111 protein-coding genes (2 of these 111 running past the window's edge) are annotated in these 114320 nt (G+C 55.4%); 65 read left to right on the top strand and 46 right to left on the bottom strand.

Annotation, left to right across the window (positions count from 1 at the left end; translation table 11 throughout):
• Positions 1-380, top strand: the 3' portion of a protein-coding gene (locus tag ACT3R7_RS01355; RefSeq protein WP_192537061.1) for an SIMPL domain-containing protein. The gene continues 358 nt to the left of window position 1, outside the view; only the last 380 of its 738 coding nucleotides appear in the window; the start codon falls outside the window, past its left edge; its stop codon occupies positions 378-380.
• 454 nt (positions 381-834) lie between these two features.
• On the opposite strand, the gene ACT3R7_RS01350 is transcribed toward ACT3R7_RS01355, so the two are convergent.
• Positions 835-1704, bottom strand: coding sequence for an AraC family transcriptional regulator (locus ACT3R7_RS01350; RefSeq protein ID WP_496198723.1), 870 nt, complete (start codon positions 1702-1704; stop codon positions 835-837).
• 127 nt (positions 1705-1831) lie between these two features.
• Here ACT3R7_RS01350 and ACT3R7_RS01345 point away from each other — a divergent pair, with 127 nt between their 5' ends.
• Positions 1832-2977, top strand: coding sequence for an aminotransferase-like domain-containing protein (locus ACT3R7_RS01345; protein WP_018915641.1), 1146 nt, complete (start codon positions 1832-1834; stop codon positions 2975-2977).
• A 316-nt stretch (positions 2978-3293) separates the two neighbouring features.
• On the opposite strand, the gene greB is transcribed toward ACT3R7_RS01345, so the two are convergent.
• Positions 3294-3827 carry a transcription elongation factor GreB gene (gene greB / locus ACT3R7_RS01340; RefSeq protein WP_441676217.1) on the bottom strand — a complete coding sequence of 178 codons (534 nt, stop codon included), beginning with the start codon at positions 3825-3827 and terminating at the stop codon, positions 3294-3296.
• A gap of 189 nt (positions 3828-4016) precedes the next feature.
• On the opposite strand from greB, the gene ACT3R7_RS01335 reads away from it, so the two are divergent.
• The 9 genes from ACT3R7_RS01335 (at position 4017) to ACT3R7_RS01295 (ending at position 11781) form a co-directional block, all read left to right on the top strand.
• Positions 4017-4661, top strand: coding sequence for a tetratricopeptide repeat protein (locus tag ACT3R7_RS01335; protein WP_192537063.1), 645 nt, complete (start codon positions 4017-4019; stop codon positions 4659-4661).
• 74 nt (positions 4662-4735) lie between these two features.
• Complete coding sequence (locus ACT3R7_RS01330; RefSeq protein WP_441676216.1) at positions 4736-5410, top strand: NUDIX domain-containing protein; 675 nt, start codon at positions 4736-4738, stop codon at positions 5408-5410.
• Between the two features lie 2 nt (positions 5411-5412).
• Positions 5413-5859 carry a DUF1249 domain-containing protein gene (locus ACT3R7_RS01325; protein ID WP_441676215.1) on the top strand — a complete coding sequence of 149 codons (447 nt, stop codon included), beginning with the start codon at positions 5413-5415 and terminating at the stop codon, positions 5857-5859.
• Positions 5859-6596, top strand: a complete 738-nt coding sequence (locus tag ACT3R7_RS01320; RefSeq protein ID WP_441676214.1) for a metallophosphoesterase — start codon at positions 5859-5861, stop codon at positions 6594-6596. The genes ACT3R7_RS01325 and ACT3R7_RS01320 overlap by 1 nt, the downstream gene beginning before the upstream one ends.
• A gap of 175 nt (positions 6597-6771) precedes the next feature.
• Positions 6772-7734 carry a sulfate adenylyltransferase subunit CysD gene (cysD, locus tag ACT3R7_RS01315; protein ID WP_192537067.1) on the top strand — a complete coding sequence of 321 codons (963 nt, stop codon included), beginning with the start codon at positions 6772-6774 and terminating at the stop codon, positions 7732-7734.
• Complete coding sequence (gene cysN, locus ACT3R7_RS01310) at positions 7734-9161, top strand: sulfate adenylyltransferase subunit CysN (RefSeq protein WP_496198722.1); 1428 nt, start codon at positions 7734-7736, stop codon at positions 9159-9161. Before cysD ends, cysN begins: the two co-directional genes overlap by 1 nt.
• 167 nt (positions 9162-9328) lie before the next feature.
• Complete coding sequence (locus ACT3R7_RS01305; protein ID WP_192537069.1) at positions 9329-9892, top strand: type 1 glutamine amidotransferase domain-containing protein; 564 nt, start codon at positions 9329-9331, stop codon at positions 9890-9892.
• A 62-nt stretch (positions 9893-9954) separates the two neighbouring features.
• Entirely contained in the window at positions 9955-11025 is a 1071-nt protein-coding gene (locus tag ACT3R7_RS01300) for an App1 family protein phosphatidate phosphatase (RefSeq protein WP_225736054.1), read from the top strand.
• Between the two features lie 81 nt (positions 11026-11106).
• Positions 11107-11781, top strand: coding sequence for a zinc metallopeptidase (locus ACT3R7_RS01295; protein WP_496198721.1), 675 nt, complete (start codon positions 11107-11109; stop codon positions 11779-11781).
• A gap of 27 nt (positions 11782-11808) precedes the next feature.
• Here the strand turns inward: ACT3R7_RS01295 and cmoB are convergent, their stop codons facing one another.
• Positions 11809-12801 (bottom strand): tRNA 5-methoxyuridine(34)/uridine 5-oxyacetic acid(34) synthase CmoB, encoded by a 993-nt coding sequence (cmoB, locus tag ACT3R7_RS01290; RefSeq protein ID WP_496198720.1) that lies wholly within the window; start codon positions 12799-12801, stop codon positions 11809-11811.
• Positions 12802-13545, bottom strand: a complete 744-nt coding sequence (gene cmoA / locus ACT3R7_RS01285) for a carboxy-S-adenosyl-L-methionine synthase CmoA (RefSeq protein ID WP_192537073.1) — start codon at positions 13543-13545, stop codon at positions 12802-12804. It abuts the gene before it with no gap.
• A 100-nt stretch (positions 13546-13645) separates the two neighbouring features.
• On the opposite strand from cmoA, the gene pgi reads away from it, so the two are divergent.
• From pgi to serB, 4 genes are all read left to right on the top strand, one after another.
• Complete coding sequence (gene pgi / locus ACT3R7_RS01280) at positions 13646-15343, top strand: glucose-6-phosphate isomerase (RefSeq protein WP_018915654.1); 1698 nt, start codon at positions 13646-13648, stop codon at positions 15341-15343.
• Between the two features lie 154 nt (positions 15344-15497).
• On the top strand, positions 15498-17393 hold the full coding sequence (gene parE, locus ACT3R7_RS01275) for a DNA topoisomerase IV subunit B (RefSeq protein WP_496198719.1): 1896 nt from the start codon (positions 15498-15500) through the stop codon (positions 17391-17393).
• Positions 17394-17399: 6 nt separating this feature from the next.
• A complete protein-coding gene (parC, locus tag ACT3R7_RS01270; RefSeq protein ID WP_018915656.1) occupies positions 17400-19652 on the top strand; it encodes a DNA topoisomerase IV subunit A in 2253 nt (750 codons plus the stop codon).
• Positions 19653-19655: 3 nt separating this feature from the next.
• The gene (gene serB / locus ACT3R7_RS01265; protein WP_444490498.1) at positions 19656-20861 is read left to right on the top strand and encodes a phosphoserine phosphatase SerB; all 1206 of its coding nucleotides are present in this window, start codon (positions 19656-19658) and stop codon (positions 20859-20861) included.
• Between the two features lie 73 nt (positions 20862-20934).
• Here the strand turns inward: serB and ACT3R7_RS01260 are convergent, their stop codons facing one another.
• The 7 genes from ACT3R7_RS01260 to ACT3R7_RS01230 form a co-directional block, all read right to left on the bottom strand.
• Complete coding sequence (locus ACT3R7_RS01260) at positions 20935-21768, bottom strand: DUF6694 family lipoprotein (RefSeq protein WP_496198718.1); 834 nt, start codon at positions 21766-21768, stop codon at positions 20935-20937.
• A gap of 173 nt (positions 21769-21941) precedes the next feature.
• Positions 21942-22328 carry a Na+/H+ antiporter subunit G gene (locus ACT3R7_RS01255; RefSeq protein WP_018915659.1) on the bottom strand — a complete coding sequence of 129 codons (387 nt, stop codon included), beginning with the start codon at positions 22326-22328 and terminating at the stop codon, positions 21942-21944.
• A 40-nt stretch (positions 22329-22368) separates the two neighbouring features.
• Positions 22369-22638 (bottom strand): K+/H+ antiporter subunit F, encoded by a 270-nt coding sequence (locus tag ACT3R7_RS01250; protein WP_018915660.1) that lies wholly within the window; start codon positions 22636-22638, stop codon positions 22369-22371.
• Positions 22632-23129 (bottom strand): Na+/H+ antiporter subunit E, encoded by a 498-nt coding sequence (locus ACT3R7_RS01245; protein WP_018915661.1) that lies wholly within the window; start codon positions 23127-23129, stop codon positions 22632-22634. Before ACT3R7_RS01245 ends, ACT3R7_RS01250 begins: the two co-directional genes overlap by 7 nt.
• Complete coding sequence (locus tag ACT3R7_RS01240; protein WP_192537079.1) at positions 23126-24637, bottom strand: monovalent cation/H+ antiporter subunit D; 1512 nt, start codon at positions 24635-24637, stop codon at positions 23126-23128. Before ACT3R7_RS01240 ends, ACT3R7_RS01245 begins: the two co-directional genes overlap by 4 nt.
• Complete coding sequence (locus ACT3R7_RS01235; RefSeq protein ID WP_018915663.1) at positions 24634-24966, bottom strand: Na+/H+ antiporter subunit C; 333 nt, start codon at positions 24964-24966, stop codon at positions 24634-24636. Before ACT3R7_RS01235 ends, ACT3R7_RS01240 begins: the two co-directional genes overlap by 4 nt.
• Entirely contained in the window at positions 24966-27800 is a 2835-nt protein-coding gene (locus ACT3R7_RS01230; RefSeq protein WP_192537080.1) for a monovalent cation/H+ antiporter subunit A, read from the bottom strand. The genes ACT3R7_RS01235 and ACT3R7_RS01230 overlap by 1 nt, the downstream gene beginning before the upstream one ends.
• A gap of 171 nt (positions 27801-27971) precedes the next feature.
• Between ACT3R7_RS01230 and ACT3R7_RS01225 the strand changes: the two genes are divergently transcribed.
• Entirely contained in the window at positions 27972-28856 is an 885-nt protein-coding gene (locus tag ACT3R7_RS01225; protein ID WP_192537081.1) for an ion transporter, read from the top strand.
• 29 nt (positions 28857-28885) lie between these two features.
• On the opposite strand, the gene ACT3R7_RS01220 is transcribed toward ACT3R7_RS01225, so the two are convergent.
• The 3 genes from ACT3R7_RS01220 to ACT3R7_RS01210 all read right to left on the bottom strand — a co-directional run bounded on the left by ACT3R7_RS01220 (position 28886) and on the right by ACT3R7_RS01210 (position 32403).
• Positions 28886-29773 (bottom strand): ParB/Srx family N-terminal domain-containing protein, encoded by an 888-nt coding sequence (locus ACT3R7_RS01220; RefSeq protein ID WP_193090957.1) that lies wholly within the window; start codon positions 29771-29773, stop codon positions 28886-28888.
• A gap of 202 nt (positions 29774-29975) precedes the next feature.
• Complete coding sequence (locus ACT3R7_RS01215) at positions 29976-32027, bottom strand: pyrroloquinoline quinone-dependent dehydrogenase (RefSeq protein ID WP_318782735.1); 2052 nt, start codon at positions 32025-32027, stop codon at positions 29976-29978.
• 10 nt (positions 32028-32037) lie between these two features.
• The gene (locus tag ACT3R7_RS01210; protein WP_192537083.1) at positions 32038-32403 is read right to left on the bottom strand and encodes a hypothetical protein; all 366 of its coding nucleotides are present in this window, start codon (positions 32401-32403) and stop codon (positions 32038-32040) included.
• A gap of 411 nt (positions 32404-32814) precedes the next feature.
• On the opposite strand from ACT3R7_RS01210, the gene ACT3R7_RS01205 reads away from it, so the two are divergent.
• Positions 32815-33837: a hypothetical protein gene (locus ACT3R7_RS01205; RefSeq protein WP_496198717.1), complete on the top strand. Its 1023-nt coding sequence runs from the start codon at positions 32815-32817 to the stop codon at positions 33835-33837.
• Here ACT3R7_RS01205 and ACT3R7_RS01200 read toward each other — a convergent pair.
• The 6 genes from ACT3R7_RS01200 to ACT3R7_RS01175 are packed head-to-tail and all read right to left on the bottom strand — an operon-like array spanning position 33788 to position 39574.
• A complete protein-coding gene (locus ACT3R7_RS01200) occupies positions 33788-34999 on the bottom strand; it encodes a four-carbon acid sugar kinase family protein (RefSeq protein WP_192537085.1) in 1212 nt (403 codons plus the stop codon). The two genes, ACT3R7_RS01205 and ACT3R7_RS01200, sit on opposite strands and share 50 nt — an antisense overlap.
• Before the next feature lie 2 nt (positions 35000-35001).
• Positions 35002-36249 (bottom strand): RuBisCO large subunit C-terminal-like domain-containing protein, encoded by a 1248-nt coding sequence (locus ACT3R7_RS01195; RefSeq protein WP_192537086.1) that lies wholly within the window; start codon positions 36247-36249, stop codon positions 35002-35004.
• Complete coding sequence (locus tag ACT3R7_RS01190) at positions 36246-36791, bottom strand: VOC family protein (RefSeq protein WP_192537087.1); 546 nt, start codon at positions 36789-36791, stop codon at positions 36246-36248. The genes ACT3R7_RS01195 and ACT3R7_RS01190 overlap by 4 nt, the downstream gene beginning before the upstream one ends.
• An 8-nt stretch (positions 36792-36799) precedes the next feature.
• On the bottom strand, positions 36800-38074 hold the full coding sequence (locus ACT3R7_RS01185) for a TRAP transporter large permease (protein WP_192537088.1): 1275 nt from the start codon (positions 38072-38074) through the stop codon (positions 36800-36802).
• On the bottom strand, positions 38065-38565 hold the full coding sequence (locus ACT3R7_RS01180; RefSeq protein ID WP_192537089.1) for a TRAP transporter small permease: 501 nt from the start codon (positions 38563-38565) through the stop codon (positions 38065-38067). Before ACT3R7_RS01180 ends, ACT3R7_RS01185 begins: the two co-directional genes overlap by 10 nt.
• A 46-nt stretch (positions 38566-38611) precedes the next feature.
• Positions 38612-39574: a TRAP transporter substrate-binding protein gene (locus tag ACT3R7_RS01175; protein WP_417421046.1), complete on the bottom strand. Its 963-nt coding sequence runs from the start codon at positions 39572-39574 to the stop codon at positions 38612-38614.
• Positions 39575-39684: 110 nt separating this feature from the next.
• On the opposite strand from ACT3R7_RS01175, the gene ACT3R7_RS01170 reads away from it, so the two are divergent.
• Complete coding sequence (locus ACT3R7_RS01170) at positions 39685-40713, top strand: LacI family DNA-binding transcriptional regulator (RefSeq protein WP_496198716.1); 1029 nt, start codon at positions 39685-39687, stop codon at positions 40711-40713.
• A gap of 48 nt (positions 40714-40761) precedes the next feature.
• Here ACT3R7_RS01170 and epmB read toward each other — a convergent pair whose 3' ends face one another.
• Entirely contained in the window at positions 40762-41781 is a 1020-nt protein-coding gene (epmB, locus tag ACT3R7_RS01165; protein WP_192537091.1) for an EF-P beta-lysylation protein EpmB, read from the bottom strand.
• A gap of 139 nt (positions 41782-41920) precedes the next feature.
• On the opposite strand from epmB, the gene efp reads away from it, so the two are divergent.
• Positions 41921-42487: an elongation factor P gene (gene efp, locus ACT3R7_RS01160; RefSeq protein WP_192537092.1), complete on the top strand. Its 567-nt coding sequence runs from the start codon at positions 41921-41923 to the stop codon at positions 42485-42487.
• Between the two features lie 108 nt (positions 42488-42595).
• Positions 42596-43576 carry an EF-P lysine aminoacylase EpmA gene (gene epmA, locus ACT3R7_RS01155; protein ID WP_192537093.1) on the top strand — a complete coding sequence of 327 codons (981 nt, stop codon included), beginning with the start codon at positions 42596-42598 and terminating at the stop codon, positions 43574-43576.
• Between the two features lie 20 nt (positions 43577-43596).
• Here epmA and ACT3R7_RS01150 read toward each other — a convergent pair whose 3' ends face one another.
• Together ACT3R7_RS01150 and ACT3R7_RS01145 are read right to left on the bottom strand one after the other, a co-directional pair.
• Positions 43597-45147, bottom strand: coding sequence for a DHA2 family efflux MFS transporter permease subunit (locus tag ACT3R7_RS01150; RefSeq protein ID WP_192537094.1), 1551 nt, complete (start codon positions 45145-45147; stop codon positions 43597-43599).
• Positions 45144-46355, bottom strand: a complete 1212-nt coding sequence (locus tag ACT3R7_RS01145; RefSeq protein WP_417421043.1) for an HlyD family secretion protein — start codon at positions 46353-46355, stop codon at positions 45144-45146. The genes ACT3R7_RS01150 and ACT3R7_RS01145 overlap by 4 nt, the downstream gene beginning before the upstream one ends.
• A gap of 172 nt (positions 46356-46527) precedes the next feature.
• Between ACT3R7_RS01145 and ACT3R7_RS01140 the strand changes: the two genes are divergently transcribed.
• On the top strand, positions 46528-47196 hold the full coding sequence (locus tag ACT3R7_RS01140) for a TetR/AcrR family transcriptional regulator C-terminal domain-containing protein (RefSeq protein ID WP_417421041.1): 669 nt from the start codon (positions 46528-46530) through the stop codon (positions 47194-47196).
• On the opposite strand, the gene asd is transcribed toward ACT3R7_RS01140, so the two are convergent.
• From asd to rsgA, 3 genes are read right to left on the bottom strand one after another with little or no spacing between them, the layout of a single operon-like run.
• Entirely contained in the window at positions 47188-48054 is an 867-nt protein-coding gene (asd, locus tag ACT3R7_RS01135) for an archaetidylserine decarboxylase (protein ID WP_496198715.1), read from the bottom strand. The two genes, ACT3R7_RS01140 and asd, sit on opposite strands and share 9 nt — an antisense overlap.
• Before the next feature lie 51 nt (positions 48055-48105).
• A complete protein-coding gene (locus tag ACT3R7_RS01130) occupies positions 48106-48948 on the bottom strand; it encodes a sulfurtransferase (protein ID WP_496198714.1) in 843 nt (280 codons plus the stop codon).
• Positions 48949-48966: 18 nt separating this feature from the next.
• Positions 48967-49986, bottom strand: a complete 1020-nt coding sequence (gene rsgA / locus ACT3R7_RS01125; RefSeq protein WP_192537099.1) for a small ribosomal subunit biogenesis GTPase RsgA — start codon at positions 49984-49986, stop codon at positions 48967-48969.
• 87 nt (positions 49987-50073) lie between these two features.
• On the opposite strand from rsgA, the gene orn reads away from it, so the two are divergent.
• Positions 50074-50655, top strand: a complete 582-nt coding sequence (gene orn, locus ACT3R7_RS01120) for an oligoribonuclease (RefSeq protein WP_192537101.1) — start codon at positions 50074-50076, stop codon at positions 50653-50655.
• A gap of 12 nt (positions 50656-50667) precedes the next feature.
• On the opposite strand, the gene queG is transcribed toward orn, so the two are convergent.
• On the bottom strand, positions 50668-51801 hold the full coding sequence (queG, locus tag ACT3R7_RS01115) for a tRNA epoxyqueuosine(34) reductase QueG (RefSeq protein ID WP_417421035.1): 1134 nt from the start codon (positions 51799-51801) through the stop codon (positions 50668-50670).
• Between the two features lie 55 nt (positions 51802-51856).
• On the opposite strand from queG, the gene ACT3R7_RS01110 reads away from it, so the two are divergent.
• The 11 genes from ACT3R7_RS01110 (at position 51857) to ACT3R7_RS01060 (ending at position 65012) form a co-directional block, all read left to right on the top strand.
• Entirely contained in the window at positions 51857-53350 is a 1494-nt protein-coding gene (locus tag ACT3R7_RS01110; protein ID WP_417421033.1) for an NAD(P)H-hydrate dehydratase, read from the top strand.
• 11 nt (positions 53351-53361) lie between these two features.
• On the top strand, positions 53362-53859 hold the full coding sequence (gene tsaE / locus ACT3R7_RS01105; RefSeq protein ID WP_192537103.1) for a tRNA (adenosine(37)-N6)-threonylcarbamoyltransferase complex ATPase subunit type 1 TsaE: 498 nt from the start codon (positions 53362-53364) through the stop codon (positions 53857-53859).
• A 20-nt stretch (positions 53860-53879) separates the two neighbouring features.
• Positions 53880-55328, top strand: a complete 1449-nt coding sequence (locus ACT3R7_RS01100) for an N-acetylmuramoyl-L-alanine amidase (RefSeq protein WP_225736064.1) — start codon at positions 53880-53882, stop codon at positions 55326-55328.
• An 8-nt stretch (positions 55329-55336) separates the two neighbouring features.
• Positions 55337-57283: a DNA mismatch repair endonuclease MutL gene (gene mutL, locus ACT3R7_RS01095; protein ID WP_441676243.1), complete on the top strand. Its 1947-nt coding sequence runs from the start codon at positions 55337-55339 to the stop codon at positions 57281-57283.
• Positions 57284-57350: 67 nt separating this feature from the next.
• The gene (gene miaA, locus ACT3R7_RS01090; RefSeq protein WP_018915702.1) at positions 57351-58289 is read left to right on the top strand and encodes a tRNA (adenosine(37)-N6)-dimethylallyltransferase MiaA; all 939 of its coding nucleotides are present in this window, start codon (positions 57351-57353) and stop codon (positions 58287-58289) included.
• A 151-nt stretch (positions 58290-58440) separates the two neighbouring features.
• Positions 58441-58689 carry an RNA chaperone Hfq gene (gene hfq, locus ACT3R7_RS01085; RefSeq protein WP_009099947.1) on the top strand — a complete coding sequence of 83 codons (249 nt, stop codon included), beginning with the start codon at positions 58441-58443 and terminating at the stop codon, positions 58687-58689.
• 37 nt (positions 58690-58726) lie between these two features.
• Positions 58727-60037: a ribosome rescue GTPase HflX gene (gene hflX, locus ACT3R7_RS01080; protein ID WP_192537112.1), complete on the top strand. Its 1311-nt coding sequence runs from the start codon at positions 58727-58729 to the stop codon at positions 60035-60037.
• Between the two features lie 124 nt (positions 60038-60161).
• Positions 60162-61439 carry an FtsH protease activity modulator HflK gene (hflK, locus tag ACT3R7_RS01075; protein WP_417421026.1) on the top strand — a complete coding sequence of 426 codons (1278 nt, stop codon included), beginning with the start codon at positions 60162-60164 and terminating at the stop codon, positions 61437-61439.
• Entirely contained in the window at positions 61440-62336 is an 897-nt protein-coding gene (gene hflC, locus ACT3R7_RS01070) for a protease modulator HflC (protein WP_192537114.1), read from the top strand. It begins immediately after the preceding gene.
• Positions 62337-62520: 184 nt separating this feature from the next.
• Positions 62521-63714 (top strand): ATP phosphoribosyltransferase regulatory subunit, encoded by a 1194-nt coding sequence (locus tag ACT3R7_RS01065; protein ID WP_417421024.1) that lies wholly within the window; start codon positions 62521-62523, stop codon positions 63712-63714.
• Positions 63714-65012 carry an adenylosuccinate synthase gene (locus tag ACT3R7_RS01060; protein WP_192537116.1) on the top strand — a complete coding sequence of 433 codons (1299 nt, stop codon included), beginning with the start codon at positions 63714-63716 and terminating at the stop codon, positions 65010-65012. The genes ACT3R7_RS01065 and ACT3R7_RS01060 overlap by 1 nt, the downstream gene beginning before the upstream one ends.
• A gap of 91 nt (positions 65013-65103) precedes the next feature.
• Here ACT3R7_RS01060 and cobO read toward each other — a convergent pair whose 3' ends face one another.
• The gene (gene cobO, locus ACT3R7_RS01055) at positions 65104-65703 is read right to left on the bottom strand and encodes a cob(I)yrinic acid a,c-diamide adenosyltransferase (protein ID WP_192537117.1); all 600 of its coding nucleotides are present in this window, start codon (positions 65701-65703) and stop codon (positions 65104-65106) included.
• Between the two features lie 210 nt (positions 65704-65913).
• Here cobO and ACT3R7_RS01050 point away from each other — a divergent pair, with 210 nt between their 5' ends.
• From ACT3R7_RS01050 to ACT3R7_RS01035, 4 genes are all read left to right on the top strand, one after another.
• Positions 65914-66399: a YajQ family cyclic di-GMP-binding protein gene (locus tag ACT3R7_RS01050; protein WP_192537119.1), complete on the top strand. Its 486-nt coding sequence runs from the start codon at positions 65914-65916 to the stop codon at positions 66397-66399.
• A 79-nt stretch (positions 66400-66478) separates the two neighbouring features.
• A complete protein-coding gene (gene pepN / locus ACT3R7_RS01045; protein WP_496198713.1) occupies positions 66479-69109 on the top strand; it encodes an aminopeptidase N in 2631 nt (876 codons plus the stop codon).
• A gap of 38 nt (positions 69110-69147) precedes the next feature.
• Complete coding sequence (gene yegS / locus ACT3R7_RS01040) at positions 69148-70107, top strand: lipid kinase YegS (protein WP_192537126.1); 960 nt, start codon at positions 69148-69150, stop codon at positions 70105-70107.
• Between the two features lie 50 nt (positions 70108-70157).
• Positions 70158-70931, top strand: a complete 774-nt coding sequence (locus ACT3R7_RS01035; RefSeq protein WP_496198712.1) for a hypothetical protein — start codon at positions 70158-70160, stop codon at positions 70929-70931.
• A 61-nt stretch (positions 70932-70992) separates the two neighbouring features.
• Here the strand turns inward: ACT3R7_RS01035 and ACT3R7_RS01030 are convergent, their stop codons facing one another.
• Positions 70993-71196, bottom strand: a complete 204-nt coding sequence (locus tag ACT3R7_RS01030; RefSeq protein WP_018915713.1) for a cold-shock protein — start codon at positions 71194-71196, stop codon at positions 70993-70995.
• Positions 71197-71329: 133 nt separating this feature from the next.
• On the opposite strand from ACT3R7_RS01030, the gene ACT3R7_RS01025 reads away from it, so the two are divergent.
• Positions 71330-71986, top strand: coding sequence for a LysE family translocator (locus ACT3R7_RS01025; RefSeq protein ID WP_496198711.1), 657 nt, complete (start codon positions 71330-71332; stop codon positions 71984-71986).
• An 81-nt stretch (positions 71987-72067) separates the two neighbouring features.
• On the opposite strand, the gene ACT3R7_RS01020 is transcribed toward ACT3R7_RS01025, so the two are convergent.
• Positions 72068-74017 (bottom strand): transglycosylase SLT domain-containing protein, encoded by a 1950-nt coding sequence (locus ACT3R7_RS01020; protein ID WP_496198710.1) that lies wholly within the window; start codon positions 74015-74017, stop codon positions 72068-72070.
• 100 nt (positions 74018-74117) lie between these two features.
• Here ACT3R7_RS01020 and ACT3R7_RS01015 point away from each other — a divergent pair, with 100 nt between their 5' ends.
• From ACT3R7_RS01015 to sixA, 4 genes are all read left to right on the top strand, one after another.
• Positions 74118-74465 carry a YkvA family protein gene (locus ACT3R7_RS01015; RefSeq protein WP_026285557.1) on the top strand — a complete coding sequence of 116 codons (348 nt, stop codon included), beginning with the start codon at positions 74118-74120 and terminating at the stop codon, positions 74463-74465.
• Between the two features lie 100 nt (positions 74466-74565).
• Positions 74566-76470 carry a molecular chaperone HtpG gene (htpG, locus tag ACT3R7_RS01010; protein WP_192537142.1) on the top strand — a complete coding sequence of 635 codons (1905 nt, stop codon included), beginning with the start codon at positions 74566-74568 and terminating at the stop codon, positions 76468-76470.
• A gap of 123 nt (positions 76471-76593) precedes the next feature.
• The gene (locus ACT3R7_RS01005) at positions 76594-77661 is read left to right on the top strand and encodes an NAD(P)H-dependent glycerol-3-phosphate dehydrogenase (RefSeq protein WP_192537144.1); all 1068 of its coding nucleotides are present in this window, start codon (positions 76594-76596) and stop codon (positions 77659-77661) included.
• Positions 77654-78136: a phosphohistidine phosphatase SixA gene (sixA, locus tag ACT3R7_RS01000; protein ID WP_192537146.1), complete on the top strand. Its 483-nt coding sequence runs from the start codon at positions 77654-77656 to the stop codon at positions 78134-78136. Before ACT3R7_RS01005 ends, sixA begins: the two co-directional genes overlap by 8 nt.
• Before the next feature lie 92 nt (positions 78137-78228).
• Here sixA and gatB read toward each other — a convergent pair whose 3' ends face one another.
• The 3 genes from gatB to gatC all read right to left on the bottom strand — a co-directional run bounded on the left by gatB (position 78229) and on the right by gatC (position 81499).
• The gene (gene gatB, locus ACT3R7_RS00995; protein ID WP_192537148.1) at positions 78229-79683 is read right to left on the bottom strand and encodes an Asp-tRNA(Asn)/Glu-tRNA(Gln) amidotransferase subunit GatB; all 1455 of its coding nucleotides are present in this window, start codon (positions 79681-79683) and stop codon (positions 78229-78231) included.
• The gene (gene gatA / locus ACT3R7_RS00990) at positions 79683-81143 is read right to left on the bottom strand and encodes an Asp-tRNA(Asn)/Glu-tRNA(Gln) amidotransferase subunit GatA (protein ID WP_192537150.1); all 1461 of its coding nucleotides are present in this window, start codon (positions 81141-81143) and stop codon (positions 79683-79685) included. The genes gatB and gatA overlap by 1 nt, the downstream gene beginning before the upstream one ends.
• Positions 81144-81211: 68 nt before the next feature.
• The gene (gene gatC / locus ACT3R7_RS00985; protein WP_192537152.1) at positions 81212-81499 is read right to left on the bottom strand and encodes an Asp-tRNA(Asn)/Glu-tRNA(Gln) amidotransferase subunit GatC; all 288 of its coding nucleotides are present in this window, start codon (positions 81497-81499) and stop codon (positions 81212-81214) included.
• Between the two features lie 231 nt (positions 81500-81730).
• On the opposite strand from gatC, the gene ACT3R7_RS00980 reads away from it, so the two are divergent.
• Genes ACT3R7_RS00980 through tldD form a run of 7 tightly spaced genes read left to right on the top strand, consistent with a single transcriptional unit; the run spans position 81731 to position 91668 of the window.
• Positions 81731-82768 carry a rod shape-determining protein gene (locus ACT3R7_RS00980; protein ID WP_018915723.1) on the top strand — a complete coding sequence of 346 codons (1038 nt, stop codon included), beginning with the start codon at positions 81731-81733 and terminating at the stop codon, positions 82766-82768.
• A 24-nt stretch (positions 82769-82792) separates the two neighbouring features.
• Positions 82793-83734, top strand: a complete 942-nt coding sequence (gene mreC, locus ACT3R7_RS00975; protein ID WP_192537154.1) for a rod shape-determining protein MreC — start codon at positions 82793-82795, stop codon at positions 83732-83734.
• Entirely contained in the window at positions 83734-84222 is a 489-nt protein-coding gene (gene mreD / locus ACT3R7_RS00970) for a rod shape-determining protein MreD (protein ID WP_192537155.1), read from the top strand. Before mreC ends, mreD begins: the two co-directional genes overlap by 1 nt.
• 2 nt (positions 84223-84224) lie before the next feature.
• A complete protein-coding gene (locus ACT3R7_RS00965; RefSeq protein ID WP_225736066.1) occupies positions 84225-84839 on the top strand; it encodes a Maf family protein in 615 nt (204 codons plus the stop codon).
• Positions 84840-84897: 58 nt separating this feature from the next.
• Entirely contained in the window at positions 84898-86361 is a 1464-nt protein-coding gene (gene rng, locus ACT3R7_RS00960; RefSeq protein ID WP_192537157.1) for a ribonuclease G, read from the top strand.
• A gap of 4 nt (positions 86362-86365) precedes the next feature.
• Complete coding sequence (locus ACT3R7_RS00955; protein WP_192537158.1) at positions 86366-90217, top strand: YhdP family phospholipid transporter; 3852 nt, start codon at positions 86366-86368, stop codon at positions 90215-90217.
• Positions 90214-91668, top strand: coding sequence for a metalloprotease TldD (gene tldD, locus ACT3R7_RS00950; RefSeq protein WP_192537160.1), 1455 nt, complete (start codon positions 90214-90216; stop codon positions 91666-91668). Before ACT3R7_RS00955 ends, tldD begins: the two co-directional genes overlap by 4 nt.
• Positions 91669-91688: 20 nt before the next feature.
• Here tldD and yjgA read toward each other — a convergent pair whose 3' ends face one another.
• Positions 91689-92210: a ribosome biogenesis factor YjgA gene (gene yjgA / locus ACT3R7_RS00945; RefSeq protein ID WP_018915730.1), complete on the bottom strand. Its 522-nt coding sequence runs from the start codon at positions 92208-92210 to the stop codon at positions 91689-91691.
• A 96-nt stretch (positions 92211-92306) separates the two neighbouring features.
• Here yjgA and pmbA point away from each other — a divergent pair, with 96 nt between their 5' ends.
• Entirely contained in the window at positions 92307-93647 is a 1341-nt protein-coding gene (gene pmbA / locus ACT3R7_RS00940; RefSeq protein WP_192537162.1) for a metalloprotease PmbA, read from the top strand.
• Between the two features lie 3 nt (positions 93648-93650).
• Here the strand turns inward: pmbA and ACT3R7_RS00935 are convergent, their stop codons facing one another.
• The 10 genes from ACT3R7_RS00935 to ACT3R7_RS00890 all read right to left on the bottom strand — a co-directional run bounded on the left by ACT3R7_RS00935 (position 93651) and on the right by ACT3R7_RS00890 (position 100807).
• A complete protein-coding gene (locus ACT3R7_RS00935) occupies positions 93651-93920 on the bottom strand; it encodes an HPr family phosphocarrier protein (RefSeq protein ID WP_192537163.1) in 270 nt (89 codons plus the stop codon).
• A gap of 51 nt (positions 93921-93971) precedes the next feature.
• Complete coding sequence (gene rapZ / locus ACT3R7_RS00930; protein ID WP_192537164.1) at positions 93972-94904, bottom strand: RNase adapter RapZ; 933 nt, start codon at positions 94902-94904, stop codon at positions 93972-93974.
• Between the two features lie 72 nt (positions 94905-94976).
• Positions 94977-95447, bottom strand: coding sequence for a PTS IIA-like nitrogen regulatory protein PtsN (ptsN, locus tag ACT3R7_RS00925; RefSeq protein ID WP_192537166.1), 471 nt, complete (start codon positions 95445-95447; stop codon positions 94977-94979).
• Positions 95448-95451: 4 nt separating this feature from the next.
• On the bottom strand, positions 95452-95760 hold the full coding sequence (hpf, locus tag ACT3R7_RS00920) for a ribosome hibernation-promoting factor, HPF/YfiA family (RefSeq protein ID WP_018915735.1): 309 nt from the start codon (positions 95758-95760) through the stop codon (positions 95452-95454).
• A gap of 122 nt (positions 95761-95882) precedes the next feature.
• Positions 95883-97298, bottom strand: coding sequence for an RNA polymerase factor sigma-54 (locus tag ACT3R7_RS00915; protein ID WP_192537168.1), 1416 nt, complete (start codon positions 97296-97298; stop codon positions 95883-95885).
• 123 nt (positions 97299-97421) lie between these two features.
• Positions 97422-98171 (bottom strand): LPS export ABC transporter ATP-binding protein, encoded by a 750-nt coding sequence (lptB, locus tag ACT3R7_RS00910; protein WP_018915737.1) that lies wholly within the window; start codon positions 98169-98171, stop codon positions 97422-97424.
• Positions 98172-98180: 9 nt separating this feature from the next.
• A complete protein-coding gene (lptA, locus tag ACT3R7_RS00905) occupies positions 98181-98672 on the bottom strand; it encodes a lipopolysaccharide transport periplasmic protein LptA (RefSeq protein ID WP_192537170.1) in 492 nt (163 codons plus the stop codon).
• 8 nt (positions 98673-98680) lie between these two features.
• Entirely contained in the window at positions 98681-99253 is a 573-nt protein-coding gene (gene lptC, locus ACT3R7_RS00900; RefSeq protein ID WP_192537171.1) for an LPS export ABC transporter periplasmic protein LptC, read from the bottom strand.
• On the bottom strand, positions 99253-99795 hold the full coding sequence (locus ACT3R7_RS00895) for a KdsC family phosphatase (RefSeq protein WP_192537173.1): 543 nt from the start codon (positions 99793-99795) through the stop codon (positions 99253-99255). Before ACT3R7_RS00895 ends, lptC begins: the two co-directional genes overlap by 1 nt.
• A 25-nt stretch (positions 99796-99820) precedes the next feature.
• Positions 99821-100807 carry a KpsF/GutQ family sugar-phosphate isomerase gene (locus ACT3R7_RS00890; protein WP_192537175.1) on the bottom strand — a complete coding sequence of 329 codons (987 nt, stop codon included), beginning with the start codon at positions 100805-100807 and terminating at the stop codon, positions 99821-99823.
• 260 nt (positions 100808-101067) lie between these two features.
• On the opposite strand from ACT3R7_RS00890, the gene ACT3R7_RS00885 reads away from it, so the two are divergent.
• The 9 genes from ACT3R7_RS00885 (at position 101068) to hisD (ending at position 107822) form a co-directional block, all read left to right on the top strand.
• Positions 101068-101889 (top strand): ABC transporter ATP-binding protein, encoded by an 822-nt coding sequence (locus ACT3R7_RS00885; RefSeq protein ID WP_192537177.1) that lies wholly within the window; start codon positions 101068-101070, stop codon positions 101887-101889.
• Entirely contained in the window at positions 101889-102689 is an 801-nt protein-coding gene (gene mlaE, locus ACT3R7_RS00880; protein ID WP_192537179.1) for a lipid asymmetry maintenance ABC transporter permease subunit MlaE, read from the top strand. The genes ACT3R7_RS00885 and mlaE overlap by 1 nt, the downstream gene beginning before the upstream one ends.
• Positions 102690-102705: 16 nt before the next feature.
• The gene (mlaD, locus tag ACT3R7_RS00875; RefSeq protein WP_192537180.1) at positions 102706-103170 is read left to right on the top strand and encodes an outer membrane lipid asymmetry maintenance protein MlaD; all 465 of its coding nucleotides are present in this window, start codon (positions 102706-102708) and stop codon (positions 103168-103170) included.
• Positions 103171-103195: 25 nt separating this feature from the next.
• Positions 103196-103852 (top strand): MlaC/ttg2D family ABC transporter substrate-binding protein, encoded by a 657-nt coding sequence (locus ACT3R7_RS00870; RefSeq protein WP_192537182.1) that lies wholly within the window; start codon positions 103196-103198, stop codon positions 103850-103852.
• Positions 103849-104181: an STAS domain-containing protein gene (locus ACT3R7_RS00865; RefSeq protein WP_192537184.1), complete on the top strand. Its 333-nt coding sequence runs from the start codon at positions 103849-103851 to the stop codon at positions 104179-104181. The genes ACT3R7_RS00870 and ACT3R7_RS00865 overlap by 4 nt, the downstream gene beginning before the upstream one ends.
• A gap of 95 nt (positions 104182-104276) precedes the next feature.
• Complete coding sequence (locus ACT3R7_RS00860) at positions 104277-104528, top strand: BolA family protein (RefSeq protein WP_192537186.1); 252 nt, start codon at positions 104277-104279, stop codon at positions 104526-104528.
• A 10-nt stretch (positions 104529-104538) separates the two neighbouring features.
• Positions 104539-105801, top strand: coding sequence for a UDP-N-acetylglucosamine 1-carboxyvinyltransferase (gene murA / locus ACT3R7_RS00855; protein ID WP_018915748.1), 1263 nt, complete (start codon positions 104539-104541; stop codon positions 105799-105801).
• 28 nt (positions 105802-105829) lie between these two features.
• Positions 105830-106483 carry an ATP phosphoribosyltransferase gene (gene hisG / locus ACT3R7_RS00850; RefSeq protein WP_193090951.1) on the top strand — a complete coding sequence of 218 codons (654 nt, stop codon included), beginning with the start codon at positions 105830-105832 and terminating at the stop codon, positions 106481-106483.
• Between the two features lie 22 nt (positions 106484-106505).
• Positions 106506-107822: a histidinol dehydrogenase gene (hisD, locus tag ACT3R7_RS00845; protein WP_192537323.1), complete on the top strand. Its 1317-nt coding sequence runs from the start codon at positions 106506-106508 to the stop codon at positions 107820-107822.
• A 36-nt stretch (positions 107823-107858) separates the two neighbouring features.
• Here hisD and ACT3R7_RS00840 read toward each other — a convergent pair whose 3' ends face one another.
• Positions 107859-109100, bottom strand: a complete 1242-nt coding sequence (locus ACT3R7_RS00840; protein WP_192537190.1) for a Do family serine endopeptidase — start codon at positions 109098-109100, stop codon at positions 107859-107861.
• Between the two features lie 138 nt (positions 109101-109238).
• Between ACT3R7_RS00840 and ACT3R7_RS00835 the strand changes: the two genes are divergently transcribed.
• Positions 109239-110000: a Nif3-like dinuclear metal center hexameric protein gene (locus tag ACT3R7_RS00835; RefSeq protein ID WP_192537195.1), complete on the top strand. Its 762-nt coding sequence runs from the start codon at positions 109239-109241 to the stop codon at positions 109998-110000.
• A 64-nt stretch (positions 110001-110064) separates the two neighbouring features.
• Here ACT3R7_RS00835 and ACT3R7_RS00830 read toward each other — a convergent pair whose 3' ends face one another.
• The gene (locus tag ACT3R7_RS00830; RefSeq protein ID WP_192537197.1) at positions 110065-110523 is read right to left on the bottom strand and encodes a ZapG family protein; all 459 of its coding nucleotides are present in this window, start codon (positions 110521-110523) and stop codon (positions 110065-110067) included.
• 202 nt (positions 110524-110725) lie between these two features.
• On the opposite strand from ACT3R7_RS00830, the gene zapE reads away from it, so the two are divergent.
• The 5 genes from zapE to ACT3R7_RS00805 form a co-directional block, all read left to right on the top strand.
• Positions 110726-111907 carry a cell division protein ZapE gene (gene zapE, locus ACT3R7_RS00825; RefSeq protein ID WP_192537199.1) on the top strand — a complete coding sequence of 394 codons (1182 nt, stop codon included), beginning with the start codon at positions 110726-110728 and terminating at the stop codon, positions 111905-111907.
• 217 nt (positions 111908-112124) lie between these two features.
• Entirely contained in the window at positions 112125-112553 is a 429-nt protein-coding gene (rplM, locus tag ACT3R7_RS00820) for a 50S ribosomal protein L13 (RefSeq protein ID WP_018915755.1), read from the top strand.
• 13 nt (positions 112554-112566) lie between these two features.
• The gene (gene rpsI / locus ACT3R7_RS00815; protein ID WP_018915756.1) at positions 112567-112956 is read left to right on the top strand and encodes a 30S ribosomal protein S9; all 390 of its coding nucleotides are present in this window, start codon (positions 112567-112569) and stop codon (positions 112954-112956) included.
• A 226-nt stretch (positions 112957-113182) separates the two neighbouring features.
• On the top strand, positions 113183-113779 hold the full coding sequence (petA, locus tag ACT3R7_RS00810; RefSeq protein WP_192537201.1) for a ubiquinol-cytochrome c reductase iron-sulfur subunit: 597 nt from the start codon (positions 113183-113185) through the stop codon (positions 113777-113779).
• Positions 113779-114320, top strand: partial view of a cytochrome b gene (locus ACT3R7_RS00805; protein ID WP_192537202.1) — the start only. Its footprint extends 712 nt past the window's final position; only the first 542 of its 1254 coding nucleotides appear in the window; its start codon is at positions 113779-113781; its stop codon lies off the right edge, out of view. Before petA ends, ACT3R7_RS00805 begins: the two co-directional genes overlap by 1 nt.

Below are 114320 nucleotides of genomic sequence, written 5' to 3'. Positions count from 1 at the left end.
ATGGCGGGCAGCGCCCTGATGAGCGCTACCGCGCAGAAGCCACGCTACTGCTGCGTTCGCCGGATGTAGAAGGGGTGATGCAGGCGATCCCCAGCACCTCGTCGCTGGTGCGCCAGGGCGTTTTACTCTCGCCCAGCTACGAGTATCAAACCGAATTCCTGTTTACCGGGCTGGAGGCGATCAAGCCCGAAATGATTGCCGAGGCCACTGCCGATGCGCGCAATGCCGCCCAGCAGTTTGCTGAAGACTCGGGAAGTCAGGTGGGCCAGATACGCCAGGCGACGCAGGGCTATTTCTCTATCGAGGATCTAGACAGCTATACGCCCAATATCAAGCGAGTTCGTGTGGTGACCACTATCGACTATGCATTAAAGGATTAGGATTTAAAGGCTCAGTTTTGAAGGGCTAGAGTCTAACCCTTTCCACGATCGCTGAAGCGTATGGAAACGTGAATGGTCATGCTGTTATTTCTCCTGCCGCTATTTCGGTGGATACTATTGGTTGGTTTGGGCCAGTGTCTTTATTACCTGAGTTTCAAGAGTAGGGCGTTAGGCTCAGGCTCATAAGGAGTGCTCTTACCGACCTTGAGGCGAGAGACGTTGCAGGTTGTGTCGTCCTCGGAGCCCTGAGTATTATGGACGCTTTGGACTCCAAGTTGTTGAAGCGCTAACTTTCCCAGGTGATCCGCTGGAATATTTTCAAGCTATATCTTTTAACGATCGCTTTTCAAAAGTTGGGTTGACATATCATGAGGCTTTGTTGGCGCAAGATTAATTGCTTAAGATAATGTCCTCGTCGTTTTGAACCTCGTGAGGTTTATATCTGAGATGCTAGCTAGAAAAAGCTGATTGGCAAATAAAACTCTAAATCAAAGGTCTCATCTTCGCTCAAAAACTGATTTTTATGATAGCGAACATAGCCTGGGGTGGAGCGCAGCTTAAATTTGGATGTGGGTAGCCAGGTTTTAAATACTTGACTGATTTGTGGCAGTAACTCTCCGTATTTGCCTGTTAAATGAAACACTGCATGAAGGCCTTCGGGTATCACAAGCTGACTGACGATTGAGTGTCGCGACACTGGTGTGTCGATCTCCAGACACGCGACATAGTGGCACTGCGCAAGTTCAACCCACGCAGGATTGGAGTGATGAAGTCCGTATTGCCGGTTGGTATCTCGCTGTTCCGCTTTGGCCCAGGCAATTAACGTCATCCAAGCCTCTTGAATTGAGCGGTTATAGCCATGATGGCGTTTATAAGCCACGAATCGAGTCGGCGTTTCTATAATTCGTGGAGAAGGTAATGCCTGGCCCGCGATAGATTGAAATCCGAGTGCGACATCAGGATCTTTCAGATAGTTTTTTTCCAACGAGGGTTGCTCTTGTTGCCGCCAGGTCGTGGGGGAGCAATGAAAAATACTATTGAAGGCTTTATTGAAAGATGAGGCTGAGCTAAATCCACATCGGTTGGCGATATCCAAAACCGAAGAGTGGCTATCAAACATGAGCTGATTGGCAGCGTACTCCATGCGAACGCGCCGAATGTATTGATGAATCGATTCTCCAACCACGCGTTTAAACAGTCGATGAAAATGCTGCTCAGAATACGCTGCAACATCTGCCAACGCTTTGGCGCTTAGCGGTCGACTAATATCCCTATGTATGTGAAATAGAACTTCGTTGATGCGGTTCTGATGCTGAATAGACACGGGGTACACCTGAATAAAGATTTCAATGCAGCATATATGGACAACATCTATAGCATAAACGGACAACTAAAGTCCCGTATGACTTTGTAGGATAAAGGTTCTTCAATACTGGCTCAGGACATTATCCATGCAGCTCGCCACGCCGTTCACACGAATGAAATCCTCCTTTATCCGGGAAATTCTGGCAGCTGCCCAGGATCCTGACGTCATTTCGCTTGCTGGCGGGTTGCCTGACGAAAAAACGTTTCCAGTTGAGCTTCTTAAGCCGACAATTGATCAGCTCACCAGCGACCTAAATCTATTTCAGTATGGCCCGACCCAAGGTTACGGGCAATTGGTAGGGCATCTAAATAAGCGATATCAATTGCCTGAACATCATAAGTTGCTAGTGACTACGGGATCTCAACAGGGGTTAGACCTTATTGCCCGGGCGTTTATCAATCCTGGTGATAAGGTTGTTTTAGAGGCACCCAGCTATTTGGGAGCCATGCAGGTGCTTAATTTTGTACAGGCCGACATTGTCCCTATTGCACAGAATGTAGAAGGACCTGACCTGAACGTACTGGAGCAGTGTTTTGTGCGTCATCAGCCGAAGCTGTTTTATGCTGTTCCTGACTTTCATAACCCGACAGGATTAAGCTGGCCGTTGGCGACACGCCAGGCAGTGGCGAAATTATGCCTTCGCTATCAGGTGACATTCGTTGAGGATGCCCCTTATCGCCCATTGCGTTTCACTGGAGACACGCTACCAATGGTATCGAGTTTTTGCCCGGATCAGGCATTGGTGCTGCGCTCATTTTCCAAGATTGCGTCACCGGGTATGCGTGTTGGGGCTGTATCTGGACCGGGACACTGGATAGACCCGTTGATTAAGGTAAAGCAGGGCGCTGATCTGCATTCTAGCCTACCTATTCAAGCCATGTTACTTGGATTGTTGGAGCATCCTGGTTTTGAGCAACATGTGGCAAACGTGTGCCAATTGTACCGAGGCCGCTATGCAGTGCTTCATAACGCATTAAAGCACCTAGAGACATTTGGGTGTTTTACCCAACCAATTGAAGGGGGAATGTTTGTTTGGCTAACTCTGCCCGAGTGTGACACTTTTACGCTGGCAAAAACACTCCTCGATCAAGGGGTGGCAACCGTACCCAGTGATGTGTTTTATTCCGGACAAAAAGGGGTATCTGCTTTGCGCCTCAACTTTACTAATAGCTCTCCAGAGAGCCTGAAAGAGGCAGTTGATAGAATGGCTGACGTCATCAAATTACTTTAGAGGTATGTTCGCGCCATGCGTAGGAATAATTACACAATCTGGCGTACCTCTGACTACAGAGTGGTCTATACGGTTTAAATACTTAAGCAATGAATTTTCCAGAGAAATGCCAAGGCCTATTGATCTTTCACATGGGAGCCCATAAAAAGCCGTAGATCAAAGCCTCCATGCTGTCATCGTTTCGCTTTAGCTTGTTGTAACGCGTCACGATGGTGCGATATGGCTTCTGTTGGTGTGAGAATCCTTTATTCTGAGAGCTTGCCCCTATCCTGCCAAATTCCAAACGTCAGAGCTCTAGGCGGTGTAGCGTCATGCACTAAAGCGAAGCATAGCGGATCGCGGTAACGGTGTAGAACACCTTCCCGTTTGGAGTAAGCACTTCTGCATCGTCATCGACCTGCTTGCCGAGAAGCGCTTTAGCCATTGGCGCGTCGATGCTGATCCAGCGCTTTTGGGTGTCGATCTCGTCGTGACCCACAATGCGAAGTTGCAGCGCTTCTCCCTCTTCATCTTCCAGATCGACAAAGGCTCCGAAGAAGGTTTTATCCAGATTCGCCGGTAGCCGGTCGACCACCTGCAGTTCATCCAAGCGTATTGTCAGGTAGCGAATCCGGGCAATCACGCGGTTCAGCTCTTTCTTGTTATACGTGTAATCAGCGTTTTCGGAACGATCGCCCAGTGCGGCGGCTTCGCCTACTTTTGTTGAGAGTTCGGGGCGTTTGACTCTGGACAAGTGATCCAAAATGCCGCGTAAACGCGCGGCGCCCTCAGCGGTAATCAAATTGCTTTTGGGTGCCTGGCGTGGATCTTTTGCCGGATCGCGCCAGCGGGTCATATTACGGCCTTTCATTCGCGTGCTCTCATTTCGGTAGGGGCGGCACTTTTAAGACACTTACTCTACGTGAAAAAAAGCCTCTTAGGTAAAAGCATGTTGAATGACCGGAGTCGCTAGCGAATCATTCAAACGTTCGTTACATTGTCGAGGTGGGCGATTTAACTCTTAAACGCTACGCTGATAAAAATAATCCAGGAGACTGTCATGCGCGCTATACCCGTTTCACGTTTACTGATTGCCACCGCCCTCAGCGGTACGCTGGCGCTTGCCTCGGCAACGGCCTTTGGCTACGAGAGCGAGCTTTTCTCGCTGAAGAATCGCTGGGAACATACGATGAGCGATCTGCCTGCCAACCAGCGCGAAAGCACCCTTAAAACCCTGGCGGATGAAGCAGCTACCCTGGTAAATGCGAACCCTGATCAGGCTGATCTGCTGGTCTGGCAAGGAATTATTCTGGCCTCTTATGCGCGTGAACGTGGTGGGTTTGGCGCATTGGGTGTAGCTGGTGATGCACGCGATGTGCTTGAGCGGGCCATTTCCCTCGACCCTCAGGGTGGCAACGGTTCTGCGTACGTCACGCTGGGCGCGCTTTACGACAACGTGCCGGGGCGCCCGATCAGTTTTGGCAGCAGCGATAAAGCCCGGCAAATGTTTCAGCGCGCCGTCGAGGTTCGCCCTGACGGCATCGATGTCAACTACTACTACGCCGAGTTCTTGCTTGATGAAGGCGATACTAATGCGGCCCGCGAGCACGCCGAGCGCGCAGTGAACGGCACCCCGCGTGCGCAGCGCGAGCTTTCTGACGAAGCGCTGCGCCGCGATGCCCAGGCCATGTTGAACCGTCTATAATCCCTCCTGGCCAGATTGGCATTCCCGGTAGCAAGCACTGATAATAGAACGATTGTTATCACCGGGAGTGCCTCATGGCATCCAGCGTTGAAAAAGTATCATTAAACACACCGCTTCTGAGCCTTGACGATGTTGAGCTGCTCAAGCGCGAGACGCTCTATGAGGGTTTTTTCCGCTTAGAAAAGATGGAGCTTCGCCATCGCCTTTTTGAAGGTGGCTGGAGCAAACCCATGCACCGCGAAGTGCATAGCCGACACGATGCGGTGGGAGTATTGCTTTATGACCCCGCACGCGATGCGCTGGTACTGGTTGAGCAGTTTCGCGCGGGTGCAGTAAATGATCCCGTTTCCCCCTGGAAACTTGAATTCGTAGCGGGCCTGATTGATAAAGATGAGTCGCTTGAAGATGTTGCCCGGCGTGAGTCGCTGGAAGAAGCAGGCTGCAAAGTAGGGCCGTTAACCCTGATACATACCTATTACCCAAGCCCCGGGGCCTGCAATGAGCGTGTAACGCTGTTTTGTGGGCTGGTTGATACGCAGGGCGTAAGCGGTATTCATGGTCTTGATGAAGAACATGAAGATATTCGCGTTCACGTGGTGTCTTTTCCCACTGCTTGGGAACTCTTGGCGCTGGGGAGACTCGACAACGCCATGTGTTTGATAGGACTGCACTGGCTCAATGGCCAACGCGCCTCCTTGCGCGCGTCGTCCCAGCGAGCCCTCACCTCAAGCGAAAACCACGAGGAGTGAGCATGGCAAGAACAGCCTATGTCACCGATTTAAAGTCGCTCCAAGGGGAGTGCAGCGCCAACTATCTGCGTTTATTGCGCCTAGTTGATGATATGGAGAGCGGGCAACGCCGCGAGATCGCTCTAAGTAGTGATGAACAGCACTTTGGCGATTTGCAGCTTAAGGTACTGGAGCATGCACCTTACACCACTATGGTAGAGGTCACTCAGAGTGGTCCGCTGGATGCGGTTATGGAAGGTCCGCGCATGCGCGTTCACCTATATCATGATGTGCGTATGGCGGAAGTCACGGATTTTCAGCGCCAGCGCCACTTCAGTGGCCGCTATCGCTATCCTAATGCGCACATGCATCAGCCTGACGAAAAACTACAGCTCAATCGCTTTTTGGGCGAATGGTTAGCCCACGGGCTGGCCCATGGTCACACCTACGATTTACCGGAGATGCGCTAATGCGCCTGGTGCAGATAACCGATGCCCACTTGTATGCTGATATCAATGCACGCTCGCGCGCCGGTGTGCCGTGGCTGCATTTTCAACGCGTTCTCGCGGCAGCGGTTGCCGAACGCCCGGATATCATCGTATTGACGGGGGATGTCAGCCAGGACGAAACCGCCGCGTCGTATACGCTTGCCAGCGACGCACTGGCGAGTTTGCCCTGCCCGTGGTTTTGGCTGCCGGGCAATCACGACCAGATCGATCTGATGCGCGCCGAGCATCCGCTACTAGAAGCGGTTGATATGCAGCAATGGCGCCTGCTGCTGCTTAATACACAGGTGGCAGGCCAACCCCATGGAGAGTTGGGCAGCGAGCGGCTGAAGGCGTTGTCTGCACTACTTAAAGAGGACGACCGGCCCGTGCTGATCGCCATGCATCATCCGCCGGTAGACGTTGGCGCTAGCTGGATGGATGCTATGGGTTTGCAGGACCGGGAGGCGTTTTGGCAGGTGCTGAGCGCTTACCAGCAGGTCAAGATCGTACTGTTCGGCCACGCGCATCAGGCGTATGCCCAGCACATCGGGTTAGCGGATGGCGGACGTGTAGACGTCTATGGTTGCCCGGCGATGTCGGATCAGTTTATGCCGGGTGCCGAAACGTTCACCATCGATGAAGCCTCAAGGCCTGGTTATCGAGTAGTGGATCTTAACGGTGAAGAGTGGCAAACCTGGGTTGAACGCGTTGATGTCTAGACGATATCACGCTTTCTATGTTGCTTATTTCATAAAAGAATAAAAAGATAGTTATTAATTCTTTTGGGTTATTATTAACTCGGCGTTACTCTACTCACAATCGAGCGTATAACGTTTTAATTCAGCGTGTACTGCAAGCTTATAAGAATCGGCTTGTTTTGTGAGGTAGTAGACCATGACTCAGTTCTCCACACTCTCTTCGACGCCGCGGCGTGAGGTGCCTGGCGCACTTGATGCCGCGCGTCAAACGCACCTAAAACAGCTAGAAGCCGAGTCCATTCACATCATTCGTGAAGTGGCGGCTGAATTCAGTAACCCGGTCATGCTGTATTCGATCGGTAAAGACTCCTCGGTGATGCTGCATCTGGCGCGTAAGGCATTTTATCCCGGTACGCCGCCGTTTCCCCTGATGCACGTGGATACCACCTGGAAGTTTCGCGAAATGATCGAGTTTCGTAACCGCATGGCCTCCGAAGCGGGCATGGAGCTGATCGTGCACACCAACGAAGAGGGGCGGGCAGCCAATATCAACCCGTTCGACCATGGCAGCGCGAAATATACCGATATTATGAAAACCCAGGCGCTTAAGCAGGCGCTGGACAAGTACGGTTTTGATGCCGCTTTCGGCGGTGCCCGGCGCGATGAGGAAGCCTCGCGCGCCAAGGAGCGCGTCTACTCCTTCCGCGACAAGTACCACCGCTGGGACCCCAAAAATCAGCGCCCGGAGCTTTGGAACGTTTACAACGCCAAGGTCAACAAGGGGGAATCAATTCGCGTGTTCCCGCTTTCCAACTGGACAGAGCTTGATATCTGGCAGTACATCTATCTGGAGTCGATTCCGATTGTACCGCTGTACTTCTCCGCCAAGCGCCCGATAGTCGAGCGTGACGGCATGCAGGTCATGGTGGATGACGACCGTCTGCCGCTGGCGCCAGGTGAAGTGCCCGAAGAGAAATCAGTGCGCTTTAGAACGCTTGGCTGCTATCCGCTGACCGGTGCGGTGGAATCAGAAGCCGCAACGCTTCCGGAAATCATTCAGGAAATGCTCCTGACCCGGACTAGCGAGCGCAGTGGCCGCGCCATCGATCGCGATCAGGTAGGTTCCATGGAGAAGAAAAAGCGCGAGGGGTACTTCTGATGTCTCACCAGTCCAATTTGATCGCCGACAATATCGAGCAGTACCTGCACGAGCACGAGAACAAGGACCTCTTGCGGTTCATTACCTGCGGCAGTGTGGACGACGGCAAGTCAACGCTGATCGGCCGCTTGCTGCACGACTCCAAGATGATTTTTGAAGATCAGCTCGCCGCGATTACCCTGGCCTCCAAGACCAGCGGTACCACTGGCGATACGGTGGATCTGGCGCTGTTGGTCGATGGTTTGCAGTCCGAGCGCGAGCAGGGCATTACCATTGATGTGGCCTACCGGTTCTTCTCCACAGATAAGCGCAAATTTATCATTGCCGATACGCCAGGGCATGAGCAGTACACGCGTAACATGGCCACCGGCGCCTCTACGGCAAGCCTGGCGATTATCCTGATTGACGCGCGTTACGGTGTGCAGACCCAAACGCGCCGGCACAGCTTTATTGCTGATCTGTTGGGTATTCAGCACTTGGTAATTGCCGTCAATAAGATGGATTTAGTCGGCTTTTCCGAGCAGCGCTTTGCAGAAATCAAAGCGGAATACCACGCGTTTGCCACCAATTTGCAGGCACGTGACATTCAGTTTGTACCCATGTCGGCGCTAAACGGCGATAACGTGGTTAACCGTAGTGAACATACCCCGTGGTATAGCGGTGAAACGCTGATTGAATTACTCGAAAATACCCAAATCAGCCAGGATGACAATCTGACGGATCTGCGTTTGCCCGTGCAGTACGTCAATCGGCCGAACCTGGATTTTCGTGGCTACTGCGGCACGCTGGCTGCTGGCGTTCTGCGCCCAGGTCAGGCGGTAAAAGCCCTGCCTTCAGGCAAGGTGTCAAAAGTGGCGCGGATAGTTACTTTTGATGGTGATTTGAGTGAAGCCTACCCGGGGCAGGCCATCACCGTGACGCTTGAAGACGAAATCGATATTTCCCGGGGTGATTGGCTGGTGAGCGCAAAGGCCGACGTACCGCTTTCCAATGCGTTTACCGCCGACGTGGTCTGGATGCACGAAGAAGCGCTGAAGCCGGGTAAGCTCTACGACTTTAAACTCGCGACCCGCGATCTTTCCGGGCAGGTCAGTGCGATCGAGTATCAGGTCGACGTCAACACGCTTGAAAAACACGCCACTGACGTATTAGAGCTTAATGCGATTGCGCGCTGCGAAATTGAACTTACCGCTACGGTGCCGATCGATAATTATCGCAACAGCCCTAAAACGGGTAGCTTTATCATCGTCGACCGACTAACCAACGTTACAGTAGGCGCGGGGATGATACGTGCGGTAGCCGCGCATAGCGCTACTGATGCATCCACTACCGATTGGACTGCCTTTGAGCGTGACCTGAACGCGCTGGTGCGCAAGCACTTCCCGCATTGGGAAGCTAAAGACATTAACGCCTTATTCAAGCGCTAAATTACGTTTGATCAATACCTTAGCCCGCTTCGTTAGAAGTGGGCTTTTTCGTATCTGTTAAATTAAGAAAGGCTAAGCAATAGGGCCATTCGCTTGACGCTCACTCAGGATGCGCCACACTAATAGGGCGTTTTTAACGCACACCTCATCACGAAAAGGAGAGCATGATGAACCAAGCACTGAATGGTAAACGTGTCGCTATTGTTGCCGCCGATGGTTTTGAAGAGGCTGAATTAAGCTCACCGCGCGATGCGCTCAAAAATGCCGGTGTCGAAGTACATATTGTGACGCCTGATGGTAAAGGTATTCGTGCCTGGGCTGAAACAGATTGGGGCGATACCTACGAGGCTGATAAAGCGCTTGCCGATGTTAACGAATCCGATTACCACGCTTTGGTACTGCCGGGTGGCTTGTTTAACCCAGACGAGCTGCGAGTTAATGAAGACGCGTTAAGCTTCGTAAAAGCATTTTTCCAGGCCGGTAAGCCCGTAGCTGCTATTTGCCACGCCCCGTGGATTTTAATCAATGCCGGTGTGGTTGATGGACGTCGGCTGACGTCGGTGCCTAGCATCGCGCAGGATTTACGTAATGCTGGCGCTGAGTGGGTCGATGAAAAAGTCGTGGTGGATAGTGGTTTTGTCACCAGCCGAACGCCTAAAGACCTAGACGCCTTCAATGCCAAACTCTTGGAAGAGCTTCAAGAAGGTCGTCATTCTGGTCAGCACGCTTAATGTCGTGGTTTAGCCCGTGGGCAAGCTTTGTAAAAAGGCTTGTCCATACTGCTGCAAAACCCATGAAGCGAGACCGTGGCCGCGGGGGGATGGTTGTTCATCCTTACCGCGGCTACGGCTCGTCTGAAGAAGTGTTCGTAATGGGGCGGGTATTTCGCCAAGCCGCCCTTGGCCGCGCTATTCCGCGACGCGGCATGTTGCGTGATACGGCCGACGTTACCCGACGAATTTTTCGCCGCGGCCTCGCTAATGCACAGGTGGACATTAGCATCGGTCAAAACCAGCTAACGTTGATGACTGATCGGGACGGATATTTCGATGCACACCTTCCGATTACCCATTCGCTGCCTATCGATGTTTCCTGGCATCGAGCGGATATCATGGTGCATGCAGAAAACCAGTCGCCTGTACGTACTAACGTTGAGGTATACGTACCGCCACCGGAAACAGATCTGCTGATCATTAGCGATATTGATGACACCGTCATGTTTACCGGCGTTGCCGAAAAGCTGAAGATGCTTTATCGCCTCTTTGTACGCAAACCGCATCGGCGCACGGCATTTCCAGGTGTCGCCTCGCTATATCAGGCCCTGCACCGCGGCGAAAGTGAGAAGGCCGAACGACCCATTTTGTATGTATCCCGCGGGCCCTGGGCTATTTACGAAATGCTCGAAACGTTCTTTCAGCTCAACCGGATTCCGGTTGGCCCGATCCTGTTTCTACGCGAGTGGGGGATTTCATTACGTCACCCCTGGCCGCGTCGTGCCGAGGATCACAAGCGCATGTTAATTGATCGAATGTTGACGCTGTTCGATGAGCTACCGTGCATTTTGATTGGCGATAGTGGGCAACACGACCCAGAAGTGTATGCCGAGATCGTCAAGGCTTACCCTGGGCGTATCAAAGCTATCTATATCCGTCGCGTGGATAAAGACCCTGAACGCGAACAGGCTATTCAACGGCTTCGTGATGAACTGGTAGATTCCCAGTGCGACTTGGTACTCGCCCCCGACAGCGTATTGATTGCTGAGCACGCCCACGCCAATGGCGATATTTCGGCGCGTGGCCTACAGGCAGTCGAGCGCGATGTAAAAGAGCATCTCGAAGAAGAGCGCCGTGAAGCGCAAGGGTAAGCCTTGCCTTAACGTCGTTGTTGTCTGACCATGATAAAACGAAGCTTTCCACTATCCTCCCATTTCGGATGCTAAGTCATCATGGTCGTTCTACTCATCGTGCTGTTACTCGCGGTTTTTATACTGCCCAACGTATGGGCAAAGTGGGTGCTTAAGCGTCACCAGCGCGGCCGCGACGATTACCCGGGTACCGGGGCCGAGCTTGCCGAGCATTTGCTGCGGCGCCTGGGTGTCGATGAAGTAAGCGTTGAACGGACCGAGTTTGGCGATCATTACGATCCTGAAACGCGCTGTGTGCGCCTTTCGCCCGATCATTACGATGGGCGGTCACTCACGGCGGTAACCGTTGCCGCCCATGAAGTGGGTCATGCCATACAGCATCATCAAGGCTATGCGCCGCTGCTGGCGCGCGGCCGCTTGGTGGGCGTTGCCCAAAAGGCAGAAAAGATGGGGGCCATTCTAATGATGGCCGCGCCGTTTTTATTCTTGTTGACGCGCGTGCCGGGCGGTTTGGCGTTAGTGATTGGCATGGCGGTGATTAGCTTCGGTACCGCCGCGTTGGTTCACCTGGTGACGCTACCAGTTGAATTCGATGCCAGCTTCAACCGCGCACTGCCGCTTTTAAAAGATTATGTCCCACCTTACGACATGGCGGGGGCGCGTCACATGTTACCCGCCTGTGCGTTTACCTATGTCGCGGCTTCACTTGCCAGCATGTTGAACCTGGGCCGCTGGCTGGTGATCTTGCGCCGTTAAGCGCTATTCTCAAACGCTGTTTACAGCTTATTCCGGCTTGTTAGCCATGATCACCACCCGCCGTGGCGCGGGGTAGCCTTCGATGGTGCGGGTGCGGTCGTTGGGGTCTAAAAAGTCCGCCAGCGACTGATAGGTCATCCACTCGGTGGAGCGCTGCTCGTCAAGCATGGTGACTGCCTCATCGACCACGCGGATATTGGTAAAGCCGCAGCGGCTAAGCCAGTGGCAAAGCGCCTTGGAAGAGGGCAGGAAGTAGACGTTGGGCATCGCGGCGTAGCGCTCGCCGGGCACGAAGACCGTTTGCTCGTCGCCTTCGACCACCAGCGTTTCCAATACCAGCTCGCCACCCGGCGCGAGCGCGGCTTTCAACTGCTGAAGATGTTCAAGCGGCGAAGGGCGGTGGTACAGCACGCCCATGGAGAACACGGTATCGAAAAAGCCGAGGTTTTCCGGTACGTCCTCGATACCCACGGGAAGGAACTGAGTGCGCCCGCCATCGGCATCGCCTACAAAATGGCGCACCGCCTGAAACTGCCAGTAAAACCGCGGCGAAGGATCAATCACCAACACGAATGCAGCCCCAGCACCGGTCATTCGCCAGGCGTGATAGCCGCTGCCGCCGCCGACATCCAGCACCTTGCGGTACTTGAGCGGCGCTAGATGAGGCGCGACGCGCTGCCACTTCCAGTCGGAGCGCCACTCGGTCTTGATATCAATGCCGCCCAGCTGAAAAGGGCCTTTGCGCCACGGAGCCAGCTTACGCAGCAGGTTAAAACACTGGCGCTGTTGGCTATCGCTGAGCGCAAGCTCCACCGTTACCGTATCGCTATCGAGCTGAACGTCGCGCTGTGCAGGTAGAGGTGGCAGTTTGGCCACGGCTTTTTCCCAGGCCGGCAGATCGCCATGGCGCTGGCGGTCAAGCCCCCGGGCCAGCTGCTCGGGTAATTTAGCCAGCCAAGTCGTTAAGCCCTGGTCTAAAAATGCCTGATAAAGCGCACGGTGATCATCAGGGAGTTCCACTTAGCTCTCCTTAAACGCAATGACAGAGGCAAAGTTCAGGTACTGGAACCACGTTACCGTACGTGGGAAGCCTGCCTGCTGTAAGCGCTGATGCAGCGCATCCAACGTATCGGGCACTAACACGTTTTCAAGCGCGGTACGCTTTTGGCTGATCTCCATGTCGCTATAACCGTTGGCGCGCTTGAAGTCGTGGTAGCGCTCGACCCGCCATGCATTATCCCGCTCATCTACATCAACGGTTTTTTCGGATAACACCAGCACGCCGCCGGGCTCAAGGGCGTCAAACAGCTGCTTTAATAGCGCATCCCGGTCGGCGGGGGGCAAAAACTGCAACGTAAAGTTAAGAATGATCATGCCTGATGGCGCATACTCGAGCGTGCGAATATCGGCTTCTTCCACGCTCATGGCATGTTCAGGGCACTCTTCACTGAACGTTTGCCGGGCACGCTCCACCATGGCGGGCGAAAGATCGACACCCGTATAGCGAAACGCATCAGGTTTCAGCGCGCCTGCCAGAGCGAGGCCCGAGGCGCCGAGCGAGCAGCCCAGGTCATAGACGTGACCGCCATGGCGAAGGTGGCGCTGGGCAATCAGGCTCAGCATACCCAGGATCTGGCCGTAGCCCGGTACCGAGCGGCGGATCATGTCAGGGAAGCAGGCAACCACCTGCTCATCGAAAGAGAAGCGCGCCACTCGATCAAGGGGTGTCGAAAAGATAGCGTCACGGTAAGATGCATTACTCATTGGCAAGCCGGGGGTCATCAAAAGGGGGTAATAGTTTACGCGCCCTACTTTGACCAGAACAGACCCGAGCTGCATGGTTCGACGCCACAGGAGACGGCAAATGGCCTCAGCATCACGCGCTACCCCCGATAAACTGCCCGCTTGGCAGACACTAAAACAGCATGCCGAGGAACTTAAAAGCGTTCATTTAAAGACGCTGTTTGGCTCGGATCGCAGTCGTTGGTCACACTTTACCCGTCATGTGTCAGGTTTGACGCTGGATCTTTCCAAGCAGCGCTGGGATGACGATACGTTAGAGCACCTGTTGGCCTTGGCCCAGGATGCCGGCGTGCCGGGTGCCATCGATGCTCTGCTGAGCGGTAAGCGGGTTAACGTCAGCGAGAACCGCCCGGCGCTGCATACCGCGCTGCGGTTACCGGCCGATGCGACGCTGAACGTTGAAGGCGAAGACGTAGTGGCGGGGGTTCAGGAAAGTCTGGCGCAAATGGAGCGCTTGGTGTGCCGTTTGCACGCCGGGCAGTGGCGCGGGGCAACGGGCAAGCCCATCCGCCATGTGGTGAATTTAGGCGTCGGCGGTTCGGACCTAGGGCCGTTAATGGTGACGCACGCACTGGCTGACTACCGGCCTGAGAATATTCATCCCGTTGAGGTGCATTTTGCCTCGACAATGGATGGTTCGCAGCTGGCCGATTATTTAGGGCGTCTAAATCCCGAAACGACCATCTTTGTGCTCTCCTCAAAGTCGTTTACCACCATTGATACGCTTTCCAACGCCAATACGGCCAGAGACTGGCTGTTGGGCCGTTTAACTCAGCATAGTGATTTTGTCAGCGCTCCACCGGTGAGCGCTGAGCTTATTGTGCGCCAACACTTTATCGGCGTGTCGGCCAGCCCCGAAAAAATGAGCGAGTGGGGGATTGCGCCAGACCACCAGCTTAAATTCTGGGAGTGGGTAGGCGGGCGCTACTCGCTGTGGGGCACGATTGGTTTGCCGATTGCCCTGGTCGTGGGTATGGCGCATTTTCGCGAACTGCTGGCCGGTGCCCATGCCATGGACCGCCACTTCAGTGAAGCGCCCATGGAAGACAATCTGCCAGTACTGCTGGCCCTGGCCGGTATCTGGAACGTTAACTTTCTGGATATCCGGGCCCACTCGATCCTGCCTTACGATGGCCGCCTGGAATATTTTGCCGCCTATCTTGAGCAGTTGGAGATGGAGTCCAACGGCAAGTCGGTCACCCGCCAGGGCCAGGCGGTCAGCTATTCGACCTGCCCGGTACTTTGGGGGCAGCTGGGCCCCAACGCCCAGCACGCGTTTTATCAATTGCTTCACCAGGGCACCCAGTCGGTTGTGTGTGACTTTATCGCCCCGCTCAAGCGTTATGATGAGGTCGAAGACCCGGACACCCGCCGCCACCTTAAAGCACAGCACCGGCTGGCGCTTGCCAACTGCTTCGCCCAATCCCGCGTTCTAATGCTGGGCGATGACGCGTTAGAAGATGATGGACCACGCCCTGAGCACAAACGCTACCGCGGCAACCAGCCATCGACCACAGTGCTGCTGGATAAGCTTACCCCTCACAGCCTGGGCGCTTTGATTGCGCTTTATGAGCACAAGGTGTTCGTGCAAGCGGTCATCTGGGATATCAATCCGTTTGACCAGTGGGGTGTGGAGCTTGGCAAGCAGATTGCAACCGATACCCAGGCGATTATCGACGGCGAAGGCGATGTCTCGCGTATGGATGCCTCCAGCCGCGGCTTGATCGAAGCGTTCTGGGCCGCCGAACAGGATAAGTAGCTGCTGCGGCCGATATAAATGCATGCAGCACTTTTCTTAATCAAGTAAAAGGCATGGCTGGATATACAGCTTTTTGCTATTCTAGCGATCTTTGTCGGCTGCCTGTACGAATCACAGGCAGCTGCAAGCTTTACCCTTCAGGAACCGACGTTACATGACCCAGTTTGATGCCTCTCAGTACGGCGCGAGTTCTATCGAAGTCCTGTCAGGGCTCGAGCCGGTACGTAAGCGTCCCGGTATGTACACCGATACCTCACGGCCCAATCACCTTGCTCAGGAGGTGATCGACAACAGCGTGGACGAAGCGCTGGCCGGCCACGCCTCTTTTATGCGTGTCATGTTGCACAGCGATGGGGGCATAGAGGTTCAGGATGACGGCCGAGGGATGCCGATTGACCTTCACCCCGAGCACGGCGTTTCTGGGGTGGAGCTGATTCTTACCAAGCTGCACTCAGGCGGTAAGTTCTCCTCTTCGAGCTATCGGTTTTCCGGTGGCCTTCATGGCGTGGGCGTCTCGGTCGTCAACGCGCTTTCACGGCGCCTGGAAGTAGAAGTAACTCGTGACGGCGCGCGTCATGCGATTGCCTTTGAGCACGGTGAAAAAGTCGAAAACCTGCATGAAATAGGCAAGGCTGCCAAACGCGCCACCGGGACGCTGGTGCGGTTCTGGCCCGATGAAAGCTATTTCGACAGCCCCAAGCTTGCGGTTTCAAGGCTCAAGCACCTGCTGCGTGCCAAGGCAGTACTCTGCCCAGGGCTTGCCGTTACGCTGGTTGAGCCAGATGGCACTAAAACCGAGTGGGCTTACGCTGACGGCTTGCGCGACTATTTGGCGGAAGCCACCGATGGCTATGAAGTATTGCCCAACGCGCCGTTTGTCGGTCACTTCAGTGATGACGAGCACGGTGTGGACTGGGCCATTCAATGGCTGCCGGAAGGCGGGGAATCGCTGCTGGAAAGCTACGTCAACCTGATTCCTACGCCGCAAGGCGGCACCCACGTTAATGGCTTTCGATCAGGGCTGCTGGATGCACTGCGCGAGTTTTGTGAATATCGCAGCCTGTTGCCGCGCGGTATAAAGCTCACCGCGGATGATCTTTGGGAGCGCGCCTCTTTCGTACTCTCAGTAAAGATGCTTGACCCCCAGTTTGCCGGGCAAACCAAAGAGCGCCTCTCCTCACGCACCATCGCAGGCTTTGTATCGGGCGTCGTAAAAGATGCGTTCTCGCTATGGCTAAACCACCATATTGATCAAGCCGAGCAACTGGCGGAACTGGTGATCAGCGCCGCCCAGCATCGCCAGAAAAAGGCTAAGAAAGTCGCCCGTAAAAAGGTTACGTCAGGCCCGGCGCTTCCGGGCAAGCTGGCTGACTGCTCGGGGCAGGACCCGTCTCTTAGCGAGCTGTTTCTGGTGGAGGGTGACTCGGCCGGGGGCAGCGCCAAGCAGGCCCGTAACCGTGAAACTCAGGCTATTCTTCCGCTGCGCGGTAAAATTCTGAATACATGGGAAGTCGAGACCCACGATATTTACGGCTCTCAAGAAGTTCATGACATTGCGGTTGCCATTGGCGCGGACCCCAGTAGCGCGAATCTTGAAAAGCTGCGCTACCACAAGATTTGTATTCTTGCCGATGCGGACTCCGACGGGCTGCACATTGCCACGCTGCTGTGCGCGCTGTTTGTACGCCATTTCCCCGCGCTAGTGGATGCCGGCCACGTGTTTGTCGCCATGCCACCCCTTTACCGCATCGATTTAGGTAAAGAGGTCCACTACGCCCTCGATGAGAGCGAAAAAAATGCCATTCTCAAACAGCTGGCAAAAAAACGCGGCACACCAAATGTGCAGCGCTTCAAGGGCCTGGGTGAAATGAACCCGCTACAGCTGCGAGAAACCACCATGGCGGTCGAAACCCGACGCCTGGTACAGCTAACGCTGGAAGAGGGCGACGGCACCATGGAAATGATGGATATGCTGCTCGCCAAGAAGCGCGCCAGCGACCGCAAGAAATGGCTGGAAGATTACGGCAACCTCGCAGACATTGAGGTATAACCCCCGATGACCATGGATATTCAGGTAGCGGAAGGCGACGTCGAGCGTCTCTCCTTGCGCGACTATACCGAAAAAGCGTACCTCGACTACTCGATGTACGTCATTTTAGACCGTGCCTTGCCCAATATTGGCGACGGCATGAAGCCCGTGCAGCGGCGGATCATTTACGCCATGCGTGAGTTGGCGCTTCACGCCAACGCCAAGTACAAAAAGTCAGCGCGTACCGTGGGCGACGTTCTGGGTAAGTTTCACCCGCATGGCGACAGCGCCTGTTACGAAGCCATGGTGCTGATGGCGCAGTCGTTTAGCTACCGCTACCCCTTGGTCGATGGCCAGGGTAACTGGGGAAGCCCGGACGATCCCAAGTCGTTCGCGGCCATGCGCTATACCGAAGCCAAACTCTCCAAGTTTTCCGAAGTGCTGTTGGGCGAACTGGGCCAGGGCACGGTCGATTGGGTGCCCAACTTTGACGGCACCATGCAGGAACCCCTCGTGCTGCCCGCCAAGCTACCCCATGTACTGCTCAATGGCGGTACCGGGATTGCGGTAGGGATGGCTACGGATATTCCGCCGCATAACGTTGGTGAAGTGGTCGAAGCTACCTGCCATTTGCTGCGCAACCCTCAAGCGACCACGACCGACTTGATGGCGTTTGTGCCCGCGCCTGATTTTCCAACAGACGCAGAAATCATCACTCCCCCAGCCGACCTGCGTAAGCTTTATGAGTCAGGCCGTGGCTCGGTAAAACTGCGTGCTCGCTATGTTCGCGAAGACGCCAATATTGTGATTACCGCGGTGCCTTACCAGGTCAGCGGTGCCAAAGTGCTTGAACAGATCGCCGCGCAGATGCAGGCCAAGAAGTTGCCCATGGTGGCAGATCTTCGCGATGAGTCGACCCATGAAGAGCCCACGCGCCTGGTGATTGAGCCGCGCTCCAGCCGGGTGGACGTTGAGTCGCTCATGGCCCACCTGTTTGCCACCACGGATCTGGAAAAGAACGTGCGGGTAAATATGAACGTGATCGGCCTGGATGGCCGTCCGCGGGTCATGTCCCTGCCGGACATGCTGGGTGAGTGGCTACGCTTTCGCCGCACTACGGTGCGCCGTCGGTTGGAGCACCGCTTAGGTAAGGTCGAAGATCGCCTGCATATTTTGGAAGGCTTGCTGACAGCCTATCTCAACCTTGACGAAGTGATCCGGATTATTCGCGAGGAAGATGACCCGAAAGCTTCGCTAATCAGCGCCTTTAGTCTCTCAGAGCGTCAGGCGGAAGCGATTCTCGAGCTACGCCTGCGTCATCTTGCCAAGCTTGAAGAGATGAAGATTCGCGGCGAGCAGGATGAGCTGGAAAAAGAGCGTAAACAGCTCCAGGGGCTGCTGGGAAGCGAAGCAAAACTGACCACGCTGATCGAAAAAGAGATCCGCGCGGCGGGTAAAGAACACGGCGACGAGCGCCGCTCACCGCTGGTTGAGCGCAGTGAAGCCAAGGCGCTTTCGGAAGTCGAACTGCTGGGTGCCGACCCGATCACCGTGGTGCTGTCTGATAAAGGCTGGATCCGCGCCGCCAAAGGCCATGATATTGATCCAGAGGGGCTTTCCTATAAAGCCGGGGATAGCTTCCATCTGGCGGCCCGGGGTAAAACCAATCAGCCTCTAGTACTGCTGGATGATACGGGGCGCGCTTATACCTTGGCTGCTCACAACCTGCCCAGCGCGCGGGGCCAGGGTGAACCGGTGACCGGGCGAGCGAATGTATCGGCAGGGGCGCAAATGGCCGGACTAATGCTTGCCCCGCCTGAGCGGCGCTTTGTATTAGCAAGCGACGGTGGTTACGGCTTTATGGCTCGCCTGGATGCGCTTACCGGAAAAAATAAAGCCGGTAAAGCGGTGCTCAGCGTACCCAAAGGCTGCAGCGTAATGGCACCGATCGAGGTGCCTGATGGTGAAGAGCTTTGGGTGGCGTCGGTGTCTAACGAAGGCCGGTTACTGCTGTTTCCGCTTGAGCAGCTGCCTGAAATGACCAAGGGCAAAGGCAATAAGATGCTCGATATCCCTGGCCCCAGGGCTACACGCCGGGAAGAGTTCGTACGTGATATTACCGTTCTCAGCGCAACCGATGCGTTGCTGATTCACGCCGGTAAGCGAAAACTCACGCTCAAGGCGGATGATTTGGCATATTATCGCGGCGAAAGAGGTCGGCGAGGCAGTAAGTTGCCGCGCGGCTTCCAAAAAGTTGACCGGCTAGAGGCGGGAGAGTAACTCATGACAAAACGTTGTTTGATTCGCGCAACGGGTGTGGCACGCCCCGGCCAGCTAGAGGGCCTGGGCAAAGCGTTTGCCAGCACGGGGGCGCAGCTTTTGGATATCAACCAAAGCGTGACGTTTGGCATGCTTTCCCTGGAAGCGCTGGTGGGGCTTGAGCACGATAATGCCTTGGAGGTGATGCTGAGTGAAGCGGGTGACGCGCTAGGGCTGGATGTGCAGGCGATTAAGGTTAACCCCGACGATTATCAGCGCTGGAGCAACGAAGCAAGCCAGCCTCGGTTGATTTTGACGCTGCTGGCGCCGCATTTACCGGCAGGCATCCTGGCCGAAGTCGGCATTCTAACGGCCGAGTTTGGTTTAACGGTCGAGCTGATTCATCGGCTTTCAGGGCGTGAGTCGCTGGATGGTAGCGCGCCTGCCGACGGCGCCTGCGTCGAGTGCTGGCTTCGTGGCGATGATGCCAATATCGAAGCGCTGCGTGAAAAGGCGTTGGCGCTAGGCGCTGAGCATGGCGTGGATATTGCCATTCAGGAAGACTCGATCTGGCGTCGTCATCGTCGCCTGGTGTGCTTCGATATGGATTCTACGCTGATCAAAGCCGAAGTGATCGATGAGCTGGCCCGGCATCATGGGGTGGGTGATGAGGTTGCCGAGGTGACCGAGCGCGCCATGCGTGGCGAGCTGGACTTCCAGGAAAGCTTTCGCGAACGTATGAGCAAGCTTAAAGGCCTCGATGAGTCGGTGTTGATCAAGATCGCCGAAGAGCTGCCGTTGATGGACGGCGTTGAGCGCTTAATGGCTAACTTGAAGCGCTTTGGCTACCGCACCGTGATTCTGTCCGGCGGCTTTACCTACTTTGCCCGTCATTTACAGGAGAAGCTTGGCTTTGATGAGATTCATGCCAATGAGCTGGTAATTGAAAACGGTAAGGTCACCGGTGAAGTGAAGGCACCTATCGTTGATGCCGAGCGTAAAGCAGAGCTTTTGGAGCAGATCGCACTGCGTGAAGGCTTTACGCTGGAGCAAACCATTGCCGTGGGCGATGGGGCCAACGATCTCAAAATGTTGGCTAAGGCGGGGTTGGGCATCGCGTTTCGGGCCAAACCACTGGTGCGCGCCCAGGCGCGTCAGGCTATCTCTACGCTGGGCATTGACGCTGTGCTGTATCTGATTGGCTATCGTCAAACGGATTTGATCGATTAAGCGTTTTGCTCTTAATCAATGAGTCGGTGCGTAACGTACCGACTCATGGTTAATGGTCTGATGAATCTATCAGTTACATGATCGAGGAGAGCGCCACGCCTTGATACTCGTGACTCAGGTGTTCAAGCCTTGCAGCTTCGCTTTCGCTAAGTGCTGGCGAGTCCCATAGCGGGTTACCTTGTGCATCTTTAAGGCCTTCCACCGTTACTGTAAGCGTTACATTGCTGGGTATCTGCGTATTACCCCATGCGCTGAAGCGGTTAGGCGCCAGGCGCCATGTAGCCGTTTCACCTGCTTCAAGGCCGCCTGCGATCACGTAGTAGAACGTTTCATCAATCCAGGGAACGGATCGCTCAGTGCTGGTCACCACACCTCTTAAAAATACCTGCGAGACGGCCTGCTCAGTGTTATTGGTAACCTCAATATCCACTGCTGGCTCCGGCGTGCCGTAAGGGCTTTGGCTCATATAGTAGCGCGCGCTATCAATCCTAAAGCGCTCCCGATGCTCGCGGTCTTTTTCAGCCTGCGTTTGCTTTTCAGTCAATCGGGCAAGCGTTGTAATAGCCTGTTCGCGCTCTCTAGCGCGCCTTTCACGTAAAATATCGTCGGCGCGGTCAATTACCTGATCGCCCGTTAAACCATGCATGCGCACGTTGGCAGACTCAGCGATTTCCGCTGCATTCATACGCTGGGGGCTAAGTAGCGCCACGCTGCTAAAGCTGGGCATTGCCATGATCGCGAGCGCTTTATCAAACTCATCGCGCTTATAAGCAGGCATTGCCTCACGTACATTCTCAATCGAGACAACCGCGGCCGGCATCGAGCTAGTATCTATTTTGGGGTCTGAGCAACCGGCGACCATAACCAACGAGAGCGTTATGGCAGACAGGCGTAGGAGGCTCCACATACATTCACCTCAAGATGGTCAAAATCGCAGTGGAGCTTACTGGAAAGTGCCGCCGCTCACTACTGTTCATAACTAATGTTTTTAATCTTCATCATGCTTCCCCTGGCTTGAAGCATGGCTTAAAAAAAGCGCTGGCAGTTTGCCAGCGCTTTGTCGGTTAGATACGTGCTTTTTTAGCCGTGGCCTTTATCGGGATGGGGGACGGGCTTATCACCGACTTCCTCGTCGCGTAACTCAAAAGGCTTGCCGCCGGTGGTGTCCGTATGGCGAAGTTGCATATGCAAACCCGTTTTGGCCAGCAAATGCGCGCTAACCGGCGCGGTAATAAACAGAAACAGCGTAATCAACATTTCCTGAATATCCGGCTTGCCGTCAACACTCCAGAAATACAGCATTGAGGCAATCAGCATACAGCCAATGCCCAGCGTGGTGGCCTTGGTAGGTCCGTGTAAGCGCATATAAAAATCGCGCAAGTGCGCCATACCCAACGAGCCTATAAAGACAAACACACCGCCTGCAATCAGTAATAGCGAAGTAATGGCTTCTACGAGTAGCGACATTGAAATGCCTCCTTATAGCGGGCCGTCATTAATCGCGTCATCATTCGATAATGTCTCCGCGCAGAATGTATTTGCACACGGCCACGGTGCTGATAAAGCCAAGCATGGCAATCAGCAGTGCCGATTCAAAATAGGTTTTGCTGTTCAGCCAAAGCCCAAGCAGTACGATCAAGGCGATGGAGTTGACGTACATGGTATCCAGCGCCAGAACTCTATCCGGCATATCCGGGCCCACGGTCAAGCGGAACAGGTTCATCAGCAACGCCAGCACTACCAGCGTTAAGGTGATATACAACGCAGCATCTAACATTCGTAAATCTCCTTAAGCGGCCGCTCGTAACGCTCGCGAATTTGTTCGATCAAAGCTTCTTCATCATCCACATTTAACGCATGAATCAACAGCGATTTGCCGTCCAGCCGCAGGTTTGCCGATACCGTACCCGGCGTGAGGCTAATGGTGCTGGCCAGCAGGGTAATGGTAAAGCGCTCCTCGAGCATCAGGGGGTATTCGATGAAATGCGGTTTCAGCGTGCGCCACGGGTTGGCAATTAAATAGGCCACTTCGAAGTTGGCGGTGACAATATCACCTAACACGCGAAGCACGTAGCGCAGCAGTTTGAAGGGCTTCTTTATACGCGGCTTTGAATCCCAGAAGCGGTAGGTGAGCAGGGGAATCAGAATCGCCAGCGCACCGCCTAGTACGAACTGTCCAAATGCATAGCTGCGCGCTAGCAGCAGCCATACGATGAGTAGCAGAATCGATAGAACCGGTGTTGGTAACCAAGAACGCGGCGCAATCATGGTGCCTCCCCAGCGTTAGAAATTAACGTATCAATCAGGCGTTGTGGGTGGCTTAGCTGTTCGGCCGTGGCTTGAGTGTAGTCGCTTATCGGGCCTGCCAGAGCGACCAGAATAGGCGCCGCGCTGAGTAGCCAGACGACCCCAAACCATTGACGACGCGCCAAACGGCTGCCGCTGAAACTACCGCGGTGGCTTCTCCAGAACAGGGTAGAACCTGCCCGGGAAAGAGCGACGAGCGATGCCAAGCTTGCGAGTAACAGCAGTGGCCATAACCACAGGCGCTGGGTACCTTCTGCTGCGTTAAGCATCAATGCCTTACCCACGGCCCCTGATAGTGGCGGCATGCCAATAACCGCGATAGCCCCGATAAAGAACAGCAGCGCCAAGGCATTGCCTTGCACCATAGGGCGGCCTTTGACGATACGCGTACCCGCTTTACCCCGCTGCAGGCCGATCATTTCCGCCAGCAGGAAAAGCCCACCGGTGATTAGCGTGGTATGCATCAGGTAATAAAGCAGGGCCGAAATAGCTTGAGGCGAGCGCATGCCGACGCCAGCAAGCAGCGTACCCACAGAAATAAGCACCAGATAGGCAACCAGCAGACGCAAATCACGTGCGGCAATAACGCCTATGCCAGCCACCGCAAGGGTTGCCAATGCCAGCCACCAAATCCAGGACTGTTCTAGCGCGTCAAGCGTGCCTGCGCTTTCGCTAAAGATAAGCGAGTACACGCGCAGGATCGCGTAAATGCCGACTTTGGTCATGATGGCAAACAGAGCCGCTACCGGCGCGGGCGCCGCTGCGTAAGCACGTGGCAGCCAGAAATACAGCGGTACGATAGCGGCCTTTAAGCCAAACACCACTAGCAGCATGAGTGCACCCGCCGTCACCAAACCCTGGCGCTCGGCAGGCAGGTCCACTAAACGCTGCCCCATATCGGCCATGTTGAGCGTGCCGGTGGCGCCATAAAGAATGCCCACGGCAATTAGGAAAAGCGATGAACCCGCCAGGTTCAAAACCACATAGTGAACGCTTGCCTGAATGCGCGCCTTGCCTCCGCCATGCAGCAGCAGGGCATAAGAGGCGAGCAGTAGTACTTCGAAAAACACAAACAGGTTGAACAGGTCACCGGTTAAAAAGGCGCCGTTAATACCCAACAGCTGCCACTGAAACAGACCATGGAAGTTACTGCCTTTTTCATCGTCCCCGGCGCAGGCAAACACCACCGCACCGACCGCCAATAGAGCGGTAATCAACAGCATTAGAGCCGAAAGACGATCAAGCACCAAGACGATACCAAACGGTGGCTGCCAGTCGCCCAGGGCGTAGTAAACAATCTCTCCCTGTGCTGCGGTTTTTACCAGACTGATCGCCGCCAGCAGTATCAAAACCGTCGCAACGACGCTGACAATGCGCTTATAACGAACCAAACCTTGGCGTTGATAGAGCAGCAAAATACCTGCCACCAACGGGACTACTACGGGTAAAACGATTAAATGTTGAATCATTCACGGTCTTCCTTTCTGCCGTCTACGTGGTCGTTACCCGCTTCACTGCGGGCACGCATGGCAAGAATTACGACAAACGCGGTCATGGCAAAACCGATGACGATGGCCGTGAGCACTAGCGCTTGAGGTAGCGGGTCGGCATAAGCGCCGTCCCCGTTGACGATGGTGGCACCATCAGTGGTAAGGCCGCCCATGGAGAAAAGAAACAGGTTCACCGCGTAAGACGTAAGCGTTAGCCCAACCACGACGGGAAACGTGCGCCCGCGCAGGGTTAAATACAGGCCACATGCGGTTAATACGCCGGTGGTGATCGCGTAAAGGGTTTCCATCAATTAGGCTCCTTGGCGGGTAACTGAGCGGCGGGAGTCTCCGGCTCTTTAGGGTCGGTGACCGGGCGGTGCGCAGTGGTTACCTTGCCCAGGTTGGCAAGGATCATCAGCGTGGCGCCTACCACAGCTAGGTAAACTCCAAGATCAAATAACAGCGCAGTGGCCAGCTCAAACTTGCCGATTCCCGGCAGGCTGAAGTAGCCAAACGCCGAGGTAAGGAAGGGATAACCAAACAGCCAACTTCCCAGGCCGGTTAACGTGGCGATCGCCACACCGACCACGGCGACAGGCTGGAAGGGGAAGTCCAGGCGCGCCTGGGCCCATGCAACACCGCGTGCCATATACAGCAGAATAAGCGCAACGGCGGTAATCAGGCCGGCAATAAAACCGCCGCCAGGCTGGTTGTGGCCGCGTAGGAAAATAAATGCTGATACCAATAACGCTAGGGGTAATAACGTCATTGAGATCGAGGTCAAAATGGCCGGGTAGCGATCGGGCGACCACACACGGCCTTCGCCATCACTATGGGGCATAAACAGGCGCAAGCGGTTAAGCAGCTTAAAGATAGCCAGGCCTGCCAATGCCAGTACGGTAATTTCACCGAGGGTATCGAAACCGCGGAAATCGACCAGGATTACGTTGACGACGTTATGTCCACCGCCACCGGGCACGCTGTTTTCCATAAAGAAATTGGAGATCGACAGGGTGTCGCGGGTCATGACTGCGTAGTTAAGGCTTGCCACGACCAGACCCAGCGAGCCTGCCAGCAGCATATCGCGCACGTTGCGCATAGGGCTCGACTCGCGCGGCGTTTTTTGCGGCAGGAAGAACAGCGCAAGCATTAGCAGGATCATGGTCACTACCTCAACGGAAAGCTGAGTAAGCGCCAAGTCAGGGGCTGAAAAGCGGGCAAAGGTAAGGGCGACAAAAAGGCCTACCACTGACAGCATTAACAGCGAAATTAGCCGGTAGCGGTGGGTGGCCGCCGTCGCAATACCGCCAAAAATCAGCATGCCGGCCCCAAGCACGACAATGCCATCCGTCGGCTGATTGCCTTTAGCGCCCGTGAGTATGTCGATTTGCACGAGCCCCAGTACGCCCATGCAAAGCGCCGCCAACAATAGCCAGCTCATAAACCGCTGTAGCGAATTGCCATCCAGAGCCGCAATAATCTGCTCGGCACGATAGCCGATTGCAACTAACGAGCGCTCAAACACTCGCCGAGCATCGACGCTTGCGAAGGGCTGAAGGAAGCGGCGTAAGTCAGCATGACGCCAATACAGGAGGGCACCTACCGCAAAGGCGATCATGCTCATCACGAGCGGTAGGTTAACGCCGTGCCAAATAGCCAGATGGAAATCCAGCGGCTCGCCAAGCACCGCTTGAGTAGCCAAGCCCAGCAGGTTGGTTGCAAAAAACGCCGGTAAAACGCCGACCGCAACACAAAGCACTACCAGTATTTCAACGGGCAGACGCATTAAATGCGGCGGCTCGTGGGGCGTTTTGGGTGAGGCTTCCTTGGGTGCTTTATAGAAAACCGCATGCACTAGCCGGATTGAGTAAGCGACCGAAAGAATGCCGCCGACGGTCGCAAGCGCGGGGATAAGCCAGCTAAGCCCGCCGAGCACAGGCGTGGCAAGCGTTTCGGTGAAGAACATTTCTTTGGATAAAAAGCCGTTGAACAGCGGTACGCCTGCCATGGCGGCTGAAGCAAAAATCGTCAGCAGCGCGGTGACCGGCATGGTTTTACGTAGGCCGCCCAGCTGCTTCAATTCGCGAGTACCTGCCTCGTGGTCAATAATGCCCGCACTCATAAACAGAGCCGCTTTAAAGGTCGCGTGGTTAATAATGTGGAAGAGTGCCGCGAGCACCGCCATAGGGCTGCCAATACCTAAGAGTACGGTGATCAGGCCCAAATGGCTGATAGTCGAAAACGCCAAAATGGCTTTGAGGTCGGTTTTAAACAACGCAAACCAGGCACCGTATAGCAGCGTAATAGAGCCCACCAAGGGCACGATAACGCTCCAAAGTTCGCTGCCAGCAATGGCGGGATGCAGGCGCGCCATTAGAAAAATGCCGGCTTTAACCATCGTTGCCGAATGCAGATAAGCCGATACCGGCGTAGGCGCGGCCATGGCATGGGGAAGCCAGAACTGAAATGGGAACTGGGCCGATTTGGTAAATGCCCCGAGCAGGACCAGAGCCAGCATGATGGGATAACGAGAGTCGGCCAGAATACGTTCGCTGCTGGCGAGAACGTCATCCATACGGTAACTGCCGGCCATATCACCTAGCAGCAATAAGCCTGCAAGTAGCGCTAAACCGCCTGCACCGGTCACGGTCAATGCCATGCGTGCACCTTTACGTGCATCGCTGCGATACGACCAAAAGCCAATCAACAAGAAAGAGGAAATACTGGTAAGTTCCCAGAACAGCCACAGCAGTATGAGGTTGTCAGACATCGAAATGCCGACCATGGACGCCATAAACAGCATCATAAAGGCATAAAAACGTCCATGTGGCTCATCTTTGGCAAGATAGAAATGGGCATACAACAAGATCAATAAGCCAATACCTAAAATCAGCATATTGAAAAGTAACGAAAGCCCATCAAGGCGAAAGGCCAGCTCAAGCCCGAGTTCAGGCATCCACGTGAAGCTAACGCGTAACGCCTCACCATCGAGCATTGCAGGTAACTGCATCAACGTTAGCAGTAAGGCAATTGCCGGCATTATGCCTGTTGCGAGTGAGCACAATGTGCGTCCGCGGTGGGCAGTGAGTGCCGGCACCAATACGCCCAGCAAAGGCAGTAAGGCTATCCACAGCAGTATCATGGGGTCATCCAGCGCTATTAATTCTAAAAAATGCCACCAAGTCGCTTCAGGGCGTACCGGTGGCGCAGGCTACGTTATAGGTTATATGGAACAAGAGGATATCACTTGTATGGTCGGTATGTGATTTTAGTATAAAGTGTGGCTGAAAACCGTTTAGAGACTCCTTGCTCCATGAGTGAACCGTTCAATACCTGGCAGTCGCGCTTTGAACAGCTGCGCAGCAACAAAATTTTTGAAAGCATTGTTATCTCCATTATCGTTCTCTCCGCGCTGATGATTGGTGCTAAAACCTATGAAGAAACAACGCGCATAGAGCAGTGGCTGCTCTATCTTGATATAGCGGTAACCGTATTCTTCCTGGTCGAGATTTTGATCAGAATGGCCGCTGAACGCACCTTGCTGAGCTTTTTCAAGAAAGGCTGGAACATCTTCGATTTCATCATTGTGACGGCCAGCCTGATCCCTATGGATGACTCGGAAATGGTGCTGCTGGCGCGGCTCTTACGGATTTTCCGGGTACTGCGCCTGGTGTCCATGATTCCTGAGCTGCAAATGCTGTTAGGCGCATTGCTGAAATCCATCCCACGGATGGGCTATGTCGTTCTACTGATGTTTATCATTTTTTACATCTACGCGGCGATTGGCAGCTTTCTTTTCCATAACGTCGATGAAGGGCTTTGGGGCAACATTGCGCTGGCGATGCTGACACTTTTCCAGGTGGCTACCTTTGAAAGCTGGGCAACCGCCGTGCTGTATCCCACGATGGAGGTTTACCCTTACGCCTGGATCTATTTCCTTACGTTTATCTTTTTGAATGCTTTCATCTTCCTGAACATGATGATTGGTATCGTGCTTGATGTAATGCAAAAAGAGAGCGCGCAAATGGCGCTGGATAACGGTGAGGGTGAAGAGGCCGAGTTAAAGGCATTACGCAATGACGTACGTGGGCTGCAAGCGCAGCTTGATCGTATGGAATCGGCGCTGAATCAGAGTAATACGCCCTCATCACAACAGGCGGCGGTCAGCCAGCCTGTTGATACGTCCAAAACCGTTTGAAATAAGCTTGTGCTTGCTTTGAGTGAGGGTTATTCGAGGGAGAATGCGTAGGTTAGTTTGCCGCGGGGCGACAGCAGTTTATCAAGCTCTGCTGCGTTAAATGCTGGCAGCTGGCCCATTTCCTGAGCAGTCAGGCTGCCCGTGGCGGTATCGGCGATCAGTGTGTCGGGTGATATCTCAACCATTAACGTGGCCGCCTGAGTAACCGCGTCGGTATAGCCTTCAAGAGTGGTTAAATCTAGCGTGTCGAGGGGGAGTTGTTCGGCGAGCCATTGTCCCCAATAAAACTCCAGAAATGGCGGCGGTGTGTCAGGCTTTTTATAACCTACCCCGCGTGTGAAATAGACCAGCGAGCGGTAAGGGTCGTCGACCTGATGGTCACGGCCCAGCTGTTCAGGCAGTTCTTCGGATGTGATCGGGCCGTCGGGCGCATCAAGCCAAACCAGCCGCTGTTCTTCCATGGTGGCCCAAAAACGTTCCATATCCGGCAGTTCGCTGAAATCATGCGTGATGAGCAGCGGCATGCGAAGCTCAGGGCCTTCCAACGCCAGGTAGTTACCCAGCGTATGATGGCCATCGGTAAGATAAAAACCGCCGTTGGGCGCAATCACCGCGGTTTTCATATCTTCTGGATGCGTGCCGACAGGGTCGGTGCATGCAAAGCTATCGGTAGCGTGCAGAGAGGAAGCCTCATCAAACTGAGCAATGCCGCCTTGACCGCCTGTTTCACAAAATTCATCGAAAAACTTCTCACGATCGACGGCGAAACGGCCCTGCTTATAATCCATCTGCCGGTAGCCAAGCGCTGGCTGTGTAGGGTGTAGCTCGCCCAGTGTTATCTCAATAATATCGCCAGAAGGCGCGGCCAGCGCGGGCGTCATGGTAAGAAGTGCCAGCAGCATTAAAGCTTTTTTCATTAATGTCTCCAAAGAGTTATCGTTGTCGCAGTGCCAGCAGGCAACCATACGGGGCAACGATGACAATTGTTTGACGCTAAGCGGCATGCCGCTTAATCAGAACGTGGTGCTGCGTATTTATGGGGGGTACTCCTCATGCAAACGGGGCGGCCTTTAGCATTAAGCTAAAGGCCGCCCCGCAGATTGCCGCTTTTAAACGCAGTTATTCCGGTAGCGCGTAGACCGCTATTTGATCGCCGACCTGATCCTTGAGAATCGTATTGCCACCTGCGATAAACGCAACGTACTGGCGGCCTTGATACTCGTAAACGGCAGGATTGGAGACGGAGGGCGCCTGGGCCTGGTCCGACCAGAGCTGTTCGCCAGTTTCCAGCGAGTAGGCGCGCACCTTGGCGTCCATAGAGGCTCCGATGAAGATCAGGCCTCCTGCAGTCACCGCTGGGCCCCCGATAGTGGGCGAGCCCCAGCTTTCGGGCATAAAGAAGCCGAACTGCTGCGACGCGCCCACCGGACGACGCCATTTGACATCGCCTGTGGTCATGTCGAGCGCCACCAGCTCACCGAAAGGCGGCTCCCAGCAGGGCATGCCCAGCCAGTTCAGCGCCACTTCCAGGCGCATACCGTAGGGCGCGCCGAGTTGGGGCGAATAGCCACTTTCGTTGCCTGAGCCGCTGTCGGCTTCATCAAAATCTTCACGGTTGAAGAGCTTGATGTACTGCACAATGTGTGAGGTATTCACCACCGCCGTCTGGCTGATTGGGTCGAAGGCAACGCCGCCCCACTGAACGCCGCCTGCGCTATCTGGGTAGGCGAGCGTACCTTCGCCACGGGTGGTGGGTGGGGTGTACATGCCCTCGTACCAAAGATCGTCCCAAAGCGCGGAACACTGACCAAAGCTTGCCGCATCCGCCAGCGCCCACACGTCGGGCTTTTCAGATTGATCTAGAAGCGGCGCAGGTACGGTGGGGAAAGGTTGGGTGGGTGAGTAAACCTCGCCTTCCACGGAGCCGTCGCCGCCGGGCACTTCGCGTTCTTCAATCGGCCAGACATCTTCGCCGGTTTCACGGTTGACCACGAACAGAAAGCCCATTTTGGTCGCCTGCATCAGCGCCGGGATTTCCTCGCCGTCGACGGTAATGTCCATTAGTGTCGGTGCGGCGTTGATATCGTAGTCCCAAATATCGTGATGTACCCACTGGCGCGACCAAACCACCTCGCCGGTTTCGATATCCAGCGCCGTGGTTGAGGTCGCCAGCGGCGCTTCCTCTGTGCGGTTCCCGCCCCAGAAGTTGGGCGAGGGCGAGGCAACGGGTAAATAAACGAGACCCAGCTCTTCGTCGGCGGCCATATGCGTCCAAACGTTGGCGGTGCCGCTTCGCTGGCGCATCTCTTCGGAGAGCGCCTCGAACGTCCACTCGCGCTCGCCAGTGCGTGCGTTGATGGAGAACACCGTACCTGCCGGGGCCTCGCTCTCTTCCCAATCCTTGCCCGCCCAGCCTAGAATCAGCCGGTCGCCCACGACGGTGGGCGGCTGAAGCAGCGACAGCGGCCAGTTTTCGGGCATGTTGTTCCACTCGTTGACGTTCAGTACGCCGCCGTCAGCGAAGTCTTCGCACAGCTCACCGCTATCGGCGTCCAGCGCAAAGAGCTGAGCATCCATTGTGCCGAAGTAAACGATTTTTTCGCAGACGTTGCCAGCAACGGGCTCGTCGGCTTCCCAGTAGGCGACGCCGCGGCTTTTGAGCGCTGGCTGCGTCAGCGCTTCCTGAGTGGATTGAGTGTCAAAGCGCCAACGCTCTTCGCCGGTGGCCGGGTCGAGAGCGAACACCCGGTACATGGGCGTGCCGATATACACAGTGTCATTGGCGAACACCGGGGTGGCCGACCAAACTGTCGGAGCGGTGTCGCCTGAACCATCCGACACGTCGCCGGTATGAAACTCCCAAGCTTTTTCGAGCTCGCCTACGTTGTCGACGTTAATTTGATCGAGCGGACTGTATTTCTGCGCGTTGAGCTGGCCGTGAAAACTATCCCAGACCGCACCTTCGGGCACTAAAGGAATGGGTGCGCGGGCGGGCGCTTGTTCTGCTTCGCCTGTTTGCTCAGCGCTGGAAGGCTCTGCTGGCTGATCCTGAGCGAGTAGCGTCAAGGGGGCCATAAACAGTGCCAGCGCTAAGCCGTGTCTGGCGGGTTTGAACAAAACCGGTGCGGATAAAGTGGCAAGGCGCTGCTCGGTAAAACGGGGTATTGGCACGGACGGCTCCTTATAAATGAGTGGGACGGGTATTGTGAGCCGGGCGGCAAAGATCGATGATCAATCCGATCAAGCCAAGTACCATGGCAACGCAAAGCCACCACTGATGCAGCAGCAATCCGGCAAAGCATGTACCGGCAAGGCCTATCAGGATTAACACGCGCAGAGCAATACGGGCGCCACGGCCTTGAAGCGTCGCCAGCATAAGCGCCAAAATAATCAGCACGATACAGGCCGCGATAACCACGAGCGCGCCGAGCGATCCGGTAACACCTGTCAGTGGAGTGAAGTAGGCATAAAGTGCGGTAATAAGCCCGATAACAGAGGCGGCCAATAGCACAAAAGCGCCTAGCTTAGCCCTGAGTGATTGCGACATGGCGTTCTTGTCTCCAGGTGGAAAATATTAAAACGAAACAAATACTAAGAAAAATAGTTAGCCTATTAACATTAGCAGAAAAATATGTTTTTTCGAGCTGGATAAAGCAATAGAGAGTAATTTGCTGGCTAGAGCATTATTTATAGCTAATAGCCTGGCTTTATAGCCAATCGCTCAGCACCCATACTTGACGTTTTGTTTAAGATATCTCGGTTAAAAAGAAGTTAGTGGTGTGATTGCTAAGGTTGTGTTTTAGGTGAGTTAACGCAGCAGCGTTTTTAATAATGACGCGGGAGCGCGCACAGGGAGAAAGTAAGGCATGCGACTCTGGTTAACGATGCTTCGATAGCGACCGTTTTGGCGGGTGGGCTGGCGGCGCTGGCCTCCAGCGAAGCTTTTGAGCCACGCCTCGTGCGACTTGAAGCGCAGCGAACATTGCCCGCCATTGAAGCTTCGCTGGCTCAGGAGTCGGCTGAACTCAACGCCATTTTTCTCCATTACGCTGAAGATCAGGCGCTCTGGATGAGCGCCCATTTGGCCATCCTGCGCTACGGCGATATCGCCCGTGTAGCGTTACGCGAGTATGCCGCATTGCCTGAGTTTCAGCAGGTGCTGGTGCGTTTTGGTCCCGATGCCGTGTTGCCGATCATTTACTATCGAGATAACGATATTGCCACGCTGCGTGCTCAGCACTGGGTGGGTGAGCATTATCAGCAGCTGAGCCGTTGGTGGAGTGAGGAAACTGAAGATGTGCAGGAGCAAGGCGGCCCAACAGACATAGCCGAGTGGAGCCCGTACCGGCGAGGCCAAATGGGTATTGCCCTGCTGGATACTGAAGGTCATGGCTTGCTCAACCAGTTTGTGGTGGATCGCGAGGGCGATGTGCACTGGCTGCAAAGTGAGCGTGTTGTGGCAGGCCTCAGCGATTTCTTTACCAGCGGTATTCGCAATCTGGAAAACCAGTGGCGTCGCGATGCAGCGATTGGTGCCGCGGACGTGGGCTGGGCCGGTGTCGATCTTTTACTGATGGCGAGTACCGTTAAGGTGCTGCGGGCAGGGCGCATCGCACGAGGTGCACGGGTAGGCAGTATTGAAGCCCAGGGAGCACGCACTGGATTACGTTCGGGCATCGTGGCAGGCAGTGGGCGTTTTGCCAGCCTGTCGCGTATGGCCAAGGTGGTGGCGGTTGCCACCACGGCTTATGTAGTGGTTCGCCACCCGTCGCTGGTAAGCGCACTGGGCGCCAATGTAGCGAAATGGCTTGGCTTGCCGGTGTGGCTGGGGCAATTCGTTATCTGGCTGCTGGTGTTGCTGCCGTTTCTACTGATCGCACGTTTTGTCTGGCGCTGGCTGCTGGTACCTGTTTTATGGCTATTGATGCCGCTTATTTATCGTTGTGGCAGGTTAGCGCGCAAACGCTATCAAAAAGCGTAACTGAACCCATTTGGCCGCCCTTCATAATCACCGGTAGCTGATGACCATCGGCAAAATTTGCCCCACAAACCGACACACCTGCCTCGAGCGGGCCGAGATAGTCAATGCTTTGAGGCCGCAGTTGGTGGATGGCCAGGCTTGAGGTGTCACCCCCGGCAACAAGCAGCGTACCGATACTATTGGAGTGAATGAGTGAAGCGATCAGCTTGGCGCAATGCTGGGCGATTTCCAGTGCCGTAAGACCATGTGTTGTATCTTCATCTAATACAGCAAGGGTTGCTTTGCCTTCGCGCAGGTGGCGCAAAATCTGCTCATACTCGGCGTGTGAGTGGGTGGCCAGCTGGCGGGCCGAAATCGTCACTTTGACCATGCGGCTAGTGGCTGCCACTTGAGCGGCCGTGACAGAAGAGCGACTGCCCGCAAAGACGAGAAGCGGGCCGGGCAGGCTGCTGGGTGGTTCGATAGTGTGAGCGTTGGGATAAAGCGCTTCCACCACGCTGCTGGCGCCAACCCACAGCTGTGGCTTCAAAGCGTGGCGAAAGCGTTCGCCAATACGCTTGAGATCGTGGTTATCAAGCGCATCACACAGCACTGGGGCGCTGGGGGCGGCGGCGTCAGTATGCAGTGTGATCCTATCCAGAAGATTAATGTTGGCAAGGCCCATAGCGCTAAAGTGTCGGCGCAGGTCAGCTTCCAGCATGGGTGTTACCGGGTGTTGCTGCATGACCGGATGACGGTCGATGCGATATATCTGCCCATCAGCACTTTTAGCAAACAGATTGCCAAACACGCAGTAACGCCCAAGGCTGGGTTGGCCGCCCACAATCAAGGTGGTGGCCGGTTTTAGCTGTGCAGAAAGCGCGGTAACGGCGGTCGCAATATTGCCCGTGTCTGGGCTGCTATCAAAGGTGGAGCAAACCTTTAGATGCAGAATATCCGGTTGATGCGGCAATAGCTGATGGCCGATACGCTGCATTTCTGTGGCTAGGGCTTGTTGATCCATACTGCGTGCCGCCGTTGCGATACCAAACGCATCAAGGTCGGCGACTTCTTCGCAGGAGGGAGCCGTCAGATAGAGCCGCGCCTTTAATCCGGCGCGCCGCAGCGTCGCCAGGGTGTCGGACGCGCCGGTAAAGTCATCCGCGACAAATATATAGCGCATGCCTAGCGCTCACCGAAGAAGTCGAGCGCCCTGGCAAGCGCCGGGCGATTGGCGCACTCAAGCGGCGTACCTGCTTCAATGCTTTGCCAGGCCTCCTGAAGACTTGCCACACCCGCAGCCACGCCGTCAGGATGCGCCAGGATGCCGCCGCCGGCTAAAAACATAAAGTCAGCGCTTTGGATTTTAGTGCAGGTGAGTGGCAGGGTGCCTGCCCACTGACCAGAGGAAAACACCGGCATCACGCGATCATCCGTATCGCCTAGCGCGGTGAGCGAAAGCTTGGCGGCGTGGGCTACTTCATCGGTTTGATCGGCAAATTTTCCGCCCATGCCATGGACGTGCATGTGGTCAATGCCCGCCAGGCGGTAAAGCGTTTGATAGGCGGAAAAATCAATGCCTAAAGCAGGATGGCGTGCGAAGGCGCCAAACCCGTTACGGTGGCCGTGAATGGCGAGCGGCGTTGAGGCGCGCAGGCTTTGCAGCGCGGAAAGCCCACACCAGTTAAGGCTCGCCATTACGCAGCTGCCGCCTTCGGCCTGAACATGGTCGGCGTGGCGGCGCATGGCATCCAGCTCGTCGGTGATATTGAACGCGACCATGACGTTGCGGCCGGTACGCTCTCTAAATTGCCTGATACGCTGCATCACCGCGCTGACACGCTCTTCTACCGGCGCATACGGGTGATTGCCTGCGATTTCGTCATCTTTGATGAAGTCAACACCAGCCTCGCAAAGCTGCTCGACAAGGTCGGCGGTTTCAGTGGGGCTCATACCGATATTAGGCTTTAAAATAGTCCCAAACAGGGGGCGATTTGCCACGCCTGTTGTACTGCGCGTACCGGCAATACCGTGAGTCGGCAGCGAGTAACGGTCGCGATATTCCGGGCGCAGCTGCAGCGCCATCAAACGTAAGCCGGTAAGCTCGCCTAAGTCGAAAAGGTTCCCGGCAACGGTTGCGGCAAGATTCGGAAGATTAACCCCGACGTTGTCTTCAGGATATTCAATCTCCACCGCCACCTTTTTCCACGGGCCTTTAACACCCTTGCGCTCCAGATAGGCGCTGTAAAGACTGGGTGAATCCAGCTCTTCGAGTATTTCTAAATGGGTGACTCTGGCACCAAAGCGCTCTCTGATGGCTTGGGTCTCGCCCTTTACTTTGACGAAGGTGCCTGAGCTTTGCTCACCGGCCATCATCTCTGCTACGAGCGATGGATCAAGCGGCGTCTCGATCTGATAGGCAGCGCGAATCATGCTTCTGCCTCTTTCAGGTTCGGGAAAGGACGCACGGGATCTTTTCCGTCCCAGTTTTCGGACGCTTCGCGGATCATGCGGAACATTTTGCCTTTAGGACCCAGTACCTCGGAAAGCTCAATAACGGTGCCCGGATGGTACTCACGGTCGAAATACGCAAAACGCCCATTGGTACCCACTTCACCGCTCATTTTGACGTGATAGCCCCTGGCCTGCATGGCGGCAAGGTCGGTGTCATAGTCTTCTGTCCAAAAGGCGACATGCTGTAACCCTGTATTGCCCGCTTGTAGAAAATCACGGTACATGGAGGGGGCATCGTTACGCGTTTGGATCAGCTCAACCTGAATGAAGCCTGAGTTAGCCAGGGCCACCGAGTTATGCACGTCATATTGCTTGCCGTCATACGTATAGTTCTCGATAGGTACGCGCGGGTTGTAGAAAAAAGGCCCCACGCCCATCACTTTGTTCCAGTACTCCATGGCCGCTTCGATATCGTTGACCACATAACCTAATTGACGAATAGCTCCAAGATATTGGCTCATGACACTTCCTACATAACAAGGTTAGGCAACCAGGTGGACAAAGAGGGCACCAAAGTGACCAACGCCAAGGCTGCAAAAAGGGAAAGATAGAAGGGGGCTACACCGCGAATAATCGAGGAAAGCGGCATCTTGGTAACGATTGATACCATGTAAAGACTCATGCCCACCGGCGGGGTCAGCAGTCCAAGCATCAGGTTGAGTACGAACACCACGCCTAGCTGTTCCGGGGGTACACCTGCTTGCAGCAAGGCGGGTGTCACAATCGGGGCGATGATAAGGATCGCGACGATAGCTTCCAGGAACATGCCCACAACCAGTAAAAGCAGATTCAGGAGAAGCAGAAGAACGAGCGGATTATCCGACACGTTCAGTAACCACTCACCTGCATGGGCTGGAACACGATCCATGGTGAGTACCCAGGCAAACAAGGCCGCGGAGGCGACAACAAAAAGCACGTTGGCGGTCGATAACACGGTTTCCCGGGTGCAGGTCAGAAAAGAACGAACGGTTAAAGTGCGATAAATAACCACCCCAATCAGAATGGCATAGGCAGTGGTCATGCCCGCCGCTTCCGTTGGCCCGAAGTAACCGCTGACCATCCCGCCGACTAACAGCACCGGGGCGAGTAAGGCAGGCAGAGAAATCAGCGTTTTTCTACGAAAGGCGGCAAAGCTTGGCTGTACACCATCACGCGGCAGTTGAGAGCGTCTTGCCATGACCGCGACTTGTATCATTAACGCCGCTGCCACTACGAGCGCAGGGACGACGCCCGCCAACAGCGCACGAATGGTGGAAACTTCAGCCGCCGTGGCAAAGATGATCAGGGGAATCGACGGAGGAAAGATCGGCCCAATCGTCGCCGCGGCAATCGTAAGACCGGCTGCAAAGCGCTTGGTGTAGCCCTGTTGCTCCATCTGACGAATTTGAATCCCGCCCAATGCCCCGATATCGGCTAATGCTGCGCCGGACATGCCGGAAAAGATCAAGCTAGTAAGCACATTAACGTGCGCCATACCGCCGCGAATGCGCCCAACCACCATGCGCATCAGTTCAAACAGATGCGTGGTGACCCCGGTGGCGCCCAGCAATGACGCTGCGAGTATGAAAAGCGGCACCGCCAACAGTGGCGTACTGTCCAGCGTATTAATGGCGCGCTGCGCCATGACCGTGAACGGCAGGTCGTAGAAAAAAATCACCAGCCCCGCTGATAGACCCAGGCTAACCGCGACCGGTGCACCAATCAGCAAGCTTCCCGCAAAGATGAGCAGTAGCGTTAAGGACATACTAAAGCCCTCCGCTGCATCATCCGCCCCAGGCGATAGAGTGAGATCAACGCAAGCAACCCGATGCTGATAAGCGCTGGCATGTATAGCCACAAATTGGGAATCCCCATGGCGGGCGAGGAAAAGCGCCCCGCACGCACCAGGAAGCGATAAAATCCGTAAAGTGTCAGGGCGCAAAAGCCTAACGTTGCGAGTTCCGCTATCGCTAAACACAGGGTGCGCTTAACGCCGGATAGCGCATCCGCCAGCATGGTAACTGCGACATGCTGGCCGTGGAACAGCAGATAAGGGGTCGCAAGGTACACCATGGAAATACCCGCAAACCGTGAGGCTTCATCCGCCCATGGCAGCCCAATACTGAATAGATTTCTGGCGAGTACCTGAGCGACGACCAATACGGTGATGATCACCAGCAATAGCATCGCAATACCCACACAAATCTCGGACAGCCGGCTAAGGCTTCGCCCTAATAGGGGTTCTTGACCGTTCATGGCTTAACGCGTTTCGTTGATGAGTTGATAGAGATCGCCGTATTGGCTATCGAACTCTTCGGTAATTCGCGCTTGCACACGGGTACGAAAGGCATCTACATCCAAGCCTTCTTCCGGGCCAATAATCTGCATTACCTGCCTCGGCAAGTTGCGCAAGGTCACTGGCTTCTGCTTCCAGCATGGCGGTGGTAGCACGTTCGCGTACTTCCAGCGCCGCTTCAGCGATAGCCGCTTGATGCTCGGAGGATAAGGACTGCCAGGTATCATCGTTAATGACGATAACCTGTGCGGCACTGATGTGGCCCGTTAGCATCATGTGGCTTTGTACTTCATTAAGTTTGGCGCTGACCACTACGTTGACCGGGTTTTCCTGGCCTTCAACCACGCCGGTTGCAAGTGCCGTGGGTACTTCTGACCAATCCACCGGCACCGGGATGGCGCCCATTCCTTCAACGGTCGCCATATAGATGGGGAATGGAATCGAGCGAATTTTGACACCGGCTAAGTCGTCAGGCGTATGGATCTCCTGGTTGGCCGTAAGATGCCGGGTGCCAAAGTAGAAGGCATACAGCAAGCGTACGCCTGAAGCGTCAGCCAGTTCTTCGTTCAGCGTGCTCATCACCGGAGAATCGACATCCATCACCTTCATCAGATGATCAACATCGCGATAAAGGTAGGGCGTATCAAAGGCGGCGAACGGAGCGTAGAGAGAGCCAATAGCCCCCGCGGTATTGTGGGAAAGCGCAATGGAGCCTGTGGAAACCGCTTCGGCGAGTTCCTGCAGGCGGCCTAGCTGAGAGTTGGGGTAGATCTCAACGGCCACATCGCCGCCCGTTTTTTCTTCAATGGCGTCCGCTAGCCATTCGGCCTGCATACCCGCAATGGAGTTGGGCGTATGCATGTGCCCGTAGCGAAGAGTGACTTCCTGTGCGGTCACGCTTGTTGCACTTAGCGCGAAGGCGCCGGCTATTAAAGCGAGATGGCTATTACGAACTAGTTTAACTAGCATTGTTGTTCTCCAGGCATGATTGTTTTTTATTGTTTTGTAGCCAAGTGTTTTCCACCTGCTACTAACCAATAGGCTAGGGCAGGGGTGCTCTTTTAAGCAATGAGGAATTCATGATGGTTTTTGATGTAAAGCGTCCCTTGATACCCGACATTGCGATGGCGGCCGGCGTCTCTACGGCAACCGTGGATCGCGTGCTGAACAGGCGGCCCGGCGTGCGCAACGTTACGCTTCATCGCGTGCTGGAAGCGGCGGTTAAAGTGGGCTATTTAGGCGAAGAGGAGGTTAAAGCCCGCCTGGGGCCAGTTTTTTCAAAAGTTGTGTTTTTATTGCCGCAGGGGGCCAATCCGTATCTCACCGGGCTAAATACCTATGTAAGAGCCTTGGCAGAACAGTCGATGGAGCCCCTTAAAGTGCGCAGCCACTTCATCGAAAGCTTCAATCCAGAGGCGTTGGTTCAGGCCTTGCGGCGCTACGGCAAGACTTCTGATGCGGTGATTTTCATGGCCATTGAGCATCCCAAAGTGCGTCAGGTGATCGATGAGCTGGTGAATGCCGGAAAACGCGTCGTTACCATTATCTCTGACCTGCCCACCTCGAACCGGCATGCCTATATCGGGATTGATAACTTTGCCGCAGGACGTACCGCCGCCAAAGTAATGGGACGCTTCTGCCGTGCCCCTCAAGGTAAGTTGGCGCTTGTGGCGGCGAGCCGCGCTTATCGCGCGCATATGGAAAGGGAGATGGGATTTTTGGCGCTGATTGAGGAGAGCTTTCCTCATTTAACGGTGATTGGACCTCAGGAAGGCCACGATAACCGGGACGAAAACTACCACAACACGTGCCGCTTATTAGAGCAGCATCCGGATATTGTCGGGATCTATAATGTCGGCGGCTCATCTGATGGAATTGGTCGAGCGCTGCATGAATCAAAGCGCGAAGAGATATGCTTTATAGGGCATAGGCTAACCCCCGATACTCGCAGCATGCTGGTCGAGGGCGGAATGGATATGGTCATTACCCAGAACCCGAGCGCCATCTATGCCCGGGCCATTGAAGTAGCAAGTGGTGAAAAAACGGATAGCGGCGCTGTCTCGATGGAAATCTACTTTTCTGAAAACCTTCCCATCGCAAATTCTTAGCTTGTGCAATAGAAGGTCTTCAAAATGTTCAATCAGCCAGTTGCGCTTTTAAAGCGGTGTTTTACTAGCCTCCCCGGGCACTTCGCGCACTAGCCGGGGCATTAAAAAGCCGGGTAAGTGCTCACGCAGCTGAGTGACGATTGTGCGCGCTTCGTCATCCGGCACATCAAAGTGCGCCGCTCCCTGAACCGGGTCTAGAACATGCAGGTAGTAGGGCAGTACACCCGCCTCAAACAGCCGCTCGGAAAGCGTTGCCAGCGTTTCGACCTCGTCGTTAATACCGCGTAGCAGCACGCTTTGATTGAGAAGCGTGACACCTGCTGCTTTTAGTCGGGTGCAGGCATCAATAACCGCTTGATCGATCTCATTGGCGTGGTTGATATGCAGCACCATGACTTTTTGCAGGCGCGTGGTGCCCAGCCAGTCAAGCAGTGCACTATCCACCCGGTCAGGTATCACCACCGGTAATCGCGTATGAATACGCAAGCGCTTAAGGTGGGGTATTTTTTCCAGCTCACCCACCAGCCAGGCGAGTTGACGGTCGTTAGCTGCCAGCGGGTCGCCACCCGAGAGAATCGCCTCATGGATGGAGGGGGCATCACGAAGATATTGCAGCGCGTCCTGCCACTCGGCGCGTGAAGGCGAGTTATCGCTATACGGAAAATGGCGGCGGAAACAGTAGCGGCAGTTAATCGCGCAGTTGGGACTCGCGATCAGCAGCACCCGGCCTGCGTACTTGTGAATCAGGCCGCGGGCGGGTCGATGCTCGGCCTCTTCCAGCGGGTCGGTGACATAGCCTATGGCTGACACGGCCTCATCACCCAGCGGCAACACCTGGCGGAGTAAGGGATCGTCCGGCGTGGCATGGGCGATTCTTGAAAGGTAAGCGTCGGGCACGCACACTTCAAAGAGTTGATGCCCCTTACGAGCGCCAGGCAGCCACGCCTCGCTTAACCCAAGGCGTTGGCAGAGCTCATGCGGGTCGCGAATGGCACTTGAAAGCTGCCGTTGCCACGTCGGGCTTGGGGCTTCGTTGAATCGCTCGTGCTTATCCGAGGCAACGATCATAATGTTCTCCTGCAAAAAGGCCCTCCTTCGGGTTATCATGCGCGCACTTATTTGACGATGCTATCCACGCTGCGGCGAAGTATGCTGCCATGCATCGCTAACTGTAATAGCTAACTGAAATAGATCACTGAGAGGCAACATGGCTAACTATTCTACCAATGAATTCAAAGGCGGTTTAAAAGTAATGCTCGACGGCGATCCTTGCTCGATCGTCGAGAATGAATTGGTCAAGCCCGGCAAGGGCCAGGCGTTCAACCGCGTTAAGCTGCGTAACCTGATGACCGGCCGTGTAGGCGAGCGTACCTTTAAATCCGGTGATTCGCTGGAAGGCGCTGATGTCATGGATCTGGAGATGGAATATCTCTATTCCGACGGTGACATGTGGCACTTCATGAAAACCGATGGCTCTTTCGAACAGTATGCCGTTGAAAAGAAAGCCTTGGGTGATACCGCAAAATGGCTCAAAGAGCAGGTGCCCTATACGATTACGCTGTGGAATGACAAGGCGATCTCCGTCACTCCGCCCAACTTCATTGAACTTGAAGTTGTCGAGACTGATCCTGGCCTTAAAGGCGACACGGCGCAGGGCGGCTCTAAGCCGGCAACCCTGTCTTCGGGTGCCGTTGTACGTGTCCCGCTGTTTATTAACCAGGGTGAAGTGTTGAAAATCGATACCCGCTCCGGCGAGTACGTGTCTCGCGCTTAACACACCGCCAAATCAGTGCGTAGTTGAGTATAACTACGCGCTAAATGGCTCGTGTACTACCGTATTGCCACGCGATTGCGTGGCTTTTATTTTATTTAAGGGGCGGTAATGGCCATTGACTGGCAACCCAGTGCAGACATTGCCACGCTGCGTGAGCGTGCCCGCCTGCTGGCAAACGTGCGGGCTTTTTTTGCAAAGCGTGACGTTCTGGAAGTGGAAACCCCCGTGCTTGGGCAGGGGGGAAGCACCGACGTGCATCTGGTGTCGCTGGTTACTCAGGCGCGCACCGATAAAGGCCTGCGCCGTTTATGGCTGCAAACTTCGCCTGAATTTCACATGAAGCGGTTGCTGGCTGCAGGCAGTGGGCCTATTTACCAGCTGGCGCGAAGCTTTCGTGATGGTGAAGTCGGCTCCCGGCACAATATTGAATTCACCATGCTCGAGTGGTATCGCCCGGGATTCGCGCTGGGCGAGCTGATCGGTGAGACGACGAATCTGGTGATGACCCTTTTGCCTTCGTTTGCCGGGCCGGTAGTGCACTACCGGTATCGTGAGTTGTTTCACACCTATCTGGCGGTCGACCCGTTTACCACCTCGCTTGAAAAGCTGCGTGCGCTGGCTTCAGAGCGGGGGCAGATGCCCGCCGGGGCATTGGCCAAAGAAGGTCGCGATACCTGCCTTGATTTGCTGATGAGCATGGTGATTGAGCCGCAGCTGGGCCAGAACGAATTAAGTGTGGTGCTGGAGTATCCCGCGAGTCAAGCAGCACTGGCGCGCCGTCATCAAGACGCCGACGGTGAGTGGGTGGCGTCGCGCTTTGAGCTTTACCTGAACGGTATTGAGCTGGCCAATGGTTATCATGAACTGACCGATGCCGCCGAGCAGCGGGCGCGCTTTAATGAAGACAACGCCGAACGGCGTCGCCTGGGCCTGCCTGAGGTCGATATTGATGGGCATTTGCTTGCCGCACTTGAGCACGGCATGCCGGAAGGCGCGGGCGTCGCGCTGGGTATTGACCGCCTGATTCAGCTAGCGCTGGGTAAAGCACGCCTGGAAGACGTGCTGGCGTTCGCCACGCCCAACTGTTGAATTTTTGGCCTAGCTACTCGCTAAGCCTTGAGGCGTTTGAGTAAAAACACCAGTGGCACCGTAGCGATATAAATCAGGCCCAGCCAGGTAAAGATGTCATTGAAAGCCAGCACCTGGGCCTGCTGTGAAACCCGCTGCGTAAGTAACCCCACGGCGGCGTGGTAGGCATCGGGTACCGTGCCGCTCAGCATGGCCTCATACTTGGCGATCTCCGCCCCCACCACATCGCGCCCAGTATCGATAGCCGGAATTAGCTGGTTCCAGTGAAAGTCCTCGCGGATATCACGCACGGTGTCGAGCAGTGCCAGACCCATGGCGCCGCCCAGGTTACGCATCACGTTAAATAGCCCGCTGGCGTTACCCACTTCGCTGGGGGGCAGGGTGCCGAGAGCGATCCGCGATGCCGGTATGATGCACATGATAAGACCCATGCCCCGCACGATTTGTGGCACGCAGAACTGCCAGAACCCTGACTCTACCGTGAGGTTGGCGTTCATCATGGTGCCTACGCCGACTAGCAGCAGGCCCAAAAACAGCAATACGCGCAGATCCAGACGGTTGGAGGCTTGGCCGACGATGGGGGCGCATAGGAACATGGTAAGTCCGGTCACGAACATCACCTGGCCGATTTGCAGGCTGGAGTAGCCACGCACGTAGCCAAAGAAAAGCGGCATGATGTAAACCAGCCCATACAGGGCAATGCCGATGATAAAGCCCATCCCCGCGCCGATAGCAAAGTTGCGGTTGGCGAAAGCGCGCAGATCGACGATGGGATGATCGCTGCGCAGTGTACGCACAAAAAACCAGATGCCCGCGACTAAACAGACCAGGCTAAACAGGGTGATCTGGCGGCTGGCGAACCAGTCATCGCCCGGGCCTTCCTCAAGCACGAACTCAAGCGTTCCCAGAAATACCGCGATAAGGGCCAGGCCGACAAGATCCAGCCTGCGTGCGATGGCGTGATTGGGTTTATCGATATCCAGAAATGTCCATGCCGCCCAGCACACCAGGATGCCGGGAATCACGTTGGCCAAAAACAACCAGTGCCAGCTCTGGGTTTCGGTAATGTAGCCACCCACGGTCGGACCAATCGAAGGTGCCATGGTAACGACCATGCCGATCACCGCCTGAACGCTGCCCATCACCCGCCGGGGAAAGATCGAAAAGCTGACCGCCTGGGTGATCGGAATCATTGCCCCGCCCATGAAGCCCTGAATGGCGCGCAGCACGATCAGCTGCTCAATGGATGTGGCCAGCGCGCAGCCAAGGCTTGCCAACGTAAAACCCGCGCAGGAAAGGGTAAAGGCGACCCGCGTGGAGAGAATGCGCATCAGCATGCCCGAGAGCGGAATCATCACGATCTCCGCAATCAGGTAGGAAGTCTGTACCCAGGATATCTGGTCTTCGCTGGCCGAAAGCCCCGATTGAATCTCGTTAAGCGAGCTGGCGACAATTTGAATGTCCAAAATGGCCATGAACATGCCAAACACGGCAGCGATAAAGCCAATTCGCTGCCGCCAGGGTGGCATGTCGCTGGCGCCCAACACTGGGCTTGCGGCTGCCTCGCTCATAGCTGGGGCTGTTGCTGGGAAGCGTTAGCGGCGTTTGAGTGGGCAAGCCGTGCGCTATTTTCCCGCGGTGGCTCAGGTTCAAGCTTAGGCTCAAGTTCTCGCGTATCGATTTCAGGAAGCGCCGAAAGTCCGGCGCGCAGTAGATGCAGCGCTTCTTGTGGGGCTGTAATTCGGATCTTGACCGGTACGCGCTGAACGATTTTGTTGAAGTTGCCGGTGGCGTTGTCCTGGGGCAGCAGGCTGAACTCGGTGCCTGTCGCCGGTGACAGGCTGTCAACGATGCCTTCAAAGGTGATATTAGGATACGCATCCAGGTGAACCGTAACGGATTGCCCGATGCGAATTCGCTCAAGCTGGGTCTCTTTGAAGTTGGCTGCTACGTAGGCCGACTCGATGGGCACCAATTGCAACAGCGTTAACGACGGCTGCGCGACAGTGCCAACTTCGACTCGAAGGTTGCCGACCACCCCATCACGCGGCGCAAGAATGCGCGTTTTGTCGAGCTGATGGCGAGTGTAGGCAAGATCGGCACTCGCGGCATCCAGGTTGGCTTCGGCGCGGGTCACATCGCTCTCTGCCACGGCCAGTTGGCGTCTGGCCGAGACAACGGCTGCCTGGCTGCTGGCCAGATTGGCCTCAGCGACGCGCTGCGCGGTTTGATCATCCTCACGCTGCTGGCGCGAGCCGTAGTTGTTGGCCGCCAGTGACGACGAGCGCTCAAGGTGCTGGCGCGCTCGGTCAACATCGGCCTGGGTAGCATCGACCTGGGTGGTTGCCTGATCGATGGCTGCCTGCTGAAGCTCCACCTGGCGACGCGACTGGACAATCGAGGCTGCCGCAACCGCTTGCTGGGCCTCGGCTTGCGCCACCTGATCGCGGTAGCTTTCATCGTCCAGACGCACCAGTAGGTCACCTTGCTTAACCGTCTGATTGTCGTTCACCGCAACGAGTGCGACGCGCGCAGAAAGCTCGGCGCGCACAGCCACGCTGTCGGTGCGCACATAGGCATTGTCGGTCTCTTCCATAAAGCGTCCGACTTGCCACCAGCCTACGCCCCACCAGATAATCCCCGCCAACGCGATAAGACCCACCAGCACCGCCAGAATCTTGCGCTTGGGTTTGCCGCTGGAGTGGCTATTGGCGGGTGCAACTGGCGTATCGCTTTGATGTGTATCCGGGGTTTCGCTTTGCTTGCCATTTGAGCGCATGGCCAACTCCTCAACGCATGTCATCCCGTTGAACGGTCATCGGGAAAGAAGCTCTATAGTGTAATGAATGCTACACTACATGGCTACTTTGTTCGCACGCTATATGTAAAAATTGAAACGATGCTGACGTCAAACAGCTATATGTCAGTAAACGGTTTGAATAGGAGTAAGAATGTCTCGATTAGGGTCTTCTACTACCGCTGAACAGCCTGAGAATGAAGGCGCTACGTTGACTGCACGCGGGATAGCGCGGCGTGAGCGCCTGCTGGACGCAGCTCGGGATGTTTTTCTTGAGCAGGGCTATGCGGGCGCCAGCGTCAACGAGGTAGTGGCACGTGCCGGCGGGTCGCTTGCGACGTTATACAAGCAGTTCGGCAATAAAGAGGGGCTATTTACGGCGGCGATGGAGCGCCATATCGGCGCGGCATGGGCAGTACTCGAAGAAGGGCGGCGGGACCGTCAGGCCCCTGAGCAGGTGTTGTACGAATTAGGGCGGCGTATGTTGATGCTGATATTTAACCCGAGCGTGATACGGTTAGTGCGCGGACTGGCGTTCGAGGCTGAGCGGTCCCCTGAGCTTGGCGAGCTGTTTCTGACCCGGGGGCCTGATCAGACCCGCCAGGCGCTCGCCAACTATCTCAGTGATCAGGTTGCCAGCGGCCGTCTGGATATTGAAGACCCACGCGAGGCCGCCGGGATTTTCATGGGGATGCTGATAGGCGAATGGCATATCGATGCTTTGCTTGGCCGTGACCTGCAGCTTGACGAGGCGCAGTGCAACGCGCGGGCGAAACGCTGCTTGACGATCTTTCTTGCTGGGGTAGCGGCATCTTCAAACTAAGGCTTGGCGCTGTATCGGCTGGCTTGCAAAATCGCCTAGCGTTTGGCCCATACTCACCATGGTTTCCGGCGGATAATCGGCAAACGCGACCGGGTTGGCAAAGCACATCACCACGGTAGAGCCGAGTTTAAATAGCCCCATTTCCTCGCCGCGCTCAAGGGTGATCTTATTGTCAAAGCGCGTGCGTTGGGGCACGCCCGCCAGCGGCGTTACCTGCCCAGACCACACGGTTTCAATGGCGGCAACCACCATTGCGCCGACCAGCACCATGGCAAACGCGCCGTGCTCGGAATCAAAAATGCACACCAGGCGTTCATTGCGTGCAAACAGGTTCGGCACGTAGCTTGCGGTGGCTTTATTGACCGAGAAGATACGTCCAGGCACATAGATCATCTCGCGCAGCGTGCCGGTCATTGGCATATGTACGCGGTGATAATCACGTGGCGAAAGATAGACGGTCGCAAAACTCCCACCCATAAATTCCTCTGCCAGCGCCGCATCCCCACCCAGCAACGTTTGCGCTGAATAGGTATGACCCTTGGCTTGAACCAGCTGGCCCTCCTGCAGGCGGCCATGGCGCGAAAGCGAGCCGTCGGTCGGGCTTAGTAGACCTTCACCCAGCGGGCGGGCATCGACTTGTAAAACGCGGGTAAAGAACGCGTTAAAATTGGCATAGGCCGTCGGGTCCGGTTCAAGCGCTTGGCTCATGTCGACGTTAAATCGTTTAATAAACGCTTTAATCAGCGCGTTTTTCAGCCACGGCACCTCGCTTTGCGCAAATTTGCCGGTCAGGCGCGAGAGGGCGTGATGCGGAAGCGGGTACTGGAGTAACGAAAAAGCTTTTTGAGATAGCGTCACATTAATTACTTTTAGCAGTGGTTAAACGTAGGACCAGCACGGCCGGCCACGTTACTTTTCAATCGGCGTATCGTCGCGGTTACCCCATTCACCCCAAGAGCCCGCATAGCCGCGTATATTAAATCCTAGTGCTTTACCCACCAGCCAGGTAAAGCTGCTGCGGTGGTGGCTCTGGCAGTGGGTGGCCACTTCCATATCTGGCGTCAGGCCCATGGCTCCAAGCTCGGTGATAAGCTCGGCATAGTCGCGAATACGCAAAGCACGAGTGCGGTCCATGGCATTAAGCCAATCCATATTTACCGCACCTGGAATATGACCAAGATGCTTATTATTGCCTTTCTCGCCGTCATATTCGCCTTTGGAGCGGGCATCCCAAACCGCAAACTGCTTGTCACCCAGCTTGGCTTTAATCTCATCACAGGTAATGAGCGCCTGCGGGTTTAAAACCTGCGCATGGTATTCACTAGGCGAAGGGAGTGTTTGCTCGGTGCTTTCGGGCATGCCTGCATCGCGCCAGGCGTGAATGCCGCCGTTTAAATAAGAGTAACGGGTGTGCCCAATCAACTCCAATGTCCATAAAAGGCGCGCAGCCCAGCCGCCGCCTTCATCATCATACGCCACGACATGCGTATCGCGCGTAAGGCCGAGTGCGCTGAACAGCTGGGATAAAAACTCGACGCTGGGAACGTCATTGGGCACTGGCCCTTCGCCACGCATCAAATAGCGGAAATCGAGATATACAGCCCCAGGTACATGCCCCTGGCGGTAGCTGTCCGGGTTGACCGGGGCATCGATAATCAGCAGTTCAGGGCTGTCTAGATGCGACTTGAGCTGCTCGGGTTCAACAATGAGTGGCAGAAAATTTGATTCTGATGACGGGTGCTCGGTGCTCATGGACGGCTCCTATAAAATTCAGGCATCTAGGCTATCGAGAATGCGTCGATAGCTGGCAAAACGTTCTGGATGAATCTTGCCTGCCTCAACCGCTTCAAGTAAAGCGCAGCCGGGTTCCGCCCGGTGCCGGCAATCGCGGAAGCGGCAATGTCCAATAAAGGGATGAAACTCAATAAAGCCGTCGGTCACATCCTGCTCGGTCAAGTGGATCAAGCCGAACTCGCGAATACCGGGGGAATCGATCAGCTCACCATCGGTGACCTCGTCACGGTTCATGGTGTAAAGCCGAGCTGTCGTTGTGGTGTGCGTGCCCTTACGCGAATCTTCGGAAAGCGCGCCGATACGCAGCGATTCATCGGGTAGCAGCAGATCGATCAAGGAGGATTTACCCACGCCGCTTTGGCCAACGAAAACCGATGTGCGGCCTTCAAGCTGTTGGCGTAAAGGTTCAAGCCCTGCTTCATTGGCCGTGGTGGTACGCACCACCGGATAGCCCAGGCTGTGATAGCGCTCAAGCAGTTTGCTTAACTCTCCGCCGTCTTCCGGAAGCAGATCGATTTTGTTAAGCACAAGCACAGGCGCGATATCGGTCGCTTCGGCGGCAACTAGATAGCGGTCGATAAGGTTAGGGTGCGGTGCGGGCTCCACGGCGAAGACAATCAGTATCTGATCAATATTTGCGGCAACCGGCTTTAAAAGCCCGCGGGCATCAGGGCGTTTAAGGACGCTGTCACGCTCTTCGCGTGCTACTACAACGCCTGAACCGTCTTGGCCTGCGCGCCAGATCACTCGGTCGCCGGTTACCAGGCCTTCCAGATTAGCGCGTAGGTGGCAGCGTACGGGGGTGCCATCGGCGTTGCGTACTTCCAGCGTGCGTCCAAAATGGGCCATTACGCGGCCTGGTTGTTCGGCGCCGTATTCTCCGGCGGCGAGTTTATCCGTATCCTGCACTTCACGCTTTTCAGCGCGTTGGGCACGTTCGGCCTGGATCTTGTCGACCCGCCATTGCTGTTGACGGCTTAATTTACGTTTGCTCATGACCACCCGATGCTCGGTACAATAGACTTATTGTACCTGTTAACTGACGCCGGGTAACTCGACCCGTCGGCTATCTTGGAGAAAAGCATGAACGACACTACCGCACCGCGCAGCGATCTGCTGGTATGGATTGACCTTGAGATGACCGGCCTGGATCCGAATAAAGAGCGCATTATTGAGGTCGCCACGTTAATTACCGATGCAGATTTAAACGTCGTGGCCGAAGGCCCGGTCATTGCGGTGAAGCAGTCGGACAGCCTGCTCGCCAGTATGGATGACTGGAACCAGAAAACCCATGGGGAATCGGGGCTGGTCGCGCGTATCAAGGCAAGTAACGTCGATACGGCCAGTGCGGAGCAGCAAACGCTGGAATTTTTACGCCAATACGTAACGCCCGGTAGCTCACCGATGTGCGGCAACAGTATTCATCAGGACAGACGCTTTCTAGAGCGCGAAATGCCCGCGCTGTGGAGTTTCTTCCACTACCGCAACCTGGATGTTTCAAGCGTTAAGGAGCTCGCCAAGCGTTGGAACCCAGGCGCGCTTGCTGGTTTTAGCAAACGCAACGTTCACCTGGCGATGGATGATATTAAAGAGTCGATTGCCGAGCTTGCCCACTACCGTAATACTTTTTTGCGCGTAGCCGGCGAGCATGACGAAGAAGAGTAAGCCTCGGCAGCGTTAAGGCGCGCTAGTGGCAATAACTGCTTCACGCTTGAGGCGCTGCTCGTCAAGCGCCCAGGCGACATGCTCACGTACCAGGGCGCTGGGGTAAGCCCGGCGTGCCCAAAGTGCGGCTTCAACGGCTTCGCTCCAGGGTGCATTGCCAAGGCCAATGGCGATATTGCGCAGCCAGCGCTCATAGCCGATACGCCGAATGGGACTGCCAGCGGTTTTATCCAGAAACTCCTCTTCGCCCCAGGCAAACAGGTTGAGCAGTGACGCGCGGTCGAGATCGTGGCGGGGTGCAAAGTCCTGCTCGTTGCTTATCCGCGTGAAGCGTGTAAAAGGACAAACTAGCTGGCAGTCGTCGCAGCCATACACTCGGTTACCCATGGCGCGGCGAAACTCCACCGGAATCGCGCCGTGCAGCTCAATGGTCAAATAAGAGATGCACTTGCGCGAATCAATCACCTTGTCATCGACAATCGCACCGGTCGGGCACGCCGTCTGGCAGGCGTCGCAGCTGCCGCAGTGCTCCCGTTCATAGGGCGGGTCAACGGGCAGGGGCAGGTCGGTATAAAGCTCGCCCAGAAAAAACAGCGAACCCGCTTTGGGGTTTAAGAGCATGGCGTTTTTGCCAAACCAGCCCAGGCCCGCTTTTTGTGCCAGGGCACGCTCCATCACCGGGGCGGAATCCACAAACGCGCGGTAGCCGAAGGGACCTACTTCCTGCTCGATTTTTTTACCCAGCTGGGCCAGGCGCTTGCGTATCAGCTTATGATAATCGCGGCCCAGTGCGTAGCGTGATACATAGGCTTTGTTGGGTTGGCCGAGCAGCCGGGTGGTTTCGACTTCCGGGGGCAAATAGTCCATGCGGACACTGATCACCCGCCGTGTGCCCGGTTCAAGTTCAGCCGGGCGAGTACGCTTGGTGCCATGCTTATCCATAAAGCCCATTTCACCGTGGTAACCTTTGTGCAGCCACGCGTTGAGATGCTGCTCGTGGGCATCGAGCTGCGTATCGGTAATACCTACTTGCTGAAAGCCAAGTTCGCGGCCCCAGGTTTTGATGAGGTCGGCAAGGCGCGCCAGCTCATGATAAGAAAGTGCAGAAGCAGTGGAAGAGGGCATCATCAGTCTACGGTCGAGCATTAGTCGCGCTATGCTAACGCATTGACCGCCATCACAACATGCGAAAGGAGAGATTGTGCTTACCTTGAGTGCTTCCACACTACGCCCATTATTTACCGCAGAGCAAGTCCGTGAACTGGACCGTCGCACCATTGCCGGGGGCATCGAAGGCTTCGCCCTTATGCAGCGAGCTGCATCGAGTGCCTGGCATAGTTTTCGGGCGCGCTGGCCCCAGGTGCGTAGTTTAACGGTGCTGTGTGGCGGCGGTAATAATGGCGGGGATGGTCACGTGCTGGCGGCGTTGGCCATTCAGTCTGGCCTTAAAGTCCAGCGCATTACGCTTAAGCCGCTGGATGCATTGACGGGCGATGCTGCTCGGGCAGCGGAACTTGCCACCTCAGCTGGCGTCGGCTGTGAAGAGTGGCAGGCAGAGTGTGTTTTTACCGGCGAGGTGATTATCGATGCCCTGTTAGGTATCGGCTTAACCGGAGAAGTCACGGGACCAGTTCAGCAGGCGATTAGGGCGATTAATGCATCCAGGCGGCCCGTAATGGCGATTGATATTCCTTCGGGGCTTGCAGCCGATACCGGGGCAGTGCTGGGTGAAGCTGTCCAGGCCAGCTGCACGGTAACGTTTATCGGCGATAAGATGGGCCTGCATACCGGAGAAGCTCCCGCCCACACGGGGGAAATCGATTTTCGCCCTTTAGGCGTTAAGGCGCAGGCATTTGTTGATATTCCGCCCTTTGCGTGGCGGTTGGATGAAACGTGGCTCAATGAGACCTTTGTGCCGCGCTCGCGTACCAGCCATAAAGGCGATATGGGCCATGTGCTGGTGTTAGGCGGTGCCCCCGGTTTTGGTGGCGCGGCGTTATTAGCCTCTCGGGCGGCGGCGCGGCTGGGGGCTGGCAAAGTGAGCCTGGCAACGGCGCCGGAGCACATCACGGCCAGTTTAATCAACTGTCCCGAAGTCATGGCGCATGGCGTACGTGGTGGTGCCGACTTGGATGAACTGCCTCAGAAAGCTGATGTGATGGTGGTGGGGCCAGGTACAGGCCAGGCTGCCTGGGGGCAAGCGGTGCTTCAGTATGTGTTGGCCTCTGAGGTGCCGCTGGTGATTGATGCCGATGGGCTGAACTTACTCTCAAGCCACTGGCCGGAGGAGCGCCGCGACAACTGGATATTGACGCCGCACCCCGGTGAGGCCGCACGCCTGCTGGGCTGTTCCACGGCGGATGTTCAGGCGAATCGGCCTGCCGCAGTGCGCGCGCTGCAAAAAGCCCGCGGTGGGGTGGTGATTTTAAAAGGCTCGGGTAGCTTGATTGCCAGTCCTTATGGGCTGGCAGTATGTCCATACGGAAACCCAGGCATGGCCAGTGGTGGTATGGGCGATGTGCTTAGCGGCATGCTGGGCGCGTTGGTGGCGCAACGTGGGGATGTCGAACAGTGCGCCTGGCTTGGCACGCTGGTGCATGCCCTTGCTGCAGATCGCGCCGCTAAGGTGTCAGGAGAACGTGGCTTGCTGGCAAGCGATCTGGCATTCTATGCGCGAGAATTGATCAACCCGTAAAGGCAGCCCGCATGCAGGTGCAATTGGATAACGAAGAGGCACAAGTCGCCTTTGGTGAGGCGCTGGGACGCGCCTTGCAGGGGCGTGGGCGTATTTATCTGGAAGGTGACTTAGGTGCCGGTAAAACGACGTTAACGCGTGGCATATTACGTGCCTACGGCCATCTTGGTGCGGTAAAAAGCCCGACCTATACGCTGGTCGAACCTTATGAGTTGGATGCACAGCGTATTTATCATCTGGACCTCTATCGTGTGGCAGACCCTGAAGAGCTTGAGTTTATAGGCGGTCGCGATGTGCTTTCAGACGAGGCCATCTGCATCATTGAATGGCCAAGCCGAGGTGAAGGCTGGCTGCCCGCGCCTGATATTCGCTTGTCGCTTGCGGTAGCTGATCTGGGGCGTCAGGTTACGTTAACGCCCTACAATGAACATGGCGAACGCGTCCTTAACAGGCTGCAGTCCACTATGTTGTTCAAGCAGTCAGAAGACGGTACCCCTTCATGGTCATAAGCAGTAAAAAAACCGGCTTTATGCGCTTTATAACGCCAGGGCTGATTGCGCTGATGGCAGGGATCTCTTCGGTGCAGGCCGCCAACGTTGAAAGTATGCGTTTATGGGCCGCCCCTGACCATGCACGACTTGTATTTGATCTTTCCGGGCTAACGAGTGCTAACGTTTTCGCACTTGATAATCCCGAGCGCTTGGTGATTGATCTGGACGAGAGTGTTCTGAATACCGATGCCTCTACGCTTCCATTAGAGGGCAGCGCTATTGACGCTGTGCGCACCGGCACGCGCGACGGGGGCGGTTTGCGCGTAGTGCTTGAGCTCAATCGCGAGGTTGAACCGCGTCATTTCGTGCTGCCCCCCAATGATCAATACGGCCACCGCCTGGTGGTTGATCTTGAGTACCCAGGTGAAAGCGCGGTTGAAAACCCCATCGACCCGATCGAGGCGATGATTCGCGACCAGGAAATGCTTGCCCAGCAGAGCAATGCCCAGGCGCAAGCGCAAGTGCCGGGCAGCCAGGTGGTGCCCGAGGCACCGGCTGCACCTGTTGAGGTTCAGCCGGCGCAGCCCCATCCCCAGCGCGATATTATTATTGCGGTTGATGCGGGGCACGGTGGTGAAGACCCGGGCGCTATTGGCCCCGCAGGTACGCGTGAAAAAGACGTGGTGTTGAATATCGCACGACGCCTAGCTTCGGATATCAACAACACGCCGGGCTTCAAGGCGGTGCTGACGCGGGACAGCGATTACTATATAGGGCTACGCCAGCGCACCCAGCTGGCGCGTGAGCAAAAAGCGGACTTTTTTGTTTCTGTGCATGCGGATGCCTTTAACAGCCCGCGTCCTGAAGGCAGCTCGGTTTATGCGCTTTCACAGCGTGGTGCTACCTCGGAAACCGCGCAGTGGCTGGCCGATAGTGAAAACCGCGCGGATTTGATTGGTGGGGTGGATGGCAGCCTTTCATTGCGTGATAAAGACCAGGTGCTGCGAGGCGTTTTGCTCGATCTGACCATGACGGCTACGTTAAACGATTCGCTCTCTATCGGTGGGCAGGTGCTCGAACAGCTGGGGCGGATTAACCGCTTGCACAAATCACGTGTCGAGCAGGCAGGCTTTATGGTTCTGAAGTCACCTGATATTCCTTCGCTTTTGATTGAGGTCGGATTTATTTCCAACCCCGCCGAAGAGCGTCGACTGCGTGATCCTGTTCACCAGCAGGGGCTTGCAACGGCTATTTTTAGTGGTCTACGCGCGCACTTTGAGCGTAACCCACCGCCGACGAGTCTATTGGCATGGCAGCGCGACAATCAGCGCCGGCCCACGGGCAATGAATATCGGATTCAGTCCGGCGATACGCTCTCCTCGATTGCCGTACGCCATGGCGTGCCGGTGAATCAGCTTCGCCAGGCCAACGATTTAAGTGGTGATGTTATCCGTGTGGGCCAAGTTTTACGTATTCCCAACTCTTGAGGTATCTGGTGTCTGAGTCGATCTCTCTATCGCCGCGTATTCAAGTCCTCGACCCTCGCCTGGCTAACCAGATTGCTGCGGGGGAAGTGGTTGAACGCCCGTCGTCGGTAACCAAAGAGCTGATTGAGAATGCCATCGATGCGGGTAGTCAGCGCATCGAGGTGGAAATCGAGCAGGGCGGGGCACGGCTCATAAAAGTGCGCGATGACGGTATCGGCATTGGTGAAGACGACCTTCCGCTGGCGCTGGCGCGGCATGCCACCAGCAAAATCGGCAGCCTGGAAGACCTGGAGGGCGTTAGCTCGCTGGGCTTTCGCGGGGAGGCGCTGGCCTCAATAAGCTCTGTGTCACGGCTTGAGCTTATCTCTAACGCCGACGAAGATCCGCGCAGCGGCTGGCGAGTGGTGGCGGAAGGGCGCGGTATGGAGGCGCGGGTAACGCCAGCACCACATCCGCGTGGTACAAGTGTCGCAGTACGCGACCTGTTCTTTAATACCCCCGCGCGGCGCAAGTTTCTGCGTACCGAAAAAACCGAATTTGCTCATGTGGAAGAGGCATTTCGGCGTCAGGCGCTTTCGCGTTACGACATTGCCTGGGTATTGCGACATAACCAGAAAATCGTGCACCAGTTGCCCCCTGGCCACTCAGCGGCAGCACAGGAACGTCGCATCGCCTCGCTGTTGGGTAAAAACTTTATCGAGCACGCACGCTATATCGAGCGTGAGGCAGGCGGCCTGCGCCTGAGCGGTTGGGTGGGCTTGCCTACGCATTCGCGCTCCCAGGCAGACCAGCAGTACTTTTTCGTTAATGGGCGTGTCGTGCGTGATCGCCTGGTGGCCCATGCGGTGCGACAGGCTTACCGCGACGTGCTGTATAACGGTCGTCATCCGGTGTTTGTGCTGTATTTGACCCTGGATCCCGATGTAGTGGACGTCAACGTTCACCCTACCAAGCATGAAGTACGCTTTCGTGATGGGCGCATGGTGCATGACTTTCTCTACTCCAGCCTGCACCACTGTTTGGCGACATCCAGGCCGACGCAAGAGGGTGAAGATGAATCCATTGACGCGGCGGGTTCGTCAGCGGAACAAGACAGCGGTGAGGTAGCCGAGCCTGGCACCGAGCCTGATCAAGCCCAAGCCACGCCTGCGTGGCAGCAGCAGGGAATGGCGCTTTCGCAAACGCCAGATCGACACCCTGGGGCTGAAAAAGTACGCCGCTTTATGCAGGGCTATCAGGCGCTGCATCCCGGGCATGAAGAAACACTGCTAACCCCGCAAACGCCGGGTGCCTGGGCCGCTGAGGCTCAGCCTGTCCGCGAGGTTCGGGAAGCCCCCATTGCGATGCCTGAAAGCGACCCTACCAGCGCACCGCCGTTAGGCTTTGCGTTGGGGCAGCTGCATGGTGTCTATATTTTGGCGCAAAATGCCCAAGGGCTAGTGCTAGTGGACATGCATGCCGCGCATGAGCGGATTGTGTATGAGCGCATGAAAAACCAGCTTGCAGCGGCCGAGGGGATTGATACCCAGCCGCTGCTGGTGCCTGTTTCTCTGGCTGCCAGCCGTGCGGAGGTAGCCACGGCTGAAAGCGAGCAGGAGGCCATTTCTCGGTTAGGAATTGAGCTGGATATTGCCGGACCAGAAACGCTTTTAGTGCGCCAGTTGCCGGCACTATTGGCCCAGGCAGACCCTGAGGCGCTGGTGCGTGAAATGCTTGAAGAGCTAGCCCGCTTCGGGCGCACTCGCCAAGTCGAGGCGCGGATTCATGAATTGCTTTCCACCATGGCCTGCCATGGCAGCGTGCGTGCCAATCGGCGGCTAACCATTGAGGAGATGAATGCGCTGCTGCGCGATATGGAGCGTACCGAGCGTAGCGACCAGTGCAATCATGGCCGGCCTACCTGGGCGCAAATGGGTTTAAAAGCGCTTGATCGATTATTCTTGCGCGGTCAGTAGTCACACGGCCAGTCACCGTTAGGCTGGCCCCTTCCTGTTATTTCTTTTTGGCGGAGTTTGCCACCAAATGGCTGATACACGCCCCTGGGCGATTTTTTTAATGGGGCCCACGGCGGCCGGAAAAACCGATACCGCGATAGCGCTTCACGAACAACTTGGGCATGAGCTGATTAGTGTCGATTCGGCGATGGTTTACCGCGGCATGGATATTGGCAGCGCAAAGCCCAATGCTGCGGAACTTGCCCGCGCGCCGCATCGGTTGATTGACCTTCGTGACCCCACGGAGCCTTATTCGGCGGCTGATTTTCGACAAGACGCGCTTAATGAGATGCGGCAAATTAGCGCAGCGGGAAAGGTGCCGCTACTGGTTGGCGGCACCATGCTGTATTACAAACACTTGGTGGAAGGCGTGGCGAATATGCCCGCCGCTGACCCGGTGATTCGTGAACGCTTAGCCGCGCAGCGGCAGGCTGAAGGCTTGGAGGCGTTGCATCAAACGTTGATGGATGTGGATCCAATATCCGCGCAGCGGATTCATCCCAACGACCCGCAGCGCCTGATGCGCGCACTGGAAGTCTATTACGCCAGTGGCCGACCGATGAGTGAGTTATGGAAAGAGCAGCAGCCAGAAACCTTTCCCTGGCGGGTGTTGTCGATAGCCTTGTCGCCCAGCGACAGAAGCGTTTTGCATGCGCGTATTGAAAAACGTTTTACCGCTATGCTGTCAGAGGGCTTGATAGATGAGGTCGCTGCCCTCAAAAAGCGTGATGACCTGCATATCGACCTTCCTGCCATGAAGAGTGTCGGCTATCGTCAGGTGTGGGAGTATCTTGATGGTGAGTACGATTACGCGGCGTTGAAAGAGCGCGGTGTGATTGCTACTCGCCAGTTGGCTAAGCGTCAGCTAACGTGGTTAAGAAGCTGGTCGAATCTTACCTGGATTGATTCACAGCAGGCGGGCGTAGTGGATAAGACGCTGAAATTCGTGCGTGAAAGCGGTGCTTAGCGTAAGATAGTGATTTCGTAAGTATGTGTTTTCAAGTGGCCGGATGGCGCTTTGACAACACAGGCCTTTCGGGCAAAAAAAGATTGCGGCGTAGCACCAGTAGGGCGCGCCATTAATAACCAACCCCAACGACAGTTTTAGGGAGAGCAACATGTCCAAAGGGCAGTCCCTTCAAGACCCGTACTTGAATATTCTGCGCAAAGAGCGCATTCCGGTCTCTATCTTTTTGGTGAACGGCATTAAGCTGCAAGGCCAAATCGAATCGTTTGACCAGTTTGTCATCCTGCTGCGTAATACGGTTAGTCAGATGGTTTATAAGCATGCTATTTCCACGGTGGTGCCTTCGCGCAATGTGCGTTTGCCGGCACAGGATCCAGCCGCACCCGATGCGGATATTTAACACCGCTGGATGAGCCATAGAGTCCACGAGGTATTGATTGTTTTTTGAACGCCCTGAAGCCGGTGAGACGGCAGTTCTTGTTCATGTAGACTTCCATGATGAGCAAGCACGTGAAGATCCGGGTGAGTTCTTGGAGCTCGTGCGCTCTGCAGGTGCAGAGCCCGCGACGCTGCTCACCGCCAGTCGTCAGCGTCCTGATTCTCGAACCTTTATTGGCTCGGGCAAGCTGGAAGAGCTGCGAGCGTTGCTCGCGGCTCACCAGGCGGAACTCGTGATCTTCAATCATAGTTTAAGTCCTTCCCAGCAGCGCAACCTTGAGAAAGAACTCAAGTGTCGTGTTCTCGACCGTACCGGTTTGATTCTCGATATTTTTGCGCAGCGGGCACGAACCCATGAAGGTAAGCTGCAGGTTGAGCTTGCTCAGTTAGAATATATGTCCACGCGCCTTGTACGCGGATGGACGCACCTTGAACGCCAGAAAGGCGGTATTGGTCTGCGCGGCCCCGGTGAAACGCAGCTGGAAACCGACCGCCGCCTGTTAAGAGGGCGCATCAAGTCGATCAATAAGCGCCTGGATAAAGTGCGCAGCCAGCGCGAGCAGAATCGCCGCGCCCGTGCACGCGCTGAAATTCATAGCGTATCGCTGGTAGGCTATACCAACGCGGGTAAATCAACGCTGTTTAATGCGTTAACCAATGCCGAGGTATACGCCGCCGACCAGCTGTTTGCAACGCTAGACCCAACGTTAAGACGCCTTGAAATTGAAGACGTGGGCCCCGTGGTAATGGCAGATACGGTTGGTTTTATCCGGCATTTGCCCCACAAGCTTGTCGAGGCGTTCCAGGCAACGCTCCAGGAGGCGGCTGAGGCCACGCTGCTGGTGCACGTTATTGATGCTGCCGATCCTGATCGCGAGCTAAACGTTGAGCAGGTAGAGCGGGTATTGAAAGAGATCGGCGCCGATAACGTGCCGGTTCTTCAGGTAATGAATAAGATCGATAAGCTTGATAGCGCACCGCGTATTGAGCGTGACGGCCATGGCGTGCCTGAAGTAGTTTGGCTATCAGCCCAGCAAGGGCAGGGGCTTGAATTACTTCATGAGGCGCTTAGCGAACGTCTGGCGAATGACGTTATCGGTTTTTCACTGACGCTGACGCCGGAACAGGGCAAACTGCGAGCAGGGCTTCACGAATTGAATGCCGTGCGTGAAGAAGCGTTTGATGAGCAGGGGCGTTCGGTGCTGGATGTTCGACTGCCACGCCGCGACTTCAATCAGTTAATGGCCCAGCTCGGTGAGCGTGCCAATACGTATTTGCCCGAAGCGCTGCGCGAAGCTGATGAGTGGTAAGTGATTAGCTACCGATCATGTGAAAATTGTAATAACAGATTGATATAGCAATAATTTCAATAAAGCGCATCGGTTTGCCCGCTGGCATGCGGTGTGCAGGTGAGCACCTTAGTGGAGACGAAGTATGGCCTGGAATGAGCCTGGTGGTGGCAACCAGCACGACCCATGGAGTGGTGGTGGCCGACGCGGTGATAAGGATGGTGGTAACCGTGGCGGCAACGATGGGGGCAATCGTGGGGGGAATAATGGGGGCAACAATCAAGGGCCACCCGACCTTGATGAAGCACTCAAAAAGTTTCAAGACAAGCTAAACGGTATGCTCGGCGGTGGCGGCAAGAAGAAAGGCGGCGGCAAGCGAGACGGCGGTGGGGGAAAACCACGCAACTCACTCGCATTGCCAGGCCTTTTGGTTGTCGTGGCACTAGCGATATGGGCGGCATCCGGCTTCTATCTTGTCGATCAGTCCGAGCGTGGCGTAGTGCTACGTTTTGGCGAGTATCAGGGCGTTGTTCAGCCTGGCCTGCAGTGGAATCCGCCGCTGATTGACGATGTGCGCATGGTTAACGTCACGCGAGTGCGTTCCGTGTCACAAACGCAGTCGATGCTGACGCGCGATGAAAACATCGTGGAAGTGGAAATTTCTGCGCAGTATCAGGTACAGGATCCACGCGACTTCGTACTCAATGTGCGTGATCCTGCGCTGTCTATCGAAAACGCACTCGATTCCGCGCTGCGCCACGTCGTAGGCGGTACGGATATGATTGATATCCTGACTTCTGGGCGTGAAATTCTGGGCAGCTCGGTGGCGAGTCGTCTGCAGTCTTACCTGGACGCTTATGGCGCCGGTGTTCGTTTGCAGACGATCAACATTGAGTCTACGTCTGCGCCAGCGCCCGTTATTGATGCCTTTGACGACGTTATTCGGGCACGTGAAGACCGTCAGCGTACCATCAACGAAGGTATGGCCTACGCCAACGCAATCATTCCGGCCGCACAAGGCCAAGCCCAGCGTGTTGTTGAGCAGGGTCAGGGGTATCGCGAGTCGGTAGTTGCCGAGGCCCAAGGTCAGGCCAACCGCTTTAATGCACTGCTGACCGAGTACCGCAACGCGCCTGAAGTCATGCGTGAGCGCATGTACCTGGACACTATCGAGGCAGTGTTTGGCCAGACGCCTAAAGTTCTAATGGATGTCAGCGAAAACGCCCCGCTTATGTATCTACCGCTTGATCAGATGCGCGGTAATAGCGAACGCAGTGGTTCATCATCTAGCGGTAGCAATAACAGCAGTAACACGGGTGGCGAAGAGCTGGATCCGCGCGTAATTGAAAGCCTGCGTGGCAGCCAAGGTAGCAGCAGTTCTTCGTCTTCAGGTAGTAGCTCCATCCGCAGGGAGGGCCGGTAAATGATTAATAATCGATCCCTGCTGATCGTAGGCGGTTTGGCAGTTGTGGCGTGGTTGGCAAGCAATAGTCTGTATGTTGTTGATGAAACTCAGCGCGCCGTCAAGCTGCGCTTTGGTGAAGTCATCGAAGAAAACATTCAGGCGGGTTTGCACGTTAAAATCCCGGTTGCCCAAACGGTGCGTAAATTTGATACCCGTTTGCTTACGCTGGATACCGACACAAGCCGCTATCTGACGCTTGAGCAGAAAGCGGTAATTGTTGATTCCTACGTCAAGTGGCAGGTTATCAACCCGACTCGCTATTATGAGGCAACGGCAGGCGATGAAATGATGGCGATTCGCCTCATTCAGCCGCGTGTTGATGAAAGTCTGCGTAACGAGTTTGGTCGGCTAAACCTGCAGGAAATTATCGCTGAGCGCCGCGACGACCTTATGATCGGTCCCACGGAAGAGCTTGATAACTTGATGCGTGAAGAGCTGGGTGTGGCGATACGCGATATCCGAATCAAACGTATCGATCTGCCGGAAGATGTCTCGGCCGCCGTATTTGAGCGTATGCGCTCAGAGCGTGAGCGTGAAGCCCGCGAATGGCGTGCCCAGGGTCAGGAAGAAGCCGAGCGTATTCGTGCTAACGCCGACCGTCGTCGTCAGGTACTTATCGCCCAGGCCAATGAGCGTGCGGAAACTTTGCGCGGTGAGGGTGATGCTGAAGCGGCTGGCATATTCTCTGACGCGTATGGGCAGGATCAGGAGTTTTTCGCTTTCTGGCGTAGCCTGAATGCCTACCGTGAAAGCTTCGCAGGCGATGATAATCTCATGGTGCTTGAGCCGAGCAGCGACTTTTTCCGCTACTTGCGCAGCGCCAACCCTGGCGCAGAAGCGGGTGAGGCAGAGTAAGCCTGTGTGGGGATGAAGTTTGCCAGGCAGCATGATGCTTGGCGGGGTTCATCCCTGCGATAAACGTGGTAGACTTAATTGAACCGGGCGTCGCCCGGTTTTTTTGTGGCCCTCATTTACCGTTAATGCGTTAAATGCGTATTTATCGAGCCCGGGGCTTTCATTGTCTTGCAGGATTGTTCACATGACCATCGCTGACCGCTGGCTGTTGCCCGACGGCATGGATGAGGTGCTTCCGCCTCAGGCAAGCCGCATGGAAGAGCTGCGCCGTGCGCTGCTTGATCTATATCATTGCTGGGGCTATGACCAAGTAATGCCGCCGCCGGTGGAGTTTCTAGACTCCTTACTTACCGGTACGGGTACCGACCTTGATCTGCAAACCTTTAAGCTTACTGACCAGTTAACGGGCCGCATGATGGGCGCCTCGGCGGATGTAACGCCGCAGGTAGCACGTATGGATGCCCATTCGCTCAAGCGTCAAGGGCCGGTACGCTTGTGCTACTGCGCCAACGTACTGCGCGCTAAAGCCGATCAGCATCAGGGCGGTCGTAGTCCGGTTCAGGTGGGCGTTGAGCTGTTTGGTCATGCGGGATTAGAGGCCGATAGTGAAATCATTCACTTGGCGCTGGCCAGTCTAAAAGCAGCGGGCGCTGGCGAAATACATCTGGCCCTTGGCCATATTGGTATTTATCGTAGTCTGGTGGAAGCCGCTGCGCTGAATGACCAGCAAGAGAGCGCGCTGTTTGAAGCGCTGGCATTAAAGTCACCTGGCCAGTTGGCACAGCAAGTAGCGGCGAGCGTGAGCGACCCTGCCTTGGCGGATATGTTCATGGCGCTGGGCGAGCTTCATGGTGATGCTGGAATACTGGGTCAAGCGCGCGAACGCTTTGCCGGTGCGCCCGTATCGGTGACCGCTGCGCTTGATCAATTGGATGCTCTTTATCAGGGCATATTAGCCCGCTTTGATGTCTCGCTTTATTTTGACCTTGCGGAGCTGCGCGGCTATCAATACCACACGGGTATGATGTTCGCTGCCTATGTGCCGGGCTACGGCCATGCGCTGGCCAAAGGCGGCCGCTATGATGATACGGGGCGTGCCTTTGGTCGTGCACGCCCAGCCACTGGCTTTTCAATGGATCTCAAGCAGCTGGCATCATTGGCCCTGGCTTCGCCAGGCAAAGGCGCAATTTGGGCGCCCGCCGAAGAGAACGAGTCTCTCAACGCTGCCATTGTTGCACTGCGAGAGCAGGGAGAACGCGTGATTCAAGCGCTGCCTGGGCAGCGTACTGGGCCGGCGGAGCACGACTGTGACCGCCGTCTTGAGTTTATCGATGGCTGTTGGCAGACAACGGCCCTGACACAAGAGACGAGTGCATAATGGGTAAGAATGTCGTAGTCCTGGGCACCCAATGGGGTGATGAAGGTAAAGGCAAAATCGTCGACCTGCTCACTGAGTCAGCGGCGGCGGTAGTGCGTTTCCAGGGTGGCCACAATGCGGGCCATACGCTGGTGATTGACGGTGAAAAAACCGTGCTTCACCTCATTCCGTCGGGCGTTTTGCGCCCGGGCAAAACCTGCGTCATCGGCAACGGGGTGGTGCTGTCTCCCGAAGCGCTGATCAAAGAGATTCGCGAGCTTGAAGACAAAGGTGTACCGGTGCGCGAGCGCCTGCGCCTGTCGCCTGCCTGCCCGCTGATTCTGCCATATCACGTGCGTCTGGATCAGGCGCGTGAAAAAGCCCGCGGCGTTGCTAAGATCGGCACCACTGGGCGTGGTATCGGCCCTGCTTACGAAGACAAGGTAGCGCGCCGCGGCCTGCGCCTGGGCGATATGCTCCACCGCGAGCGTTTCGCTTCCAAGCTGGGTGAAGTGCTGGACTACCATAACTTCGTGCTGGTCAACTACCACGGCGAACCGGCGGTAGACTTCCAGGAAGTACTGGATAGCGCTATGCAGATGGCCGATGAGCTGCGCCCGATGGTGTGCGACACGGTCAGCATGGTCCATGATCTGCGCAAGGCTGGTGAGAACATCCTGTTTGAAGGCGCTCAGGGCTCGCTGCTGGATATCGACCACGGTACCTATCCCTACGTGACCAGCTCCAACACCACGGCTGGCGGTACCGCCACCGGTTCTGGTGTAGGCCCGCTTTACCTGGACTACGTACTGGGTATTACCAAAGCGTACACTACTCGCGTAGGTTCCGGACCGTTCCCCACGGAGCTGTTCGATGACCACGGCCGCCACCTGGCTGAGCGTGGCCACGAGTTTGGTGCGACCACCGGTCGTCCGCGTCGCTGCGGTTGGTTTGATGCCGTCGCGCTACGTCATGCGGTACAGATCAACTCGGTTTCCGGTATCTGCCTGACCAAGCTTGACGTACTCGATGGCCTGGAAAATATTCGCGTCTGCGTAGGTTATCGCAGTAAAGATGGCGAAGTGCTGGACAACCCGGTTGATTCTGAAGGCTACGAAGCTGTCGAGCCGCTTTACCAGGATCTGCCAGGCTGGAAAGAGTCGACGCTGGGCGCCAAGAAGGTGGAAGACCTGCCGGCAAATGCGCGTTCCTACATCAGTTTCCTGGAAGAGCAGGTGGGTACCAGCATCGATATCATCTCGACCGGCCCGGACCGCGTTGAAACGATTGTGCTGCGTAACCCGTTTACCGGCGAATAAGCTATTCGTAATGCAAGGCTGGACCCGTTCCGGCAATCGAAAAGGGGCGCTCAGGCGCCCCTTTTGCATGCTATGTGGTTAAAATTAGCGTTTAAAAATCAATGCCCCGGCGTGCCTGCAAGCCATTATTGAAGGCGTGGCGAATTTCCTGCATTTCCGTCACCGTGTCCGCCATGGTAACAAGCTCGCGGTGTGCGTTACGCCCGGTGATGATCACGGTTTGTTCATGCGGGCGATTTTCAAGCGCTGTCTTGACGGTCGCAATATCCAGGTAGCCGAATTTGAGCATGTAGGTAATTTCATCCAATACCACTAGATAGGTGTCGGGGTCGGCCAGCATGCGCTCGGCCTCTTTCCATACCGCCTGGCAAGCCTGGGTGTCGGCTTCACGGTTTTGTGTCTCCCAGGTAAAGCCTGTGGCCATAACCACCACTTCCAGGTTGGGGTCCGCTTCCAGGCGATTGCGCTCACCGCACTCCCATAAGCCTTTGATAAACTGAATAACACCCACTTTATAGTCATAGCCCAACGCGCGGGTCACCGTGCCCCAGGCCGCGGTCGTTTTGCCCTTACCATTTCCGGTGTTTATCAACAGCAAACCACGCTGCTCGGTTGCGCTGGCGATTTTCTCATCCACGTGGTTTTTAAGCTTTTCCATTGATGCTTTATGACGCGTATCGCGATCTGTCATGGTTACTCCTTCACCCTGCGTGTCGACTAAAGCGCCAAGTAGCGTACGGCATCTCACACGCAATGCGAATAAAAGTGAGTGAAATTTGTACAGTATGTAAGGTTTCACCCCAGACGCATTAAAATTTTTAGCACTAATTGACAACAGGATTGGCCGGTAGGGGGCTAGCTGCTCTAAAATAATGGGTCATGTCTTGTTAGGATAAATGCCATGCCCTCTTTTGATATTGTGTCTGAATTCGATCAGCACGAAGCTCTGAACGCTATCGATCAAGCAAACCGTGAAGTTCAATCGCGCTTTGATTTTAAAGGTGTTGATGCAAGCTTTGCCCTTGAAGGTGAAAAAGTGCAGTTGGAAGCCCAGGTTGATTTTCAACTTAAGCAGATGCTGGATGTACTGCGTGGCCGATTAATCGCCCGGGGCATCGATGCGCGCTGCATGGATGTCAAAGACCCCGAGCTTTCCGGGGTGAAGGCGCGCCAGGAAGTCATTTTAAAGCAGGGGTTGGACGCGGCAGAAGCCAAGGATGTGGTCAAGCGCATCAAGGCCAGCAAGCTTAAAGTACAGGCGCAGATCCAGGGCGAAAAAGTTCGCGTGACGGGTAAAAAACGTGACGACTTACAAAGCGTTATGTCGCTGCTGCGCGGCGAAGAGGGCCCTGAATTGCCGCTTCAGTTTGATAACTTCCGCGATTAAGTCCTATCACGTCTAGGGGCATACGTTGCCCCGGTTATCATCTACTAACAATTATCGTTCATTACAGGAGCCAAGCACTATGTCTGATCCGCAGCCGGTTTATTTAAGCGACTATCAGCCGCCCGCCTACCGCGTTACCCATACCGAGCTGACGTTTGATCTTGACCCTGCCGCCACCCGTGTAAAAGCACGATTATTGATGGAGCGTAACGACGAGGTAAGTGACCAGACGCCATTGGTGCTCAACGGCGAGCATCTGGCGCTGATCTCGTTAGCCATAGACGGCACGCCGCTAACCGACGCCGATTACCAACTGAATGAAAAAAACCTGTGCATCCCCAAGGTGCCGGCATCTTTTAGCCTTGAAAGCGAAGTGGAAATTGCGCCCAGCACCAACACTGCTCTTGAAGGTCTTTATCAGTCGAGTGGTATGTACTGCACTCAATGTGAAGCAGAAGGCTTTCGGCGTATTACCTTCTACCCAGACCGTCCCGATGTTATGGCGACCTTCACCGTTACGGTAATTGGTGATCAAGAAAGCGAGCCCGTTTTGTTGGCCAATGGTAATCCCGTGGACAGCGGTAAGCTTGAGAATGGCCGTCATTTTGCAACCTGGGAAGACCCGCACCCCAAACCGTGTTACCTGTTTGCACTTGTTGCAGGCAATTTACACAAGGTCGAGGATCGCTTTTCGACCATGAGCGGGCGTAACGTTACGCTGCAAATCTGGGTCGAAAAAGACAATCTGGATAAAACCGAACACGCCATGGCCTCGCTCAAGCGTTCAATGGCGTGGGATGAGCAGACCTATGGCCGTGAATACGACCTTGATCTGTTTATGATCGTGGCGGTCAGCGATTTCAATATGGGCGCGATGGAGAATAAAGGGCTTAATATCTTTAACTCCGCTGCTGTGTTGACGCACCCGCATACCGCCACCGATGCAACCTTCCAAAATGTTGAAGGCATTGTGGCGCATGAATATTTTCATAACTGGTCGGGCAATCGCGTTACCTGCCGAGACTGGTTCCAGCTGTCATTGAAAGAGGGATTCACCGTCTTTCGTGATCAGTGTTTTTCCGCCGATACCAATTCAGCGCCGGTAAAGCGGATTCAGGACGTATCGTTTTTCCGTACGGCGCAGTTTGCCGAGGATGCGGGGCCTACAGCGCATCCAGTTCGCCCGGATCATTTTATTGAAATCACCAATTTTTACACCCTGACGATTTACGAAAAGGGTGCTGAAGTTGTCCGCATGCTATGCAATCTGGTGGGGTGGGACAATTTCCGGCGTGGCGCCGATCAATACTTTGAGCGCTTTGACGGCCAGGCCGTCACCATCGAAGACTTCGTGGGCTGCATGGCGGATACCTCCGGTGAAGATCTAAGCCAGTTCATGCGTTGGTATGCTCAGGCGGGCACTCCAGAAATCGATGCCCACGGCGAATATGACTATGTGAAGAGCGAGTATCATTTAACGCTTCGCCAGCGTACCCCGGCGACACCTGGGCAAGCCACCAAACAGCCGCTGCATATTCCAGTACGCATGGGGCTGGTGGGTACCAAGTCAGGCCAGGATCTAGCGCTTACTCTAAAAGGCGAGAAGCTGGGGAAAGACGCCGTCATTCATCTACGTGATGACGAGCAGACCTTTGTGTTTACCGAGGTCGCCGAGGCGCCTGTGCCCTCGCTGCTGCGTGATTTTTCCGCCCCTGTAAAGCTGCATTTCCCCTATTCGCGTGAAGAGCTGGCGTTTCTGCTCACCCATGACAGCGACGGCTTCAACCGCTGGGATGCGGGGCAGCGCTTGGCTATGTTGGCGTTGGATGACTTGATTGCCGCGCACCGTAATGGCGTTGAAAAAGTCATGGATGCCCGCGTTATCGAAGCGTTTAGAACACTTCTGACAGGGCCGGTTTCCGATAAAGCGGTACTCGCAGAAATGCTCACGCTGCCATCTGAGGCCTATATTGCCGAGCAGCAGCCTATTGTTGATGTTGATGCGATTCATGCGGCGCGTGAGTTTGTGCGTCAATCGCTGGCCTTGGCGCTTCGTGATGAGTTTGCTGCTACGTTTGAAGCCAATCGCTCAGATGAGCCTTATGCGCCGACTCCTGAACAAATTGCCCAGCGTAGTCTCAAAAACATAGCGCTTAGCTATTTGATGTCGATTGAAGATGAGCAGGCTATCGCATTTTGTCAGGCGCAGTTTGCGGCTGATCATAATATGACCGATGTGCGTCATGCGTTAACTCTGCTTGTACACAGCGATCGCGACGATTTATCCTCGCCCGCTTTAAAAGCCTTTGGCGAAAAGTGGGCGCATGATCCGTTGGTGATGGATCAGTGGTTTACGATCCAGGTGACGCGGCCCAAGAGCGATGTGCTGGAGCGCGTACAGTTCTTGATGCAGCATCCGGCGTTTTCCATCAAGAACCCCAATAAAGTGCGTGCGCTGATCGGGGCTTTTGCGCAAAATCGAGTCAACTTCCACCGTTTGGATGGGCAAGGGTACGCATTACTTGCCGATGTGGTTATTGAGCTCAATCGCTTGAACCCTGAAATAGCGGCGCGGCTTATTACCCCATTAACGCGCTGGCAGCGGTTTGATGAAACGCGCCAGTCGTTAATGCGTACTCAGCTTGAGCGTATCAAGCAAGAGCCACTATCTTCTAATGTGTACGAGGTAGTCGAAAAAGCGCTGGCATAAACCTTACCAGCGACTCAACCATGAAAGGGAATACATTGGTGAAAGACTTACAGCAGCGTTTTTTACTTATTGTAAATGGTAAGTCAGCCGGGAACCCGGCATTGCGTGAAGCCGTTGAAGAGCAGCGGGAGGCAGGGATGCCGATTACCGTTCGCTCTACCTGGGAGGGCGGCGATGCAGCCCTTTTTGCCGAGCAGGCCGCCGACATGGGTATCACCCATGTTATTGCCTGTGGTGGCGATGGTACTGTCAATGAAGTGGTGAACGGGCTGATGCGCGTTCCTCATGACAAGCGGCCTGCACTGGGGATCGTTCCGTTAGGCAGTGCCAACGACTTTGCAACCTCCACGGGGCTTCCTTTAGAGCCTGGCCCTGCCTTGGCGGCGGCCAGAAATTTAACGTCCTATCCGATCGATATCGTTCGGGTAACGGCTGCAGCGAATGACAAAAGTGTCACCCAGTATTACGTCAATATGACGACCGGCGGGTTTGGTGCGGAGATAACGTCGACAACGCCGAAAACGCTCAAGCGTATGCTGGGCGGGGGCGCCTACTCTTTAATGGGAGCGCTTAAAGCCTGGCGGCATCGCAGCTACTGCGGAACCTTGCACTGGGGTGACAAAGAGCAGGATGCTTCGCTGCTTTTATTGGCCCTGGGTAACGGCCGGCAATCCGGCGGTGGGCAAGTGCTTGCCCCGCGTGCCAAGCTTGATGATGGTCGTTTGGACGTACTGCTGGTGAAAGACTTCAGCTCCGTGACAGAGCTACCGACGCTGATTAACGAACTACAGAACTTTCCGGCTGAAGGTGAGTACGTGCGTTATTTTACAACTAGCCAGTTTACCGTCACTACGCGACGTGAGGATCCTGCCTGGCCATTAACACTGGATGGCGAGGCGTGCCACTACGATCGTTTTTGCGCTGAGGTAGTCCCCTTGGCTCTGCGCGTATTATTGCCTGAGGACTGCCCGCTATTATCGGCAAACGATCGACACTGATTCGGCACTGATCTTGCCGCCCTTTAAAAGTTTTTAAGGAGAGGGATTGAATGACAAATCGTTTATGGCTGCCTGCGCTTGCCGCATTAGCACTGTTACTTAGCGCATGTGGCGATTCTCAAGAAGAGTCCAGCGTGACGCTTGATGAGCCCTCGTCGGTTTCTGATGACGAGGTCGTGCAAGAGGAAGATGCGCCTGCAGCAGCTGAGAATGCCGCCGAGATGCCAAGCCCTGATGAGGTAGAAGATGATATTGAGTCTCGTCAGGCTGCAGAGGAGCTTGAGCGAGCCGAAGCGCTTCGCAGCGATACCCAAGAAGACCCCGTTAGCGCTGATGAGTCCCTGCAAGAAGTAGAGGCAAATGAGGATACGTTGGCAGCCGACCCCGATGATGTATTGGAAGAGGGCGGCGCGATGCCAGGGGAAGCGACCCGTTCCGATGTGGATCAGATGATTGAGGAGACCGAGCAGCGTTTCGAGGAAGCTCAGCGTCGATTGAACGAGCAGTTTGAAGAAGTAGAGCAGCAGGCGGTTGAGCCGGATGCTTTTGATGAAGATACGTTCTCGACCGATTGGGAAGTGGAAAGCAGCCTGCCGGAAAACCCACGGCTGGAAGATAACCTGGAAGCGACCGATGTTGACGCCCTGATTGAAGACACTGAGCGGCGTTTTGAGGAAGCTCAGAAACGTCTTGAAGAGCAGTTCAAAGAAATTGAACGTGAACATGATGATAGTCGTAGCCGAGGCGCTATTCTGAGTGAAGACGCAGACGCAGACGCAGACGCAGACGCAACAGAAACAGAGACGACTAATCAGACTAATTAGTCAGTAGGTAAGCACGTACAAAAAGGCCCGCCTAGGCGGGCCTTGCTACATTCGGCTGCTTTTAGGCAAGGCGAATGTTAGACGCCTGAAGGCCTTTTTTACCCTGAGTTACCTCAAAGCTGACTTTCTGACCATCCTGCAGGGTCTTGAAGCCTTCAGCCTGAATTTCTGAGAAGTGGGCAAAAAGGTCGTCACTGCCATCATCAGGAGAGATGAAGCCATAACCTTTTGTATCGTTGAACCACTTGACTGTACCAGTTGCCATTGTCGTTTCCTTAACGTGCTTATAATTAGACGGGTAGACATGCTGTCTGCCCGCCAAAATCAATGTAGATGCAAAAAAACGGGTCGTCCAGTGACGATCTAATGTTTCTTTATTCCTTATCGAGTGCGCCTGTATGTCGCCAGTAAGCCTGTTGGATTCGCAGTTTGTACCTTTTTTGATTGCTATTACGCTGCTATCAATTACCCCTGGAGTGGACACCTTGCTTGTCATCCGCAATACCGCACGGGGAGGAATTCGCGACGGCGTGGCCACGAGTATTGCGATCTGCTGTGGGCTATTTGTCCACGCGACGATTTCGGCGCTGGGCATTTCTCTGATTCTGCTGCAATCGGCCTGGGCGTTTCATGTGCTGAAGCTTGCGGGGGCGGGCTATCTGGTATGGCTGGGTATCACAAGCTTCATGGCCGCTCGACGCGGGCAGCCCTTGCCGGTTAAGGGCGCCATGGGGGCCGCAGCGTCTGTTTCGCTCTGGCAGCCGATTAAAGAGGGCGTGCTCTCCAATGTGCTTAACCCCAAAACCGTCATTTTCTATATGGCTTTTTTGCCGCAGTTTATCGCTCCAGGCGACCCGGCACTAATCAAATCGCTGTGGTTGGCAGGCGTGCACTTTGTGATTGCCAATATCTGGCAAATTGGCGTGGTGTTTATGGTGGGAGGTGCCAGCCGATGGCTTGCCAGCGTGCGCTTTGCACAGACGCTAAATGCCGCCACGGGGGCCGTGCTGATTGCGTTTGGGGTTCGCCTGGCGCTGGAGCAGCGCCCGGTCTAGCCGGGCGCTTCAAACCATGTACTTTTAAACCCTGTATTTTCAAACCATGTGCTTTCAATTCTTGTGCTTTCAATCGATGTGCTAGCGGCGGGCTAGCAGTGCTCGGTCGTAACGTACCTGCTGTTCGTTTTCATTGAGTAGTGTAACGCCTTCGCTGTTGCCGCCATTGGCCAGGCTTTCAAAAATCACCCGGTAGCTGAGTACTGCCTGCACATAGTCACGCGTTTCACGAAAGGGAATGCTTTCGACAAACAGATCAAACGATTCCATGCCGTTGCCCAGCCACTGGTCCACGCGCCCTGGGCCCGCGTTATAAGCGGCGGCAGCGGCTAATCGGTTGCCTTGGTAGCGGTTCAGCTTATCGCGCAGGTAGGTGCTGCCTAAGCGAATATTAAGCTCTGGATCCAGAACGCCGTACGGGCCAGGGTCATTGATACCCAGCTGGCGGCTTACCAGGCTTGCGGTACCCGGCATGAGCTGCATTAGGCCGCGTGCGCCAGCGGGGGACAAGGCCTCAGGGTTGTATGCGCTTTCCCGACGGGTAATCGCCATCAGCAGGTAAGGGTCAACGCCGGTTTGGCGGCCCCAGTGTAAAAAGCTATCCCGATAAGCCTCAGGGAAGCGCCAATCAAGGGCGTCCCACATGCCGCCTGCAATAGTGGTCTGCACCAAGCGCGCATGCCACTGTTGATGTGCGGCATAATCAGCCAGTGCGCGCGCCTGCTGAGGAGAGCCGTTTTGCACTGCAAACAACCACTCGCTATTCGCCAAGCCATCTTCACCAATACGCAGTAAGGCTTCGGTGCGCTGTACTACGGGAAGCCGTGCGGTATGCTCGCGCGAGGCTTCGTCGAAATGATTGCGTTCAAGATTCAACTGGTAAGGCTGGCCGAGTTTTTCGGCCGCTGCAAAGCCAAAAAAGCTTCGATCGGTGGCGGCCTGGCGGTAGCGGGCCATCGCCGCGTCCTGATTGCCCAGCTGCTCATTGGCACGCGCCAGCCAGTACTGCCAGCGGCTATTTTCCTGCTGGCTTGCCGGCATTTCGGCTATCCAGTGTAGTACGTCCTGCCACTGGCGTGCGGCCAGGGCGCGACGCACACGAAGTTCCAGAACGCGCTCGCTTTCCAGGGAGGGGAGCACGCTATCCACCCAGCCTAAGGTGCCGGGCACTTCGCGCACCAGAGCATAAAACGCAAGCTCTTCTTCAATGACCTGCTGGTCGCTGGGAAGCAGGTTCAACCCCTGGGCCATGGTTTGCCAGGCGTTGAGCGCTGCGGGCGTATCGTCCCGAGTAAAGCGCTGCATGGCGGCTTTGTAAAAACTCGCCGTGGCCGCACACTCAGGGCCCAGGCAGGCGGGCGCCGATGCGACGGCTCGAATGTTGGCATCAACGTTATCGGCGGTGTCGATAGCGGTTTGCCATTGGCTATTAAGCTGCCCGTTTAAATAGGCTGACAAGCGGCCTTCACCAGACTGCCAGGCAAGCATTTTACGTTCCCAGATAGCCGTTGAATCAATAGTGCCGTTGGCACGCAGGCGATTAAACAGCGGGTCGCACGCATCGGGTTGCGATTTTCCTTCAAGCCATAGCGCAAGCCCTGCGGTGGCTGCCTGTTGCGGCTGAGAATCCAGCAGGGCCGTATAGTAGTAGCACTGACGAGCTGTGCCCGCAGGCTCACCATCGGCAACGCTCAGCAGGTCACTATAGCGCCCGGCATTCCCGTACTTCGCAATAGCCTGACCGCGCAGCCACTCAGAAAGCGGCGAGTCGTTATGCTGGTCGATAAAGCCTTGCACCTGAGCGGGCGAGACGTTGGGTAGCCGATTGCGCAGCCGGTGATACTCGACATAGCCATTCAGGATATGGCCTTCAATGGCGCGCTCATCGACGCGGCTCCATTGCTCTTGCCGAGCCGCTTCCAGCGCATCGCGCATCGCGCTGTCGGATGCGGCCCAGGACGCCGTGGGTATGCCCACCAGTAGAGCCGCGCAAAGGGTGCGAAAAGGGGATTTGAATGACGATGCCTGCATGACACTCTCTCTTGATCGCTAACGGGTTAACAGCCGCTATAGTGAACTAAATGGATAAAAATTGTTCAGACAATCGTGACACTTGGAGGATTCAATTACGATGGCCCGATTATCCACTTGGTGGTTATTTCGTCGACTTAAGTCCCGAGTTTGGGCGGTAAAGCGTATTGGGCGAGCCTTAAAGCTGTTTATTCCCATGACGCGTGATGTGGTCAGTGGCCGCTTTCGTCCCATCCCCTGGTCTGCGTTTGGTATGATGGCGCTCGCGCTTGCCTATCTTGCAATGCCGTTCGATTTAATCCCAGATTTTCTCGTATTCATAGGCCTGGTTGACGATGTCTTGATTGTCGGCTGGCTGCTTAATCGTATCGATCAACGCTTGGCGGATTACCGTGCCTGGAAAGACGGTGATATCGATATTGCGACTTCTCAACACTCACCTTCTTGAAATCGCTCTGCTTATCCCCATATTCACTTCACAGATTTTTCGTTCCTGTCTCACGGCAGGCAGGAACACTAAACAAACGTGATTGATGAGGGCTAAGCGCATGACAACGGCGACTCACGAAGAGACGTTAGGCTTCCAGACGGAAGTTAAGCAACTTCTCAACCTGATGATTCACTCCCTGTATTCAAACCGGGAGATTTTCTTACGCGAGCTTATCTCTAACGCCGCGGATGCCTGCGATAAATTACGCTACGCCGCGCTGGATAACGATGCGCTGTACGAAGGCGATAGCGAGCTGCGCATTGAAATTGAGCATGATCGCGAAGCCAATACCGTGACGCTGCGTGATAACGGCATTGGCATGAACCGCGAAGACGTCATCGCTAACCTGGGTACGATTGCGCGCTCCGGCACGGCGGAGTTTCTCAAGCAGATGTCCGGCGAGCAGCAAAAAGATGCCAAGCTTATCGGACAGTTTGGTGTTGGCTTCTACTCAGGCTTCATCGTCGCTGATGAAGTCGCCGTGCGTACCCGTAAAGCTGGTACCGACGCATCAGAAGGCGTTGAGTGGCGCTCCAAGGGTGAAGGCGAATTCACCGTTGCCGATATTGAGCGTGAAGTTCACGGCACCGAAATTATTCTTCACCTGAAAGACGACGCCAAAGAGTTTGCCGACGACTATCGTTTGCAAAGCCTGGTGCGCAAGTACTCTGATCATATTGAAGTGCCGGTGCGCATGCCCAAGACTGAAACTGCCAAAGACGATGAAGGCAACGACATCGAAGGCAGCGAAGTGACCACTTGGGAAACCGTTAACGAAGCCACCGCACTCTGGGCGCGCCCCAAGAGCGAGGTTTCTGATGACGAGTACAAGGCATTTTACAAGCACGTTGCCCACGACTTTAGCGACCCGCTTACCTGGAGCCATAACAAGGTAGAAGGCAAGCTTGAGTACACCAGCCTACTGTACGTGCCGGGCCGTGCGCCGTTTGATATGTACGAGCGTGACGGCGCCCGTGGCGTCAAGCTTTATGTCCAGCGCGTGTTTATCATGGACGACGCTGAACAGTTCCTGCCGCTTTACCTGCGCTTTATCAAAGGCGTGCTGGATACGCGCGACCTGTCGCTCAACGTCTCTCGCGAGCTTCTCCAGCAGGATCCCAAGGTCGACAAGATCAAAGGGGCGCTTACCAAACGTGCGCTGGATATGCTTAAAAAACTGTCTAAGGAGAGCGAGCAGTATCAGACGTTCTGGAACACGTTTGGTAGCGTGTTGAAAGAAGGCCCGGGTGAAGACGCCGCCAACCGCGAGAAAGTCGCCGGCCTGCTGCGCTTTGCGTCCACCCATACCGATACGTCGGCCCAGGAGCAATCGCTCGCTGACTACGTCGAGCGGATGAAAGAAGGCCAGAAGAAGATTTACTACGTGGTGGCGGATAGCTTCAATGCTGCGAAGAACAGCCCGCACCTGGAAATCTTCCGTAAGAAAGGCATCGAAGTACTGCTGCTGTCTGACCGTATTGATGAGTGGCTGATGAGCCACCTGACCGAGTTTGACGGTAAATCCTTTGCAGATGTGGCCAAAGGCGAGCTGGATCTTGGCGACGTGGAAGATGAAGCCGAGAAAAAAGCGCAGGAAGAGACCGCCAAGGCCAAGGAAGACCTGGTCAAACGGGTAAAAGAAGCGCTGAGCGACGGTGTGCAGGAAGTCAAAGTCACGCACCGTTTAACCGACTCGCCTGCCTGTGTGGTACTGCCTGAGCATGAGATGGGTTACCAAATGCGTCGCATCATGGAAGCCGCTGGGCAGCCGCTGCCTGAAGTGAAGCCCATCTTGGAGCTTAACCCGGAGCACCCGCTGGTCGCCCGCCTTGAAAGCTCGGAAGGTGATCTGTTTGGTCAGCTGGCGCATATTCTGCTGGATCAGGCGATTATTGCCGAAGGCGGTCATTTAGATGACCCTGCCGCTTACGTTAAGCGCCTGAACAGCGTATTGACTGCTTAACACGACGCGTTTGGAAAATAACGGCCCGTTTGGATTCCCAGACGGGCCGTTTGTGTTAAGAAAATAGGCTGTTAGTTTTGGTAAAATAGCGAGTACGCTTTCACGAGACTTTAGGACATCCTTATGGCTGAGCAGCAAATCAAGGTCGCGGTGCTGGGTGGGGGCAGTTTTGGCACTGCCTTGGCAAGCATCGCGGCGGATAACGGTGCCCATGTGCGTCAATGGATGCGCGATGAAGCGCTCGTGGCGCAAATTAATCAGGAGCATCGCAATGGCCGCTATTTGCCGCACTACGCGATTAACCCTGCAGTGCAGGCCACAACCGATTTGCGCTCGGCGTTAGAAAACGCTGAGCTGGTATTGATTGCGATCCCCTCAAAAGCATTTCGCAGCGTGGTCCAGGCTGCAAAGCCATGGCTCACGGCGCAACAAATTCTTGTAAGCACCACTAAAGGCATTGAGCAGGACAGCTTTTTGCTCATGAGTCAGGTGCTAACCGAGGAGACAGGTTTTCCCCATATCGGGGTGATCGCCGGGCCTAATCTGGCGTCTGAAATTGCCGATAAGCAGCTAACCGCCACGGTGATTGCCAGCGCCGATGCGCTTACCCGTACCCGGGTACAGCAGGCGCTGGGCTGCCGCTATTTTCGCGTGTATGCCAGTGATGACCGCCATGGCGTCGAGCTTGGTGGGGCGCTTAAAAATATTTATGCGATTGCCGCCGGCATGGCCGCAGCATTGGGCATGGGCGAAAACACTCGCAGCATGCTGATGACCCGGGCATTGGCGGAAATGAGCCGCTTCGCCGTCGCCGAAGGCGCCAATCCTATGACCTTTTTGGGTTTGGCGGGAGTCGGCGATTTGATTGTTACCTGCTCATCCAATCTTTCGCGTAACTACCGCGTGGGCTATGCCATGGGAGAAGGGCGCAGTCTGGAAGAGGCTATCGCTGCCCTGGGCCAGGTAGCTGAAGGCGTCAATACGGTTAAGCTGGTTTGCGCCAAGGCGAAAGAGCTAGACGTCTATATGCCGCTTGCCGAAGGGCTTTATCATGTCTTGTTCGACGGTGTTCCTGCGCAGGATATGGCGCGTACTCTCATGATGGGCGAGCAGAGCAGCGACGTGGAGTTCATTCTGCCCCGTGAGGCCGTGCAGCAGGCGCATCTGGATAACCGAGGCTGGCATGAGTAGCTTATTGATTATGCGCCACGGGGAGGCCGCGCCAGGTTTTCCTGATAGCCAGCGGGTACTGACGCCGCAGGGTGAAAATGAGGCCGCTCGCATGGCGCGTTGGCTTATGACGCGTAGGGCAAAAGGAGAGCTTGCCTTGCCCATTCTTTACGCAAGCCCCTATGCGCGCGCCCAGCAAACGGCGGGCATTATTGCTGATGCATTGGGTTGCCCGCTCAATACGTTGGACTTTATCACGCCCGAGGACGACCCGGCCGAGGTATGTGATTGGCTGTTAAGCCAGCCGGAAAGCGCGCTTACCATGTTGGTGAGCCATATGCCGCTGGTAGGCAACCTGACGGAGCTTCTGGTAGACGGCAGGTTTGGGCAGGGGTTGGGCTTCGCCACTGCGGGTATTGCTGAGTTAGAGGCGGACGTTTGGGCGGCGGGCTGCGCGCAGCTAAAGCGCTATACGTCACCCAGCCAACTGGCTTAGCATTTTCTGGCAACTATAGTGCGACACTGACTAAAACGGGCTGCCTGAATGAAGGCAGCCCGTTTTATTACGCGAACACAATAGCGATAGGCTTACAGGAGAGCGTCAAGCTTCGCTATCAGCACGCCGTTAACCTGCTGCGGGTTTGCCGTGCCGCGTGAGGCTTTCATCACCTGACCCACAAAGTAGCCGATCATCTTGCCGCGTTTCTCAGGCTCGGCATCACGATACTGGGCCACCTGGGCCGGGCTTTCGGTGATCACCTGGTCGATCATGGCTTCAATCGCGCCGGTGTCCGTGACCTGCTTGAGGCCTTTGGCTTCGATGATCGCATCGGCATTTTCGCCCTGGCCGTTCCACAGTGCTTGGAAGACCTGCTTGGCGGCTTTGCCGTTGATCGTGCCGTCAATCACCCGGCTTAGCAGGTCGCCCAGCTGGCGCGCCGAGATCGGGCTGTTATTGATACTCAGATTCTCACGATTGAGCGCGCCGGAAAGCTCGCCCTGCACCCAGTTGGCGGCCTGCTTGGCATCACCACACACGTGATGCACTTCCTCGAAGAACTCAGCCATTTCCCGACTGGCCGATAGCACGGCGGCATCGTAAGCCGACAGGCCCAGTTCACTTTGGAAGCGCTCGCGCTTGTCGGCGGGCAATTCAGGCAGCTGGCTGCGCAAGTGATCCAGATAGGCTTCATCGAGCACGACGGGAAGCAGGTCCGGGCAGGGGAAGTAGCGATAGTCGTTAGCTTCCTCTTTGGTACGCATGCTGCGAGTTTCGTCGCGCTCAGGATCAAACAGGCGGGTTTCCTGAACCACCGTGCCGCCGTCTTCAATCAGCTCAATCTGGCGCTCTACTTCAAACGCGATCGCACGCTCGACAAAGCGGAACGAGTTGACGTTCTTGATCTCGGCCCGCGTGCCGAAGGCTTCCTGCCCCTTGGGGCGTACCGAGACGTTGACGTCGCAGCGCATGGAGCCTTCGGCCATGTTGCCATCGGAAATGCCCAGATAGGTCACGATGGCATGGATCGCCTTGAGATACGCCACCGCTTCCTTGGCGCTGCGCATGTCCGGCTCGGAGACGATTTCCAGAAGCGGCGTACCAGCACGGTTCAAATCAATACCAGTCATGCCCAGGAAGTCTTCATGCAGCGACTTGCCGGCATCCTCTTCTAGGTGGGCGTGGTGGATGCGGATACGCTTGGTGGTGTCGTCATCCAGGGTGATATCCACGTCACCCGGGCCGACGATGGGGTGGTACATCTGGCTGGTCTGATAGCCCTTGGGCAGGTCAGCGTAAAAGTAGTTTTTACGATCAAACACCGAGACTTCGGCGATATCGGCATGTACCGCCAATCCAAACTGAACGGCCATGGCCACGGCCTGCTCGTTGAGTACCGGCAGTGTTCCGGGAAGCCCCAGATCAACCGCGCACGCCTGGGTGTTGGGCTCAGCGCCAAACGCGGTTGAGGCGCCGGAAAAAATCTTGGAGCGGGTCGCGAGCTGAACGTGGACTTCAAGCCCAATTACGGTTTCCCATTGCATTAGGCGTTCTCCTCGGCGAAAGCAGGAAGTTGAAGGTGCCAGTCAGTCGCTTGCTGATACTGATGCGCCACGTTTAAAAGCTGCGCTTCGGCAAAATGTGTGCCCAGAATCTGTAGACCTATGGGGCGGCCACCTGCAAAGCCTGCTGGAACGCTGATGCCGGGAATACCCGCCAGGTTCACAGCGATGGTGTAGATATCCTGCAGGTACATCGAAACTGGGTCTTTTTTGGCGCCCAGGTCAAATGCCGGGGTTGGCGAGGCCGGGCCCATGAGCACATCAACGTCTTCAAAAACGTCGAGGAAGTCCTGGCGAATAAGGCGGCGTACTTTTTGCGCTTTGGTGTAGTAAGCGTCAAAGAAGCCCTCTGACAGGGTATGGGTGCCAATCAGAATCCGCCGCTTGACCTCTTCACCAAAGCCTTCCGCGCGGCTGCGCTTGTAAAGATCGATCAGGTCGACGGGGTCTTTACAGCGGTGGCCAAAGCGCACGCCGTCGTAACGCGACAGGTTGGAGGAGGCTTCCGCCGGGGCGATAACGTAGTAGGCCGGAATCGCATAGTGGGTATGCGGCAAGCTCACTTCGCGCACCGTTGCGCCTAATGATTCATAGACTTTCACCGCATCGCGTACGGCTTTTTCTACTTCGGGGTCTAACCCGTCGCCAAAATACTCTTTCGGCAGGCCAATTTTAAGGCCTGAGAGGGGGGCGTTCAGCGTTTCGGTATAGTCCGGTACGCCGCGGGCAACGCTGGTGGAGTCGCGCACGTCGTGCCCGGCAATCACGTTCATCAGGTGGGCGCAGTCTTCGGCACTGCGTGCCATTGGGCCAGCCTGGTCCAGGCTTGAAGCGTAGGCAATGATGCCATAGCGCGAAACGCGCCCATAGGTGGGCTTCAAGCCGGTAATGCCGCAAAACGCCGCCGGCTGACGGATCGAACCGCCGGTATCGGTACCCATGGCGGCCGGTACAAGGCCTGCGGCTACCGCCGCGGCACTTCCGCCTGAGCTGCCTCCCGGCACCGCGGTTAAATCCCAGGGATTTTTAACCGCGCCGTAATGGCTGTTTTCATTGGAAGAGCCCATCGCGAACTCATCCATATTGGTTTTACCCAAGCTGATCGTGCCCGCCGCGTTAAGCTTTTCAACGACCGTGGCATCGTAAGGAGCGATAAAATTATCCAGCATTTTGGAGCCGCAGCTGGTTTTTACATCGCGGGTACAAAAAATATCCTTGAGCGCCAGCGGAATGCCGGTAAGCAGCCCCGCGTTACCCGCGGCGCGCGCTTTATCGGCTTCTTCTGCTTGATTGAGTGCCTGTTCGCCGGTCACGGTAATAAAGCTATTGAGCGTGCCGTCGGCCTTCTCAATTTTTTGTAAATAGTGCGAGGTCAGCTCGCGACTGGAAAACTCACCACTTTTTAAGGCGGTGGCGAGTTGCGTTAAAGTTTTATCATGCATGACCCGAAAGCTCCGTTCGAGAACGAAAGAGAAGTGTTGAAACTGCGCCTGGAAAGCCCGGGACTTGCTTATTCAACAACACGAGGAACCAGATACAAGCCGTTTTCCACGGCTGGCGCACAGCGTTGAAACGCATCGCGCTGGTTGGTTTCTGTGACTTCGTCCGCACGCAGGCGCTGAGTTGCGTCCAGCGGGTGAGAGAGTGGAGAAACGCCTTCTGTATCAATGCTTTGAAGTTGGTCTACCATGTCCAGAATGCGGCTTAGATCGTCGACAAAACCGGTGGCTTGGTCATCGCTGACGGCGAGTCGGGCCAGGTGTGCGGCCCGGCGCACATGAGATTCTTCAAGCGCCATGATCGAAAAGTCCTCGCTAAAACGTGATGGAACGTATTCCGCTTTGTGCGGTATACAGTCTGTCATCGAAAAAATCGTCTTCTGTAACAGACGTGGAAAATAGCCGCAAAAGGTACCACATCTTGGCCTTCACGGGCAGTGTTCAGCGCGACTCGTGCTTGCTGCCGGGGGGTTGCGGTGATACCGTTTGCATCCGCACAGGTTCCCGGTCTGCACTAGGTAACAACATCCATGTTCAAACGTTTGAGGGGGCTGTTTTCCAGCGATCTGTCGATCGACTTGGGTACGGCCAACACACTGATTTATGTACGCGGTCGTGGCATCGTTCTCGATGAACCGTCCGTAGTCGCCATTCGCCAGTCTGGCAATATGCGTAGCGTTGCATCGGTAGGTGCTGACGCGAAGCGTATGTTGGGACGTACGCCTGGCAATATTACCGCCATCCGGCCAATGAAAGACGGTGTTATCGCCGACTTTACCGTCACCGAGCAGATGCTTCAGCATTTTATTCGCAAAGTGCACCAGAGTACCTTTCTGACGCCTAGCCCGCGCGTATTAGTTTGCGTGCCGTGTATGTCTACGCAGGTTGAGCGTCGCGCGATCCGAGAATCGGCTGAAGGGGCTGGCGCCCGCGAAGTGTTTCTTATCGAAGAGCCTATGGCTGCCGCCATAGGCGCTGGCCTGCCGGTTGAGGAAGCGCAGGGTTCCATGGTGGTGGATATTGGTGGTGGTACCACTGAAATTGCCATTATTTCGCTCAATGGCGTGGTCTATTCAGAATCGATCCGCGTAGGCGGTGACCGTTTCGATGAGGCGATCACCGCGTATGTGCGACGCCACTACGGCAGTTTGATTGGCGAAGCCACGGCTGAGCGAATCAAGGAAGAGATTGGCTGCGCCTATCCCGGTGGCGAACTGCGTGAAATCGACGTACGCGGCCGCAATTTAGCAGAAGGGATCCCGCGTAGCTTTACGCTGAACTCCCATGAAATTTTAGAGGCGCTGCAGGAAACGCTTGGCTCGATTGTGGCCGCCGTTAAAAGCGCGCTTGAGCAGTCTCCTCCCGAGCTTGCCTCCGATATTGCTGAGCGCGGTTTAGTGCTTACAGGTGGCGGTGCACTGCTGCGTGATCTGGATAAGCTGATTGCTGAAGAAACCGGTTTGCCGGTGATTGTGGCAGAAGATCCGCTTACCTGTGTTGCGCGTGGTGGCGGTAAAGCGCTTGAAATGATCGATCAGCATACCTTTGAGCTGCTGTCGAGCGACTAACGTTTAGCGGTTTATCGCGGGGGATTGCCTATTAAACCGCTATTTTCACACGGGCCGCTGCCGGGCTACCGGCTGTTTTTTTGCGTGTTGGCGGCAAGCATCTTGATGTTTGCCGACCATCGTTTTACACGTATGGAAGACGTGCGCGCTCAAATGACGATGGTTGTTGCGCCTGTTCAATGGGTTGTTAGCGTGCCTAGCGACTTGTTGAATTGGGGCGCGCTTGCGCTGTCTGATCAGCAGGCTTTGGTCGATGAAAATCGTCGGCTGCGCGAACAAATTCTGACGCTATCTCACCGAGGTCAGCGACTAGCTAATTTGACGGCTGAAAATACCGAGCTGCGCCAATTGCTTAAAGCCGGCGAGCGGCGTCGTATTCCGTATATTACCGCTGAACTACTATCGTTGGATAACGACCCGTTTAGTCATCAAATGGTGATCGATCGTGGGCATCGTAATGGGGCGTACGTAGGGCAGCCGGTCATCGATGCGTCTGGCCTTGTCGGGCAAGTAACTGCAGTGTCGGCGTACTCCAGCCGGGTACTGTTATTGGCCGATGCAAGCCATGCGCTTCCGGTTCAAATTAACCGTAATGGCTTGCGCTTTATTGTGCAGGGAGCCGGGCGCTACGGCAGCGTTAATGTACTCCATGTGCCTGATACAGCCGATATTCGCGAAGGCGACCTGTTAACCACGTCGGGGCTGGCAGGGCGTTTTCCGCCGGGGTATCCCGTTGCGAGAGTCACTGAGGTTTATCACGACCCCGGGCAGCCGTTTGCCCGGGTTACCGCTGAGCCAACGGCGCAGTTGCAGCGTGCCCGCCATTTTCTGCTGTTATTCCCACCGCCGCGTGAAGACGTCGACGACCCCATTTGGGATGAGTCCATGGATATCTCAGCCGATGCCATACACGCAGCCCAGCGGCTTGCCCCGATTGAGCCAGACGACGCTCAGGAGGATCGCTAATGGCGCGTGTTCCTGTAGTGCCGCTGATAGTCGTGTGGTTTAGCCTTGTTCTGGCGCTTTGCCTGCAAGTGATGCCGCTCGCCGAAGGATGGCAAGTATATCGCCCTGAATGGATCGGCTTAATGCTGATCTATTGGTGTATGCGTGCGCCTGATCGGGTAGGTGTTTTTCACGGATTCATACTCGGGGTGCTTCTGGACTTGATTGAGGGCACATCGCTTGGTCAGCATGCTCTGATTTTGTCGCTGCTAGCCTTTCTATGCGCCCTGGTATATCCACGTTTTCGTGCCTACTCGCTGGTTCAGCAGTCAGTTCTCGTACTGGTACTGCTCGGCTTGGTACAGCTGGTCGAACAGTGGCTGCGTACGTTGACCGGTGAGTTCTCGATACACCTATCCTTTTTAATACCGTCATTAATCAGTGCATTTCTATGGCCGTGGTTAGCCACTATGTTTAAAGCGTTGGAACGACGCTTACTGGGGCCTTGAGCATGGCTGCGCTGGATACTACCTCATCACCTATGCTGTGTTTGGCGTCTGCCTCACCCCGGCGGCGCGATCTGCTGGCCTCAATTGGCGTCACTGTCAGTATTCTACCCAGCCATGTGGACGAGACGCCCAAACCGGGTGAGTCTGCCAAGAATTATGTCGAGCGTCTAGCCGTTGCTAAAGCCGAAGCGTCGGCGCCGCTGAGCTCACTACCTACGTTAGGTTCAGATACCGCGGTTGTGGTGGATGGCGTACTGTTAGGCAAACCTGTGGATGCAGATGACGCCGCCGCTATGCTTGCGCGCCTTTCCGGTCGATGGCATGAGGTGCTTACCGCGGTTGCCGTTACCGGCCCTAAGGGCGTGCTTTGCCGCTGCGTCACCACACACGTGCGAATGCGTGAGATCACCACTCGGGAAATCGCCGACTATTGGCAAACCGGTGAGCCGGCAGATAAAGCAGGCGGGTATGCTATACAGGGACTGGCCGCGATTTTTGTGGAAGAAATTAAGGGTAGCCACTCAGCAGTGGTTGGTTTGCCGCTTTATGAAACGGCGCAATTGCTAAATCAGCAGGGGGTGCCTATTTGGATGGGGCATTATTACTCGCACACCTAGTCGTCGTCTCATTGCCTATAGACGGGCGTGAAATACGTGAACCGAGAAGGAATTTTGCATGAGTGGTGAAGTCCTCATCAATTTAACGCCAATGGAAACCCGCGTTGCGCTTGTTGAAAACGGCGTTTTACAAGAGGCGCTTATTGAGCGCTCAAGGCGGCGTGGGATAGTAGGCAATATCTACAAAGGCAGGGTGGTTCGTGTATTGCCTGGAATGCAGGCTGCCTTTGTTGATATTGGCCTGGAGCGAGCGGCGTTTATTCATGCCCATGAGGTTATGCCTTCCGGCACGCCAAGCGACGAGCAGCAAACCATAGGCCAGCTATTGCACGAGGGGCAGGCGCTGGTGGTACAGGTAACCAAAGACCCTATCGGTACAAAAGGGGCGCGGCTTACCACGCATTTATCGATCCCTTCACGCTATCTGGTGTATATGCCGGACTCCCCCCATCACGGCGTTTCTCAGCGTATAGAGGATGAGCGGGAGCGCGAGCGCCTCAAGGCGCTACTAGATAGTGGTATTGCCGAGCAAACGCTGGAAGTCACCGGCGGTTTTATTGTGCGCACGGCGGCAGAAGGTGTGGGTGATGAAGAGCTGGCAGGCGATATGCATTTTTTGCTGCGCATCTGGCGAAAAGTCGCCGAGCGCAAAATTACCGCAGCGCCATCCAGCGTTATTTATGACGATTTGCCGCTATTTATGCGCACCTTGCGCGATGTAATGCGCGATGATATCGAGAAAGTGCGTATTGATTCCCGGGAAAACTTCGTCAAGTTAGTCGAGTTTGCCGAAGAGTTTATGCCCGATGCCGTGGATAGAATTGAGTACTATCCTGGTGAGCGGCCTATCTTTGATCTGTATAGCGTTGAAGATGAAATTCAGAAGGCCTTGGGGCGTAAGGTACAGCTTAAATCGGGCGGTTATCTGGTTATTGACCCCACCGAGGCGATGACCACGATTGATGTCAATACGGGCGGTTATGTTGGGCATCGCAATCTTGAAGAGACTATTTTCAAGACCAATCTGGAAGCAGCCACCGCCATTGCCCGTCAGCTTCGCCTGCGCAATTTAGGTGGCATTATCATTATCGACTTTATCGATATGATAGAAGTGGAGCACCAGCGGCAGGTGCTGCGCGTGCTTGAAAAAGCCTTGGAGCGCGACCACGCCAAAACCAAGTGTACTGGGGTGACAGAATTAGGCCTGGTGCAGTTAACCCGCAAGCGCACCCGCGAAAGCCTTGAGCAGACGCTATGTGAGGCATGTCCGACGTGTAGCGGGCGCGGTACGTTAAAAACGCCCGAAACGATATGCTACGAAATTTTCCGTGAAATCCTGCGTGAAGAGCGGGCCTATAGTCCAGAAACCTATATGGTATTGGCGTCTCAGCCGGTTGTTGATCGCTTGCTCGATGAAGAGTCAGCAGCCGTCGCTGATCTGGAAACGTTTATCAACAAAACCATTCGCTTTCAGGTGGAGCAGCATTATTCACAAGAGCAGTACGATATTGTGTTGATGTAATTGTATGAAGAACCGTTCTCTGACGCGTTGGAGCTTACTTCTGCTCGCCTGGGGTCTGGGCGTTCTTGCGGTTGTATTGCTGCTTTTTAGGCTTGCGGTTAGTCAGGCGGATGCCTTGACGCCGCACCTTGAAAGCTGGCTTGAAGCCAAGATTGGCGTACCGGTGCACATAGAGAATCTTGTTGTGTCCATGGCCCGTAATGACCTGATTCTTAAGCTTGAAGGCTTTGAGGCTGAAACGCCCAGCGGGCAGTCACTGTTTTCACTGCAGCAAGCCGAACTACGCTTGGATATAGTGGCTTCGCTATGCAATTTCCTACCCATCTTCAGTGATATCAGGCTTCATCAAACCGAATTTCACCTTTATCAAGGGCTTGAGCATCAGTGGCAATGGCCAGAACCGGCTCGCTTACCCCTTGATATAGCCCCTGAACCAGAGGTTGACTTAGCCACCATTGATGGCCTGACAGAGTGGCTGTTGCGCCAGCGTATCTGGATCGACGATACCCGTGTTGTGCTCCACGGCCAGCACGACCGCGTTATGCTGGAAGCCCCAACGCTACTCTTGACGGGCAATTCGCAAGGGACCAGCTTGCAGGGCACGGTGGATATTCTTTCTGCCGACCAGGAACAAGCACCATCAACCCCGGCAGTGCAACTGCTGGCAGAGATGCAGCCGGGCAAACGTGGTATCGATGATTTTTCTGCCACGCTCTCGCTGGAAGCGCAGTTTGATCAGCTTCTGGTATTGGCGGAAATGTTTCGCCCCGATCATGTGCCTTTTCTAGAGCAAATGGGCGGCGATGCTCGTCTATGGGGCCGCTGGTATGAAGGGCGACTTCAGGAGGCGCGGCTGGCTGTCGATGTTCCTCAGCTGGTTCTGCGTCAGGATATTCAATACGCCGTATTAAAAAATATCCAGGCGCATGGCGAGTGGCAGCGCGATGGCGATGGCGGAGAGGCGTGGCTGAGAGGCAATGCGCAAAACGTTGAGTGGGCGCAGCCGGAAGGCGTCACCGAAGGGCCTGCTTTGCCGCACTATTGGTATCTTGCCCACCAGCCCGGCCAGTGGGAGCTGCGTACCAGCGCATTCGAGCTTGCCTCATTGACGGCATGGCGCGATTACGTTTTTCTTCCCGAATCGGTAACGCGTGTCTTGCAGACGCTGGCTCCCCAAGGTCAGGTGCAGGGCCTGCGCCTGGGCCAGAATGAAGGACGCTGGGGTGTTGATGCAGCATTAACCAATGTGGAAGTATCGCCCTGGCAGCAGGCGCCCGGTGGTGGGCCTGTGGACGCCTGGGTGCAGGCACGAGATTTGCGTGGGCGCGTCACGTTTGATAGCGCTGGCCAAACTAGCCTGTATTTCCCCGATCTGTTTATCGCTCCCATGCAGCTACAAAACGCAGAAGGCGTGGTGGAGTGGGTCTACGACGGTCCCAGAACTATGATAAGTGGGCGTCAGCTCAACGTGAATTGGGATGGCGCCCAGGTAAGCGGTGGATTTGGTTTAATCGCCAGTGAGAATTCGGGCCAGTTTGGCTTAGATATCGATTTTGCCAATGTGAACGCCTTGGATCGTCCGCTGGCGCAATGGCTGCCGCTTAATGCTTTTGATGAAGAGCTGCGCACCTGGCTGCTTAACGATATCGGTGGCAAGGTGCCCAATGGCTCGCTCAAACTTAGCCTGCCGCTTGGTGAGGGCGTAAGTGCTGATGATATATCTGCAACGCTTGCTCTGAACGTTATTGAGGGGCATCTGCCCATCGCCCCGGGCTGGCCGCGTCTTGATGAGGTGCAGGGACGCTTGAAGTGGCAAAACCAGGTGCTTGAAGCCCAGATAGACCATGCGCAAAGCCATGGGGTCACGGCTTCTCAAGGCGAGCTGATCATGGAGGATGAAACGCTCAACGTATCGGGGAATTTGCAGAGCGATGGGGCGTCATTGAAAGCATTTCTACAGTCGATGCCCGATATTGACCTGGATATCCTCAACGATCTTCAGGTGGAAGGTGAGGTGGAGGGTGATTTAGCCTTGTCGCTACCCCTCTCGACGCCTGAAGCACTCCAGCTTGAGATCAATGCCACGCCGGCCTTAACTCGTATTGTGTATACGCCGCTTAATCTGGCCCTTCAGGCCCTGCGTGGCCAGTTAACCTGGCAGCAGCACGGTGAGAGCATGGCTTTGATAGGCGATGTGGGCGGAAAGTTACTCGGTGGTGACATTAATGCTGAGCTGCATACCCAGCGCCACGGCATCGCCTTGCGCGGCCAAACCCCGCTTGCACCACTGTTCCCATTGGCGGGGATTCCTGCCGAGCAGGGGACGCAGTTATTTAGTGGCGCGATCCAGTGGCAGGGCAACGTGTCGCTTGAACCAACGCCACGTTTAACGCTGGAAAGTCAGCTGGCGGGGGTTACCAGTGAGCTACCTGCGCCATTTGCTAAAGCGGCGGGGCAGCCTTGGCCCTGGATGCTCAACGCTGATTTTGAAAGCGGGCGTGTGGAAAGCCGCCTGGCTGATATTGCCCATCTGCGCTTACACCAGCACGGCGGATTGTCTGCCAGTCTGCGTCTGGCGGAGGCGGATGTTAGCCCGCCTGAATGGCCTTCACAGCTAGGCGTAGATTTACAGGCAAGTATTCCCCGCATTGATCCTAAGGCTTGGCAGCAGGCCATAGCCCCGCTGTTGGCCGGTGAGCAAAGCGTATCAGCAGGCTCAATGAACGATCATCCTCCACTTAAGGTTGATCTGGAAACCGCCTGTCTGGTGTATCAGCAGACCTGTGTGGGGGCGGTGGCGTTAACCGGTGATGTCCACAACGGAGCTATCAATGCAGCGCTTGACGGTGAGTTGATCGCGGGGCGGGTTCATTATGACGCCGCCTCCCAATACCCGCTGGATATCACTATTGAGCAGTTGGCGCTGGATCCACTGTTTAATTTGGCAGAATCCTCCGAGGAAGATGGCGCGTCTTCCCCTGAATCCTGGATGCAGGAAGTAGAAACCCACAAAGCCACACCGGCAGCTATTCCCGATTGGCTTGCCCAAGTGCCCGATGGCCGACTCAGGCTTGCAGAAATAAGTATGGGCGCGAGCCGGTTTGGGCCTTTATCGGCTTACTGGCACACCGATGATGATCGATTCTCGCTGACGCCGGTTGGGCTGACGCTCGGGCAACTTTCCGCCCGTGGTGAACTCTACTGGGAGGGTGATGTTTCCACTAGTCGTACCCGCGCTAATATTTCACTTCAGGGTGGCGATATAGGTACAGCACTAGAGCGGCTGGATCAGCCCGTTGCCTTGCGCAGCCGGCGCACTGATGCAAACGCCAACCTTTCTTGGGCGGGGGCGCCGTGGCAGTTTGATTTAAGTCAGGCCCAGGGTGAGATTGATGCTGATCTTCAAGATGGCCGCTTTATGACCCTGGAGTCCGCCCCGGTGCGGCTCGTTGGTCTGCTAAACTTGGATAATATTTTTCGCCGCTTACGCCTGGATTTTTCTGACGTAACCGGCCAGGGCACTGCTTTTGATAGAGTTCATGGCTCGGCGAATGTAGCGAATGGTCAGCTTTCCTTGAGCGAGCCATTGCAAATTGACGCGCCTGCCGCCAACTTAACCTTAACGGGCAACGTTAACCTACTTCATCGCGAGCTCGACCAACGCCTGGGCGTTGTACTACCAGTGACACAGAGCTTGCCAATTGCCGCTATCGCAGTGGGTGCTCCTGTGGTGGGTGGCGCATTATTTATTGCCGACCAGCTATTTGGTGATGCGCTGGATCGAGCGACGACCATTCATTATCGCGTGCGAGGCCCCTGGGCTTCGCCGCAGGTTACTTTAGAAGGCCCCCAATGACCGCAATTAAGAGCGATATAGAGTCCGCTGTTTCCATTCTGCTCACGCCGGGTGGTCTCGACCTTGATGGCCTTGATAAAGGCCTTGAATACGCCATGGGTGCGGGTGTGGATTATGCTGATCTGTACTTTCAGCGTACCTGGACGGAAGGCTGGGTATTAGAGGACGGCGAAGTCAAAGAAGCGAGTTATAACATTGATGGTGGTGTCGGCGTGCGTGCGCTGGCAGGCGAAAAAACCGGCTTTGCCTACTCCAACCAAATTACGGCCGATGCGCTGATCGATACCGGACGTACGGCGTCAGGTATTGTGCGTAGCGGCAAGCGTTTGCCTGGGCAGGTAGTAAAGCCTGTTGCCGCAGCATCTTTTTATGCGGGCGTGGACCCTTTGGCGGGGCTAACCGCTGAAGAAAAGGTTGCCATGCTAAAAGACGCCGATCGCGCGGCGCGCGCAGCAGACCCAAGCGTTACGCAGGTTAGTGCGTCGCTTTCGGGTACTTACGAAGTGGTCATGGTGCGCGCCAGTGACGGCACGTTGGCGGCTGATATTCGCCCGCTAGTGCGTTTTAACGTGAGCGTGATTGCGGTGAAAAATGGCCGTCGAGAGCGGGGCGGCTCAGGCGGTGGTGGACGCTACTCGATGTCGCGCCTGCGCGATGAAGGTGTCGCTGAGCGTTACGCTAAAGAGGCCGTACGCCAGGCGCTGGTGAATCTTGAGGCCGTTGACGCGCCCGCCGGGCAAATGCCTGTGGTGCTGGCGTCGGGCTGGCCGGGTATTTTGCTGCATGAGGCTGTGGGCCATGGCCTTGAAGGTGACTTCAACCGTAAAGGCAGCTCGGCGTTTTCCGGGCGTATGGGGCAGCGTGTGGCGGCTAAAGGCGTCACCGTGGTGGATGACGCTACCATTGTCGACGGGCGCGGCTCGTTAAGCATTGATGACGAAGGCACACCGGGCCAAAACACCCCGCTGATCGAAGACGGTATTCTGACCGGCTATATGCAGGACAAGCTGAATGCACGGCTGATGAATATGGCGCCAACCGGTAATGCGCGCCGTGAGTCGTTTGCGCATTTACCCATGCCGCGTATGACCAATACGGTCATGCTGGCAGGCCAGGATGAGCCTGAAGATATTATCAAAAGCGTCAAGCGCGGGATCTACGCCGTCAGTTTTGGTGGCGGCCAGGTGGATATCACGTCGGGTAAATTCGTGTTCTCCGCCAGTGAAGCCTATTTAATCGAAGACGGGCGTATCACCGTGCCGGTAAAAGGTGCCACGCTGATAGGCAATGGCCCCGAGGCGATGGGCCGCGTTTCCATGATTGGCCATGATATGGCACTGGATACCGGTATTGGCGTGTGCGGTAAAGAAGGGCAGGGCGTACCGGTAGGCGTAGGTCAGCCCACGCTAAAATTAGATGAGCTGACCGTTGGCGGTACGCAGTCTTCTTAACGGGGTTGAAGCTTAGGGCGTTAAAGCGCCAGCGTCTCGCGTAGATGTTTAAACAGTTTACGCGAGCTGGTGGGCGGTTTGCCCTGGTCACGTTCGCGCTGGGCATTACGGATTAATTGACGTAGCGCCTGGCGATCGGCGTCGGGGTATTCCGCCATGAACAGGTCAACGGCAGGATCGCCTTCTTCAACCAGCCGGTCCCGCCACTTTTCAAGGCGGTGAAAAGCATGATCACGCTGCTCTTTTTCCTGCTCGATTGAGTCAAATACTCCTTGAATCGCGACCAGGTCCTCTTTACGAATGAGCTTGCCGACGTACTGCATATGACGACGACGCCCTTCGTGGGAGCGGATACGCGAGGTCTCTTCAATGGCCCTGAGCATATCGTCAGAGAGAGGAAAACGAGCACGCTCGGCGGGCTTCATGGCGATTAAGGTTTCGCCAAGCGCTTGAAGCGCATGCATTTCGCGTTTGAGTTGCGATTTGCTCGGCCGCTCTTCGGGCTCTTGAGTATCAAAGGGCTCGGGGCGTAGTTTCGGCATAATTAAACTCACAGACAAGATTCGTTGGCAGCATTATATCAGGCTGCGACCATAACATTGATTCGGCGATGCAATTCGTACGAAAAAGGAGGCCATATGGCACAGGCATTTGATGCATCCTCGCAGCAGGCACTTCTGACAGCACGTGCAGAAGAAGCGCTGGCCCTGGCCAAACGACTGGGCGCAGATGCCGCCGAGGTTGGCGCAAGCGTCGATCAGGGCACGGGTGTCAGCGTGCGCTTGGGTGAGGTGGAAACCGTTGAACTTTCCCGCGACCAAGGCATTGCGGTAACGCTTTATGTGGGTAAGCGTAAAGGAAGTGCGTCTTCAAGCGATGCAAGCAGCGCCTCTATTCAGGCCGTGGTTGAAAAGGCATTGGCGATTGCCCGTTACACCGGTGAAGACCCGGTCGCTGGGCTTGCAGATGCTGACCAGATGGCCACTGAGCTTCCGGATCTGAAAGTGCATTATCCGTGGGCGCTGACCACCGAACAGGCTATTGAGATTGCGCTTGCCTGTGAGCAGGCGGGTCGCGATGTTGACGGTATTAGCCAGTCAGAGGGCGCTTCGCTCTCCAGTGGCGAAGGTGTTCGGGTCTATGCCAATAGTCACGGCTTTTTAGGCACCCAGAAAGGCAGCAGTCATTCACTTTCCTGCATGTTGATCGCGCAGGATGAGAGCGGCATGCAGCGCGATTACGACTATACCTCTGCGCGTAACCCTCTGCATTTACGTGACCCTGCTGAGGTTGGCCGAGAGGCGGCTGCGCGCACGCTACGCCGGTTAGGCGCCCAGTTACCCCCCACGGGTACATTTCCAGTCCTGTTTGATCCTTCGCTATCTGCAGGGTTAATCGGTCATCTGCTCAGCGCCTTGGCTGGCGGCGCGCTGTATCGTCAGTCCTCTTTCCTGTGCGATCGTCTGGGGACACCGCTTTTTCCCGAGTGGTTCAGTCTTGAAGAGCGACCCATGGAAGTTGGAGCCACGGCCAGTACGCCGTTTGATGGTGAAGGCGTTCAAACGCGCAACAATCGCTTTATCGATCAGGGGAGCATCGCAAGCTACATGCTCTCATCCTACAGCGCTCGTCGCCTGGGCATGCAGACCACCGGGAATGCGGGCGGTGCACGCAATGTGCGCCTTGACGCGCCCTTGAAAACACGCGAAGCGCTGCTCAAGGAAATGGGGCGGGGTATCTGGGTAACCGAACTGATGGGGCAGGGCGTCAACGGGGTGACCGGCGACTATTCCCGCGGGGCGGCAGGTTTCTGGGTCGAGAATGGTGAAGTTCAGTATCCAATTGAAGAGTTCACCATTGCCGGAAACCTGGAGCGCATGTTCTCAGGATTGGTCGGTATCGGCAGCGATACTGATACGCGTGGTAGTGTTCATACGGGTAGTTGGCTGATTGATGCGATGACGGTGGCGGGTAGCTAAGCGCTACTGGTCTTCGTCAAAGCGGGCGTCGAACAGGGCTTGTATGGCTTCAAGCGCGTGTTCGGCGTCGTCACCTTCCGCGTGAATACGCAGTTCGGTGCCGCAAGGTGCGGCTAACATCAAAAGCGACATGATATTGGCAGCGTCAGCCATTTGCTGCTGTTTGTACACGTGAATTCTGGCGGAATATTGCTGACCGCACTTGACCAGTTTGGTTGCTGCGCGGGCATGTAGGCCACGTTGATTGGTAAGTGTTAGCGTTCTTTCTGGCACCCTGGTTCCCTTTCTCCGAGTGGTGTCATTAATGATGTATGCAGTATGCGTTTACTGAGCGCTAGGCGCCTGCTCTGCCAATGAAGCTTTATCAAGCGGCTCTGCTTGCGTGCCGCTTAACGTATATTGCAGGCCAAGCTCGCGATGGCGCAACTGTACTTCGCCTATTAACGGCGCAAGCTTTTGGGCCAGCTGCTCGGCGATATACACGGAGCGGTGCTGCCCGCCAGTACAGCCGATGGCCACGGTCATATAGCTACGCTGACTATTCTGATAAGCTGGCAGCCAACGTTCTAGCAAAGCCTGAATGTCGTTGCTCATATCTTCGACAATCGGATAGCCGCGCAGAAACGCAATAATCGTTGCGTCACGTCCTGTGTACTGACGTAGCGTTGGGTCCCAGTAGGGATTGGGCAGGCAGCGCACGTCAAACACCAAATCTGCATCCATGGGCACGCCGTGCTTGTAGCCAAACGATTCAAAGGTAAGCGTTAGCTGGTCTTTGTGCTGGTGGGCGACCTGATCGGCTATGCGCCGGCGCAAATCGTGTACCGATAAACGTGAGGTGTCTATCCTAAGATCGGCTAAGTCGCGTATCTCATTAAGCGTCTCTTCCTCTTTGGTGATCGCCTCTTCAAGCGTCATATGGCTATCACGCGTTAATGGGTGGCGTCGCCGTGTGGCAGAGTAGCGCTCAAGCAAAATACGCGCATCGGTGGTCAGATAGATGACCTGGCAGTCAATGGGGCGCTGACGCAGCTCATCAAGCAGCGTTGGCAATCTTTCCAGCGCCGTAGGCAAATTGCGCGCATCAATACTCACTGCTAGGTGCGTACGCCCGCCTTCTTCGCAAAGTTCATCTACCAGCGAGCCAAGCAACATTGCAGGCAGGTTGTCGATGGCATAGTAGCCAATATCTTCCAACGCCTGTAAAGCGATAGATTTACCGGACCCTGAGCGGCCGCTAATGATCACCAGTTGCATAATGGCTCTCTTTGCGTGCTTTGGTAAAAGCATGGATGTGAAAGCGAGAAGAGATGCCAAACGCTCTACAGGCTACGTTGCTGTCTGCTCACGAATTTTACTCATAAGCAAATCAAACAACTCACGCTGGCTATTGGTTTTTCGTAACGCTTGGCGTGTGCTGGCATCGTTCATAATGGTGGCTACCTGGCCCAAGAGCGACAGATGTGTATCATCGGCCTCTTCAGGTACCAGCAGCACAAATACGAGATCAACCGGATCACCGTCTATAGCGTCAAAATCAACGGGCTCTGATAGCTTTAGAAAACCTGCGATGGGCGTAGCGCAGTGAGGGCTACGTGCATGGGGAATGGCAACGCCGTTGCCGATCCCCGTGCTTCCAAGTCGTTCGCGACCAATCAGTCGGCTGAACACTTCTTGGCTGTCCAGGCTAGGTGTGTTTTGAGCGATAAAGGTGCTGAAAAACTCCAGCACCCTTTTTTTGCTGCCCCCAGGCACATCGTAAAGCACGCGCTCCGGGGGGAGGATAGTTTCCAACGTCATTGAGTTAACGCACGCCTGCGCCTTGGGCGCGAGCTTGTGCTTTTTCCTTATGCTTAACGAGTTGACGATCGATTTTATCGGCTAATGCGTCGATGGCTGCATACATATCGACATCTTCCGCATCGGCATGCAGGTCGGCGCCTGCTGCATGAAGGGTGCATGCCGCCTGCTGGCGCTCCTTCTCAATGGATAAGGTTACTTGTACCGTGGTGATATTGTCGTAATGGCGTTCGACGCGTTCAAGCTTTTCATTAACATAGTCACGCAAGGCGTCAGTCAGTTCTACGTGATGACCAGTGATGTTTACTTGCATTGACGTACTCCTTATCCATCGGACTGTATTTCGATTGTAACCCTTTTTACGGTGTTGCAAAGCCCTTGTCGCGAGTTTTGCTGTTTCTCTTGTACAAAACTGTCTCAAGACCTCCTAAAAGCCTACCTTAAGCGACGGCGTTCACTGGAGGATGGAATGCCCAATGACTCGCGGTATTTGGCCACAGTACGCCGTGCCACCGTAATACCTCCCTCTTCAAGCAGCGTGACCAAACGGCTGTCTGAGAGCGGTTTGCCAGGGGGTTCGTCCTGGATCAGCTTCTTGAGCCGGGCGCGAATCGCCGTGCTTGAGTGGCTGTCGCCCCCGTCTTGACCGCTGATCTGGCTTGAGAAAAAGTATTTAAGCTCAAAGACACCCCGTGGGGTATGAATATATTTCTGCGTTGTCACACGTGAAATGGTGGATTCATGCATTTCCACGGCTTCTGCAATATCCGCAAGAATCAAAGGCTTCATGGCCTCTTCACCTTGCTCTAAAAAGCCGATTTGACGGGTGATGATTTCGCGCCCTACGCGCAGCAGTGTATCGTTGCGGCTGGAGAGGCTTTTGATTAACCAGCGTGCTTCTTGCAAGTGCTCTTTTAAAAACTGGTTATCCTGGCTCTTGTCGGCACGCTTGATCAAGCTGGCGTAGTCGGGCTGGATGCGCAGGCGAGGCAGAGCTTCAGGGTTAAGCTCCAGGTGCCAGCCTTCATGATCGTGGCGTACCACCAGGTCAGGCGTGATATAGCTATCATCGGTCACCCCGTAAGCGCTACCGGGGCGTGGGTCCAGGCTGCGGATCAGGCCAATCACATCGTCTAGCTGCTCATCGTCCAGCCCTAGGCGGCGCTTGAGTAGCCGAATGTCATTTTTGCCGAGTGCTTCCAGAAACTGGCGTACCAGACGGCGCGCCGGGACAAGCAGGGGAGTGTCATCGGGCAGGGTAGCCAGTTGAAGCATCAGGCATTCGCGCAGGTCGCGGGCAAAAACGCCGGTCGGCTCAAACTGCTGCAAACGCATCAGAATGGTTTCCATCTCGCGCTGGCTAAGCGCTTCGATATTTTGAGCGCGCAACCCGTCGCGAATATCGTTTAAGGGCTGCGTCAGGTAGCCGTTGGCATCCAGCGCGTCGATCAAGCTTTCTGCAATCTGCTGTTCACGTGCGCTGAAGTCGGTCATGGCGAGCTGCCAAAGCAAATGACCGTGCAGGCTTTGTCCCGCTGCCTGGCGCTCAAAGTCAGGTCCCTCAGTGCTGCTGCCTGAGCTGCCTACATCCTGATAGGTGTCGGACCAGTCGCTATCAACGGAGAGTTCATTGGGTATGCTTTCCGCCCACTCCGCTTCCTGCGTTTCAACGGCTGCCTGCTCACCGAATTCATCTTCCTGTTCCAGCATCGGATTGGCATCCAGCGCCTGCTGAATTTCCTGACGCAGATCCAATGTGGATAACTGGAGCAGGGCAATGGCCTGCTGCAGCTGAGGTGTCATGGTCAGCTGCGTACCGATACGCAATTGGAGAGAAGCTTTCATGACCATCTGAGAACCACTCGTTACTCGGAAAGCTTTACCCTAGTGCGAGTCATGTTTATGTGCAAGTGCAATAAGCATGCCATTGATAATAATTCTGCTGCAGATCCCTGTTTAGCAGTGAACATAAATTTAAAGACGGAAATCAGCACCCAGGTAAACTTCTCTGACCTTCTGGTTATTGAGAATAGTCTCTGGGCTGCCGCCCGCGATGATATGACCATCGCCCACAATGTAAGCAATATCGCAGATATCCAGCGTTTCGCGCACGTTATGGTCAGTAATTAACACGCCGATATGGCGCTGCTTCAAGGCACGAATGATACTTTTAATTTCGCCGACGGAGATGGGGTCGACCCCGGCAAACGGCTCATCCAGCAGTATGAAGGCAGGCTCTGTGGCCAGTGAGCGGGCAATCTCGACCCGGCGCCGCTCGCCACCCGAAAGGCTCATGCCCAGGTTGTCGCGGATATGCGTAATATGGAAATCTTCAAGCAGCGCTTCGAGGCGTTGCTCGCGGCCAGCGCTATCTAGATCTTTGCGGGTTTCCAGGATCGCCATAATATTATCCGCCACCGACAGTTTGCGGAAAATAGAGGCTTCCTGGGGGAGATAGCCAATGCCTGCCATGGCACGTTCGTGCATGGGGGCGCGGGTCAAATCAAGCTCGTCGATACTTACGGTGCCCGCGTCAGACTTCACCAGGCCCACAATCATGTAAAACGAGGTGGTCTTGCCCGCACCGTTAGGGCCTAGAAGGCCCACAACGCTGCCTTGGGCTATCTCCAGGCTAATATCCTTGACCACACGGCGACGCTTGTAGCTTTTGGCCAAATGATTGGCGTAGAGGGTCTTGATTGGTGGTGATTCCACAGTAGCCATCGGCCACTCCTATTGCGCTGGCTGAAGTGTCATACGAATACGCTGCGGCTCACTGCCGCTCACATCTGAGCGTGCCTGCACTACTTCGCGATCAATAAAGTATTCCAGGCGACCTCCGGTGAACTTGTCGCCCGCCTGAGTCAATTCGGCCTGGTCAATCAGCTCGACGCGCCGTTCAGAGACGTGATAAATCACCCGTTTGCCCCAGCCTTCCATCGGCGTATCCTGGTCTTCCAGCTGGTTACGCAGGTAGGCGCGGTCACCCGTTGCAATCGCACGGGAAAGCTCACCCGCATCGTTACGGAAAATTTCAACGCGATCGCCGCGTAATTGCATATTACCCTGACGAATATTGACGTTGCCTGAATATACGGCCGTGCCCGCACGCTGGTCGAGGTCTAGACGGTCGGCCTCTACTTCAACCGGGGCTTGGCTTGTCTGGGCCGCCGCCGATAGCGGCACCGCAAGCGCAAAAAGCGCAGTGCGAATAAAAGCTTTCATAGCGACTCCTAAGGAGTTTGTGTCACGGGAGGATGGTGCCCGCGTACGTTATCGGTTAACCGGACCTGGCTATCATCAAGCCAGACGTCCATACGTGATGCACTCATGCGCTGGGGCGGCTGTTGCAGTAACGCTGGCGTCTCGCTCCAGGCGTGTCGCGTCAGGCCATCATAGCGCAATAAGTCCGTATCTAGCTGCCAGCCTTCTGACGGGGCGATAAGCCGAGCCTCGCCAGACAGCGTCAGTTCCTGAGTATCCGTATTAAGCTCGCCTTCGTTGGCATTGGCGAGCCACTCACGGTTGTCGCTGTCAAACAGAGTGGCTTCAGGCTGCGTCGCTTGGGCCATGGTGCTTTGGGGTATATATACCAGCAGCGGGGCGGCCAGCGACTGCTGAATGCGCCCCGACTCGCCAAACAGGGTGATCTCGGCATTTTCCAGCACGTGGCCAGGCTCTTCGGCCTGGGCCGCCGGATCAACTGACTGGTCTTGTGGGCCGCGCGGATCCAGCCATACCAGCAGACCCCCTAAAGCAATGACCAAGCCTGCGAGCCAGGCGCGTCTTTTAATCCGGCTAAACATTATGAGCGCCCGGGTAAATAGGTATCGAGTACAGCGTCCCAGTGGCCCTGCGCTTCGAGTAGCGTATCGCAGATTTCACGTACGGCGCCGTGGCCACCTAGGCGATCAGTAATCCAGTCGGCATGCGTATGCATATAATCTGGTGCATTGGGAACCGTAATGCCTATACCGGAGCGCTTGATCGGAGCAAGGTCGGGCAAATCATCACCGCAGTAGGCGACCTGGCTGAGATCCAGATTCAACTGTTGGCAAAGCTCTTTCAGCGTAGTGAGCTTATCCTCGCAGCCCTGATGCACATGGGCTATTCCCAGCGCCGATGCGCGCAGGCTTACCATGGGGGAATCGCGGCCGGTAATAAGGGCCACGTGAATGCCCACGCGTTTAAGCAGTTTCAAACCATGCCCATCCTGGGTATGGAATGCTTTGATCTCAACGCCGTCGGTCTGGAAGTAGAGGCGACCATCGGTGAGAACACCATCAACATCCAGGGCAAGCAGGCGCACATGGCGAAGCCGATCAAGCAGGGTGGTGGGGAGGGCCATAAAGGAATCCTTGTCAGAAAAATAATTAAATAACGCCGCTGGCAAGCAGATCATGCATATGCAGCGCGCCAATGGGCCGCTGTTGATCATCGACTACGGCTAGAGCGGTAATGCGGCTATCTTCCATAATGCGTACTGCTTCGGCGGCCAGTATGTCGGGGCTAATGCGTTTGCCGGGCCGCGTCATGACATCGTCTACTACCACCTCACGAAGGTCGTGAAACTGATCGAGGGTGCGACGTAAATCGCCATCGGTATAAACCCCTGCCAAGCGGCCTTCGCTATCCACCACGCAGGTAAAACCGAGTCCCTGGCGGGTAATTTCAAGCAGTGCATCACGCAGCGGGCTGCCAAGCGCTACCTGTGGCAAACGTATACCATCATGCATGAGATCTTTAACCCGCAATAAAAGCCGTTTGCCTAAGCTGCCGCCTGGATGAGATAACGCAAAATCATCGGCGGTGAAGCCGCGGGCTTCAAGCAAAGCAACGGCAAGGGCATCGCCTAGTGCTAGCGCCGCCGTGGTAGAGCTTGTCGGTGCCAGGTCAAGCGGGCAGGCCTCGCGCTCGACGCCGCTATCCAGGTGCGCATCGGCATGCTTGGCAAGCGTTGAGTTGGGCTTGCCGGTCATGCTGATCAGCGGTGTGCCCAGACGCTTCAGTAAGGGAAGCAGCGCGGTTACCTCAGCAGTTTCGCCGGAATTGGAAAGCGCCAGTACCACGTCGGTACGTGTAATCATGCCTAAGTCACCGTGGCTGGCTTCGCCGGGGTGAACAAAAAAAGCCGGCGTGCCCGTACTGGCAAGCGTCGCGGCAAGCTTTCCGGCAATATGCCCTGACTTGCCCATGCCGGTCACCACTACGCGGCCTTGACAGGCCAGCATTAGTTCACAGGCACGGTCAAAGCTCTCATCAAGCTTGGCCTGAAGGCCGCCGATTGCGGCCTGTTCAATTTGCAGCGTGCGCAAAGCGCTTTCACGCAGCAGGCTAAGGGTAGAGGAGGGTTGAGGCATGGAAATCTCGTTTTGATTGAAACGTTCTGAATGAAACATACAGCGACAAGCCCATAAGAATAACATTTAGTCACTGCGTATAAGCATAGCGTCTTGAAGGGTTTTTATGTCGCATTGGAACGTAGACTCGTCTGTTAGTGCCAATAGAGTTAAGATACGATGTTCGATAATATTTCGAAAACACTGTTTTTAAACTGTAGAATAGGCCAGAAGTACTACTGGCCCGCTCTGAACCAGCGATAATGGGAGTCAATCAACCCATGACAGACGTTCCCTTCATTGAAATTGAAGACGTGCACTTCTCGCGTGGGAGCCATGAGATTTTTCGCGGCATCAATATGGTGATCCCTCAGGGTAAAGTAACTGCGATCATGGGGCCTAGCGGCACGGGCAAAACCACGCTGCTTAAGTTGATAGGGGGACAGTTAACGCCTGAACGCGGGCGCATTCTAGTTGATGGCCAGGACGTGCACCGACTATCAAGAAAGGCGCTATTTACATTACGTAAGCGCATGGGAATGCTGTTTCAAAGCGGCGCGCTGTTTTCGGACCTGGATGTATTTGAAAACGTGGCTTTTCCGCTGCGCGTACACACTGATTTAACGGATGTCATGATCCGTGATCTGGTATTGCTCAAACTTGAGGCCGTTGGGTTGCGCGGTGCTCGTCATCTTACCCCTGCCGAGCTGTCTGGAGGGATGGCAAGACGCGTCGCCCTTGCCCGGGCAATTGCCCTCGACCCAGAGCTGATTCTTTATGATGAGCCTTTTGTCGGCCAGGACCCTATTTCAATGGGCGTGCTTGTGCAGTTAATCAAACGGCTTAATCAGGCGCTTGAGCTCACTTCGGTAGTGGTATCGCACGATATTAAAGAAACGTTGAGCATTGCTGATTACTTGTATCTTTTGGCCGACGGACAGGTGGTTGCCGAAGGGACGCCACACACCCTCAATGCCAACCAGGATCCGCGTGTCAGCCAGTTTGTACATGGCGAGCCTGATGGGCCGGTGCCGTTTCACTATCCCGCCGAGACGCTTTATCGCGATATTCTCGGTCAAGCTACCGCGACTAGGGCAGGGTAATGCACACAAGATTTCAACAAGGCGTCGATCAGATCGCCAGATTAGGGCGAAAAGGGTGCGACGTGATGGAGGCGTTAGGCCGTGCCGGTCTGTTTCTGGCCCAGTCAGCGGTGGGGGTGCCCTCCCGTGAAGGGTGGTATTTGTGGCTTCGCCAGATGCACTTTGTCGGTGTGCTCTCGCTCGCCATTGTCCTCGTTTCGGGGCTATTTATCGGCATGGTGCTGGCGCTGCAGGGCTACACTATTCTGGTTGATTTTGGCGCTGAGCAGGCGCTGGGGCAAATGGTGGCACTTTCACTGCTGCGCGAGCTGGCGCCGGTGGTCGCAGCACTGCTGTTCGCCGGGCGAGCAGGGTCGGCACTCACCGCTGAAATCGGCTTGATGAAGGCAACCGAGCAGCTGACCAGCATGGAAATGATTGGGGTAGACCCTTTGCGCCGGGTCATTGCACCCAGGCTCTGGGCCGGCTTTGTGGCGCTGCCGATTCTTACCGTAGGGTTTGGTGTAGTGGGTATCTGGGGCGGCTATCTAGTAGGGGTGGAGTGGTTGGGCGTCTTCGAAGGCTCTTACTGGAGCAATATGCAGGCCAGCGTCTCTTTTGTCAGCGATGTGGGTAACGGCATTATCAAGAGCTTGGTTTTCGCTGTGGTGGTCACCTGGATCGCTGTGTTCCAGGGATATGATCTGGTGCCTACGTCTGAAGGTATTTCGCGCGCTACCACGCGCACGGTGGTGTATTCGTCGCTTGCGGTGCTGGGGCTTGATTTTGTATTAACCGCCGTCATGTTCGGCGGTCTTTAAGGGGTGGAGTGATTTCATGAAGCGCAGTAAAACCATGGAGTTTGGTGTCGGCCTGTTTATGCTGGCGGGAATTGTCGGGCTGGTGTTTCTGGGCCTGCGTGTAAGTGGCTTAAGCCTTTCCGCCCCTTCTGAAACGTTCCGTCTGGAAGCTAACTTTGCCAATATCGGGGGGCTGAAGCCCCGTGCCCGGGTCACCATGGCAGGCGTTACGGTGGGGCGCGTAGAGTCGATTGATCTGGATACTGAATGGTATGACGCCAATGTCACGCTACGCTTGGATAATGACCTGGAAGGCCAGCTGTCCCAGGATACCACCGCGGCGATTCTCACTGCTGGCTTACTGGGCGAGCAGTATATCGGTTTAAGCGTAGGCGGTGACCCGGCAGTATTGGAAGATGGCGATACCATACGCGATACGCAGTCGGCGCTGGTGCTAGAAGAACTTATCCAGCAATTTGTATCCAATATGGCTAGTAACTAAACGTTAAGTAGAAGAGGTGAAGGTAATGCGAAAAACGACACTGCCGTTAATGCGTTGGCTGGTTGCTCTGATGGTGCTGGCATTGGCACTGCCGCTTCAGGCCCAGGCTCAATCACAGTCACCTGAAGCGATGGTTCGCGAAAACGTGGATGCGCTGATGGGTGAGATCGAAGGCAAAAAAGACTACTACGCAAGCAATATCGATGAGCTTGAAGCGCTGGTTGACGATAGCCTTGAAGATGTGGCGGATTTTCGCTACATCGGCGCAAGCGTGATGGGTAGCTACTTTCGTAACGCGACACCTGAGCAGCGCAGCCGCTTTGCGGATGTTTTCCGTCAAACCTTGATTGATACTTACACGCGCGGTTTGGTGACCTTTGATTATCAGGATCTGCGCGTACTGGATAATCAGCGCAGCCAACGCTATGAAGACCAGGCCAGCGTGGATATGGAAGTGGTGGCCACCAATGGTCAGGTTTATCCGGTTAGCTACAGCCTGCGCCTTTCAGGCGGTGACTGGCGTGTAGTAAACGTGATCGTCAACGGTATTAACTTGGGCTTGACCTTCCGTAACCAGTTTGATCAGGCAATGCGCGAAAACAATCGTGATTACGACGCGGTTATTCGTGCCTGGGCGCCTGAAATTGGCGTAGACGAGTTAGAGCAAGGGGGCGATGCGTGACGCTGTTGCTGTCACAGTCACAGGTAAGCCTTAAGGTAGAGCAGGGCACGCTATATGTGGCCGGCGATGCCGGTATGGCAACGGCGGCTGAGCTTGCCGCCGTTGGCAGCAAGTGGCTAAAGGCTACTGAGTTAAACGCAGTGGCGCTTGATTTTAGCGGCGTTCAAAAAGCCAGTAGTGCCGTCGTCAGCGTGCTATTTGAGTGGCTACGCACCTGTCAGGCATGCGAGATCACGGTTAGCGGCGTAATGCTTTCTGCACCGCTTGAGCGTTTAGCCGCTTTGTCTGAAGTTGAAGCATTGATTCATTCGCCGACCCTCGCCCGTTAGGGTTGGCACCCTTGGCATCGCCAAGCGTGTCGCTTTTCTTTATTATGTTGCCCTATTAGCATTATTCACACTGACCCGAAGGAGTTTCCTGTCTCATGCAACCCAATGAGGTAAAAGCGCTGCTTGAATCCCGTGTCGACGGATGTGAGTTCCATATCCAGGGCGAAGGCTGTAATTTCCAAGTGATTGCGGTTGGTGAAGCCTTTGAAGGTCTCTCTCCGGTTAAGCGTCAGCAATTGGTTTACGCAGCGCTCAGTGATGAGATCGCTTCAGGCGCTCTGCACGCCATTAGCATTAAGACGTTTACTCCGACGCAGTGGTCCACTGCGTCGGAAAACGCCCAGTAACGGCGGCTGCATGGATAAGTTAATTATTACCGGCAACGGATCGGTCGACGGTGAAGTCTGGGTAAGCGGTGCCAAAAATGCCGCGCTGCCTATTTTATGTGCCACCCTCTTGGCGGATGGCCCGGTAGTCATTGGTAACCTGCCGCATCTTCAGGATATCACTACCACGCTTGAACTATTGGGCCGCATGGGCGTTGAGCCCGTCATGGGTGAAAAGCTCAGCATTCAGCTGGATGGCTCGCAAGTGACGCATTGCCACGCGCCTTATGAGCTGGTCAAGAAGATGCGCGCCTCTATTCTGGTATTGGGTCCGCTGCTTGCTCATTTTGGCGAGGCGGATGTATCGCTGCCCGGCGGCTGCGCGATCGGTTCGCGTCCGGTTGATCTGCATATTCGTGGCCTTGAAGCCATGGGTGCTGATATTCGTGTTGAGAGCGGGTATATCCGTGCTCGTGTTGATGGTCGCTTAAAAGGCGCCACGATCTTCTTCGATACGGTGACGGTCACGGGGACTGAAAACCTGCTGATGGCGGCAACGCTTGCCGAGGGCAAAACCGTTCTTGAGAACGCTGCTCGCGAGCCGGAAATTGTCGACCTTGCTGAGTGCCTGATCAAAATGGGTGCCAATATCCGTGGTCACGGTACTGATACGATTGTGATTGAAGGTGTCGAGAAGCTTCATGGTTGCCACCATGACGTGATGCCGGATCGCATCGAAACCGGTACTTTCCTGGTTGCTGCCGCCATGACTGGCGGGCGAGTAAAGGTAAAGCGTACGCGAGCGGATATTCTCGATGCGGTGCTTGCCAAGCTTGAGGAGGCGGGTGCCGAGATCACCACCGGTGATGATTGGATCGCTCTGGATATGCATGGCAAGCGGCCAAAAGCCGTCAATATACGCACCGCGCCTTATCCGGCTTTCCCAACCGACATGCAGGCGCAGTTCGTTGCCATGAATGCGGTGGCCACTGGGCACTCGCGGGTGGTGGAAACCATCTTCGAAAACCGCTTTATGCACGTGCAAGAGCTTAACCGCATGGGGGCGGATATCACACTGGAAGGCAACACTGCGCTAATCAATGGCGTAGAAAAGCTTTCCGGTGCTCCCGTGATGGCTACTGATCTGCGCGCCTCAGCCTCTCTGGTGATCGCGGCGATGATGGCGGAAGGCGAAACGCTGGTCGACCGTATCTACCATATTGATCGTGGCTACGAGTGTATCGAAGAGAAATTGCAGCTGCTGGGTGCACGCATTCGCCGTATTCCTGGCTAAGCCATGCTATTAACCATTGGCCAATACAATGAGTAAGCAACTAATTTTAGCCCTTTCCAAAGGGCGCATTTTGGATGAAACGCTACCACTGCTCGCCGATGCAGGTATTACGCCAGCGGAAGATTTAGGCAAGAGTCGTAAGCTGCTGTTTGACACCAATCTGCCTGATGTAAAGCTGGTAGTCATTCGGGCAACCGACGTGCCTACCTATGTACAGCTGGGTGCTGCTGACCTGGGTATTGCGGGTAAAGACGTTCTTCTGGAGCATGGCGCCGAAGGCCTGTATGAGCCGTTGGATTTGGAAATTGCCCGCTGCAAGCTGATGACGGCGGGCGTTACCGGACAGCAGCCAGCGCTTGCGCGCCGACGCGTTGCGACCAAGTTTGTCGATATTGCCCGACGTTACTATGCCGAGCAGGGTATTCAGGCCGAAGTCATCAAGCTTTACGGTGCGATGGAGCTGGCGCCTTTGATGAACTTGGCCGATGAAATCGTGGATATTGTGGATACCGGCAATACGCTGCGTGCCAATGGCATGGAGCCGCGTGAGCTGATTGCCCATATCAGTACGCGCTTGGTGGTTAATAAGGCCGCCATGACCATGAAGCACGAGCGTATCAAGCCACTGTTGGCACGCTTGGATAGCGCAGTTAAAAAGCGCCAGGCCCTCGCAACTGAATGATCCGGGAGAGTTTATGAGCACTATGTCTTCAGCCAGTACGGCTACTATATCCCGGCTCTCAACGCTTGATGCCACGTTTGATCAGCACCTGGGGGCGCTCCTGGATTGGGAGGGCGTCTCGGATTCGGCGGTTCAGTCACGTGTTGATGAAATTTTGAGCGATGTTAAGCAACGTGGCGACGCCGCAGTGATTGAGGCGACCAATCGCTTTGACCGGCTATCGGTTGAAGGGATGGAAGAGCTGCGCTTAAAGCCCGAGCAGCTAAAACAGGCCTTCGATAACCTGCCTGCTGAGCAACGCGATGCGCTTGCCAGCGCCGCTGAGCGTATAAGGCTTTATCACGAACGCCAAAAACCCACGTCCTGGCAGTATGAGGAAGCCGACGGCACCGTGCTTGGCCAGCAGGTAACCGCGCTTGATCGGGCGGGTATCTACGTGCCGGGTGGCAAGGCTGCCTATCCATCGTCTGTATTGATGAATGCGATCCCGGCGCACGTGGCTGGCGTTCGTGAAATCGTCATGGTGGTGCCTACGCCGGATGGTGTTGTGAACGAGCTGGTTTTGGCGGCCGCTCACCTGGCAGGTGTTGACTATGTCTTCACCATCGGCGGCGCCCAGGCTATCGCCGCGATGGCATACGGTACCGAGACCGTGCCGAGAGTGGACAAGATTGTAGGCCCCGGCAATATTTATGTTGCCACGGCAAAGCGCGCGGTATTCGGGCAAGTGGGCATCGATATGATCGCGGGACCTTCAGAAATTCTGGTGGTGTCCGACGGGCAAACCGATCCTGACTGGCTGGCGATGGATCTGTTTTCTCAGGCAGAGCATGACGAGGATGCTCAGGCAATTCTGGTGAGCTGGGATAGCGCGCATCTGGATGCGGTAGCGGCCTCCATTGAGCGCCTGCTGCCTACTCTGGATCGCGAAGGCATTGTGCGTGAGTCATTGAGCCGCCGCGGCGCGCTGATTCTTTGCCAGGATAAAGCCGACGCGATTGCCATGATTAACCGTATTGCGCCAGAGCACTTGGAGCTTTCTGTCGAAGCGCCCGATACATGGTTGGGCGAGGTTCGTCATGCGGGTGCCATCTTTATGGGGCGCTACACGGCAGAGGCGCTCGGCGATTACTGTGCAGGTCCTAACCATGTTCTGCCCACGTCGGGCACAGCGCGCTTCTCATCGCCTCTGGGTGTCTACGACTTTCAGAAGCGCTCTTCGATTATTCACTGTTCAAGTGAAGGCGCTTCAGAGCTTGGCAAGGTTGCCTCTGTTTTGGCGCGTGGAGAGTCGCTGACCGCACATGCGCGGTCAGCTGAGTACCGTATCCGCAACTGAGCTATCCATAGCTGAGGTATTTGCGTCAGGCGAGCCTCAGGAGTCACTGGGTCGCTCGCCTGCCGGCGCATCATTGATAATCGGGCGTTCGCCCACTTCAAGCGTTACGTCTATCCGCTCGCCGCTACGTACTATGGTGAGCGGTAACGATGTACCGGGTTCGATGGAGGCAATGTTGCTCATGGTGGCGCGGGCATCCAGAACGGTTTTTCCGTCAACCGACAGCAAAATATCGCCGGGCTGAAGGCCTGCTTTATCTGCCGGGCCGCCACTGACGACGCCTGCCACAATAACCCCTTGAGGGGTGCGTAATCCAAACGAGGCGGCCAGTTCCCGGGATAGCGCCTGCGCTTCGATGCCCAGCCAGCCACGAATAACCCGACCTTGAGTTACCAGTTCATCTAAAATGCTGTGTGCAAGGTTGGCGGGGATCGCAAAGCCGATACCTTGAGAGCCGCCCGAGCGGGAAAATATCGCAGTATTGATACCCACCAGTGCCCCGTCGGGGTTGACCAGTGCGCCGCCGGAATTACCGGGATTGATCGCCGCATCGGTCTGAATAAAGTCTTCGTAGGCATTTAGTCCTAAATGGCTTCGCCCCGTGGCGCTAATAATGCCCATGGTTACGGTTTGGCCAACGCCAAAGGGATTACCGATCGCCAGTGCCACATCACCCACGGCGACATCTTCTGAGTCAGCCATTTCAATAACCGGTAGGTCTTCAAGATTGATACGCAGAACGGCCAAATCGCTTTCTGGGTCGGTGCCGATGACTTCGGCAAGGGTTTCGCGGCCATCGCGTAGCGCGACCTGGATCTCGTCTGCGCCATTAATGACGTGATGGTTGGTCAATACATAGCCATCGTGGCTGATGATAACCCCTGACCCGAGGCTTGAGAGCATACGCTGGTGCGTCGTAGCGTCATCGCCATTAAAAAATTGCTGGAAGAAAGGATCCGACATCAAGGGGTGCTGGTCACGCTCGACAATGCGCGACGAGTAAACGTTAACCACCGCAGGGGCGGCCTGATTGACCGCGTGTGAATAGCTGGCCGGGCCCTGGTCGCGGGAAAGGGGCGCTGCCTGGCGAACTTCGGGCGCCGGACGGCTGCTTGCCTGCTCGCTTGCGGTGACTAGCGGCGAGGCGGGTGTCTGCGCAGGTGCGGGCGCATTATTAAATGGATTGGGTATGTGCTCTGGAAATGCAAATAAAAGCAGGGCAGCGAGCAGTACCCCGGTCAAAATAGGCCATACATAAGGCAGCACAAAGCGGTGCATGCAAAAATTCCTCAGCGGGTAGTGGTCTTATCAAATGTGAGGTTCGCGATAACACGAAGCGAGTTTTACTATGGCATGATGGTAACACTTTCTAGCTTAGTTCCTCACGGTAGTCAGAGAATCATTAAAGGAGTCTTTGTGACCCATCGCGATCAGATAGTAGCCGCTTGCGACCATCAGTTGCGGGCTTCGACATTTAAGGATTTTACCATCAATGGTTTGCAGGTGGCCGGACGCGAGCAGGTGAGTCGCGTGATGACGGGCGTCACTGCTTGCCAGGCGCTATTGGATGAAGCTGTCGCTTGGCAGGCCGATATGGTCTTGGTTCACCATGGCTATTTTTGGAAAAATGAACCGGTCGCGATTACCGGCATGAAATATAAGCGCATCAAAACACTGATGGATCATGAGATTAACTTGCTTGCCTATCACTTGCCGCTTGATGCACACAGTGAAATGGGTAACAACGCAGAGCTTGCCAGACGTTTAGGCTGGAAAGTGGAGGGCTGTCTGGACGGTGAGTTGGGCGAGGGATTTCTCTGGTCGGGGCGCTTGCCTCAGGCACAGCGTATTCACACCCTGGCGGTTCAGATAGCTGGTACGTTGCATCGTTCTCCGCTGGTGATTGAGGCGGATAATGACAACGATATTGAGCGAATTGCGTGGTGTACAGGCGGGGCGCAGGACATGATTACGGCTGCTTATGACGCCGGTGCCCAGGCCTTTATATCAGGGGAGATTTCCGAGCGGACGACTCATCTGGCGCGCGAGTTGGGCATTCACTATATTGCCGCGGGGCATCATGCCACCGAGCGTTACGGCGTTCAGGCGCTGGGGGAGTGGTTGGCTGCTGAGCACGGGATTGAGCACCGCTTTGTCGATATAGATAACCCCGCCTGACCATGCGACAGGGGGCGGGCAGCCTTCATCGCTGCCCGCCCTTCGCTTAATAAGCAGCGCTGGCTTAATAGCGGGGTGGTTGAGGGGCGTTCGTGTTCGTGGCGCTATCTTTTAGGCCGAAATTCTCTGATAGCGTGCCGTTTTTGCCATCGGCATAGTCGCGAGGCGTCGTTAGCGGGCTATCTGAAGCCTGGCTGGCAGTTGGTTGGTGTATCGGCTGGCGCTCTTTGAGCTCAGGCGGGGTGCTGCTGCCTAGGTGCCACTCCTCGGCATCCTCTCTGATCTGGTGTTCAAGCTGGTCGGCCTCGGACCGAATGCTGTCCAGGCGTTGAAAAACGCCGGTGAGATGGCCGCCCATCCCTTTCTTGAGCTCGGCAATTTGATGTTCTCGTTCCAGCAGTGTTTGGCGCAAGGAGGCATTGTTACGCTCTCCTTTACTGAACAAACGGTAGCATCCTAAACCGATGATGAAGCCGATAATGATGCCAACAATGGCAAAGGTATAAGGCGAGCTTGCTTCCACAGTTTTCTCCCTGACGCTTGATGCGCTCCGCCAATGTAAGGTGAGCGGTTTGCGAACGAACAATCTTCATTATAAGCGTCGATTGGTTGGTTAGGTCAATCCAACCATGCGCTTAGAGTGTTCGCCGCGTATAATCACCCCTTTTTGAAGGGCGGTCGGTCGCATCGTCAACACCGTCGTAATACGTTTTGGAGGCGATTAAATGCCATCTACTTCTGCAGATAAAAAGGTGAGTCCGTCATCTCGACCAACGCCGATCGAGCGCTATCGCGCTGATTTAACGCGCGAAGACTTTCAGTATGATGCGGCTCAGGAGTCGGCAGTCAAACATCTGCAGCGGCTTTATGACGATTTGATCGCCGCGCCGACTACCGTGCCTAAAACGGTGATCGCCAACAGAGGACTCAAGGCCAAGATGGCGGGCCTGTTTGGTAAATCAGCGTCTTCAGGCGAGCCAGCCTTGCCTCAGGTGCGTGGCCTGTATTTCTGGGGTGGCGTGGGGCGCGGCAAAACGTATCTAGTGGATACCTTTTATGAGGCGCTACCTTTTCCCGAAAAGATGCGCACCCACTTCCATCGGTTTATGCAGCGGGTTCACAATGAGCTGACCCACTATAAAGGCGAAAAAAATCCGCTTACCTTAATTGCCGGTAAGTTCGCCTCGGAAGCGCGAGTGATCTGCTTTGATGAGTTTTTTGTCAAAGACATTACCGATGCCATGATTCTGGCGAATTTAATGGAAGCGTTGTTTGAACGTGGGGTTGTGCTGGTCGCTACGTCCAATATCGTACCCGATGACCTTTATAAGGATGGTCTGCAGCGGGCGCGCTTCCTGCCTGCTATCGACTTGGTCAAGCGCCACTGCGATGTCGTTAACGTTGATTCCGGCGTGGACTACCGGCTGCGTGCGCTTGAACGCGCTGAAATTTTTCACTCGCCGCTGGATAAGGCGGCAGAGCTGGAGCTTGCGCGCAGTTTTCGGGAGATCGCCGGGCAGGAAGGTGAGGCAGATGCCCCGCTGGAAATTAATCACCGGGTGCTTAAAACCCGTAGGCTTCAGGAAAATGTCGCGTGGTTCGAGTTTTTGGAACTGTGCGACGGGCCGCGTAGCCAGAACGACTATATCGAGCTTGCGCGAGGTTTTAATGCCGTGCTGGTGTCCAACGTCACGCCAATGGATGCAAAGCATGATGATCAGGCGCGTCGGTTTATCAACATGGTCGACGAATTTTATGACCGTGGCGTAAAGCTTTTAATGTCCGCAGAAGTACCTATTGAGTCGCTTTATAGTGGCGGTAAGCTAACCTTTGAGTTTCAACGCACGCTGTCGCGGCTTCAGGAGATGCAGTCGCGCGAATATCTGGCGTTGCCCCATAAGCCTTGATCCCATAAGCCTTGATAGAACGCTATGGCTGTTTTGCCGAAGCGGCAGGGTAGAGAAAAAACATCGATAGGCCTTAACTTGTCGAGTGTCTTACTGTAGAATGCCGCCTCGCTGCATGTTGCTAAGGTAATTTCCTGGCAACCAAAAAAAATAGGGATGGTGCTTCACCGCTTGGCGGTGGTAGTCACCCAACACACTTAATCTGGTGATTTCATCCATGAAGACGTTCAGTGCTAAGCCGCAGTCCGTCCAGCGCGACTGGTATGTAGTCGACGCCACGGACAAAACGCTCGGTCGTCTGGCAACCGAGATTGCTCGCCGCCTGCGTGGCAAGCATAAGCCCGAATTTACCCCTCACGTTGATACTGGCGACTACATCGTTGTGATTAACGCCGAGAAAGTCCATGTAACTGGCAACAAGGCGAAGGCTAAGACCTATTACCGCCATACCGGTTACCCGGGCGGTCTGCGTTCCATGACGTTTGACAAAATGCTTGATCATGCGCCCGAGCGCATCATTGAGTTCGCCGTTAAAGGTATGCTGCCGAAAGGTCCGCTGGGTCGTGCCATGTATACCAAGTTAAAAGTGTACGCCGGTGCCGAGCATCCGCATGCTGCTCAACAGCCGCTTGAACTGAACATCTGAGGAAATCTTCGCCATGACACAGCAGTATTACGGTACCGGGCGCCGCAAGACTTCCACCGCTCGCGTGTTTATGAAGCCGGGCTCTGGCAAAATCACCGTTAACGATAAAGACCTCGACCTGTATTTCGGTCGTGTGACTGGTCGTATGGTGGTTCGTCAGCCGCTTGAGTTGACTGAGACGCTGAACCAGTTTGACCTGTTCATCACTGTCGCTGGCGGTGGTGGCTCCTCTCAAGCAGGTGCTATTCGTCACGGTATTACTCGCGCCCTGATGAACTACAACGAAGACCTGCGTCCTGCGCTACGTGCCGCTGGCTACGTTACGCGTGATGCTCGTCAAGTTGAGCGTAAGAAAGTCGGCCTGCGCAAAGCACGTCGTCGTCCGCAGTTCTCCAAGCGTTAATTTTCCAACGCTGTGCGGCAAAACGCCCAGGCCACCGGCCTGGGCGTTTTTTATTGTAAAATCAAAATCCCTATGGCTTGGGCGTTATGCTATTTTGCTGTCTTTAAAGCAGTGAGTGGCAACCTTTCTGTGTGTCGCATCCAACACTCTGCACGCTTATTGTTAAGCGTTAATTTATAGTCACATGTTTATAGCCACATGAAGATTTGAATGGGAGAAGTCCCGTATGGCAGACCACGGCGTTAATAAAGGTCGACGACGTTTCCTTGTCGGGGCTACTTCCGTTATGGGGGCGGTGGGTGTTATCGGCGTGGCCGTTCCATTTGTGGCTTCGTGGAAGCCGAGCGCGCGAGCGCGTGCGGCGGGTGCGCCGGTTCAGGCTGATATATCCAAGCTGCGCCCAGGGCAGCGTATGACCGTTGAGTGGCGGGGGCGGCCGATATGGATCATTCGCCGTACGTCTGAAATGATCGCGCGTACGCAGGCGCTGCCGGCGGATTATCTGGCAGATCCTGATTCACGCCAGCCGCAGCAGCCTGCTTACGTGCAAGGGGAGCTCCGTTCGCTCAGGCCTGAGGTCGGCGTGCTGGTTGGCCTGTGTACGCATTTTGGCTGCTCGCCGCTGTATCGCCCCGAGCCTGATGCTCAGGCGGGTGATGATCACTGGCCTGGAGGGTTCTTCTGTCCTTGCCATAGCTCGCGGTTTGATTTGGCCGGGCGTGTGTATGCAAGCATGCCCGCGCCAATCAATCTGGAGGTGCCGCCTTATCATTATCTAAGCGAGCATATTATCGTAGTGGGTGAGGATCAGGAGGCGGGTTGATGGCGTCGCAGGACAAGACAGGCGGTGGTTTTATGAAATGGCTGGACACGCGCTTTCCGGCAAGCAGGCTATGGCGCGACCATCTCGCCAGTTACTACGTTCCTAAAAACCTTAATGTCTGGTATGTGTTTGGCTCGCTTGCTCTGTTGGTGTTGGTTAATCAGCTGTTAACCGGCATCTGGCTAACCATGAGCTATAGTCCGACTGCCGAAGGGGCCTTCGCGTCCATTGAGTACATTATGCGTGACGTGGAGTGGGGATGGCTGATCCGTCATATGCATACCACCGGCGCCTCAGCGCTGTTTATCGTTGTCTATCTGCATATGTTTCGTGGGCTTCTGTACGGCTCATACAAGGCGCCGCGCGAGCTTGTGTGGGTGTTTGGAATGGCCTTGTATCTGGTGCTGATGGCTGAGGCGTTTATGGGCTATCTGCTGCCTTGGGGGCAGATGTCCTACTGGGGGGCGCAGGTAATTACATCGCTATTCTCGGCGATTCCAGGTATCGGAGAGGGGCTTGCTCAGTGGGTGCGTGGCGATTA

It is taken from the genome of Halomonas sp. AOP43-A1-21 (genome assembly GCF_052376775.1).
In the GTDB taxonomy this organism is placed as follows: Bacteria; Pseudomonadota; Gammaproteobacteria; order Pseudomonadales; family Halomonadaceae; genus Vreelandella; species Vreelandella colorata.
Note: the sequence above shows the minus strand (reverse complement) of the source record. Positions and strands in the feature narration are given on the sequence as shown.

Bases quoted from the DNA above. Each gene is read 5' to 3' on its own strand.
- ACT3R7_RS01345 (WP_018915641.1), top strand. From the start codon at position 1,832: ATGCAGCTCGCCACGCCGTTCACACGAATGAAATCCTCCTTTATCCGG.
- greB (WP_441676217.1), bottom strand. From the start codon at position 3,827: ATGAAAGGCCGTAATATGACCCGCTGGCGCGATCCGGCAAAAGATCCA.
- ACT3R7_RS01335 (WP_192537063.1), top strand. From the start codon at position 4,017: ATGCGCGCTATACCCGTTTCACGTTTACTGATTGCCACCGCCCTCAGC.
- ACT3R7_RS01330 (WP_441676216.1), top strand. From the start codon at position 4,736: ATGGCATCCAGCGTTGAAAAAGTATCATTAAACACACCGCTTCTGAGC.
- ACT3R7_RS01325 (WP_441676215.1), top strand. From the start codon at position 5,413: ATGGCAAGAACAGCCTATGTCACCGATTTAAAGTCGCTCCAAGGGGAG.
- ACT3R7_RS01320 (WP_441676214.1), top strand. From the start codon at position 5,859: ATGCGCCTGGTGCAGATAACCGATGCCCACTTGTATGCTGATATCAAT.
- cysD (WP_192537067.1), top strand. From the start codon at position 6,772: ATGACTCAGTTCTCCACACTCTCTTCGACGCCGCGGCGTGAGGTGCCT.
- cysN (WP_496198722.1), top strand. From the start codon at position 7,734: ATGTCTCACCAGTCCAATTTGATCGCCGACAATATCGAGCAGTACCTG.
- ACT3R7_RS01305 (WP_192537069.1), top strand. From the start codon at position 9,329: ATGAACCAAGCACTGAATGGTAAACGTGTCGCTATTGTTGCCGCCGAT.
- ACT3R7_RS01300 (WP_225736054.1), top strand. From the start codon at position 9,955: ATGAAGCGAGACCGTGGCCGCGGGGGGATGGTTGTTCATCCTTACCGC.
- ACT3R7_RS01295 (WP_496198721.1), top strand. From the start codon at position 11,107: ATGGTCGTTCTACTCATCGTGCTGTTACTCGCGGTTTTTATACTGCCC.
- cmoA (WP_192537073.1), bottom strand. From the start codon at position 13,545: ATGAGTAATGCATCTTACCGTGACGCTATCTTTTCGACACCCCTTGAT.
- pgi (WP_018915654.1), top strand. From the start codon at position 13,646: ATGGCCTCAGCATCACGCGCTACCCCCGATAAACTGCCCGCTTGGCAG.
- parE (WP_496198719.1), top strand. From the start codon at position 15,498: ATGACCCAGTTTGATGCCTCTCAGTACGGCGCGAGTTCTATCGAAGTC.
- parC (WP_018915656.1), top strand. From the start codon at position 17,400: ATGACCATGGATATTCAGGTAGCGGAAGGCGACGTCGAGCGTCTCTCC.
- serB (WP_444490498.1), top strand. From the start codon at position 19,656: ATGACAAAACGTTGTTTGATTCGCGCAACGGGTGTGGCACGCCCCGGC.
- ACT3R7_RS01260 (WP_496198718.1), bottom strand. From the start codon at position 21,768: ATGTGGAGCCTCCTACGCCTGTCTGCCATAACGCTCTCGTTGGTTATG.
- ACT3R7_RS01255 (WP_018915659.1), bottom strand. From the start codon at position 22,328: ATGTCGCTACTCGTAGAAGCCATTACTTCGCTATTACTGATTGCAGGC.
- ACT3R7_RS01250 (WP_018915660.1), bottom strand. From the start codon at position 22,638: ATGTTAGATGCTGCGTTGTATATCACCTTAACGCTGGTAGTGCTGGCG.
- ACT3R7_RS01245 (WP_018915661.1), bottom strand. From the start codon at position 23,129: ATGATTGCGCCGCGTTCTTGGTTACCAACACCGGTTCTATCGATTCTG.
- ACT3R7_RS01240 (WP_192537079.1), bottom strand. From the start codon at position 24,637: ATGATTCAACATTTAATCGTTTTACCCGTAGTAGTCCCGTTGGTGGCA.
- ACT3R7_RS01235 (WP_018915663.1), bottom strand. From the start codon at position 24,966: ATGGAAACCCTTTACGCGATCACCACCGGCGTATTAACCGCATGTGGC.
- ACT3R7_RS01230 (WP_192537080.1), bottom strand. From the start codon at position 27,800: ATGATACTGCTGTGGATAGCCTTACTGCCTTTGCTGGGCGTATTGGTG.
- ACT3R7_RS01225 (WP_192537081.1), top strand. From the start codon at position 27,972: ATGAGTGAACCGTTCAATACCTGGCAGTCGCGCTTTGAACAGCTGCGC.
- ACT3R7_RS01220 (WP_193090957.1), bottom strand. From the start codon at position 29,773: ATGAAAAAAGCTTTAATGCTGCTGGCACTTCTTACCATGACGCCCGCG.
- ACT3R7_RS01210 (WP_192537083.1), bottom strand. From the start codon at position 32,403: ATGTCGCAATCACTCAGGGCTAAGCTAGGCGCTTTTGTGCTATTGGCC.
- ACT3R7_RS01200 (WP_192537085.1), bottom strand. From the start codon at position 34,999: ATGCGCTATATATTTGTCGCGGATGACTTTACCGGCGCGTCCGACACC.
- ACT3R7_RS01195 (WP_192537086.1), bottom strand. From the start codon at position 36,249: ATGATTCGCGCTGCCTATCAGATCGAGACGCCGCTTGATCCATCGCTC.
- ACT3R7_RS01190 (WP_192537087.1), bottom strand. From the start codon at position 36,791: ATGAGCCAATATCTTGGAGCTATTCGTCAATTAGGTTATGTGGTCAAC.
- ACT3R7_RS01185 (WP_192537088.1), bottom strand. From the start codon at position 38,074: ATGTCCTTAACGCTACTGCTCATCTTTGCGGGAAGCTTGCTGATTGGT.
- ACT3R7_RS01180 (WP_192537089.1), bottom strand. From the start codon at position 38,565: ATGAACGGTCAAGAACCCCTATTAGGGCGAAGCCTTAGCCGGCTGTCC.
- ACT3R7_RS01175 (WP_417421046.1), bottom strand. From the start codon at position 39,574: ATGCTAGTTAAACTAGTTCGTAATAGCCATCTCGCTTTAATAGCCGGC.
- ACT3R7_RS01170 (WP_496198716.1), top strand. From the start codon at position 39,685: ATGATGGTTTTTGATGTAAAGCGTCCCTTGATACCCGACATTGCGATG.
- epmB (WP_192537091.1), bottom strand. From the start codon at position 41,781: ATGATCGTTGCCTCGGATAAGCACGAGCGATTCAACGAAGCCCCAAGC.
- efp (WP_192537092.1), top strand. From the start codon at position 41,921: ATGGCTAACTATTCTACCAATGAATTCAAAGGCGGTTTAAAAGTAATG.
- epmA (WP_192537093.1), top strand. From the start codon at position 42,596: ATGGCCATTGACTGGCAACCCAGTGCAGACATTGCCACGCTGCGTGAG.
- ACT3R7_RS01150 (WP_192537094.1), bottom strand. From the start codon at position 45,147: ATGAGCGAGGCAGCCGCAAGCCCAGTGTTGGGCGCCAGCGACATGCCA.
- ACT3R7_RS01145 (WP_417421043.1), bottom strand. From the start codon at position 46,355: ATGCGCTCAAATGGCAAGCAAAGCGAAACCCCGGATACACATCAAAGC.
- ACT3R7_RS01140 (WP_417421041.1), top strand. From the start codon at position 46,528: ATGTCTCGATTAGGGTCTTCTACTACCGCTGAACAGCCTGAGAATGAA.
- ACT3R7_RS01130 (WP_496198714.1), bottom strand. From the start codon at position 48,948: ATGAGCACCGAGCACCCGTCATCAGAATCAAATTTTCTGCCACTCATT.
- rsgA (WP_192537099.1), bottom strand. From the start codon at position 49,986: ATGAGCAAACGTAAATTAAGCCGTCAACAGCAATGGCGGGTCGACAAG.
- orn (WP_192537101.1), top strand. From the start codon at position 50,074: ATGAACGACACTACCGCACCGCGCAGCGATCTGCTGGTATGGATTGAC.
- queG (WP_417421035.1), bottom strand. From the start codon at position 51,801: ATGCTCGACCGTAGACTGATGATGCCCTCTTCCACTGCTTCTGCACTT.
- tsaE (WP_192537103.1), top strand. From the start codon at position 53,362: ATGCAGGTGCAATTGGATAACGAAGAGGCACAAGTCGCCTTTGGTGAG.
- ACT3R7_RS01100 (WP_225736064.1), top strand. From the start codon at position 53,880: ATGCGCTTTATAACGCCAGGGCTGATTGCGCTGATGGCAGGGATCTCT.
- miaA (WP_018915702.1), top strand. From the start codon at position 57,351: ATGGCTGATACACGCCCCTGGGCGATTTTTTTAATGGGGCCCACGGCG.
- hfq (WP_009099947.1), top strand. From the start codon at position 58,441: ATGTCCAAAGGGCAGTCCCTTCAAGACCCGTACTTGAATATTCTGCGC.
- hflK (WP_417421026.1), top strand. From the start codon at position 60,162: ATGGCCTGGAATGAGCCTGGTGGTGGCAACCAGCACGACCCATGGAGT.
- hflC (WP_192537114.1), top strand. From the start codon at position 61,440: ATGATTAATAATCGATCCCTGCTGATCGTAGGCGGTTTGGCAGTTGTG.
- ACT3R7_RS01065 (WP_417421024.1), top strand. From the start codon at position 62,521: ATGACCATCGCTGACCGCTGGCTGTTGCCCGACGGCATGGATGAGGTG.
- ACT3R7_RS01060 (WP_192537116.1), top strand. From the start codon at position 63,714: ATGGGTAAGAATGTCGTAGTCCTGGGCACCCAATGGGGTGATGAAGGT.
- cobO (WP_192537117.1), bottom strand. From the start codon at position 65,703: ATGACAGATCGCGATACGCGTCATAAAGCATCAATGGAAAAGCTTAAA.
- ACT3R7_RS01050 (WP_192537119.1), top strand. From the start codon at position 65,914: ATGCCCTCTTTTGATATTGTGTCTGAATTCGATCAGCACGAAGCTCTG.
- pepN (WP_496198713.1), top strand. From the start codon at position 66,479: ATGTCTGATCCGCAGCCGGTTTATTTAAGCGACTATCAGCCGCCCGCC.
- ACT3R7_RS01035 (WP_496198712.1), top strand. From the start codon at position 70,158: ATGACAAATCGTTTATGGCTGCCTGCGCTTGCCGCATTAGCACTGTTA.
- ACT3R7_RS01030 (WP_018915713.1), bottom strand. From the start codon at position 71,196: ATGGCAACTGGTACAGTCAAGTGGTTCAACGATACAAAAGGTTATGGC.
- ACT3R7_RS01025 (WP_496198711.1), top strand. From the start codon at position 71,330: ATGTCGCCAGTAAGCCTGTTGGATTCGCAGTTTGTACCTTTTTTGATT.
- ACT3R7_RS01020 (WP_496198710.1), bottom strand. From the start codon at position 74,017: ATGCAGGCATCGTCATTCAAATCCCCTTTTCGCACCCTTTGCGCGGCT.
- ACT3R7_RS01015 (WP_026285557.1), top strand. From the start codon at position 74,118: ATGGCCCGATTATCCACTTGGTGGTTATTTCGTCGACTTAAGTCCCGA.
- htpG (WP_192537142.1), top strand. From the start codon at position 74,566: ATGACAACGGCGACTCACGAAGAGACGTTAGGCTTCCAGACGGAAGTT.
- ACT3R7_RS01005 (WP_192537144.1), top strand. From the start codon at position 76,594: ATGGCTGAGCAGCAAATCAAGGTCGCGGTGCTGGGTGGGGGCAGTTTT.
- sixA (WP_192537146.1), top strand. From the start codon at position 77,654: ATGAGTAGCTTATTGATTATGCGCCACGGGGAGGCCGCGCCAGGTTTT.
- gatB (WP_192537148.1), bottom strand. From the start codon at position 79,683: ATGCAATGGGAAACCGTAATTGGGCTTGAAGTCCACGTTCAGCTCGCG.
- gatA (WP_192537150.1), bottom strand. From the start codon at position 81,143: ATGCATGATAAAACTTTAACGCAACTCGCCACCGCCTTAAAAAGTGGT.
- gatC (WP_192537152.1), bottom strand. From the start codon at position 81,499: ATGGCGCTTGAAGAATCTCATGTGCGCCGGGCCGCACACCTGGCCCGA.
- ACT3R7_RS00980 (WP_018915723.1), top strand. From the start codon at position 81,731: ATGTTCAAACGTTTGAGGGGGCTGTTTTCCAGCGATCTGTCGATCGAC.
- mreD (WP_192537155.1), top strand. From the start codon at position 83,734: ATGGCGCGTGTTCCTGTAGTGCCGCTGATAGTCGTGTGGTTTAGCCTT.
- ACT3R7_RS00965 (WP_225736066.1), top strand. From the start codon at position 84,225: ATGGCTGCGCTGGATACTACCTCATCACCTATGCTGTGTTTGGCGTCT.
- rng (WP_192537157.1), top strand. From the start codon at position 84,898: ATGAGTGGTGAAGTCCTCATCAATTTAACGCCAATGGAAACCCGCGTT.
- ACT3R7_RS00955 (WP_192537158.1), top strand. From the start codon at position 86,366: ATGAAGAACCGTTCTCTGACGCGTTGGAGCTTACTTCTGCTCGCCTGG.
- tldD (WP_192537160.1), top strand. From the start codon at position 90,214: ATGACCGCAATTAAGAGCGATATAGAGTCCGCTGTTTCCATTCTGCTC.
- yjgA (WP_018915730.1), bottom strand. From the start codon at position 92,210: ATGCCGAAACTACGCCCCGAGCCCTTTGATACTCAAGAGCCCGAAGAG.
- pmbA (WP_192537162.1), top strand. From the start codon at position 92,307: ATGGCACAGGCATTTGATGCATCCTCGCAGCAGGCACTTCTGACAGCA.
- rapZ (WP_192537164.1), bottom strand. From the start codon at position 94,904: ATGCAACTGGTGATCATTAGCGGCCGCTCAGGGTCCGGTAAATCTATC.
- ptsN (WP_192537166.1), bottom strand. From the start codon at position 95,447: ATGACGTTGGAAACTATCCTCCCCCCGGAGCGCGTGCTTTACGATGTG.
- hpf (WP_018915735.1), bottom strand. From the start codon at position 95,760: ATGCAAGTAAACATCACTGGTCATCACGTAGAACTGACTGACGCCTTG.
- ACT3R7_RS00915 (WP_192537168.1), bottom strand. From the start codon at position 97,298: ATGGTCATGAAAGCTTCTCTCCAATTGCGTATCGGTACGCAGCTGACC.
- lptB (WP_018915737.1), bottom strand. From the start codon at position 98,171: ATGGCTACTGTGGAATCACCACCAATCAAGACCCTCTACGCCAATCAT.
- lptA (WP_192537170.1), bottom strand. From the start codon at position 98,672: ATGAAAGCTTTTATTCGCACTGCGCTTTTTGCGCTTGCGGTGCCGCTA.
- lptC (WP_192537171.1), bottom strand. From the start codon at position 99,253: ATGTTTAGCCGGATTAAAAGACGCGCCTGGCTCGCAGGCTTGGTCATT.
- ACT3R7_RS00895 (WP_192537173.1), bottom strand. From the start codon at position 99,795: ATGGCCCTCCCCACCACCCTGCTTGATCGGCTTCGCCATGTGCGCCTG.
- ACT3R7_RS00890 (WP_192537175.1), bottom strand. From the start codon at position 100,807: ATGCCTCAACCCTCCTCTACCCTTAGCCTGCTGCGTGAAAGCGCTTTG.
- ACT3R7_RS00885 (WP_192537177.1), top strand. From the start codon at position 101,068: ATGACAGACGTTCCCTTCATTGAAATTGAAGACGTGCACTTCTCGCGT.
- mlaE (WP_192537179.1), top strand. From the start codon at position 101,889: ATGCACACAAGATTTCAACAAGGCGTCGATCAGATCGCCAGATTAGGG.
- mlaD (WP_192537180.1), top strand. From the start codon at position 102,706: ATGAAGCGCAGTAAAACCATGGAGTTTGGTGTCGGCCTGTTTATGCTG.
- ACT3R7_RS00870 (WP_192537182.1), top strand. From the start codon at position 103,196: ATGCGAAAAACGACACTGCCGTTAATGCGTTGGCTGGTTGCTCTGATG.
- ACT3R7_RS00860 (WP_192537186.1), top strand. From the start codon at position 104,277: ATGCAACCCAATGAGGTAAAAGCGCTGCTTGAATCCCGTGTCGACGGA.
- murA (WP_018915748.1), top strand. From the start codon at position 104,539: ATGGATAAGTTAATTATTACCGGCAACGGATCGGTCGACGGTGAAGTC.
- hisG (WP_193090951.1), top strand. From the start codon at position 105,830: ATGAGTAAGCAACTAATTTTAGCCCTTTCCAAAGGGCGCATTTTGGAT.
- hisD (WP_192537323.1), top strand. From the start codon at position 106,506: ATGTCTTCAGCCAGTACGGCTACTATATCCCGGCTCTCAACGCTTGAT.
- ACT3R7_RS00840 (WP_192537190.1), bottom strand. From the start codon at position 109,100: ATGCACCGCTTTGTGCTGCCTTATGTATGGCCTATTTTGACCGGGGTA.
- zapE (WP_192537199.1), top strand. From the start codon at position 110,726: ATGCCATCTACTTCTGCAGATAAAAAGGTGAGTCCGTCATCTCGACCA.
- rplM (WP_018915755.1), top strand. From the start codon at position 112,125: ATGAAGACGTTCAGTGCTAAGCCGCAGTCCGTCCAGCGCGACTGGTAT.
- rpsI (WP_018915756.1), top strand. From the start codon at position 112,567: ATGACACAGCAGTATTACGGTACCGGGCGCCGCAAGACTTCCACCGCT.
- petA (WP_192537201.1), top strand. From the start codon at position 113,183: ATGGCAGACCACGGCGTTAATAAAGGTCGACGACGTTTCCTTGTCGGG.